The organism is Chengkuizengella marina (assembly GCF_009910845.1).
GTDB lineage: Bacteria > Bacillota > Bacilli > Paenibacillales > KCTC-33759 > Chengkuizengella > Chengkuizengella marina.
This window is the reverse complement of sequence record NZ_SIJB01000029.1, coordinates 1-115,343: the sequence shown is the minus strand read 5'-3', so window position 1 is coordinate 115,343 and position 115,343 is coordinate 1. Positions and strand designations below refer to the sequence as shown.

Below are 115,343 nucleotides of genomic sequence, written 5' to 3'. Positions count from 1 at the left end.
CCAACTCCAATTCCAGCCACACAAAGTTCTCCAACTACACCAATAGGACATAAATTCATTTCTTCATCTACGATGTAAATTTTCATATTTGCTATTGGTTTTCCAATAGAAATATTTGATATATCTTTTTTGGGTAATTCTTCCATAATAAATTGGCTGACATCATCAGATGCTTCTGCTGGACCATAAGCATTTACCAACTTAATTTGCGGAAACTGTGCAAACCAACGTTTGACTAAATGAGGTTTTACCGATTCCCCTGTCACCATAAGATTTAATAATGAAGGCAATTCTAGCTTTTCATTCTCAAAATAATCTAATAAAACAGATAAATAAGTAGGAACCACTTCCAGTAATGTTACTCCATCTGCAACTAATTGTTCAGAAAATTTATCAACCTCTAATATAAGTTCATTTGGATAAATAGCTGTTGTACCACCTAGTGATAAAGCACCAAAAAATTGCCAAACGGAAATATCAAAACATGGACTAGCATTTTGAGCAAAAACTAAGCTTGAATCTAAGTTTAATTCTTCAGCTTCAGCCAATATGTGATTTAACATGCCAATATGTTCGATCATGACGCCTTTTGGTTTACCAGTCGAACCAGAAGTAAATAAAATATAGGCTAGATTATGAATATCCATCTCCAGGTTTAAGTTATCCTGTACTTCTTGATCAATCTCTTCTTGTATTTGGTCAAGACATAAAATCTTCATCTTCTCATTAGTTTCAAGATCATATTCCAAATATTCAGAATTTGTAATGAGAACTTTAGCCTTGGAATCATTTAAAATGTTTAATTTCCTGTCAGTTCCGTAGGATACATCAATTGGCACATAAGCTGCCTGTGCTTTCCAGATTCCTAATACACTCTGTACAAATTGAGGTGACCGCTCCAGCATAACAGAAACAATATCCTCGGATTTAATACCCATTTTTCTCAAATATCTAGCCATTTGATTTGCTTTTTTATTTAACTGGTCATAAGATATTGTTTGATTTTTATAAATCAAAGCCGTTTTATCAGCTGAATTACGTACATGTTCTTCAAATCGTTCACTAACTGTTTTACTAAAATCGTAATCTCTCTTTTTACCATTAAATTGTTCCTTAATCTGAATCTGCTCTTTTTCAGAAAGTAAACTGATTTCTGAAAGAAGAATATTAGGGTTTCTCACTAGTTCTTCTAAAATTATCAGATAATGATTAGACAATCGTTCTGCAGTTTCCGTTTTATACAAGTCTGTACTATACTGCAGTTCAAATCTTATATTTGAGGGTTCAGTGTATACATCTAACATAAGGTCAAATTTTGCGCTATTCTCTTCCACTGGATATGGATTTAAAAGCAGCCCATCTATGGTCATTTCTTGTTCTTCTGCTTCAAAAAGGCTAAACATCGTGTCAAATAATGGATTTCTGCTCGTATCTCTGTTTATGTTTAATTGATCAATTAGTTTTTCAAAAGGGTAGTCTTGATTTTCAATGGCATTCAAAGTCCGTTCTGATACGTATTGAATAAAATCTAAGAAGGATTTCTTATCATCTAAGACATTCCTCAGTGCTACAGTATTCACAAATAACCCGTTCATTTGCTGCAAATCAGGATGATTCCGCCCAGCAACTGGAGAGCCAACAACAATATCATTTTGTCCAGTATATTTCATTAGCAATACATTATAGGCAGCAAGTAAAACTGTGAACACAGTAGTGTTAGCTTGATTTGCAAGAAGATTAATCTCTTCAGCCAACTTATTCCCAGTTACAGAATAAATCTTCTTTCCTACAAAGCTTTGAACAGAAGGTCTCTTATAATCTATGGGCATATTCATAACAGGAATTTCATCATTAAACATGTTAAGCCAATATTGTTCCTGTACTTTCATCTCTTCCGTTTCCAATTGCTCATTTTGCCAAGCTGCAAAATCCTTGTATTGGTTAAGTAATGGAGGTAAATCGCTTCCTTCATACAACCTAATCAATTCATCAATGACGATTTTCCCTGAAATGCCATCGGATATAATATGATGCATATCAAATAATAAAAGGTGCTGCTTTTCATCTGTTTTAATGACTTTAACCCGCAACAGTGGAGCCATTGATAAATCAAAAGGTTTAATAAATGATTGAATTACCTGTTCATACTCATCCTTTGGTATATGGGTTAAATCTAAATACTCTGACTTAACATCCACATCTGTATCAATTTGTTGTTGAATTTCACCATTTACATTTACAAAACTCGTTCTAAATATTTCATGTCTTTCAATTAATCTACGAATCTGCTGATAAAAGTGATTTACATTAAAATCTCCTTCAACCTTAAAAGCGGATGGCATATTATAAGCTATACTGTTTTCACCTTCCAGCTCATTTAGTATAAACATTCTTTTTTGCGCAGTGCTCACTTCGTAATACTGCTTATTTTTCAATGACGGAATGGGTGTTATACTGCTTTTGGTTTGCTTACTGATATGATCTGAAAGTTTAGCGATAGTTTTATAACTAAACACATCTCTAACCTTAATTTCTACATTCATCTCACGATAGATTTTGGATACTAACACAGTGGCTTTTAATGAGTGGCCACCTAATTCAAAAAAGCTTTGATGAATACTAATGGGTTCTATTTCTAATACTTGTTCCCATATGTTTTTTAATGTTTCCTCAGTAACATTTCTTGGAGCTATAAAAGAAGTTTTAATTTGCTGTGTTGGAACTGGCAGCTTTTTTCTATCTAATTTACCGTTGTTATTAACAGGCATTTCTTTCAATTGGATAAAATAACTAGGAACCATATACTTAGGTACACACTGATTCATATAACTTCTTAATGATGCTGTATTTAGATTTATTTTTGATGTGAAATAAGCACATAAATAAACGGTCTCATTCATCTCTTTAGTAATGACGGCTATTTCCTGAATACTTTCATGGTTGATCAGATGTTGTTCAATTTCCCCAAGCTCTACTCTATGACCTCTAATTTTTACTTGATGGTCATTTCGTCCCAAATATTCAATATTACCGTCAGGAAGCCACCTTGCTAAATCTCCTGTTTTATACATTTTGTGGCCAGGATGAAAGGGGTTATTTATAAATTTCTCTTCAGTAAGCTCCTTTCTGTTCAGATATCCCCTCGCTAACCCTACACCTGAAATATGAAGTTCACCCGTTAAACCGATTGGCATGAGATGAAGGTTTTTATCAAGTATGTGTAATTGTATATTGTCTATTGGTTTACCTATAGGTACAACGTTCATCTTTTCATTTGAAACACAATCATAATAAGAAACATCTATAGTTGCCTCAGTAGGTCCATATAAATTATGTAACTCTGTACCATTTTCTTTGTAGAGTAAATGAACGAAAGAATCTACTTGGGTAGTTTTTAAGGCTTCTCCACTAGAAAATACTTGCCTTAGACTTTTTAAACTACGATTTTCACTATCCATATTTTCTAAATATTCTAAAAACGCACTAAGCATAGAAGGTACAAAATGCATAGTTGAAATATGATATTTTTCAATCGTCTCAATCATCACATCCGGTTCTTTTTCTCCTCCTGGCTCCAAGAAACATACACTAGCTCCTTGTATACTCCACCAAAACAACTCCCATACTGATACATCAAACACAAATGGAGTTTTTTGTAAAACAACATCTCCTTCTCCTATCGGATATTCTTTTTGCATCCAATGAAGTCGATTGATAAGTGCACGATGCTCTATTAAAACCCCTTTTGGATTCCCTGTAGAACCAGAAGTATAAATCATATATGCAAGATCATTTGATGAGTTCATATTAGATAAGTTGGAATCTTCAAATTGATACAAATGGCTATCTTCTAAATTCATCACTTGAAGTTTTTCTGTGTGAACTAGCTCACTTATCATCTTCATATATTTTCCATGAGTCAGTATGACTGGAGCGTTGCTGTCTTCAAGCATAAATTTTATTCTATCTATTGGAAATTCAGGACTGATGGGCATATACGCTCCACCTGCTTTCAAAATTCCCATGATGCCCACCATCATTTCTAAAGAGCGATCTAACATAATGGCCACGATCGTATTCTTTTCTATGCCCTTATTTCTTAATACTCTAGCGAAACTATTAACCTTTTTGTTGAATTCATCATATGTCCATTTTTTCTCTTTGAAGAGAACTGCAGTATGATCAGGATTTAACCGGACTTGTTCCTCAAAGAGCTCATGTATTGTTTTCTGAATTGGAAATGCAACATCTGTATCATTAAAATCAACTAAGATTTGTTTCTTTTCTTCTTGTGATACCATTTCAATATTGCTGATAAGAACATGTTCATTATTGATCACCTGTTCCATAATCTGTTTAAGATGTATTTCTAATTTTTTTAGAAATAAATCATCATATAACTGCCCGTTATAAGTAAAACAGACTTCTAATTGCTCACCAGGAAACACAATAATTTCCAAGTCATAGTTTGTGTGTTCTGACATTTCGCTATTCAGTAAAGTAATTTGATCATGATGATCAACGTCTTTCATGATGACTTCTTCCATAGGATAATTTTCATATACAACAATATGCTGTATTAAATCATTTTTTAATGTAGATGAAGATTGAATATCTGCTAAAGACAAATAACTATAAGTATTAGCCATACGTAAAGATTGATTCAATTCAAATAAGAGAGATTTAAAGGTCTTATGTTCATCAGATTTGATTCGAATAGGTACGGTATTTATAAATAATCCCACCATACTTTCAATCCCTCTGACTTCAGGAGGTCTGCCCGATACAACAGAACCAAATACAATATCATCGGTATTATTATATTTTTGTAGTAACACACCCCAAATCCCTTGAAATACAGTACTTAGTGTCGTTTGATTTACTACTGCTAACTTTTCTAATTTATTTGTCAAACCCTCATTTAACTTAAATGAATACTTTTTATGTTCATATCTTGTATCTTTTTTAATTACACTTTTACTTGCAGGTATCGTTGCGCGCTGCTCATATCCTTCCAATACATTCTGCCAATACTTAAGCCCATCAAGATCCTGTTTATCTAACCATGTAAAATAATCACTATATGGATATACTTCTGGAAGTGGATTGGATGAACTATTTTTTAGTGAAAAGTAGATTTGAAACAGGTCTTTTGCAAGAATGCTTAAACACCATCCATCCATAATAATATGATGAAAGTTCCAAAATAACTTCACCTTATCCTCATCCGTTTTAAACAATGCCATTCGAATTAAAATATCTTTCTCAAGATTAAAACCTTTCTTTTTCTCACTTAACTTATATTGCTCTATTTGTTCGGTTTGGTCTTTCTCCATTAAGCTTGTGATGTCATTGTAATAAATGGAAGATTCCCTTTTATCCAAAACAACTTGTAAGGGTTGATCAACTTCTTTAAAGATAAATACCGTTCTTAACACATCATATCTTTCAATCAGCTTGTTAAAGCTTTTTTCAAGTAACTCTGGATCAACAATTCCATGTAATGTTAATACTGCTTGTTCAAAGTATGCACTTGAGTTTTGATCAAATAATGAGTGAAAAAACATACCTTCCTGCATTGGAGTGAGTCTATAAATATTACGAATGCCAGAATCTATCAAAACAACCACCTCAAATCTATTCATTTTAAAATCCTAAAACTACTTTTTAAATAAACTCGAAACCTTTTCTAATTGCTCTTGAGAAAGACTGTTAAAGTGATAATCTGTCGGTGTATGTTCCTTTGATTCTTTTTCACAACAATGGTTTATCGTATTCTCTAGATTTTTTTTGTACAATTCTATAAACTGACTGACCGTACTTTTCTTATATAATTTGGTATTATAATGAAACTCCAACACCAGCTGATGATTTAAAATCATCCCATTAATCTCAAACGCATAATCCTTTTTAATTTGTGGACCCATTTCTTTGCCTGTTGATACATCTGATATTTTAAAATGATCTGTGCCAATATCACCATCCATATGACCAAGATAATTAAACAATATTTCAGGTTGAACATTAAATTCTAAAGGTAAGTTAGCATCCTTTACTATAGTGGATAAATATTTCAAAATACCATAACCAAATCCTTTATTAGGTACCCTTCTTAGATTATCTTTCGTTTGTTTTATTACATCTGATATTCCATTATCATTTGACATTGATAATACAAAAGGAAATATAGAAGTAAACCAACCTACAGTTCTTGAAATATTAACATCCTCCATGACTTCTTCCCTACCATGTCCTTCTACATGAATTAAGGTTTGATCATGATCAAACCAATCACGGATGGCTAATCCTAAAGAGGATAAGAGAATGTCATTTATTTCAGTGTTATACACATGATGTACATCTTGTAATAGTTTTTGAGTATGCACTTTATCTAAAGTTAATTTCTCTACTTTTTGATGTTTTGCAACCGTAGTAGAAATGGAATAGTCTCTTGGCAAAACTTGAACTTTTGCTTGTTCTTGTCTACTCCAAAATGCTGCTTCCTTTAAAAGTTCTTTATCCGTTGAATATGCCATCAAACTCTCAGACCATAACTTAAATGAGTCCGTTTTAGCTGGAAGATTAAACTTTTCTTTATTCAATAATCCATTGTAAATCGTTGCAAAATCCTCTAATATAATTCTCCAGGACACACCATCCACAACCAAATGATGGATGATAATCAATAAATGATCTCCTTTGTTGGTTTTAAATAAAGCTAGTTTTATAAGTGGCCCTTTTGAAATATCAAATGATGATTGCAGCTGATTAGCGCTATTCTCTATTTGGCCTAAATTATTTTCTTCTTTCATTAAATCAAGTACTTTCAAATTGATCGACGAATGACCTACTGCATGGTTTACCTGAGTTATCTCCTTATTTTCATTTGAAAATGTCATTCTTAATGCATCATGATGCTCAACTATCATTTCAAAAGACTTTTTCACTAGCGTTTCATTAAATTCCTCACTATAAAGCATCAGTGATTGATTATAATGCTGAACAGCTTCCCAATCTTGCTCAAACAAGTTTCTTTGGATAGGTGTTAAATTTACTTCACCTATCACCATGGACTGGTCTGCTTTTTTTGAGGTGAATGTAATATATTTATGAAGATCCTTTATTACTGGATATTCAAACAGATCACCCACATCTAACTTCAAACCGTATTCACCCATCAATCTTGAAGAAATTTGCAAAGCTTTAATGGAATCTCCACCTAATTCGAAAAAATTATGATCAATGCCTATATCTTTCATTCCTAATGTTTTTTCCCAAACATGAATCATTTTTTCCTGTACTTCATTTTCAGGTTTAACATAGGTGCTTTTCGTATCTATGATAGGATCTGGTAGTTTTTTCCTGTCTACTTTACCGCTAGGATTCAAAGGCAGTTCTTCCATCTGAACAAAATAAGAAGGAATCATGTATTCAGGAATAAACTTGCTTAAATTGTTTTTCATTCTTTTTACATCAAGTTCATGGTCAGCCATATAATATGCACATAAGGTTGGTGTTTTGTTTTGATCCACCTTTAACACAACGACAGCTTGTTTTATTTTTTCATCTTCAGTCAAATGTTTCTCAATCTCACCCAGTTCAATTCGATGACCTCTTATTTTTACCTGATCATCATTTCTTCCTAAATATTCAATATTCCCATCAGGCAGCCATCTTGCTAAATCTCCAGTTTTATACATTTTCTCACCAGGTTTAAAGGGATTGTTTATAAACTTTTCTGATGTTAATTCAGGTTGATTCAAATATCCTCTTGCTAAACCTACACCTGATATATGAAGTTCGCCCGGCAATCCTACAGACATCAATTGATTGTTTTTGTCTAAAATATAAAGTTGTGTATTATCAATCGGTTTGCCTATAGGTACAATATTTAACTCTTCCTTTGATGAACAATCGTAATAAGACACATCTACCGTAGCTTCTGTTGGCCCGTACAAATTGTGCAGCTTAACACCATAATCACGGTTCAAACATTGATTAAATAACTGAGTTTGATTTATATTCAATGCTTCACCACTTGCAAACACTTGCCTTAAGCTAGATAAACGACTTATATTATGTTCAACATTTTCTAAATAATCTAAAAATGCAGTAAGCATAGATGGAACAAAATGCATCGTTGTGATTTTATATTTTTCGATCGCATCAATGATCGCTTTTGGTTCCTTCTCTCCCCCAGGTTTTAACATACATACACTAGCACCATACATTGACCACCAAAATAGCTCCCACACTGAAACATCAAAGAAAACCGGTGTTTTTTGTAATATGGTGTCTTCATCACCAATTGGATATTGTTTTTGCATCCAATGAATTCTATTAATAACAGATCTGTGCTCAATCATGACCCCTTTTGGTTTGCCAGTAGATCCAGACGTATAAATGATATACGCTAAGTCATTTGCAGTGTTGATATATGGTAAATTAGAATGATCCTGGGTATACAACGAGTCTTCTTCAAGATTTATTAACTCTAAATTTTCAATCTCAATCTCATTTCTAATTTTATTCATATATTTTTTTTGACATAGAATGGTTCGTACACCACTATTTTTAAGCATATATTTAGTTCTCTCAATAGGCAGCTCAGGACTAATTGGCAAATAGGCTCCACCAGACTTCAATATGCCCATAATACCGATCATCATTTCAAGGGAGCGGTCCAACATAATTGCAACGACACTATCGTTTTTAATCCCTCTATTCCTTAACACCCTACCTAGACTATTTGATTTTTGATTCATCTCGTTATATGTCAACTTCTTACTTCCATAGAAAACAGCTATTTTATCTGGATTTTGTTCTACTTGTTCTTCAAAACATTGATGTAATGTTTGTTCAGACGGGAATTCAGCTTCAGTCTGGTTAAAATCATTTAAAATTTGATTTTTTTCCTCATTCTCAATCATATCTATGTCTTTTAATTTGATATTTTTATTTAGAGTGATGTGATGTAGAATATTGGAAAAATGTACAGCCATTCTTTCTATCGTTTGTTTAGTAAACAAGTTAGTAGAAAATTCAAGACCAAACTGGATACCGTTTTCTACTTCCCTAGCTTCGAGTAATAAATCAAATTTGGTTGTATTTTGTTTTAAATCATAAGGTTGAATGGTTAACCCTTCCATTTTCATTTCATCAGATTCACTACTTTCCATGCTGAACATGACATCAAACAATGGATTTCTACTTAAATCCCTTTTTAACTGAAGCTGCTCAACTAGCTCTTCAAATGTAAACTGCTGATGATCAAAAGCTTGAACACTATTTTCTCTAACCTCATGTAAAAATGCTGAAAACTCTTTATTTGAAATAGGTTTATTTCTTAATGCCAATGTATTCACAAACATGCCTAGTAAATGTTGAACATCTGCGTGATTCCTACCTATAACTGGTGAACCAACTACGATATCTTCTTGTCCAGAATATTTTGACAATAAAATGTAATAGGCAGATAACAAAACCATAAATAGGGTAGCCCCGGTCTCATTCGCAACCTTTTTTAATTTTTCTAGAGATTCCTCACCAATCTCAAATGTGATTTTATCTCCTTCAAAGCTTTGCTTCTGTGGACGGTGGAAATCAGTTGGTAAAGAAAGAACTGGAATTTCATCTTTAAACTGATTTAACCAATACTCTTTCTGGTTATCATATACACCTTTTCTCATCAAATCATGCTGCCACTCGGCAAAATGTTTATATTGTACATGAAGCTGCGGCAATGATTTGCCATTGTACAATTGATTAAATTCTTCTATTAAAATATGAATGGAAGTACCATCGGAAATGATATGATGCATATCAATAAACAATAGATGTTTGTTATTGGTAATTTTAATTAAATTTACTTTTATCAAAGGTGCTTTACTTAAATCAAAAGCGACGATCATTTCATTTATAAACGGGTCTAACTCACCTTGCAAATCGTAACATTCAATTTTAAAATCCACATCCTCATGTATCCGTTGAACAGGTTCACCATCAACAAGTGGAAATGAAGTTCTAAGTGTTTCATGTCGCCTAATAACCTGATGGAAAGTTTCCTCTAATCGTTGTCTGTCTATATGACCATCTAACTGAAGGGCACCTGTCAAATGATAAGCTGTACTTGACTTATGTATCTGTTGAAGTAAAAACAATCTTTTTTGAGCTGGTGATAAAGAATACATTCTCTTTTCATTATCAATAGGTATAGATGAATGTTCATTTTTCTCCGATCCAGATATAAATGCAGCCAACTCACTAATCGTAGGGTGTTTAAACATCACACGAACTGGAATATTGATGTTAAATTCTTTATTTATCTTAGTAATAAGAATCGTTGCTTTTAAGGAGTGCCCACCTAGTTTAAAAAAGTGATCATGAATTCCAATTTGGTTAAGGGATAATTCTGCCATCCATAATTGACATAGTTTTTCTTCTATATTGTTTCTAGGTTTGACATAATTAACTGTTTTGTTATATGAATGATCAGGTTTAGGTAATGATTTTTTATCGATTTTTCCATTTGGTGTTAAAGGCATATGATCAAGATGAGTCAAATACGAAGGTATCATATATTCAGGAAGTTCATGAATAAGACTGTTCCTTAACTCATCTATTAAAAGTTCCTCTTCTGAAACATAAAAAGCAGCAAGGTACTTATCCCTATTTTTATCTTCATAAGCTAACACAACAGCTTCTTGAATCTGATCACGTTTCACTATTGCTTTCTCGATTTCTTCCAATTCAATTCGATATCCACGGATTTTAATTTGATGATCCATTCTCCCCAAATATTGTATAACCCCGTTTTCATTCCATTTTGCTAAATCCCCAGTTTTATACATTTTCTCATCAGGTTTAAAAGGATCAGGGACAAATTTTTCATCGGTTAACTGCGCCTGATCTAAATATCCCTTACTTAGCCCATCACCTGAAATACATAACTCCCCAGGAATATTAATCGGTTGAAGTTGTTGATTTTCATTCAAAATATATACTTGGGTATTTGCTACTGGTCCACCAATGTCTACAGATTCCTTTTGAGTAAGATCACTCACACATGACCATACCGTTGTTTCTGTAGGTCCGTACATGTTATATATTTTTAAATTTGAAAATGACTTTAAACTTTCAAACAAATGAGTTGGCAATGCCTCACCACCTAGTAAGATCTCAGTCATATGATTGAGAAAATCTAGTTTCAAGTCTTCTGCCATCAGCATTTTTAATCTAGAAGGTGTAATTTGAATCATATCCACATCATTTGTTTCAATCACTTCCTTCAATGCTTTCGCATCGATTTGCTGATTTTCGTCAGCAATGACTACTCTCATCCCTTTCATGAGTGGCAGTAAAGTTTCAAGGACAAAAATATCAAAAGAAATCGTTGTGAGAGCCAAAATAGACTTGCTTTGATGAAATGGGATTTGCTCACACATCGCTTCTATAAAATTATGAACCGCTCTATGAGAAATCATGACCCCTTTTGGATTTCCTGTTGAACCAGAAGTATAAATCGTATACGCTAGATCTTCTGAATGATTTACATTGGTCAGATTCGTTGCTTTACCTTTGTATAAGTTCTCATCAACAATCAATATCTCTGTTCTTTTACTAATTTTCTTTTCAAAATCAGAGTGAACCAGCAGCATTTCTACTTGAGCATCATTTATCATATATTCAATTCTTTTTAAAGGATAGTTTGGATCAATAGGTAAATAAGCTCCTCCTGCCTTTAGAACACCTAATATTCCTATCATCATATCTATAGAGCGATTTAACATAATTCCTACTAGACTTCCAGGTTTCACTTGTTTCTCTCGCAATAGATGTGCTAGTTGATTTGCTTTTTGGTTTAACTCCGAATATGAGATTTGTTGGTTTCCAAATACTAAAGCTGTTGCATATGGTGTTTTTTCCACTTGCTGCTCAAAATAAATATGCAGTGTTTTATTCGTATCATAAGCTAGTTTCGTATCATTGAAGTCTACTAATAGTTTTTGTTTTTCCTCACGAGGTAGAATTTCAATTTCAGACAACGTTAATTCTAAGCTTTTTGTAATTTGATGTAACAAATGATTAAAGTGAGAAATCAATCTATGAATCGTACTCTTTTTAAATAATGCAGTACTGTAATCAATATGAAATACCAAATGAGTATTTCTATCCTCAGCACTTAAAGTCAAATCATATGGAGAAACTCCTGGATTTAATTCTGTAGGTGAAAACTTTAAATTCCCTGATACCACTTCTGAGATGTCCATATTTTGTAAAATAAATAGGGTATCAAAGATTGGATTTCTACTTGTATCCCGATCTACATTCAACCTATCCACAAGATCTTCAAATGGATAATCTTGATTTTCAAACGCTTGCAAGGAATACATCTTTACTTCCTGTAAAAATTGTTTATATTTTTTATCAACAGAAGGTTTGTTTCTGATCGCAACTGTATTAATAAATACACCTATCATTTGTTCAATATCAGCATGATTTCTTCCTGATATAGGAGTGCCTACTATAATATCATTCTGACCTGTATATTTATGAAGTAAAATGTTATAAGCTGACAGCAATACCATGAACATCGTCGTTTTTGTTTCATGAGCAATTTGTTTTAATTGTTTAGTTAATAACTCATCTACTGTAAAAGTGATTCTTTCACCCTCTGTTTTTAAAGTTTGAGGTCTTGGATAATCAAGTGGCATATTTAATACTGGGATTTCATCACTAAACTGACTTAACCAGTAGTCTTCCATAGGTTTACTCTTTTTTTCATCAAAATTTTGCTCTCGCCATAAAACAAAATCTTTATATTGAACTGTTAACTCTGGTAATGGATCACCTTGAACTAATCGAATAAATTCATTAATAAATATCGCCATAGAAAATCCATCTGATATGATGTGATGCATATCTAAACATAAAATATGTTTGTTTTCTTCCATTTTTAATAACTTAGCTCTAAATAATGGTGCTTTTGTTAAATCGAATGGTTGCACAAAATTTTCAATAACTGAATCTATTTGTTTATCCTCTACTTGAACTGCTTCAAGTTTAAAATCAATTGAATCCACGATTCTTTGCACAATTTCTCCATCAACAATTTCAAAAACTGTTCTAAATCCCTCATGTCGATTTACAAGTGTTTTTAGTACAAAATTTAAAACATGAACCTCTAAATCCCCTTCAATCATGAGTTTACCTGGTATATTATGAATCAAACTACGTTCTTTCAATTGTTCAAGGATATATATTCTTTTTTGAGCAGGGGAAACAGGGTAAACATGATCTTTGTTATGAACAATTGATATAGGTTTGAAAGCATCTTTGTTTCCACCTCTAATCAACATACTAAGTTCTTTCACAGTAGAGTGCTTAAACATTTGTCCAATCTGGATTTGTATATTAAATTGTTCATATACTTTTGAAAGCATAATGGTAGCTTTCAAAGAATTTCCTCCAATAGTGAAAAAATCGTCGTGTAATCCAATTTGCTTTAAATCTAAAATGTCACACCATATTTCACGCAATTGCTCTTCTGTTTCATTCGTTGTTTCTTCATTTATTATCTTTTTCTCAATATTAGGAAGGAGTTGAATATCTACTTTACCATCTGATTTCAATGGAATATGATCCATTCCGAATACAACGTTAGGAACCATATAATCTGGGAGTAATTCCATCATCATTTTTCTGATCAACCTTGTATCAACCCATTTGTCCTTTCCAACAATGTATGCAATCAAACCTTGCTCTTCTTTTGAAATCATTTGTTTATCTACAATGACACAATCTGATACTGGGAAAAGGTTGATTATAAATTGTTCCAGTTGACTTAAATTCATACTATACCCACGAACTTTAATTTGATTTTCAACTTCCCCTATAATTTCTATCTTTTCATCAAGTTGGTTCATAGCAAGCAGCCCCGTATGATTTGTCTCATTACCATTTTCTATATAGAGATCTCCTATCGTTCCTATTGGAGACGGCTGCATATAACGGTCTAATATCATGTACTTATATTGATCTGTGGGCAATGATATATTGGTTCGATTAATTATTTTTTCATTTAGTTTTTGAGCATTTTCATTCCAAGCGTTTAATATTTGTTCCTTATTCTCTGGAGTAACTAAACCAATTTGAGCAATTTTAGCTGTACTATTTTGCGTGATCGTTTGCAGCATATGAATAAAACCTTCTACCCATATTTTCATAACTTCAGGTTGTATCAAATCTATGCTGTAATCGAAATCTACCCACAATTCATTATGAATATCGGTCACGTTGAGAAACAAATCATAGTAAGAATATTTAGCAGGATATGGTATTATTTCTGTATCTAACCCCAAAAAATTTAATTTTTTTATCGGTCTGTCCATGTTAAATAAGATATGGATGTCTGGAATATTTCTAACTCTTTCTGCTAATTGAGCCAACGAGTAATTTTGATAGACTTCAATTTCTTTCAAAGCCGTTTTTATCTCATTTAAATAACTAGAAAAAGAAATTTGGTCTTCAACCTGACTATAAATAGGAAGCAAGTTCACACAATTTCCAATGATGATGTGCTCGTCCATATGAGCTTGACCTGCTGTAGGAATGCCCACCACAATGTCATTTTCACCAGTGATTCTATGAATAAATAATTTAAATGCCGTTAATAAAGTGACAAATAAACTATTTTTCGTTTCAATACTTAATGCTCTTAATTTTTTTGTTAACTGTTGATCTAGTTTTATCGAATAACGATCGCACTGATAAGATTTATGTTGTAAATGACCATTTAGGGAAGGGAGATGTACAACAGAGATAGGTTTGGCAAACTTCTCAGACCAATAATTAACAGCTTGCTGCATTCCTCCTTGTTGTAACCCATTCTGCCAATTTAGAAATGATTCAAATTGTACAGGAACAGGTAAATTGAATTGAGTGCCTTGACAAATGGAAGAATATACTTTTTCCAACTCATTTATAAATACTCCAATAGACCAACCGTCTACTGTGATATGGTGGAAAGTTAACAACAACAAATGAGTAGTCTCTGATTGTTTTAGTAGACTGATTCTAAATAAAGGGAAGTTTGATTTTAAATCAAATCCTTGTTCTGCATCTTGTTTCAACCATTCATTTATGGTTTCTTGCTGTTCTTCTATAGTAATGGTTGTGAAATCTTCAATGTTTATGTCTATATTTAAATCAGGTTTTACAACTTGAAAACTACCATTTGGCTCTATCACTGTTCTCAATGATTCATGTCTTTCCATTAAAAGAGAGACGGCTTCTTTTAGTACTTTCAAATTTAAAGAACCTTTTAACTTCAATAAAACAGATTCATTAGCTGCAGCTGACTGTGAATTTCCAGCCATTGATGCTATCCATAATTGCTTCTGTTCATTTGTTAATTGTAGTGATTTGTCTTTAGAAGTTTTTAAGTTATTGTTCGTACCTCTATTGGGTGGTTCTGGCTGTCCTGGTAAAAATCCACCTCTTCGAAGGTCAGTCACTGTTTCTTTAACCACTTTAATCAACTCTTCTATATGTTCCATAGTATGAGCAGTTGATAAAAAGCAGTTTCTGCCTTCCCAAATATATATCCCCTTATGAATAAGATGATAGAAAAATAATTCAATGTCTCCAAAGGAAACAAATCTAAATAAACTACCATAATTCACCATATATATAGGAACACCTGTAGATTTAAAATAAGCATTTAGTTCATTTACAAGATAATTTGTTTTTTCATTCACATCTGTATATAAGTTTTTATTGTTTAATTTTAAATAGTTTAATACTTTTAACATTACCCTCATCGTGATTGGATGAGTACAGAATGTTCCACCAAGAAAAGTTTTTTGATCAGCATAACGAGGATAAGATGCATCACCAAAATGCCAAGTCCCTCCATCTACAGGATCCATAAAGTCTCCTTTTCCTGCAACAATACCAATCGGCATACCTCCACCAATTACTTTTCCATAAATCACAAGATCAGCTTGAATATTAAAATAAGCTTGTGCTCCGTCAATCCCAATCCGAAAACCTGTTATTACTTCATCAAAAATAAGTGCAGTTCCAGACTTCTCTGTCACTTCTCTTAGTTGTTGTAAAAATTTTTTCGGTTGTAGATCAGGTCTTCTACTCTGCACAGGTTCTACTAATACAGCTGCCAATTCATGAGCATGATTTTGAATCATTTCTAGAGCTTCTGGACTGTTGTAATTCAACATGATTACATCATCTACATAACTTGACGTAATACCAGGTGCCATCGGAATTGCGGATGATTCATCAGCATCAAGGTTTGCAACTCCTAATACACCATCAAATGTACCATGATAAGAACCAGAAAAAATCACCACTTTTGATCGTCCCGTTTTTGCTCTTGCTAAACGCAATGCAAACATGACAGCCTCTGAACCCGTATTATAAAAAGCTACACGTTCAACACCAGTCAACTCACGAATTAATGATGCTGCTTCACCTGCCATATCTGACATCGGACCTAGAGGAGGTAAGGTTGGTTGTACACTTTGCTCAAGTTCATCCTGAATGAATTTTGGATTATGGCCAAACAGATTAACTCCAAAACCCATTGTGAGATCAATATACTCATTACCATCTATATCCCACATTTTTGCTCCGGCAGATTGCTCAGCCACAATTGGATATACGATTTCTTTCCAACCTAAGCGAAACCCAGATACATTTCGATTGTTTGCATGCACATCTCGCGTTTCTTGTGCCACATTTTTAGAATTGTTCGTTCTTTGGTTATAGTCAGCAATAAATTGTTTTAAATATTTTTTTTGTTGGTCAGTAAAACTATCATTGTCTTCTATCACAATCGGTTGATACGGAATAAAAGGTTTTGCTTTTGTTTCATTGTTAATAACCTTTTTGGACAATTTTGTCGTGACATCAGCTTTATTTATCTTTGAAAAATGATCTATAGTAGATTTCTCACTACTGTCCAATAATTGAAGTTGCTGCATCATGAGATTAGTAAAGTTTTGTTGCTGTTCGTTCATTAATTCAATTTGTTTTGAAATGATATGCTCTGCAGAACTCATCTGTGTGTCGATTATATTCGTAGTGATTTGTTCGATTCCTTCGGTTTCAATATCACTTTTTTCTACAGAACGCTCTGCCATCATCGTTGCTGCTACATCCTGTGATGAAACTACTTCAGAGATAAAATGACTTAAATGATATAAATTTGTAATAGAGTCAAAAAACTTTTCCATCTCTATGTCAATGTGAAACATTTCATAAATTTCTTTTCTAATTTGAACCAACATAATGGAGTCAAGTCCCATTTCTAAGAAATGAGCATTTTCATTAATTTCATCTATTTCTAACCCAGAGACTCTGCTCACTATATCTTTTAGGGAGGAAGATATAGTTAGACTAGTATGATGAGTTGATTCATTTACAAAATCGTTCATTGCTACAACCTTATCTTTTTTCAATCGACTAGATGTATTTGTGTCATTTACTAACACCCAACATCGTTTTCTTTCAAAAGGATATAAAGGCAGCGGGGTTTTCCTTATTTTGTGATAAAAGGAATAGAACTTGTCCCATCTAATTTCAGCCCCCTGCACATAGTATTCACATATTTCTTTTAGTAGAGTTTGTTCTTTTATTCCATCAAAACTCATTGCTTCAATGATCGTATTTGCCTTGCCAGAAATCATATGAAGCTCTCTTTCTGTTATTTCTCCCTTTGCTTTTTGCTGATTAAAATCAACAACAATTTGATATTCACCTTGAAATATGCCTTCCATGTTGATCTGGTTTTTTTCTATTGCCTCTAACTTAAGTTTTAACTCTTCTTTACTAGAAGCTACAATTGCGATTCTATGATCCAAATGAGCCCTTCCCATGGAGGAAGTGAAACAAACAGATTGTAGTTCTACTTTTTTATCATTCAATAACATATTTTTATATCGTGTTATTAATTCATTTAACGACCATTTACTCTTAGCTGATACTGTAAAAACATATGGTAATTCATGATTATTAGTGCTCTCTTTATTTGAAGGGTTATATTGTTCAAGTACAACGTGTGCATTTGTACCACTAAAACCAAAAGAGCTAACCCCACCTCTTAAAGGCTGTTCAGTTTTATCAAAATCAGTTAAGTCAGTATCTATATAAAAAGGGGTTTTTTCAAAATGTATGTTTTTATTCGGTTTTTGAAAATGTACTAACGGCGGATTCTGTTTTTTGTTTAACATCAATACTGATTTAATGAGACTGGCAATTCCAGCCGCTTCAAATAGATGGCCTATATTCGTTTTTACTGAACCAATGGCACAAAATTGTTTATGATCCGTATAATCTTCAAAGGCTTTACGCAATCCTTCGATTTCAATTGGATCTCCTAACTTCGTCCCTGTTCCATGAGCTTCTATAAAGGATAATGAAGTAGGATCAATTCCTGCATCATGCCATGCTTCTTTAATCACTTCAGTTTGAGATACTGGATTCGGAGCAGTAATCCCATTAGTTGCTCCATCCTGATTCACTGCACTTCCTTTGATCACTCCATAAATATGATCTCCATCTTCTATCGCTCTATTTAACGGTTTAAGTAAAACAGAGCCTACACCTTCGCCTACGCCAGTACCATCAGAATTCATATCAAATGTTCTTGTTCTTCCATCAGAAGATTCCATATCCAAGCCTAATTCAGTTGGAAGTAAAATGGTTCTAATTCCACCTGCCACAGCCATCTCACATTCACCATTTTTTAAAGCTTTGCTTGCCATATGAACGGCTACAAGTGATGAAGAACATGCTGTATCAATTGTGATTGCAGGACCTTTCAAATTCAAGAAATAAGCTATTCTACTTGCTAAAACAGAAGGTAAATTTCCTACGATATAGTTCTGCAATGCTTCTGGATTATTTTTGGAAATTAAGCGTTCATAATCATAACCTACTTTTGAATATCCAACATAAACCCCAACGTTTCCTCCTCTTATTCGATCCCCTGCGTATCCTGCGTCTTCAAATGTATGCCAACACGATTCTAAGAAAAGTCTTTGATTAGGATCCATATAACTAGCTTCTTTAGGATTTAATTTAAAAAATGAGTAATCAAACTTATCAATCTCATCGAGATAAGCGCCTTCAACAAATTCGTCCTCACTTTTATCCCAATCCAATAAAGATAAGTAATCTAATGCATCTTGTTTTCTATCATGTTGAAACTGTCCAATACTATGCTTTCCTTCAGATAAATGATTCCAATATTCATGTGCTGATGCTGCACCGGGAAAATTCATGGACATCCCTATAATTGCGATATCACTATCTTGTTGGTGATCCTCAACATCGTGTTTCTTATTCATATGATTTTTAGAATTACTATCTATTTTTTTATTGCTCTGCTCAGATAGATACTTTGACAATTCAGAGATGGTAGGATAGGCAAATAAATCAGTAACATTTAAATTTATCTTAAATTCCTTCTCTATTTTTTCTGTAATTTGAGCGATTTGTATAGAAGTAACTCCAATGTCAAAATAGCTTGTATTCACACTAATTTGTTTATCATTTAATATTTCAGTACAAATCTCATATAATTTCTCTTCAAAATTATCTAGTAAAATGAAAGGTTCGTTCATTGCTTCATTTGAAAGTTCATTCAACTGTGTTAATACTTCTGCAAATTCACCATTTTCATATTGTTTTCCCAATTTGTATCTTTGAACTTTTCCACTTGTTGTTTTTGGCATTTGACGTATAGGTATGACTTCAGATACTTCCCAACTCCCCCTTATTAATAAATGCTTCTTTAGTTCTGTGGCAAGAGGAAGGAATTTTTCTACCTTTTTTTTAGAAACTACGAAAACTACAATTTGCTCTTGATCTTTATTCAAATCACGGACTCCACAAACTGCTACTCTGCCAAGCTCAACGTCATCAATTTCTATTGCAACTCTTTCAATATCATGAGGATACACATTTTGACCATTCACAAAAATAATATCTTTAGCTCTTCCTGTGATCACAAGTTCTCCTTCATGATAAAAACCTAGATCTCCTGTATCTACCCAGCCATCTGAGGTCATCATATCCGAGGTTGCTTTTTCATTATTATAATAACCTTGTGTTACATTTTTTCCTTTAATCTGTATATGACCAATCATATCTTCAAATAATAGATTGTTTTGATCGTCACAGATTCTAAGCTCACAGTAATCAATTGGGTTTCCAACTTTAACAAAGGATAGTGCTTTCTGATCTTGCGGATTAATTTGTACAACTTTTTGACCTATATTTAATTCGTTTCTATCCAAATACAGTGTCTCAAATTCTTTGCTTATATCAGGAATGGATACACCCACAGATGCTTCAGCTAACCCGTATACGGTTGTCATCGCCGTCCTTTTTAAATGGTATGGTGCTAATGTGTCTACAAAAGAATGACAAACTTCCGTAGAAATCGGTTCAGCTCCGTTAAAAAACATCTTAATATTTGACAAATCCCAACCTTTAGCTTTTTCAGGTTTAAAAAATTTTAAAAAGTATTGGTAGCCAAAATTAGGAGAAGAAAGAATGGTAGTTTTATGTTCATTGGCTTTTTTCATCCATAATAATGGTTGTCTTATAAACAAAGGAGTAGGAATAAAATATTGATGAATACCAGCAATTAGAGGTGTAAGATGACAACAAATCAGTCCCATATCATGTGTGAGAGGCATCCAAGATAAATAAGAATCATTTTGATTTACTTCTGTTCTGTTATTTATTGCACAAGTGTTGTATACTAAATTTTCATGAGTTAATGTAACACCTTTGGGATCTCCTGTGGAACCTGAGGAAAATTGAATAAAAGCGATATCCGATGGTTTACAATGAATGATTTTTCCTTCTGTATGACTCAATTTTTCATCATCTATAATCGTTACTCTTTCAACAATATGTTCTAAAGAATCGATTTGGTTGTTCTTATTTGTAAATTTTTTTAAGGTGTTCAAGAATTTTTGTGAAGTAATCATGTGAGGGTTATGTAGCGTGTTCCATATTTTAAATACTTTTAATTTATGTTCATCATTATTACCTATACTTACAGGTACAGGAATCATTCCTCCCAAAATACAGGCCCAAAATGCAATGATAAATTGTTTATTATCTTCTAACTGGAAAACAATTTCCTGTTTTGGCTTTAAACCCTGTTTTTGCAAATCATGCAAAAAATAGAGAGATTCATGGTATAATTCACGATAGGTTAACCTACTTTCTTTGTGATCGGCTTCAATAAATACAATCCCTATATCATCCAATTTACTTCTCTCAACCAACACATCTTTTAACGTTTTAAATTGTTTTGTAAACATCATCTACCCCCTAAAAGTTAATGTATCTTGCTTAGAATTCTCTGCTGTTCATGCTCTGTTACTTTCTTAGTTTGAAGAATGGACTTAATCGTATCTACTGCTGTTTTCATTTGTGAATCATTTAAACCTACTTCAGTATCTTTTAGTAACTGTTTTAATTGTTCATAGGGTTTAATTACCCCTTTGGTGAATTCATCATGATCCAAGTTTCTGTTTTTATGTATCATTGCAGAGTTAAGACAATGTTCTAAGAGAATTAAATTAGTTTTTAGATTAGTTGTATGATAATGTTCTATGAATTTTTCTACGTTAATCAGATCATCTCTATGATCTATAGAATAAGTGTGGATATTATTTATATTTTTTTTGCATAGGTTGCTTAGTGTAGTTTTCGGTCCAAATTCTAGCGTATGCGTTACACCTTGTTGTTGGAAGTACATCATTGTATCATACCATCTTACGGTTTCAGTCATCTGTCTTTTCAACAATTGTATAACGTCTTCATTTTGTTTATATGGCAATGCTGTTACATTTGAAATAATAGGCCATTTCTCTTTGTTGAAATGATATTTTTGTAATTCGAATACTAGATTTTCAGCTGCTTCTTTCATCATTGGACTATGAAAGGGACCGCTCACATTTAAAGGAGATGTTGTGGAAGATGTTTCTTGGAGTATAGTCATAACTTTATCTATTGAAAATCTATGACCTGATATTACATTTTGTTTATTTGAATTATTACAGGCAATAACAACTGGGTGACGATCTGTTGATACATTTTCACATATTTCTTTTAGTTGGTTATAACTAAATCCCACGACTACAGACATGGTCCCTTCTTCAGAGGATATTGAATTCTGCATTAAAATTCCCCTCTGTCTAACCATCTTTACTGCATCTGAAAATGAAATTGAACCAGCGCATGTTAGAGCACTATATTCCCCTAAGCTATGCCCTGCTAACAGCATAGGCTCTAGCCCTACTTCTTGCATAAAAATTTCAAAGGCAATAACACTAACAGTTAAAATAGCTGGTTGTGCATTCATTGTTTGTGTCAATTCTTTAATATTAATATTACCTTCAAAACATAGTTTACTTAAATTCATACCAAGTGCTTCGTTAGCTTCTTCAAAACGATGTTTTGCAAGAATGTATTGATCATAAAACTTCTTTCCCATACCAATATATTGAGAGCCTTGTCCTGGAAAGAGAAAAGCTAATTTACCCATTTTACTAACCTCGATTCTATAAAAAAATTAAATTTATACTAGGCTTCGATATTATGAGTAAAATAACTTAACAAATTGATGTAAATGTTGTAAGATATAAAAAGGACAGATGTATCCCAAAAAAAGGGTACTAGTCTGACACCCATGTAAATTCCGTGAGTCCTGCCAAAGATGCACTGGAATTTATATGGGTTTATTTTTTTATATCAGTCAACTTCCATCCATTTGTGTTATTTTCTACCATGCTAATTATTATTTATATACTATAAAACTCCAAAAATCAACAATAATTTTATTATTTAACATGTTTTTTACATTTTTTAATAAATAAAATAGGATTTTAAACTAGTTTATTTTGAAGTTCAATCATATTAAACAGTTAATGATAGTTAATGATATCTTATATTGAAAAAATAATCAATTACTTTTTTCCATATTTTGTGACAATGACATAAACTTCTGTTCATAAGTTATATATATGTATTAAATTTTTATTAAAATTAATCATATCCAATTTGTATTTTTTATGCTTTATTGTCTAAATATTGTACCTCTATGTTGAATAATACTATACAATTTTTGAATATTACAATGAACATCATTAATAATAAGTATTAATATTATTCATATATCCCATTTTAAAATAGTTGTAGTAACTATTTATCACTCTCAATTGATTTATTACGTTTATTCAAGCTAAAAGTTCAAATATCTTTGCATATAAAAAAATCGTAAGTCTCCTCAATCAATCGAGGATAACTTACGATTTTTTTTTTAAATAATTTATACTATTCTACAATAAGACTTTTAGGTGAAGTTTTTATTATTAACTTTGAAGCAAACCATGTCCCTAATCCAACTGAAATGACTGCAAACGGTACGACCGCTACAATTGGATACCAATCAATAATTAAAGGCATTTCCACTATACCATAGTCAGCTAAAATGATATTTAACAAAATGGGTAAAATGTAAAGACCAATTGGAATACCAATAATTACACCTGCTGTTGAAAGAAACAATGATCCTGTTGTAATGGAATATCTTATTTGTCTTGAAGTCATTCCAATAGATTTATATATTCCGTATACTCTACTTTCTTTTTTAATGTTCATACTGTTAATATTATAGGTAATGATGAAAGCAATAATCAGAAATAATAAACCCATAACAGATACGGGCAAAATTAATATGGACACAGCTTGTGAAAAGGTTTCATTAATTAATGTATCCTGAGTTGCAATAAAAATGTGATCTCCGTACTTCCTTGTTAGTTCATTTACTACTAGATCTTGTGAAACTCCTTGAAGTACGTTGAATAAAAACAATGGATTCTCTATTTCTCCTTTAAGATTAAGCTTGTTTACAGCATCTGAAGTCATTCTTGCTGAGTTAGACAAGTTTGCAATTGCTTGATAAACCCCAGTAATGGTATATGTACCTTTCGTATTTTGAATGTAAACGTCAATTGTATCCCCCACGCTTTTATTTAACTTTTTAGATACATTAACACCAATAGAAATTTCATGTTCATCTTTAGGGTTTTCACCGAGGATGTTTTCAAATCCAATGTCATCAAATTTTCCATCAGTTGTCATAATATAGACTCCTGTATCCTTGCCACTACTATTTATGTGTTCAGTTTCTGAAATGATTCCGTACAGATTACCAATATTATTCACATTTTTAATTCTGTTATCATTTACAAGATCTTGTTTTAAAGTACTTACTGATACAACTGATGTATCAAGAATTTCAACGTTTATATCAGAATTGTCATAACCCCAAAGAGGAATCGTCTTATGAATGGATACAATACTGAATAAAAAAACACATCCGAAAACGAGAACAGACGTGGTCAATGCAGAAATCATAATCATGAGTATTGATCCACGAATATTTTGCAATATCCTTCTTATTCCAATGTCAATTGTCACTGGTAATAGCCCAAACCCAATCATTCTATTTTTTGAAGCATTTAGTCTTTTAGATTTTTTCATGTTTTCTTTTTCAGTCATGCCATATCTAATGGCTTGTGCAGGTTGAATTGATTTTGCTTTAATTGCAAATAACAGAGAGACCAAAGTAACGATTGAAATGATCATAACTCCAATAAAAAAAGCATCTTTAGAGAAATTTAGGTTTAATAAAGCATCTTTTGTTTCCAAGTAGGAAAGGGACATTCTAATAATCACTTTTGAAAAATAAAAACTAAAAATAATGCCAGGAAGGACGGAAATAGCTGATAACAGAGCATACTGAATTACATAAACACGGACCAAGTGATCAGATGATATACCCATAGATTTGATAATTCCAATTGTTTTTACATTGGATAATATGGTATCAGATATCGTGTATCCTATCGTATATAGAGCTGCCAGAATCATGACAACTGCAAGAAAAATCATAATAAAACTGATCAATTGATTTATAATTAAATAGAAAGAAGAAATACTCTCAAAATCCTGTGACGTTTCTAAAAAAGGACTACCAAGGGCTTGTTCAAATTGATTCCAATGAAAACTTTGATTATTTATATTTTCGTAACGTAAACCCATCATAAATTTATCTGTTCCCTGCATGTTAGCCATATATTGACTATAGTCCAATGGGTTCATCCATATTCTTGCAGTGATTGTAAAGGGCTGGCTAAATGGAATGTCTGCCACAATAGCTGACACCTTTAAAAATAGTACTCCGGTTTCCGTTTTAAAGCCCATTGGGTCTCCAATGGAAATATCCTTTGAATAAGCCAACGATGTTGGAATCCAAATTGTTCCTTCACTAGGTATGTTAGATTTCATACCACTTGCAATCATCAACTTGTCAACTGAAGATGGAACTGGCGGAGTATTCATCATGTACAAACTAATATTAGAAATTTCCTTGTCTCCATGTGTAAACCATGATAGACTTCGGTATTTCATTAACTCAGATGTGTTCACTCCTTCTTGTTCTTGCCACCAACGATAGATAGGATAAGGATTGTATAACCCATCTTCAAAATATAGGATTTGATGAGATCCGTTTACCTTATTATGCATACTAGAAAAAACTTCATCTGTATTATTCATAACCAAAACTGCTGTTGAAAGGAGTAAAGTAGACAACATAATAATGATTGCAATCATCCCATTTTGAATTTTCTTCCTTCTCAAGCTGGAAAAACACAACAACCATACAGAATACATTCTATTACTCCTTTCCCGAAATGAATGAATAAATTCTCTTTTCTCTCTCTTTCAAATCTTCAGGTTTATATTTACTTAACTCTAAAATTCCTTCTACCATTCCATCCTTAATAAGAATAAGTCTATCAGCCCTACATGCTGCTTTTAAATCATGTGTTACCATCACTACGGATTGTCCATATTGATTTACATTTGTTAAAATATCCAGTATATTATTGCCTTGTTCAAAATTTAAAGCACCCGTCGGTTCATCTGCAAAAATAACCTCCGGTGTACTAATTAATGATCGAGCAATGGCTGCTCTTTGCTGTTGACCACCAGAAACCTGAGATGGTAATCTTTGGTTTAGCTTTTCGATATTCATTAATTTCATCAGTGATAATGCCTTTTTTCTTACTGCTGATTTATTGTTGCCCGCTACATACCCTGGGAAAGTAATATTTTCAAACAAAGTAAGGTCAGGCACTAAATTAATAGACTGATAAACATAGCCGATTTTATGTGATCTGAACCTTGCCATATCTTCTTCTGAAAATAAGTCAATTCTTCTATCTTTAAAATAAATTTCACCATGAGTTAGATTATCCAAGCCGCTTAACATATATAATAGGGTTGATTTACCGGAGCCTGAACTTCCCATAATCACCGTAAAATCACCTTTGTAAATTTCTAAATCTATGTTTTTAACTGCATGGAAGGTCTCACTTCCACTACCATACACTTTTGAAATTCGGACAGCTTGCAATAGTATTTCTTTGTTTGTATTACAATTCTTTTTATTTACATTCGCAGTTAACATCATTTCACCATCTTTACACTTCTCTTCTTTTTATGAACCACCAGCTGAAATAAAATAAAATGATTGTAACAATGGAGGAAAACACGATTTGCATTACTATAGAAGGATTATAAAGCAAATATGATAATCCGATCCCTACTCCTTCTCTCAATGTACCTATGGCCATACTAACTGGTATAACAATAGATAAAACTATATATAATCCGATCCCTAATACATGTTTATAACAGGTAACTAATAAATTGATGAAAGAAATCACAAGTAAATATGAAAAAAACTGATATAAGAACATTCCTACTACACCACTTCTATCCCAGTTAAAAATGGCCATAATATTAAAATATTCTCTAACACTAGCGTTTAAATAATTGCTTTCAAAAAAATACCAAATCATATTAAACAAAGAAAATATAATACTGTAAAAGACATATGTCCATATAATGCCATTCATATAATCCTTTCTTGATGCTCCAAGACTTAGTAAACGTCTAAAAAAATATAATGGAAGTATAAGAGGAACTACTAAAAGAAATACAGTTATTACGTTGGCAACAGAAATTCCAATCGTATCATTGATCCCGCTCATATTAAAAACAGTATCTAAAACTCCCTGTAAGGCTACTGCAAGAATAAACACAAAAAATGAGAATTTTAATATATTTGAATTTGCTTTAACAATACTTAAAGATCTATTCATTTCCATCTCCTCCTATAGCATAATACGAGAAAAATTTTTGCAATGGCATATTATCCACTGTAAGTTCCATTGCAGCTGCCTTTTCTTTTTCTTCAATTGTCAAAGTATCAAAGATAGCAGCGATAGCAATACTTCCATGAGTTTCTCTATGAATCATATTCTTGTCTTGCAAAAAAGATTCTACCTCAGTATTTTTACCTGAAATAAAATATGATTTATTCTTAATATTTTCCATATCATCTGATAGCTTAATCGAACCAGATTCCATAATATAAATTTTTTCTACGATTTTAGATACTTCATCAATTAAATGTGTCGACATAAAGATTGTTCGAGGGTGCTCTGCAAAATCCTCAACAAGAATATTATAGAATTTCTCTCTCATTAAAGGATCCAAACCTAATACAGGTTCATCAAAAGCAGTAATAGGCGCTCTACTCGCAAGTCCGATGGTAATCCCAACTAATGATTCCATTCCTCGGGAAAGTTTTCTAAACTTTTTATTTGGATCAAGCTCAAAAAGTTTTAATAACTTATTGGCAAAATCCCAGTCCCAATTTTCATAATAAGGTGCTGCATATTCTAATAAATCAATGACCTTTGCGCCGCCAAAGAACAAGTTTTTTTCCTTGACGTAACAAAGTGATTTAGGAGTCTCCCCTCTTTTTAATTGATTTCCATAAAATTGAATATCCCCTTCATCTTGAAAAATGCTGCCGCTAATTAAATTTAAAAAAGTTGTTTTGCCTGCTCCATTCCTTCCCAACAGACCGTAAATTCTATTCTCCTCAAGCTGTATGTTTATATTTTTTAAAGCTTCTGTACTACCGTAATTTTTGAGTAAGTTTTTGGTTTCTAATACGACTTGCATTTTATTCACTCCTCTTTCCATTTTTAATTAATTCAATCACATCATCCGTCGTTAAATTTATTTTTTTAGCTTCATTTAACATTTTCTGTACATATTGACTATAGAAAGAATCTCTTCTTTTTTTTAAAATTTTCTCTACCGCACCTTCAGCAACAAACATACCCAATCCTCTCCTTTTGAACAAAATACCTTCTTCTACAAGCAAATTGATTCCTTTTACTGCTGTGGCAGGATTAATTTGAAAAGTTTTTGCAAAAGCTGTGGTTGACATGACTTGATCATCTATCTCATAGGTGTGGTTTATAATATCATCTTCGATCATCTCAGCTATTTGTAAAAAAATCGGCTGCCTATCATCAAAGCTAGCCTTCAATATAATCACCTCGAATCTAACTAGCACAAAGCAATACTCAGTTGGTTAGTTACTTATGTAATTAACCATATATGCTTTAGAAATATTTGTCAAGTATATTTTTCTTGAAAAGAAAAAAACTTCCAGTATTTCATCAAAGGAAGTTTTAAAAGAAAAATAATTGGGATGTGAATTTTTAAATGTATATATTTTTTAAACAAATAATCACATTAGAAAGGAGAGAATAATATGAATTCAGTAATTTATAATCCTACAGAGAAAAATCAAGCTTGTATTGACATATGCAACCAATGTATGCAAGCTTGTGAAGAATGTATGACTTCTTGTTTACATGAACCAGATGTACAGGATCGAATTCATTGTATTAAAATGCTTCGAGATTTTGCTGACATTTGTGCTTTCACAATTTATGGCTCGTAATAGAGCAGTCATGCTAAGCAAATGTGCAGCCTTTGCTCTGAAATTTGTACTGCTTGTGCAGAACATTGTGCTAAATTTCAAGATACACATTGTCAACAATGGGCAATAATATGTCAACAATGTGCTGCTGAGTGCAGAAAAATGGCTAATTAAACACATTATATTAAAATTAAAGTTGGGTTCGCCTGACTTTAATTTTAACCCTTAATCTAAAAAAAATATGACATTACAATATTAGTACTTTCACAATTTTAGGATATTCTCAATTGACATATACTATGCAGGGGTATAGTATAATAAATATGAGAACTTTTTGATTTTTTTATATACAATGCCTCAGATGTCACATATTTATTAACTTTTTATAACCAATGAGAGGTGGTGGAATTACTTTGAAACCGGTTATTGAGTTTTGTAAAACAAATTTAGAGAATGGTACTCAAAAAACTTTAGATTACTTAAATAAAGATCAAAATTTAGATATTGAATTGTATGACTGTTTAGAAAATTGCCCAACATGTGCTGAATCATTGTATGCATTAGTAAATAAAGAAATAATTAAAGGGAATGATCCCGATGATCTAGTTGAGAACATATATAAATATTTAAACGAACGATAAAACCGTATTAAAACAAAAGTTTCTGACATTATTATTTGTAATAATCACACCCTATTCTGTTTTATAAAGGAGTAGGGTTATTTTCATTAAAATGCTTGTATTACAACCTTCATGTATCCATTCATAATTTTTCCTTCAATCGATCATACTCTTCTACCGTTATCTCACCTCTGGCTAATCGTTCTTTTAAAATATCAATATGATGAGTGGATCGTTTATTTCCATTCATATAGTTTTTCAATAAAAAGACACCTAATAAAACTAGCACTCCCCAAAAAAGGAACATTCCTATCATCATTATCCCTCCTCCTTGAAAACCTGCACAATTATCAAACCAATGCATCATTTAAAGTCATCTCCTTTCTCTATTTTTATTTTAACAGTCAATTGTGCAGAATCTTTGAAGAATGCTCAAGTGAATCGATTACATAAAATAAAAACCCTAATAGATCAAGAATTTTCTGACCTAATGGGTTCTATTTTAATTTTAATTTTAATCATAATTACACTCTAATTTAACCTTTAAATTTAAACCTTAAACGCCTTCATCGCTTTACGTAATTCTTTAATAGATGGTCGCTTTCCATACATCAATACACCTGTTCGATATATTTTTGCAGATAACCAACCGCCACCTAAAATCGTGGCAAGTAAAATACCCAAGGATAACCAAATTTCCCATAATGCAGGTTCCCCAAGACCAATACGTAGTGTCATCACAAACGGGGTGAAAAAGGGAATAAAAGAAGACCAAACAACTAGTGCTGAATCAGGCATACTGATGCTAAAGATAGCAATATAGAATCCAGCTAATGAAATAAATGTCATCGGCATGATCGCTTGACCTAAATCCTCTGTTCGGCTTACGATAGAGCCTATAGCTGCAAATAATGTAGAATATAACAAGAAACCCATGAAGTATAATAAAATTGAATAAATGATTATTGGTAAAATCATTGTCATGTCTACATTGCTCATATCTAAATTAATCTGTTGCATCACCTCTGCATTATGAGGCAACAGTATGTTAACTACTAATACAGCAACGAATATTAAAATTTGACTCACACTAACGATAAACATCCCAATAATTTTGCCAAACATTTGTGTTAAGGAAGGAACTGAGGTCACTAAAATTTCCATCACTCGAGAGCTCTTTTCTGTTGTAATCTCAGTTGCGATTAATTGACCTGAAATCATGATTCCCATAAAAAGAAGGATAATTACAGCATAGGAAATAAATAAGGACAGAGCCTCTTCAGTTTCATTCTTCTCCTCTATTTGTTTTCCTCCTTGGGCAGTATCCGTATCTGATAATTCCACACTTTCAAAGGAAACAGGGGAAAGTAGGATATTTTGCTCTTCACTAGACAAACCAAGTTCTTTCGCCACAATGTCTGTTTTCAATAACTTAAAAACATTTTGCAATTGATTTTGAAGATTAAATCTTAGAGAGGTTTGGGAAGTATACACTACAACTGGAAAACCATCCACTTCCTCGTTTTTTAGTTGAAGATATCCTTCTATTTCACCAGCGTCCAACTTATTCATTGCCATTTGTTCGTTTTCTTTTACCGTATCTTTGTCACCAAAAAGTACAATCTCAACATCTGTATCTTCTTGTTTTTGAAAATATTGGTCAACACTCTCAGCTATTCCTGAATTATCCTCTAAAAAACCGATTTTTGTAGGTTCATCAGAAGAAAACAAAGTGATTATGTAAGGAATATTCAAACCTATACACAAGATTAGAGCTATAATTAACGTTGTAATAATAAATGCTTTTGTTTTGAGTTTATTTCGAATTGTGAACCCTGCTACTGTAAGTAATTTATTCACTTCCCTCACCTCCAACAACTTTAATGAAAATTTCATTTAATGTCGGCTCTAAAACTTCAAAGCGGGAAACGGTGCTCTGATCCATAGCTAATTTTAAAATATCCTGTGCTGCTTCCACCTCAGAAATGTTGATTTCGTAACCGTAAGACTTTTTATGAACAGATTTTACACCTGTTATGGACTGAAAACCTGATATCTCATTTTCAACACCTAGAATAACTCTTTCCCTTGGAAAAGTAGATTTAATTTTTTTAATGTTTCCTTTTAGTACCGTTTTAGAACGATCTAATATTGAAATATTACTACATAATTCCTCTACATGTTCCATACGATGTGTAGAAAATAGAATACACGTACCCCCATCTCTTAAGTCCTTCACCGCCCCTTTTAAAAGCTCAACATTCACAGGATCCAAACCGCTAAATGCCTCATCTAATATTAAAATTTCTGGATCATGGATGACAGAAGCAATGAATTGAATTTTCTGCTGGTTTCCTTTAGAAAGCTCCTCTACTTTTTTATTGTAATACTCAGACACATCAAAACGCTCGAGCCAATCTTTTAAGTTTTTATCTGCTTGTTTTTTGGAGTAACCTCTCAACTGAGCCAAATACAACAGCTGATCACTGACTTTTACTTTAGGATATAAACCTCTTTCTTCCGGCAAATAACCTAGTTTACTAGTTAGCTCTTCTGTAAAAGCTTTTCCGTTATATAATATTTGACCTTCATCTGGGTATATCAATCCCAGTACCATGCGCATCGTTGTTGTTTTTCCAGCACCATTGGCACCTAACAAACCATAAATTTCTCCTTTTGAAACCGATAAATCTATATGATCTACCGCAGTTTTATCTACAAATTGTTTCGTTACCTGATCCAACTTTAAAGTTGTCATAACAAAACTCCTTTCTAATAGTGACAACCTAATTCCATCTAATATTAACATATGAAAAATTATAACAAAAACTACGAAATCTCGAAAAGCTAGTCGAGATTTCTTAAGCAAAAAAACGATCAAGAGATAGTCTCCTAATCGTTTTTACGGTAAAACCAAATGATGGTTGCAATAGATTTTCAATTTCTTTAAATTAAACACGCTGACCATGTTTATTTAATAAACGTTCTTCAAACTCTTTATCTGGATTTTTCTTTTTCTCTTTATCGTACCATTGACGGAACGTATATAGTAAAAATCCGCCATACATAAATTCTTGAATTAATTTCATAATAACGCCACCCAACTGTTGATCCTCTGCAGGTTTTGTAAAAGCAAATGCTTGTGGGCCTGAGAATAAGTTCAAAATCTCTGTTGAACTGGCAGGGAAACAATAACCTAATGCTTGAGCCCAAATCGTTGGATCATTAAACGAACCATACAACGGTGTACGAGAAAATATTATAAGTGCACATGCTGGGGTAAGTAAAGCTCCATTTAAAAAGATATACCCCATCTTTTTAACACCCCATATTTTATCCATTTCAGGGACTGGACAAACAATCGGCCACCACATCATCATGGCAGCAACAAATAGAAGAATGTAATAAGCTGTATGCACATTATAATGGACCATCACAAAATCATGAACCATCGGAATATGATAAATTGAAAAAGCCGCATTAAAAAACAGTACCGTAAAAATCGGATGAAGTAAAAAAGTGCCTTTTTTAATCCATTTCAAATTGAAAAAAGCTCTTAGAAACCATACAGGCAATCCTAAAATAAGAAATGGTGGTGCAACAATGTATACAATGGACATCCCAATCATATGTCCTGTAAATGTTAAATGAGCTAATAAATCTAATGGTCCTCCATGTGAAAGATATACAAGAAATAAACCAAATAAAAATGAAACTTTCTGGATTAACTTTACTGGTTGCGAATCTTTAAAACGATCTCTACCAGGACCCACTAACCATAAATACAAAGTTGCAATAAACAAGGTGAACATAAGAAACAGTGGACTCCAAACCGCATTAAAACCAAATTGCTCGACTAAACCAAACATAAAGCATCCCTTCCTTGATCCCAAAAAATGAATAAATTTCTATCTTTATTTTTTGTGAGGACCATAAGATTTTTAATAAAACTACTTTGAAAAAAAGAGCAAATCAAAGAATTTGCTCCTTTTTGTCAACTTTTTACCACCAAACCCAATAAATCGCCATAATAAACGCGGTTATTGCAACAAATGTCCCTGTAGCTAAGAACAAAATTTGAAAGAAATGACCACGGTCTTTCATATGCATCCAAAATGCTAATTGAATTACAGCTTGAAAGATGGCTAGTATTACGATAAATATTTTGATGAATGTTGCATCTAATGCAGTATTAGCCACTGCCATAAATGCAAGTAAAGTCAGAAAGATTGAAATTACAAAGGCAATAATATGATTCTTAGGTCCCTCATGAATTGTACCTCGTTTAACTCTATCTTGTACCTGTTCTTGATTTGCTTCCATATAATTAACCTACCTTTCCCATAAGATATACAATGGTAAAGATAAATACCCAAACCACATCAATAAAATGCCAGTACAGTGATGCTACATAAACTTTAGGAGCAGTAGTTGTGTTAAGACCTTTTACTTTTAGTTGGATGATTAAAAGTCCGATCCATAACACACCCAACGCTACGTGGGCTCCATGAAACCCTACTAAAGCATAAAACGATGAACTAAATGCACTTGTCGTAAATCCATGTCCTTCATGAACGTAATGATAAAACTCATAAATTTCTAAGACTAAAAATCCAAATCCTAATAATACAGTTACACCTAACCAGATCATCAAGTTTTTCACATTCTTATGATGCATGGCTTGAACAGCAAATACACTGGTCAAACTACTTGTTAACAATATAAAGGTTGCGGCTGCAACTAATTTTAAATCAAATAATTCTGTTCCTGTAGGTCCATCTAAAACACTGCCTCTTAACGCTAAGAAAGTGGCAAACAAAGTACCAAAAAGTACAGTTTCTCCGCCTAAAAACAACCAAAAGCCTAATACCTTATTTCTGCCCTCTAATGTCGCTTTTTCTGGTTCAGGAGGCAGTTTATCTAAGTGAGCTTCCGCATGACTCATGATTAACCCTCCTTCTGTAATTCTTCTACTTCAATATGATAACCGTGATCATCGTAAACTGATCTTAAGAACATACAAACAAATGTGATGGCTAAACCTAAGATCGCAATTATATCATTCCCAAATAAGCTGTTTATTAATGCACTGTCAAACTCATAACCACGATACATAAAACCAAAACCTGCTATAAATAATCCTAATGACATAAAGAAAGGTAAAATAGATGGTGATGGCATGTGTATAGGACCCAATGGTTCAGCAGGTGTCATTTCTTTTTTACCATCCATTTTTTCCAACCAGAATGCATCCAAACCTCTAACTAAAGGCAATTGTTTAAAGTTATATTCTGGTGAAGGTGAAGGAATTGACCATTCCAAAGTACGACCATCCCATGGATCAGCTGGAGCTTTTGGTCCTTTAATCGAAATGATAACGTTTATTAAAATTACGATAACACCAGCAGCCATGAAGAACGCACCAATCGTACTTACAAAGTTTGCTGTATCCCAGCCTTGATTTGGCAAGTAAGTAAATACACGTCTAGGCATTCCCCATAATCCTAAGAAATGTTGGATAAAGAAGGTTAAATGAAATCCAGAGAAGAATAACCAAAAACTCCACTTACCTAATGTTTCATTTAACATGCGACCGAACATTTTTGGCCACCAGTAGAAAACAGCTGCTAATAAACTTAATACAATTCCACCAACAATAACGTAATGGAAATGCGCAACTACAAAGTAACTATCATGAAACTGGAAATCAGCTGGAGGTATAGCAAGCATTACCCCAGTTACTCCACCCATAACAAAAGTTGGAATAAATGATGTAGCATATAACATTGCAGTGGTAAACCTAATTTTACCTCCCCAAATCGTAAATAACCAGTTAAAAACTTTAATTCCTGTTGGGATTGCTATCAACATGGTAGCAACACCAAACAATGCATTTGCTATGTCTCCCATACCTGTTGTGAACATATGATGAGCCCATACCATAAAACTTAAAAATCCGATTAGTGCCGTTGCAAATACCATAGAGCTATATCCAAACAAACGTTTTCTTGCAAAGGTAGGTAAAACTTCTGAAATAGCTCCGAATGCAGGAAGAATTAAGATATATACTTCTGGATGTCCAAATATCCAGAAAATATGCTCCCATAATACTGAGTTACCACCAGTTGCAGTAACAAAAAAGTTTGCATCGAACAATCTATCAAAAGAAATGTATATTAATCCTACGGCTAATGCTGGAAAAGCAAAAAGAATAATTCCTGATGTAATGAAAGATGTCCAAGTAAACAACGGCATTCTCATAAACGTCATACCTGGTGCTCTCATATTAATAATCGTTACAAGAAAGTTAATCCCACCGACTAACGTTCCAATTCCTGCAATTTGTAATCCAATTGCATAATAATCTGAACCCGTTCCACTAAATTCGGTTCCTGATAATGGTGCATAAGCTGTCCATCCTATATCTGGTACCGTACCAGTAAACCAACTAATATTTAATAATACTCCTCCAAAGAAAAAGGTCCAAAAACCCAATGAGTTTAAGAAAGGAAATGCAACATCCCTTGCACCAATCTGCAGCGGGACTACTGCATTCATTAACCCAAAAATCAATGGCATTGCTGCTAAGAAAATCATGGTTGTTCCGTGCATGGTCATAATCTCATTATAGGTTTGACCAGATAATAACCATGATTCACCATCAGCTCCCAAAGGGAACATTAACTGAAGTCTGATCAAAAGGGCTTCTATCCCACCAATAACAAAGAATAAGCCACCCGCAGCGAAGTAAAGTATGCCAATTTTTTTATGATCAACGGTGGTAATCCAATCCATCAATCCTCTATACTTTTTAACCGAGTGCGCCACTATTTAAAATCCTCCTCGTTTTGTGTTAGTTCATTGTTTCGATTACTCTAACGTAAGTGTCTTCAAATATTTTACAATATCATGGAATTGATCATCCTCAAGAGGTATCGCTGGCATCGTAGAACCACCTTTAACTTCCTGTGGATTTTTAATCCATTTAAATATGTTCTCATCCGTCATCTCAAGGTAACTACCAACTAGTTCACGATCAGCAAATCCTTTTAGATTTGGACCTAAACCTGGGAACCCTGATTCAATGGCATGACATGACATACAATTTTGCTTAAATAATTCCTCACCAGATTGAACATCTGCATCTACAGCTGCAGTTGGTGCTTGCATATTTGCTACCCATGCATCATATTCTTCTTCACTTACAACTCTTACTTTAAAATCCATTAATGCATGTGATGCTCCACAAAACTCGGCACATTTTCCTAGTAATACTTCCGGTTCAGCAGGAGTGTCTAAGTATAAAAGATTGATATTTCCAGGGTTTGTATCCATTTTCCCACCCATCCCTGGTATCCAGAAAGAATGTTTAACATCTGTAGCAGTCAATTCAAACTGTACTCTCTGATTAACTGGAAGTACTAAATCTTGTGCAGTATAAATTTCTAAATCTGAATATTCAAATTCCCACCAAAACTGGTGACCTATCGCTTTTACTTGAATGACTTCTGGATCTTCTGTATAATCCTCATCCTGAGAAAAAGTTATTGCTACTGAAGGAATAGCTAAAATAAGCAATAATATTAAAGGAATCACTGTCCAAATGATCTCTAACTTATGACTCCCTTCCACTTGCTTAGGAATTGAATCATCACCTGGTTTGCGACGATAACGAACAATTGCATAAAAATATAAAACAAATACTACAATTACCACTAAAATCATAATCCCTAAGGACAATAAAATAAGTCCGTACTGCTCTTCTGCAACCGATGCCTTTGGATCGATTGGATTGGAACCTTGTCCCACTAAACTACAGCCTGTTAACAATAAAGAAAATACCATTAACAAGGGGATTATACGTTTCCATAAATGCCACCGATTCACTGAATATCTACCCCGCTTCTAAGTTTTAAATTGATCGCATGGTTTCTCTTTCTAAGAAAAGTTTGTTTTACCATGGATGGCTTTCCTTGTCAATAAACTTAATCACTTTATTAAATATAAATTCACTATACTTATTTGTCAATCATCCTACGCAAGTTCACAAATTGTTCTTAAAAATGATGGATTATATTCAAATTTACTCTCATTGACTTTATTTCCAATTCCTATTTTTATTATGCGTATATGTATAATTCTTACTCAGAAGTACAAACCTAAATTTAACTACCTTTTTAAATAACTACAAAACTTTATGTTTGGAGGGTTTGTATTGAAAACACTATCTTACTTTATTTATGCTTTAATCATCATCGCTATACTTACATCATGTAATTATAAAGACGAATATGAGAAAAGTGAAGAAAATTTAAATGAAAGAACACTGAATGAAATGTCTAATGTTAAAATGAATCAAATAAATGCAAAACAAATAGACAACATAAATGCACATGAAAATACTAGTATCCGTTTTAGCCCTTTTACAGCCAAAGAGATCATGGACATTCCTGGTGTTAGTCATTCATATGTTATACTCACTAATCGTAATGCTTATGTTTCCCTCGTTCTAGACCATACTGCAACAGGAACCTTCGGGAAAGGAAATATTCATGAACAAGACAATACAGGTGAATCAAACGGAGTATATAATGGAAAAACAGGTAGTCCATATGCAAGTCCTAAAAATTTAGTCACAGATACAAACTCTAACTTCACATTAAAAGACGAAAACAATATTTCAAGCAGATTAAAACAAAAAGTAGTTATGGAAGTGAAAAAGTTAAATCCTAAAGTTGAAGAAATTTATGTGTCAGCCAATCGTGCATTTGTAAACCAATTAAATGTATATGCTCAGAAAACTTGGAGAGGAAACTCTTTAAAACCATATGTAAAAGAATTTAACGAATCCGTAAAGGTATATTTTAGTAATCACTCCCAAAATTAATCCATTATTAGAAGCAGTTTAGTTGTTTGTAATGTTACTGACAAAGCTTTTTATATAAAAGCTTTGTCCTTTTTTTTTGAAAAATATCTTTCAATCGCAATCATTATCATCACCTTTCACTTTTATGGTTAAAATAGTGTTATAATTATTCATGCAACGAATAGGAGAAAAATCACCTATTTGTTTTGAGGAGGCCAATAATATGGAAATTTTTGCAGCAGGTATAATGGGGTTATTTTTTCTTTTTGGGCTAATTTTATTGCTTCTAAATATCATTACAAGTGTTTGGGCATATAGAGATGCCAGAAGAAAAGGAAATTCTAAAGAATACGCAATCGTTGTATTGATTGGAACCATCTTTTTTCCTATTTTAGGTTTAATTGTTTATTTAATTATTAGAAATGATTAAATAAAATAGAGAAATGCATGAAGGGAGAGATTAACTTTAAATGAAATATAAAATGGTAGCCATCGATGTTGATGATACGTTAATAAATAATGATAGAATTGTTACAGAACCTACAAAAGAAGCGCTTGTTAAAGCTATTGAGCAAAATGTAGTCATCACTTTAGCCACTGGAAGAATGTTTGCATCAGCAAAACAAATCGCTAAACAAATAAATTTAAATGTCCCTTTGATCACATATCAAGGCTCACTCGTTAAAAATTTATTAGATGAAGAAATCATCTATGAACGTTCTGTACCTCAAGCAATTAGTGACTATGTGTTTAAATATGCTGTAGAAAACAATTATCACCTACAGGTATATCATGGTGATGAGCTTTACGTAAAAGAAGAAAACGATATTGTAAAAGAATATTCAGAGGTTTCTAATGTTCCTTTTAAGGTTGAAGCTGATTTTCATACTCTTGTAACTGAACCTTTAACAAAACTCCTCATCGTCAATCAGCCAGAGGTTATTAATCAAATTGCAATCGACTTACAACAAAGAATTGGTGATCAAGTTCATATTACAAAATCAAAACCATTCTTCTTAGAAATTGTTCATAAAGAAGCTACAAAAGGACATGCATTACAGTTTTTAGCCCAGCATTATGGTTGTGATATTTCTGAAGTTATTGCAATTGGAGACAGCTGGAATGATCACGAAATGTTAGAGGTAGCGGGCTTAGGTGTAGCAATGGATAATGCAGTTCCCTCACTGAAGGAACTTGCTAATTATGTCACACTTAGTAATAATGATGATGGCGTGAAACACGTTATTGACAAATTTATTTTAAATCCTTATTGAAAAATCTCACTTTAATAGTGAGATTTTTATTTTATATATGATCCTGTCTCTACAACCTTTTCCACTATATGCTTTATAATAGTTACTTGTTAAAAAATTAGAAGATACTTAAATTCCATTCTTGTGATAAACGAGTTAATAATCTAATCCCAGCGATACTATTTCCCTTATAATCTAATGCTGGGCCAATTACCCCGATACCCATATTTGGAGCAACGGATAGGATTCCACCAGAAACACCACTTTTTGCAGGAATTCCAGCTTCAATGGCAAATTCACCAGATGCATTATACATACCGCAAGTTATCATAAATGTTTTAGCAATTTGAACATATCGTTTAGGAATTAGCTGCTCAGATGTTGCAGGGTCTTTCCCATTGTTGGCTAATATCATACCCATTCGAGCTAAATTGGTACAACTTGTTTCAATGGAACATTGTTTAAAATATACCTCTAAATGTTCTTCTACATTTCCTTCTAAAATTTGATTATCCTTTAACAAATAAGCCAACGCACGATTCCGATGTGCAGTTTGATCCTCAGAACGATATACTTTCTCATTATATGTAATAGAATGATCTCCACTTATCCTTTGAATAAAAGATAATATCCGTTCAAAGCGATGATTAACATTATCACCATCAATAAAAGATGTAACCGTAATCGCTCCCGTATTAATCATTGGATTAAAAGGTTTACCTGGAGTTACGACTTCTAATTTCATTAATGAGTTATACATATCCCCCGTCGGTTCCATACCTACTTTATCAAAAACCTGTTTTTCTCCTCGATCCATTAAAGCTAATAATAATGTAAAAACTTTAGATATACTCTGAATTGTAAATTTAGGCATACATTCTCCTGCCGATACAGGTTCCTTGCCAACTTCATGAACTGTAATGCCTAATAAATCACCGGGTACTTTAGACAGTTCCGGGATGTAACTAGCTACTTTCCCTTCATTACAATGGTTTTTACTTTCTTTGATTAGAGTTTCTAAGATTGAATAGTCCACATTCATCACCCTATTTATTTTCTTTTTCTATACTAGACATGTATTCATTGTAAAGTTCATCATCACTTTTCACAACTTTTCTGATTTTCTTTGTTTCTTCAACAATTGGATCTATTTCAGTTTGTTTTCGAATTTCATACTTAGCATGAATAAGATCTACAGCTGCATCCTCAACATCTTCACTTTGATATTCACCTTCAGTTAATACCTCAGTTACTTTTTCTTCTATCTTTTTTTTATCCATGTTAACTTTGTTCCCTTCCTAAATCTAATCATTATCCCTCATTTTCTCCCTAATCAAAGCTTTTTACTCTACAAAATAGGATGTATATTCTAAATGAAGAACATACATCCTATTCATCTTTCATTATAAGTAAATTAATTTTTAATTATATTCCAATTTTTATTTTTGCTCTCAGTAAGCATAATAAAATCTGTATATCTATTATCTATTTCAACTTTTAACTGCTCTGGTAAAACAAGTGTCACATTCATATGTTTATATTCACTGGCTAAGCCACTTTTTCTAGGTAGATCTTTGAATGTAACATACATCGTATCTCCAACGATGTTTTGACTAAAATAATCCTCTAATTTCAATTCTGAACCTTCATCGAAAGAACGAATAAATGCATTGCCAAATAGATGAAGTTCCCTTTTCTTTGTTGAGTCAACTTGAATGGTTGTATAATATTGATTATTTGTCTGTACGATGATTCGATTTATTTCCTCTGGTATAGTTTGATTTATTGCCGGGAGTTCTTGATTGCTTTCAACTTCATTAATAACATAACGTACTTCTTGAATTAACCCTGTAGAGGTAAATATGAAAAGTAAAATACATAATGAACCTATAAAACCGACAACTAAAATGCTAAATATATCGTATTTTATCACTGAATTTTCCTGTTTTGAAATGAATGAATAGAATAAAATTTCAATACCAATTAACACTGCAATCAGAGGCCACCATGTAATTAATATATCTAGTGTTTCATAACCCCAAATCTGTGATAAAAATAAAACGATTCCTAATAATATTAAAGAACATGCCATAGATAAGGTACCTACACGCCATTGTTTCATCCTGTTTCTCCTCCATACTTTTTACTTCTTGTTTTTACTTCCCTTCAATAATCTGAATCCCCCAAATATAAAGAGAAGTGAGATCAATGTAGTCTGGAAATATCGATCAAATGTCCATCGAATACTATAGTCTGGAAAAAGTGAATCAACATAAACCAAAATGACTTGATCAAACAAATAGTAACAACCAAGTGCTACTAACCCATAACCCAACCACTTCTGATGATGCATAAACCATTCGATAATCGGAAAATCCTCTAATTTTTTCTCTTCGTTATATTTAGATACATTTTGCAATGCATCAAAGAAACTGAAAAACCATATGAGCGGAATAATAAATAAAAACAGAGATAATCTTAAAACATCCAATATATAAAGCGAAAATAAAAATCCAGCCATCAACTGAAGCCCACGTTTTTGGAGGCCTAAATATAAATGTCCTGCACCAGGAAATATGGACAATAAAGTAGCTAATACCTTGCTCTTTTTACCTAATTCCCTATGCTTTTCTAGATCTTCAAATATAGAAGTATCCACTAATTCTTCTCCTTTTTGTTTACGATTAAGTAGTTGAATACAATCAAATAAACTATATAACCAAATGATCGGTAAGACTGCTAAAAAAACGAGAAAAGCATCATCTACTATAACACTCACAAATCCAATCATCGTAAAGAGACCAAAGAATCCAACCAACAAGGTTAATCCTCTATTCGTTAGTCCTAATTGGAAGTGACCTAAACCAGGAATAAAAGAAAGCAAAATAGTAAAAAATCTTTCATTCTGCTGGTTAGCACTCGTTTTAACATAACCATAATCTCGATCAGCAGCTACCGTCTGTTGTTCATATTTTGGCATGGAAATTAGGGTGAAAATCATGTCCAGCATATTGATAGCCCCTACTAATAAAGCAAGTAATAAGCCAAAAATCATAAATTCTTCTGATCCACTAATAAAACCTAAAGCAAAACCTAAAAATAAAGGACCAAAAAAGCCAGCGCTGTATAAAAAGGCACGTGCCTTACGATCTAAGTAAAGATGTCCTACTCCAGGAATGAATCCGAGAAAAAAAGCTAATGCTTTATTTTTATTCATCTTTCTGACCTCCTCTTAAATTTGTTGGTAAATCGTTTAGAAAATCTGAGATTTTATTTGTTAACTCCTGTGAAACAGGGGGTTTATCCTGAGTTTCATGTTCAAATTGATCCTGCTGCATAGCCACTTGCTGGAATACCCCTGATGTCATGAGCACCATGGTAATACTAGCTGCTACCACATATTGAAAGAGAGGTTTATGAATTAATTTTTGCTTCGTTTCCTTTGGTTGAATTGAATTCATTACCTGTTTTGATATATCCTCCTCATTTTCTATGACAGGTAAGGTAGAAGTCATTTCCTCTACACACTGCGTATAAGTTAATAAACACTGTTCACAAGTATATAAATGCTCTTCATACTCCAATCTATCCGTATCAGAGACTTGATCGGTTACATAATTCAACCATTGTTGCTTATTGAAATGATCAATCATTGAAATTCCTCCTCCTTCCAATTTTTTCGGATCCATTTTTTTGCTCGGTATAACTTTGATTCTACACTTTTAATTTCAATCCCCTGTTCATTTGCAATCTCACGATATGATTTTTCTTGTATATAATAAGCAAATACTACATTTCTATAATTTTCAGGTATTTCATTTATTCTTGTTTTAACTAAAAGCACCCTTTCTCTTTGAATGGATTCCATTTCAGTCACGTTTCCATGTGTTATATGTTCAACCTTATCTATCTCCACTAAATCCTCTTTACTTCTCTGTGTCTTACGCTTCATATCAATCGCTTTATTCACAGCAATACGGGACATCCAAGTTTTAAATCCTTGATTTTTATACTGAGGGAGAGCATGGAAAATACGTATAAATACCTCTTGTGTAGCATCTTCCGCATCCTTTTGGTGACGGAGAATGGAATATACGATTTGAAATATATAGGTTTGGTATTTTTCCATTAACTTTCGAAAAACTTCTTGATCGCCGGCTATCACTTTTTCAATTAAAGCTTCATCTGTAATGTCCACTCCCCCCTCTCTGTTGTAATAGACGTCTACATATAAAAAAACCCTGCACTATTTTTTTTATTTTTTTTAAATCTAAAAATAAATAAAAACATCATACCTTTATTCAGTATGATGTGACTGATTTAAAGAAATTATATATTACTTGTTTAAACCATCCATTAAATGTAATTCACTTAATATGGAATCTAGTTTATTTCCACTTATATAAAGTGATTTCATGATACACAGGATCAAACAATGGATCTGAGTTAAATATTTTGATGAGAGTAACATGCTTGCTTAAATCTCCTACCTGTTTTTCAAACCCTTCTAATACTTTGTCTGTCATCAAAATTTGTTTATTAGGAATTCTCTTTATTTCTTGTAAAAAATAATCATAGGTGAACACACGTTGATGAGCATAACTCACATTTAAATATTGAAACACTCTTGTTTCTTCCCAAGTGTATACAATAAAATCATTATCTTGTTTAGATAAATACTCACTCAGCTGATAAACGGCAGGAGTATCCTGGGCATAGTTTTTGCTTATATAAGCGCCATGGATGAGTTGAGCTGCCATAAAAATGAAAATAAATATAAGAATGAATTTGGATTTTAGATTATGCAATAGGAACTGAATCATTATTAAAGCCATAGGACCCACTAAAGGTGAGATATGTCTAGGCTTGTCTAAGTTTTGAGCAAATAATGCCCAACCTAAATAACTCACCAGTATGACGATTAAAATGGTAGAATATTCACTTAACTTTTTATTTTTTCTTTGCAAAAGAAGAATTACAAATGAAGTTACTAAAACAATCATAAAAAATGCTAAAATGATGGAATGTCCACTAAATCCAGTCCAATACAAATTGTAAAATAGGAATTGAAAAACTTTAACAACTAACGAATCATTTGTTGGATCGTAAGTTCCACCCCAATCCGAAAAATGACCTGTTGTAAAAGAAAGTGCTAATTCAATAAACCCCCTTAAACTTCCCTCAGAAACAACTAAACCTATCACCCATATACTTTGAAATAATACAAAAAAGAGAAGCTGGAGAGCAACCGATATCAACGTGTAATCTTGCCTTTTAAATTTTACCCACCAAAGTAGTACAATACCTATACCAAATGCTAAATAAGATAAACGAATACCCATTAATATACTAAAGAAAAATAAAGGTACTAAAGAAATCAAAAAACCTTTATTAGATAAAGAATAATTTATGCTCCATACATACCACCATAGTACTGCTATTGCAGCTCCTTCAGACATAGGTTCTACACTAATTAATGTGATATAACTAAATGAAAGCACAAAAAGAACAGCAACAAGACTTTTTTGCCTGGTTAAAGTTCTTCTAGCCAATAAATATATAGGGATCGCTGAAAGTAAAGTCATCCATACATTTAAAATAACTAAAGACTGGACGGGGTCACTAATCCATTGATTTACAACAGTTCCAGCTAAAATAAAATATGGATAGCCAGGAAAATGTGGCTGCATTGCTAATAAATCGAAACGGTTTAAGGCAAGTGCAAAATCAACGATATCCCATGAACGAGCAAAGGACGAGATATGCATGAATCTCCATGTGAACATTCCAACGAAGATTAAAATAAGAAACATGCTACTCGCCCATTTATATTTATTTTTAATTTGATTCATCATGTATCATTTCCTATACGTTTACAACTTTTTTGCTATGAACCACTTTAGCATCCTCAACTACCTGTGATTTTTTGTTATCTACTTGCTTCTTTTGTGAAGATTGATTTCTAGTCCACAACAATAAGAAGATTCCAGCAAAATAACCAAAATAAACTAATATCTCTTCAAGAGATGGTGTCGCTGCATACCCTAATAATGCTGTAAAGAAAATTCCCACATCACCAGAGATAAGAGGGGCTGTACCTGTATCTCTTAAATATTGAGTGTAATCTGTCGGATGTTCAGGTAATAACCAAGTGACATCATACACTTGAGGCATCACACTTCCGATAATTCCAACATCCTGCATCATTCCGACACCCTGTACGAGTAGTCCGGCTGCAATCACAATAATCATTGCGCCTGTAATTCTAAAGAAGGTTTTTAAAGAAATACGCATTGTACCTTTAAAGAAGAAATAACTTACTGCTGATGCAATAATAATACCTGCAAGTGCTCCCCAACTTTGTAATGCTAATTGAATGTTCCCACCAGTAATAGCTGCAAAGAAAAATACTGTTTCTACACCTTCTCTTAAAATAACCAGGAAGGAATGTATGACCATTCCAATGACACTTCCTGCTGTGATGTAAGCTTTTAACTTACCTTCAAGTTTTCCTTTCATATCACGACTGTTTTTTGCCATCCAGAAAACCATATGTGTTAATAACATGGACGAAATGAGCATAATTGAAATTTTAAGATAAATTTGACTAGCCATCATGGAAAAGCTTGTTAACACTACTTGAAAAACAAAGGCTACACCTAAACTAGCAAGCAAGGCCAGACTTGCTCCTAACCACACATACTTTGTGTATTCAGGATGGTTCATTCTTTTAAGAAAAGTAATAATGATACCTAAGATCAATAAAGCCTCTAAAGTTTCTCTAAATGTAATTAGTAGTGCTTGCAGCTCCATGATGATTCCTCCCAATTATCTTTTACCTTGATGTTTCTTTTTTTCTTTTTAATGCATAAACAACGATAATAATAATAACAACAAGAATTAACACTAATGGTATCCAATTTTTAATATCATTTAAATTTACAAATTTAGGTTCTTCACTAATTTGCCCCTCTTCTGGGACAAAGTGTCCAACTTCAACATTCTCAATATTAAATTGTTCAGATAATGTTTCAATAATTTTTTCTTTACTTTTAATAAATACATCAATATCAGATTCTTTTTCACCTACTCCAAACAATCCTGGATTTCCTAATGAATCTAATGCTAGATTAAATTCCTCTCTTACTTGCTTATCCAATTGTTTATCTTTTTCAATGATGATAGGTGATAAAGCATCGTATGTTGCAAGTCCTTTTGCTAACAATAACTTTGTTGTCGTATAATCTGTAAAATCCTGTTCTATATATTGTAAACGCCTTGCAATATTTAATACGAGTATATTCCTCACGGCAGTCATTACTTCTTCTTTATTCTCAGCCTCTAATGCATCTATCACAGCTTTTGATGGATCAATGCCCATATGTAATTCAATATCCTCTCTCACTGTTAAGTATATGGTTTCAGCTTCAACATAGTTCGGAGGATTTTCATTTAACCGAGCATCCATTGCTTTATAAACCTCAGCTATGAGTTCTTCATTCGGATCTCCATAAGTATAAGCATACGTTACTTGTTGAAAAGAACCCAAAATCACGAAGAATGATGCAATAATCAAGATGATTTGTTTCATGTATTGTCTCCCTTAATCAGTTATTACACTCTAAATGATAACGATTATCATTGTTAATGTCAATAAAATCTTCACTATAATTGTGAAGATGATTTGAATTTTGTTTCTTTACGTAAGTTTTCACTATGAATTAAACTGGAGTTGGTACGAATTTTCCTTACTGGACGTAGCATTTCCTTTATAATAGCCATAATCACATTAGGAAGATATTCTTTGAATTTAATAAAAGATTGACCTTGTGTTCTTACTTGATAATGAATAGGGATCTCTCTCATTCGAAATCCTTTACGAACAATATTTAATGTTAACACTTGTGCATAATTATAATCATGAATAATTTCAGCATGTTCCATGACTTCTTTTGAGAATGCTCTCATTCCAGATTGTCCATCATAAATCCATCTTTTCAATAAAACACATTGAATAAATGTGAACACATAATTACCCAAACGTCGATGAAGTTTCATCCCTTTCATTTTCCCTAAAAATCGTGAGCCCATTACGTAATCTGCTTTATTTTGCAGTATAGGCAGAATAAGTTCTGGGATTTGTTCAGGTGGATATTCACAGTCGGCATCAATCATGACAGCAATGTCTGCACCAAGTTTATAGCTCTCTTTTAGCCCTTGGCGTACAGCAGCACCTAATCCTTTGTTTTCTGTAAAAGAATAAATAAAATCTGCCCCAGCTTTTTTTGATTCTTTGACAGTATTATCTTTAGACCCATCATTAATGACAAGCACTTGTATAAACAATTGAGAATCAGCATCACGTGGAATACGTGAAATCACTTCACCAATAGATTTTTCTTCATTATATGCTGGGATAAATACAACAACATGTTTTTTCAATTTTTGTTTTCCTCTCCATCTATATTTAATGCCTCTTTCAAAACTCGACCTCTGCTATGACTAGGATAAGGAGAACCCAATAAAGTCGCTACTGTTGGAGCAACTGAAATTAAACTATTTTTTTCTTCCACTCTCTTCCCTTGATGAACTTGTGGACCGTAAATAAAAAATGGAACATAACGCTCACCTTCATCTAAATGACCATGGCCTCCTATGCCATCTGCTTGTCCATGATCTGCACAAATAATAAATGTTGTATCCTGTTTTTTACCTTGCTCATCCAACCACGTAACAAATTGTTCAATCAAGGAATCAACTTCTTCAATTTTCTGGATATAATCAGGATAATGAACACCTCTGCTGTGTCCTGTTTGATCTGTTCCAATGAACTGTACTACGAGGAAATCAGGGTCCTGTTCACTCATGATATGTTTTGCTCTTTGCATAATATTTAAATCTGCTACATCATTGTTCATTACCGCAGTGACAGATTCAACGTCTTTACCAAAACTATCAATTAAGTGAGCAATACCTAACAGACGGCCTTTTTTGCCAACCTTTCTTAAACTGTCAAAGATACTTTCTACCTTAAGTCCAAGTTTCCAGACCATATTAGAGGTAATTCCGTGTTCTTTAGGATAAGTTCCTGTAAACATAGAAGAAAAACATACTACAGTACGGGCTGGATATACGGTTTCCATATGTGTATATTCTGTTCCTTTTAAACGCATGTCATCCAAAAAAGGAGTGTTTGCTTCCTTAAATTTATCTTTTCGCATCCCATCTATAACAATAACGATGACTTTATCTGTAATTGGATTGCCTACAGGGTTAGACGATTTTTCTATTGTCAACTCTTCATTCTCTTTTGGTTTCCAGTCAAAAATATATCGATGAAGTATCCAGCTAAAAATAAAAACACCAAAACAAAAAGATAATATTGTAAACCAAGGGAGCTCATAAAACCCTACCCCTTGATGGTACATAGACTGAAAAGCAAACTGCCATATGGATAATAACAATATAAACTTCGGTAACTGCTCTTGTGCATTCCCACTAGTGGAATCACTATTTTTTAAAACTAACTTCCAAAATCTTGTGAAGTTTAACCATGAAGTCCCAATTCTCAAATGATAATAAAATGTTCCCCAAAAAAATACGGTAAAGAAAAAATACAATCCAATTGCCATTAATACTAAGAAAAGTTCTGTTTCACTAAATATAATTAAATAAGCAATAAGGGGAATCCACAAATAATTCCTCAAGTATAGAGGAAAGTCATAATGATAGTATATGATAAATAAAGGGAGTATCAAAAACAACCCAAGGATAGTATTCTTCCAAAATGAAAGTTCTCCCCATAAACTGATATGATATAAATAAAATACGCCTACAACAAAAATTGGAGTAAATGGCTTACCTTCATTTAATAAATTCCAGCATCTCGCAGCAATAATTTCAAACCATGAAGCTTTTTTCATGAAACACCTCACAAAATGAAGATGTTGCTCAAAAAGAGTATAGACCCCGTAATGAACAACATCTTTTCTTAGTCAACTATATTTTAAAATAATTGATTCAATGCTTCAACCATTTCACCACTGATTGAATCTGCTGTTTCTTGATCTTCCTTACTTACTGCATCAAACCATGCTGTACCTTTAGTCATAAGTTCAGCTGCTTGTTCTTCACCGAGACGCTCAATAATTTCTAACTCAATTGCCTTCATAAAAATATTTGCTTCCATCGCTTCAACACGTGCTTCTGTTACATTCCCTTCAGTTAAAGCGGCTGGGACTTTCTCATGATATCCCGCAATCTTTCCTACAAATGCTCTAACAAATAAATCTGCTACTTTATCAGCATTAATGGATTCAGGATCTGTTTCACCTAAATTGAAGATCTTTTCAAGACTAGCCGCCGCTTGTTCATCTCCACCAGATAGTGAACCTTTAATCGCTTGATAGAATCCCCATGCTTCAGCTTGTTTTATCTGCAATTTTACTTTATCTGTTTCACCCTCTTGCACTGCTGCTTCTATTTTTTCTGCATATGAATTTGCTCCTAAATAATAACTGCGGTATACAGATTTATCTGTCATCTGTTTATATACTTTTAAATCATCTATGTTTCCTTCCGCCAATGCCTTTTCTTGAAGGTTTAATCCATTTTCAATTTGAGATTGCATATCAACACTGTAGTAAGAATCTCGCTTAGCAGCTGTTGGAATTAAAACTTGTTCTGCTAAATGATTAAGCTCTTGAAAAGCTGTCTCTGCTTTTACTTGATTACCAGCTTCTAATTCTGCTACAAGATCAGATTGAAGATTTTTTTGTTTTTTATAAAAATAAGATTGAGTTGTTTTATCAATCACTTGAAGAGCAACAACAGCATCTAACTGCTCACTGGTACCAGCTTCAATAGCTGCTGAAATTGCAACATCTAAACTATCATCTGCTTCTACTACTGTATCTTTTAACCCTTCGATATAAAGAGTGTTTACTAGATTCCAATCTGTAATTTCTCCTTCTTTGGCTTTTGAAAGCTCATCCATCATTTGTTTATAAGTATCAACTTCTTTATAAGTAACTGTATTATCAATGGATACTTGCTCTTCACCCTCAGATTCATTCTCATCTGTTTCAGTATTTTGAGAGTCTTCTGTTTGTTCTTGTTGTTCTTTTGTATCCTCTACATCTTCTGGTGCTTCTGTACCACAAGCTGATAAAATTACACTAGCGATTAACATTGTGGATAAAGCAGTTGTTAGTTTCTTGTTCATGTTTATTTATTCTCTCCCCTAATTGATAATGATTTTCATTCACATTGAGATTATATCGATAATGATTCTCAATGTCAACGAAAAAGTATAATTAATTTTAAACAATACGTGAATATTCCATGAAAAATAATGAATTAGTTTATGAAAATTTGAAACAAGAAAAGAAACTTTGGAGAAAAACAATTATACTGAGGATATTTTACATATGTATTCAACAACGTAACGAGTGTAGGATATAAATTGAAGAGAACAATCTAAAACAAACCCCTACCGTCAAGATTAAGGGATTAAACTTAACCTTAATCTTGACATATATCTTCTAGAGGTAATGATTCAGCCCACTCTTGTATAGCTTCAATGATAGGCTGCATTGCTTTTCCATTTTCAGTTAATTCATACTCTATTCTTACAGGCACTTCTGGATATACATGACGGATTACCAATTTATATTTTTCTAACTCTCTTAGTCTTTCAGCTAATAACTTCCCACTAATTGGAAGTGATTTCTCGATATCTCTAAAACGTTTGGGTCCAGTTAACAACGTATAAATGATCAACCCTACCCAGCGTTTACCAAATAACTGCATTGCTGATGTTAATTTAGGACATAAATCTTCTTGATGTGATTGTTTACTCATCCTATTCACCTCCACATTAATATTATCAGTATACCACTTTACTTACTTTTTATCATCTAGTGAATGTATCCAACTAAATGATGTGAGTATCACACGACCATTTATGGAAATTAAGAAGCAAATAAATAGAAAATCACCAATTGGTGATTTTCTAAGATTCATCAGAGTATATGGTTATTTGAATGTTTTATTCATCTAATTCAAAATACGTAAAATAGTCAAAGTCTGCATGTTTTTTCATTCCACTTAGGTCTTGAACACAAATACCTATAAAAGAACCTGTAAAACCTAATTTATTATGTTCATCAGAAAGTTGCCCTGCTTCAAACACTTTATCAATTTTATACCAGTTTACCCCATCCTCAGAATAAGAAAATTCTATAGATTGGTTGAATATATTTACTCTTAAATAAACTTTTACCCATCCCTCAATTTGAATCTCTTCATCTAATGGTTCATCTATCTCTCCACTTTCCATATGATGGATGGTTAGTGTTTTTCCTAATTCTTCATCAAAACTTATACGTAGATAAATATAGTCATTTGTATCATAATAACAAACCAGTCCTGCCATTTGTTGAAAGGTATCAGGTTCAAATTCTATACAGGTCTCAGCTTCACAGCGAAATGCTTGTTGTCTTCTGGCAACTATACTTTGTCTATGAAGTGAGCTTAATGATTCTTGTCCTCTTAATCTCATATAACCTGGTCTTTCCTTAAGTGACAACCAGCTCTCATCAGGAGGTATTCGTAATGTGTTTAAATGGATATTCAATTCAGTATTCTCAAAATCATTTCTACAACGTACTCTTTTAAATTTAAACTCTGGTAAATTTGGCGCAGGTACTTCTAATCTAGGCTCATTTCCCCCTCCTTCAAGACGAAGCCAGCCATCCTCTGTCCAATTCACTTTTTGAATACTTGTCTCTCTTCCTAAATTACATTTCATTTCCGGTCTTAACGGACGACCACATAAATGTGTAATGTAATACTCTCCATTTTGTGTTTCAACTAAGGAGGCATGTCCTGCTTTTTGGAGTTGTAATTCTGAGTTTTTGGCTGATGTTAGCATCGGGTTTTGTGGATCCACTTCGTAAGGTCCCCAAATTTCCTTTGATCTTGCCATGGACACCGCATGATCCCAAGATGTTCCCCCCTCTGCTGTCATTAAATAATAAAAGCCATTTCTTTTATATAAATGAGGAGCTTCAGTTACTCCTAATTCTGTACCTTTAAAAATATTTTTCACAGGTCCTACTAATTTTTTTTCTTCAAGTGAAAACTCTTGAAGTAATATGCCTGCAAACGGATTTTTTCCTTTACGGAAGTCATTTTGCATATTTACTAACCACTTTTTTCCGTCATCATCGTGAAACAAAGAAGGGTCAAATCCACTGCTATTTAAAAAGATTGGTTCTGACCACGGACCCATGATGTTCTTTGCTGTTGTGACATAATTATGCGTATCTTTTGTTACATTTGAAGTAATATGCCAGCTTTTTACATCCGTATATACTAAATAAAATAAATCCCCATCATAACTTAAACAAGGAGCCCATACACCACCTGAATTTGGATTTCCTGCCATATCTAATAAAGAAAGTCTGTCTAAGGGGCGTGTTAACAATCTCCAATTGATTAAATCCTTTGAGTGATGGATCTGTACTCCTGGGAACCACTCAAAAGTTGAAGTTGCTACATAATAATCATCTCCGACTCTAACAATTGATGGATCTGGATTGAAACCTTTTAAAATCGGATTTTTTATCATTTTTTCCATATTTACCCTCCTTAGCTAGCAATTAAAAAAAGGCTTAAACACTACTATATTATAGTGTATGTAGCTTTATATCAGTTCATAAAAAACAATACAATTATACCATAAACAATCATGTATAATCATTATTAATAGATAAGAATATACTTGATTTTATAGAAAGATTCCAAGTTTAAAACTATAACCATATGAATCACTAAAGTAGAATATTTATTCAGCCAAATTTAAAGAAAACTCACCGATTGGACAGCCTTTAAAATGAAGACAGATAAATTCTTTAAAACAGAAAACTGCTATGCGAGTATCTCTATTATGTAGTTGAATACTTTAAGAGTGCATATTTAAAAAAGCCTTTCTAGAAAAATTACGCTTTGAAAGACTCTTTATATTTATCTGATTTTTTATAATCAACTATCTTCACATACCCCGGGTTGATTGCTCGTTTGACAAATATTTTCGTCAATGACATTATTCATTCCGTTATCCTCTATATCCGGATTATTTCCTTTTAAACAGTTAGAACGAACAGCATTACCTTGACTATTCATAAATAACAAAATCCCTGCTTCTGGATGATTTACTATAGTATTGTTGTCAATAATGTTGCGCACATCCCCCCCACTACTGAATACACCAACCCCAGCATTCTTCTTTAAGGTATTGTTTCTGATTCTGTTAGAAGATATAACGAACATACCAATAACCCCATTATTACATATCACATTTCCCCAAATTAAATTATTGCTTAATGTAGATATTCCCTCACCAGGATTGCCAATTGTTTTATTCCATAAAATTAAATTATTATTGTCTGTAAAAAAACCATCAGAAAATTCACTATTCAGTGCAAAATTACCAATAATAAAACAATCATTACTAGAATCTATTCCATCATTATTATTTGCTTCACAGAAATTATTAAGTGCTAAGTTAAAGTTACCTCTTAAACGTATACCATTACCACCATTTTTATTAGATTTACTACTAATGACATAATTGTTATTCCCGTTAGTAACAATTCCATCGCCTGTATTCTTTCTAGATTCACAATTGATAAGCATATTTCTTTCTGAATCAAAACTGATCTCAATACCACTGAATTGATTATCAATTACTTGCACACATGATAATATATTATCATCTGCATCAATTGCAATTCCACGATTTTCGAAGTTTTGAACAGTCAGATTTTCGATTGTTATGAACCTGGCCTCGATGTCAATTCCAGTAACCCCAGGTAGATCCGTCCCATCAATAATCGTTTTACCTCTACCCGCACCAATGATTCGAATTTTATCTCGATTTCCATCTGTGTTATTGATTGTCAGTGCCTCATTAAAGGTTCCTTTTCCTACTCGTATTGTAAAACCTTCACTAGGAACATTGTCTATCGCAGTTTGAATATTCTGACCCTCTTTTACGAAGATCTCGTTATCTTCATTACACAAACCAGGAGGATCACTTGTTGTACAGCGGTTATCATCAAATAATGTTCCCATCCCTTCATTAGCTATATCTGGTGCATTACCAGCTAATTTGTTGGATCGGATGACGTTATCGTTAGAATTAGGGTTAATTTGTATGCCTTGATTCACATTATTTTTGATACAGTTATTATCGATCAAGTTGTCATTGATACCCTCTACAATTTCAATCCCTATATTTCCACTGTTAATGATCGTATTATTTATGACTCTATGTTGTGCTCCACCTCTAAGTCGTATCCCCATGTCACCATTACATCTTATATCATTTGCCCAATATAAATTCATAACACTGCAGTTTTCTATCCCATCATTTATATTCTTAAATATTTTATTTGCAAAAACAAAATCATTCGCATTGTTCTGTAATCCAGAAAGATTATTTAAAATCAAATTATTAATAATTAAATTGTTTGCTGCTCTTGTTGTTATACCCTCCTCTAAGTTTCCTTTAATGAAATTTTTTAGAACTAAATTATTATCACCAACTATACGTATCCCTTCAATTAGATTACTTGAAACACAGTTAGACACTACATAATTACTTATCGATCCATTCATAATCAAGATACCATTAAATGTGTTTCCATTTATTACTGATGACATGATCATATTTCTAGATCCATTTGAATCAATGAAAACACCATCCTCCCCATTTTTTGTTACCTCAACTTTATGAATAATGTTTTCATTTGATTCAATCTGAATACCAGTTCCGCTGAAGCATCGAACAGATAGATTTTCAATCGTGACGAAATTAGAGTCCAAAATATTTATACCGATAGAACCATCTGGAAGACCTGTTCCATCAATGATCGTTTTCCCAATCCCTGCCCCTACAATTCGTATTCGGTTTAAATTTGCTCCACTTATGACTATAGATTCATTACAAGTGATAGCGGCGACTCTGATGGTGTCACCTTGAGAAGCTGCTACCAAGGCAGCATTGATTGTAGGTTCTTCTTCAGGTACGTTGATTACCATAACAACAAACTCCTTTCAATATTTATCTTTGCTCCATTTTATTCAAGGAACAGTTATATTGATTGGACGGAAGTGGAGTTCATTCCAAAAAGACAAAAAGTTCTAACTATGATTCAATTCATGAACTTTGTTTTGTTTTAAGTAAATAAAAGAGGCTAAACATATCGTCAGCATGATCAAACCAGATAATAAAAATACTCCTCCAATTTGAATCCATTGAGCAAGGAACGAACCCAATAATGGTGCAACCACCAGTGCAATTGTTCCAAATGCATTCGCAGTGCTTGATACTCTGCCCATTAGATCAGTAGGTGTGTTTATTTGAAGCAAAGTACTATAACAAACAGATATAATAGCTAAAAACAATCCCAATAGAAACCACACTATAAGCCATAATAAAAGATTAGGAGGCAATACACCAAACCCACCAAAACCTACCATACCCAAAATAAAAGATAGAAACAGAGAAGAATAGATCATCAAAGAGAATTTATTAATCTTTACCCCTAGTCTACTGGTAATAATGGCTCCTGCAACAGCCCCTATTCCTGACACGCTTACAAAAATACCTATTGATTCCTCACTAAACTCCATTTGTTTCGCTAACAATACCGATAGACTTTCAAACAAGAAGATAACAAAATTTACTCCTGTTATATATAAAATAAGTATAATTAGTATTCTATTTGAAAAGATATGCTGAATTCCTTCTTTAAAATCTCTAGAAAAATCTTTCATTTTTGTTGCAAGTTTCTTTTGACCCGTCTCATTTACATGCGTAGTAGAAAGATACTTTTCATATTGATTAAGAGGGATCATGAAAAGAATAATTGCTGAAATAAAAAAAGAAAATCCATCGATAATAAAAGCAGTTTGTGGCGTTGAAAAAACCAACAATAAACTACCCAAAGCAGGTCCAATGATCCTTGAACTTTGAAATGAAAGCTGACTAAGTGAATTTGCATTTAATAATTGGTCTTCTGAAAGCAATAACTTAATTGAAGTCTGTTTTGCAGGTTCAAACAATGCACTAAACAGGCCTTTACATACCATAATCAAAACAACAAAATATAGATTCGGGGCAATTAACAAAAATAAAACCAAAATTCCCCTAAACACATCACTTAAAATCATAACCGTTTTTTTAGGAAGTTTATCCACCCATACACCTGCAAACGGACCGAATATGACCCAAGGCAAACCGATAGAAACAGTATATACCGCTATTGATACAGCCCCTAAATTCCAATGATAGGCAAGAAGCACAATGATTGCAGTCATATCAAACCATGTCCCTATATCTGATATGACTTGTGAAATAAACAAGTTGCGAAAGTTTTTATTTTTTAATGGAGTTATGATGGACTCATTCAACAAGAACACCTCATTATCAATTAATTTGATTGATTAATCAATCAAATTATATCACCATAATTTCTATTGTGTAAAGCTTTATTTCTCGATTGTGACTATAAACTTTACAAATATTTGTTAGAACGCTATATTGGACTTGATAATGAAGTTATGCTTTCCTACTCTTATAACAGCAAAGGAAGTTTAATTAAGGGATAATTTTAGGAGGAATCTCATGCCACGACCTAAAGGTGTTAACGACAAATTGCGGGAAGAAAAAAAAGAAAAAATATTAACGACTGCCATAGCGTTGTTTTCTAATGACGGGTATCACAACACTACCATTTCAAAAATCGCCCAAGCTTCAGGCGTTAGTTTTGGAATGATTAATTATTATTTTGAAAATAAGGATAATTTGTTTAAAGAAGCTGTCCTTATTCCTATAAATGAACTTAGAAAATCTTATTTCTTTATTCATGAAATTAATGGATCTCCACTTAAGCGGATAAGCGAAATGATAAGATATCAAGTTAAGGGATTTACATATAACAAACAAAAATTTGCATTAGTACATTATGTTTTAGGGCGTCAAAATAGTTTCCCTGAACTAATGGAAGAGCTCTTCACCTTTTATAATGAAACAAGAGATGCCGTAATGCCTATTATTATTGAGGGTCAAAAATTAGGAGAATTAGATGAGAAGAACCCTGAAGCTATATTCGCCTCTTACTTCTCCTACTTAAATGGGTTAGCTATATCCGTGTTTGATCCCCCAGATCATCCTTTCTGGGAAAATCTTATTAGACAGGGAATTCATTTATTTCATCCCAAAACTAATTCTTCATAGTATTTTTAGAATGCAAAAAGAATCAAACATATGTTGGACTATCTACCTTTTTGTTTGATTCTAATCTTCTTTTTAACATTGCATAAATTCAAGTATTTCACCATCGTACCCTTTCACAAATATTGTCCTCCACCCATTTTCCAACATAAAGGGACCCTCTGTAATTTCTAATTTTACAGCATCGATCCAGTTCAACAATTCCTTCCAACTTTCCACTTCAAAAGCTAAGTGCATCTGCTTATCATCATTTCTTTTATAACGTACACCTTTAACTTCATAAAGCTCCAACCGAAAATGCCCATTTACTAAAAACATCATTTCCTCACCTTGAAAATCTAATGACTGCTCTATTGTAAAACCTATAGACTTGTAAAATTCGATAGAACGACTTAAGTCACTTACTTCGATCGCAACATGGTGAACACTTTGGATATTGTTCATAGAATTAAATTCATATCGCCAAACTCATGCCACAAGTAGGACTCTTTAATAGCTTGATGATATGCCTCCATTAGATCTTCCTCGTTAATAAATGCTGATAATAGCTGCAGGTGACTCGCTTCTGGTTCATGCAATCCTGTAATTAATCCATCAACAACTTTAAGTGGGTAGTTCTTCGTAATGTATAAATTCGTCCACCCTGATTTTTCGATCAAATTCCCTTGCTCATTCACTGCCGTTTCTAGTGCTCTAACTACAGTTGTACCTACTGCAATTACTTTTCCTCCATTTTGCTTTGACCTTTGAATGAGTTCAACTGTTTCTTGTGGGATTTGATAACTTTCCGTATTTTCAGATGGCTCTTGGTGATATTTATCGTCTAACAAGTAGCTTAAACCTGTATGAAGTTGTAAGAAGGCTATATGAACTCCTTTACGTTGTAATTTTAATAACAACTCCCAGCTAAAAGCTCGACCAGCAGAAGGCATTTCAACAGAACCTGGCACGGATGCATATACAGTTTGATAATAATTCAAGTCCCATTCCCCCTGAATGTACTCATAACGAACGGGTTCTCCCAATGAATAAATCTCATTGTATAATTGTGTACCTGTTAATGAAAAATGCAACTTATAAAATGGTTCTCTATTAGCAATTATGCTGATTGTTGCACCTAGTTTAGTTGAAAATCTCAATTGATCGCCATCTTTCACATGATCTGAAACAATTAAAACTTCCCAACTTTTCTCTGTTTTCCGATGTGCTAGCCTAATTTCTACTTTGGGATTTATCGTTTTGTTGTTCCTTATCTGCTCAGCATATAATATTGCAGGCACTGTTCTACTATTGTTTAAAATGAGAATATCTCCCTTTTTCAAATATTGATCTAAATCATAAAATGTAGCATGTTCTACTTCTCCATTACCTCGATTTAAAACCATCATTCGTACGAAATCTCTACGAATCCCTCTCCGTTCAGGAGGTTTAGCTGCATTCAACTGCTCTGGAATTTTAAATTTCATTGCTACTGCATTCATAATGATTCACCTCCTCTCACAAACTCTTGTGCACTAAACCTTTTCCCATTGATGTGATTTGATTCATCTGAAGCTAGGTAAATAAATACATCCGTTAGATCATTTGGATCTGCTAATTCATAATCTGTATTTGGTACTGCTAAAGCGTGCATCTCTGTATCCATTTCCCCTGGATCAACCATATTCACTCTAACTCCATTACCATCGACTTCATCAGCCCAAGTTTCTGTTAATCCTTCTATTGCAAATTTAGAAATACCATAAGCTCCCCAGCCAGCATATCCCACATTACCCGCTTCAGAAGTAACATTAATGATAGAACCTTGTTTTCGTTGCATCATATCGGCAATGACTCTACGTGTAACTAGAAAAGGACCAACTGTATTTACTTTTAATACTTGTTCAAAATCCTCTTCAGGGTAATCCAATAAATATGGCATTGGACTAGGACCTAAAATAGAAGCATTATTTATTAGTACATCAATATGTCCAAACACATCCTCTGTTAAAGCTACAAAACGTTCTACATCTCGTGAATTAGAAGCATCTGCTTTTACCGCCAATACTTGGATATTATACTGTTTTAGTTCATTGTGGATCGCATTCAATGCTTCCTGCCCCCTAGCGCAAATCGCTAAATCATCACCTTGTTTGGCAAATGCTAGTGCTAAAGCTTTACCTAAACCTTTTGATGCTCCGGTTATCATAACTACTTTATTTTTCATCTCAAACACTCTCCTTTGTTTTTCTATACTTTAAGTTTACTTTCATTTATTAAAATAAACGTCGGGAATAGGTTTGAAATGCTTCTACTCTATTGGACTAAACGTTTTCTCCTACTAAAGATGTAGTTGCTATTTTGTCAGGCATTGCATAAACACAAAATAAGAACGCTACTTAGCGTCCTTATTTGCTTATTCTTTTTCTTTCCATTCACTTAAATAGGATTTATTATTTACATCTACTTTTGCATCATCAATTTGAAGTGGAGTAATCAATTCAAGTGAGTTGCCATCGGGATCATGAAAGTAGATCGCTGCATGAGCATGAGGTTTGTTTAACAATACGATGGGTTCTTTAGGTGTAATACCAAACTCTTCACGAACTTCAATCCCTCTCTCCAATAACCAGTGTTTTGCTTGTCTTATGTCATTTAAATCAACTTGAAAAGCAATATGTCTTAAAGAAGGGTGATAAGGTGTGTTTACTTTTTCAGACTCCCATAACCCTAACCAACTCTTTCCTTTTTCTATCCAGAAAAAAACAACCTTTTCATTTTTACTGGCTAATTCTAGTCCTAATTTTTCATAAAATTCAATTGAACGAGATAAATCTTTAACAGGTAAATGAGCTTCATAAAGTCCTTTAATCATTCAACAACACACATCCTTAAATTGATTTGATTCTTTTAGTTTAAAGTTAATTAACCTCATTAACATCAGTATATAAGTTGATCTTCTTATACTCATTTAGACTATAATGATTTTACATCTAAAGTCTTAAGGTTTTATTTACAAAAAAATAACCCCTAAAAGAGGTTATTGAATCTTATGCTTATTAATTTTCTAACCTTTTAATACAAACTCATTTCCATCCTCATCATTAAACTGTACAAATGTACCCCATTCCATCTTTTTAGGTTCACCCGCAAGAGAAACTCCATTTGCTTTTAACATTTCGTAAGTTTCATTGATATCCTCACATTCAAATACGATAGATGGCTTCTTTTCATTCCAATCCTGCATCATCGTTTTAGGATAAATAACTAAATGAGACTGAGCTCCTTTAGGTCTTACTTCTAACCAGAATGCATTCGTCCCATTGGAAATTCAACAGCAACTTCAAACCCTACCTTTTCAGTCCAAAATTGTTTCGCTTTTTGTTGATCTTCAACGTAAATAGCTACGGTTGCAATGCGTTTAATCATTACATCATATCCTCCTCATACTTCATTCAATCATTTGTACAATATTCTAGCATATTTGTAAAAACCCATCATGTAAAAAATGGACATCTTTATTATCTTCTATTTTTATTTAATAAAACCTAAATTCAGTAACTGCCCAATATTACGGGCTTTTTCAAATAAATTCGGTTTAGTGTACTTCATTGCATGTTCTAATGTCATAGGTCCTGGAGCAATAGAATGACAACTATTAAAAAATTCATGTAACTTCTCATAACCTTCACCTAGTGCACCTGATATGAGTATAGTGTCAACCTGATATGCTTTTGCTAATTTCGCAATTTGTATGGGAACTTTTCCGTAAAGTGTCTGGTAATCACTTTGTCCTTCACCAGTTATAACCAAATCTGCATCCTTTAATTTCTCCCTTAATCCTGTAGTGTCAATACATATTTTCGCACCTGAGAACATTTGACCTTCTAAAGTTAATAAAGCAAAACCTAAACCACCAGCCGCACCAGCTCCAGGTTTGTTTTGAAAAGAATCATGTAAATGTAGTTCAATGAGTGATGCATATTTACTCAAGGCAACATCTAATACTTTTACTTGTTGCTTTGTTGCTCCTTTTTGTGGACCAAATACAGCGGTCGCACCGTAATCACCACATAGTGGGTTTTCAACATCACTAGCAATTTTAATCTCACATTCTTTTAATCGTGAATCAAGTGTAGAAAAATCGGCCTCATGAATTTCTTGCAATGAGGATGCATTAGATTCCACTACTCTTTCTCCTTTGTGATTCAAAAATGTAACCCCTAAAGCAGTTAACATTCCTATTCCACCATCATTAGTAGCACTGCCGCCAAGGCCAATGATAAAATGACGAAAACCAAGAGACATAACATGAAGCATGATCTCACCAATCCCAGCTGTTGTAGCTAACATTGGATTTCTTTGATCTGTTGAAACCATTGGGAGTCCAACGATTTTAGCGATTTCTATCACTACTGTCTTATCATCTCCTAGTATTCCATAACAAGTAGTAATAGTTTTTCCCATTGCACCCGTTACTTCAACAGACTTCAGTTTACCGTTTGTAGCAGAAATCAATGTGTCTAGCGTTCCTTCTCCTCCATCAGCCATTGGAATAACTTCAAATTCTACACCTTTCATGGATGAAGCAAGACCTTCCTTTATTGTGTTCCCTACATCAAATGCTGATAAACTTCCTTTATAAGAATCAGGAACAATCACAATTTTCATAGAAACCTTCCTTTTTAAACATTTTTTAATGATATCAAAAAAGAAGGGAATAGAACTAATATCCCCTTCTAAGTCATACTCATGATCATCTTTTATTAAATCACCCAGTTTCCTGCACGAAAGATGGCTTCTTTTGTCCCATCCTCTGTTTCACCGTCAATATCTAACTCTCCTGAACCAATCATAAAATCAACATGCGTTAAACTTTCATTAAAACCCATTGCTTGAAGATCTTCTTTGCTTTTTTCCTTTACATTTTCCACACATGTTTGAAGTGCATTACCTAAAGCAATATGACATGAAGCATTCTCATCGTATAAAGTGTCATAAAAAACTAAATTTGAATTGGAAATTGGAGAATCGTGCGGCACTAGAGCCACTTCACCTAAATACTTAGCCCCTTCATCTATGGATAATAAGTTCTTTAATATATCATATCCCTCATCAGCATTGAAATCTACAACTTTACCTTCTTTAAAAGTTAAACTGAAATGATTGATCAAACTTCCGTTGTAATTTAAAGGTTTCGTACTGGCTACTGTACCATTCACTCCATATTTGAACGGAATCGTAAATACTTCTTCAGTAGGCATATTTGGTACAAATTTTGTCCCTTTTGCATTTGTGAATTTGGCACACATCCACTTATGGTCCTTATGCAACTCTATCGTTAGATCTGTACCCTTTGCTTTATAATGAAGCTTTTTATATTTTTTCTTATTTAATATGTCGGCTCTAGTCTCTAAACCTTGCATATGTTCTTTCCATCCTTCTACAGGATTTTCTTTGTTAATTCGTGTAACTTCAAACATCGTATCCCATAATTTCTCTACCGCTTCTTCCTCAGTTAATTTTGGAAAAACAAGTGTTGCCCATTCTGGTGAAGGGTAACTAACCAATGTCCAACTTATTCTACCTGTTGATATATAATTTTGGGAATATTCTCTATTCTCTGTACGACTCACCTTATCAACGATTGCAAGACGTTCAGGATCAACATCTTTTAGCAATTCTGGATTTTTAGATCGGATACCTAAAAAGGTGGCATTGTTATCTGCCATCTCAATCTTACCTTTACTTTTCCATGTAGGAAAAGCTTTTAAACCTTCTTCAGATGCTAATTGATATTTTAATAAATCTAATTCATCGTCATGATAATCCACTAACACTTGCCTAGCTCCTGCCAAATAAGCATGTTTGACTACTTTGCGTGCAAAATTTGTTGCAAAAACTGGTGCAGTAATGTAAACGTCCTGATCCTTCTGAATATTTAAACCTACTTTTACTACTGCTTCAGCATATTTATCTAGTTTACTTTCAAATTCACTCATATAAATATCCTCCTTACAATCCCACTATTTATTTGGTGTGAATAACGGACCTATTTTATGTAAAAATACATGTATAATTTCCCTATCATTACATTAACATAATCGTATAATTCAAGCACTTTAATAAACTAAACACCTTTTATGTGATAAATTATTTTTTAAAAACCAAGAGTGATATAATTCAAAGTATACTTTATGATTCTGAAAGGAATGGCGAGCATGTTTTATCTTAAAAATATTGAAGTAAATCCCATCTTACACATAGAGAATTTAACCTTTGAAAAACAAAAAATTACTAGTATTATCGGAAAAAGTGGGAGTGGTAAATCCACCCTATTAAAATTGTTAAATCAGTTGAATAATTACGATAGTGGAATCATTGAATATGAAGGAAAAGACATTAGTACTATAAATCCAATTCAATTGCGACGTGAAGTTGTCATGCTATCACAAACACCATCTATATATGAAGGATCTGTAAAAGAAAACTTACTTATTGGCTTAAAATTTAGTGAAAAAAATACGGAATCCATAAATGATCAAAAGTTGCTGGCGCTCTTAGAATTGTTTGATCTACATAAAAATCTAGAGGAAAATGCAGAAGAACTTTCTGGTGGAGAGAAACAGCGTCTTGCATTTGCAAGAATTATCTTGATGGATCCTCCAGTTTATTTATTAGATGAGCCCACCTCTGCTCTGGATGATGAAACAACAGATGAAGTTATGGGACAATTTTTCCAGTTTGTTAAAAGAAATCAAAAAACCGTTATTATGGTCACCCACTCCATAAAGGTAGCAGAAAAATATTCAGATCAAATCATTGATATCACAAAATTAAATGAAAAAGAAATGAGTGTGACTCATGGATAGTATTCAAGATATCACTTTAGTTCAATTGTTTACTTCTTATATATTTATATTATTATTAATTGCAATCGTAAAATGGCTGGGCATTCGGAGGGAAAAAGAAATCTTAATTGCCTCGATTAGAATGAGTATCCAACTAGCCCTTGTAGGTTATCTTTTAACTTATGTTTTTGAAAATCCTAACCCATTCATCACGGTATTAATCATCTTATTTATGCAGTCTTTTGCTGTATATAATGTATACAAAAGAGTAAAAACAACGATTGCAGCTGACCTCAAAAAAATTATCGCATTTTCTTTATTTATAGGAACTACTTTCAGTATGATTTATTTTGATTTTATTGTGATTCAATTTACACCTTGGTATGATCCGCGTTATTTCATACCGATTGCTGGAATGATTATTGGTAACTCTATGACAGGAATTACATTAGGCATTTCCACATTAATGGACGGTATGCACAGCAGGAGACCATTTATAGAATCATCTCTCATGCTTGGAGCTACACCAAAAGAGGCTTCACGTTCTATCGTAAGACAATCGTTTGATGCAGCTATCTTGCCTACAGTAAATAGTATGGTAGGTATGGGAATTGTTTTTCTACCTGGTATGATGACAGGGGTTATTTTATCTGGTGCAGATCCTTTGATTGCAATTAAATATCAAATTGTCATTTTACTTGGAATAACGGCTAGCGTTTCCCTATCAATTTTATTATTATTGCAATTAGGATATAAGACGTTTTTTAACAAAAAAGCTCAACTTAAAAGAACCTCATAATACCCGAAAAGGAGAAGTGAAAAATATGCGTTTAAAATTATTTGTCATGTCTATCATCACTGTTATTTTAATGTATGTCCCTTTTATAGGAACCTTCTTACGGGTTATTAATACGATGATACATGAAACAGGGCATGCACTACTTACTTTATTTACAAATGGTGATGTAACAAGAATTGAATTGTTTTCAAATTTAGAAGGGGTAACATTCACTAAATATTCCACTTGGATCAGTGGTTTTTTATCTGGAATAAGTGGATATGTATTTTCTTCTATTATAGCTTTTCTATGTATTTTGTTATGGAAAAAAGGCAAATACAAATGGATGATTCATCTTTTACTGTACATTTCAGTAATCAACCTCGTATTCTGGGTTAGAAACTTATACGGAATTCTTTGGCTTGTCTGTTTTATTCCCCTTCTTATTTATTTATTAATACAAAAGAGTCAGAGGTTGTTAGAAAGTATAGCCTTAATCCTATCTATTTTACTAATCACAACCTCATTTATGTCTACCATTGATATTCTTGTATTAAGTTTTATTTCTCCAAATAGAGCAGGAGATGCTACTTTTCTAAATTCAATCACATATATTCCAGCTTTAATCTGGGGCATACTATTCTTTTTACAAGCATTTCTTTTCCTTTATTTATCCTTCAAAACTATACTGCCTAGGAAAAATAAAATAATGGAGGAAAATATAGTCCAATATTAGAAAGTGCACTTAAAAGATCAACCCTTTTTATCAGATAAAGTGCTGTTTCCTCTTCCATTGCATATTGTGTATGAGGAGGAGTTAATATGTATGCAATTACTATTGATTTATCTGACTTTAAGCTTTATTTGTACAAAAACGGAAACCTGGTGAAATCCTATCCTGTAGCTATAGGTGCCATTGCTTCTGCTACACCTACCGGCAAATTCACAATTAAGAATAAAGCACCAAACCCCGGAGGTCCATTCGGAGCTTATTGGTTAGGATTGAGTAAACCCCATTATGGTATTCACGGAACTAACGATCCCTCTTCCATTGGAAGAAGAGTGTCTAAAGGCTGTGTTCGTATGTATAACAAAGATGTAATAGAGTTAGCGAATACCGTTTCAGTAGGTACTCCTGTTACCATTCAAAAATAAAAAGACCTTTAACTTAATCAATATAAAATGTTACAATGATACGGGTATAAGATGATAACTTAAAGTTATCATCTTTTTTTATTCAATTACATAAGGTTAGGTGTTTGAAAATGCAATGGAGAAATTTATTCAGAGGTTTTGTAATGGGAATGAGTGATCTAATCCCAGGTGTAAGTGCTGGAACAATCGCGGTCATCTTAGGTATATACAATCGAGTATTAGACGCAATTAACAGTTTATTCAGTAAAGAATGGAAACATCATTTCATGTTTATTCTCCCTATTGGTATAGGGATGGTATTCGCAATATTTCTTATGAGTAACATCATGGAGACATTATTAGAGCAATTTCCTCAGCCCACATATTTTTTCTTCTTAGGTTTGATTATAGGCATTCTGCCATTTTTATTTATTCAAGCTAATGCAAGATCAAATTTTACAAGCAAACACTACTTCATCTTGATTATTGCTGGTTTAGTTATTGCATCTATGAAATTTTTTAAGGAAGAAACAAACACTATTATGTGGGAAGTAATAGGACCTAACGAGTTATTGTTATTATTTTTATCTGGCTGGTTGGCTAGTACTGCAATGATTTTGCCTGGTGTAAGTGGTTCGTTCGTATTATTACTTATCGGAGTTTATCCTACAGTTATACATGCTGTATCTGATTTAAATCTTGTTGTTATTGGTGTTGTAGGACTCGGGGTTTTATTTGGGATCATAATCATGAGCAAACTGTTAAGTTATCTACTCCGCACTTTTCCTACAATTATGTATGCTATTATTATTGGAATGGTTTCTGGATCGATTATTGTAATTTTTCCAGGAATAGATGATCAAATATGGATTAGTGTAATAACACTTTGTTCAGGGCTTGGGGCAGCTGCTGCATTAGGAAAAATGGAATATAAAATCAATTCACAGTAGTAATAAAAAAACATCTCAAACCACTAAAATTACAGTGGAATAAGATGTTTTTTATTTTTCATCATATCTATTTTAATTCTCAAATATTCTCATCAATGCTTTGATCATATTTTACAAGATAGTCAATCACGGAGTTAAGCAATTCATTTGAATGTACTTCGTCAAAAGTATAAAGAAGTTTTGTAAATTTATTTCCAAAATCAAAAATCATTTTTCTTTTCCATTCCATCGTACTCTCAGGAAAATAGATTGTAACTAAGTTAACAAAATCATTCATGATCTCTGTAGGTTTTACTTTTTGTTTGACATACACACAACCCTGATCTAATTGTTCATTTAGTACACCATACATGATGACAGGCTCATACGTAAAGTAACATCCAAAGATTAATTGAAAGGGAGCATTTTCCTCACTTTCCCCATTGGCTACAGTTCTATGAAACTTAGGAATTGTTGCTGCGGGTTTTGAATTCATAATCTCATGTAACTCCGTTAAAATGGTCTCAAACGATCCTATTACTTCCATTCCTTCATCCTCTCCTCTCTAATAGATTAAATAAAATCTGGGATTTCGAAAGAAGCTTACTTGAAGATCGTTAAAACATGGATCATACAGTCATTAGAATCAAAACTTTTAAGGAGCAAAACCTTTCCTTAATTTATTATATCATAATATTCAGAAATTTCATTAAAACTCCCCCATTAAACGAATATATTGTTAAAAATTGGATGAATTGACTACTTATAAGTATGGAATTGATCAGTCTAAATCATATGTGGTACAACATGATAAAGGAATTTCAACCATAAATATAGAATTGTTTATATTAAAATTGTGAAATCAATAAATTTTACTACATTTGATTAGCAGCACTATTATAAAACATGAAGACTATTTAGAATAGGAGAATCCAAATGAGGGTTGTAAAAGAAAAAAAGTATAATTATGTATCCAATGGTATTACATTTGGTTCAGCTTTAGCTATTGCAATATCTTGGAGTTTACATAAATCCATAATATGGGCTTGTATACATGGTTTATTTAGTTGGTTATATGTTCTTTATTATGCAATAACTCGATAAGATTCAAATTATGATAATAGATTCACTCTTCATTTCGATGTAATGTCCGCTTTAGTCATTTAGTAATTACTAGGGTTTTAGTTAAGTTATATTTATAACAAAACCCCTATTGAATGAGTTTCAACGGGGGTTTGCACTATTGTATTTTATGACTTAGTTGTTGGAATAAATCTTATTCAGAAACTGGAACAACTGAATTGTTGTACTCTTTAAGAATAAAGTTTTGAATGTCTTCTGAACGAAGAACTTCTACTAATGTTTGGATCTCTTCACGGGTTTCATCGCCATTTCTTACTGTAATAATGTTTACATATGGAGATTCAGAACCTTCAAGTGCAATCGCATCTTCAACTGGGTTTAATCCAGCATCAATTGCATAGTTAGTATTAATTAAAACAGCATCTCCTTCATCGTTATTGTAAACTTGCGGCAAAAGTCCTGCTTCAATATCTGCAATGAATTCAATGTTTCTAGGGTTTTCAACGATATCTTCTCTAGTAGCTTTCGTAGTGTCAATTCCTTCTTTTAAAGTAATTAATCCTTCAGTTTGTAATAAAGACAAGAAACGTCCATGATCTGCCACAGAGTTACTCATAATTAACTCTGCACCTTCTGGTAAATCAGCTAAACTTTCATAACTTTGTGAATATACACCAATCGGTTCAATATGGATTCCGCCAGCATTCACAAAATCATAACCATGATCAGCAATTTGGCTTTCTAGGTATGGGATATGTTGAAAGTAATTAGCATCTAATTCTTTTTCAGCTAACGCTGTATTTGGTAGGACATAATCTTGGAATGTAACAATTTCCAATTCTATTCCTTTTTCTGCTAATATAGGTGCAGCTTGCTCTAAAATTTCAGCATGAGGTACATTGGAAGCTCCAACTACTAATGTAACTGCCTCTTCATTTTCTCCCCCACTCGTACTATCGACACTTTCACTACCACAAGCAGTTAAAGCTAGTACAAAAACAAATAATAAAATAGTAAATAAAACTTTCTTCATGATTCTCTCTCCTTTTTTATCTTTTATCTATTTTTGAAGTGACATAGTCACCTGCAAACTGAATTAAAAATACAATGATTAATATAAAAATCGTAGTGATGAAAGTGTAATCATATTGAAACCGTTGATATCCTTCTAGAAAGGCTAAATTCCCTAAACCACCTGCTCCTACAAATCCAGCCATTGCTGTATAACCTACTAAAGCAATCGCAGTTACCGTAATACCAGATACTAATGCGGGCATAGATTCAGGAAGCAACACCTTCCAGATAATTGTAGAAGTTTTGGCTCCCATTGCTTTCGCTGCTTCAATCACACCTTTATCTATTTCTCTCAGAGCAATTTCTACCATCCGTGCATAAAACGGAGCTGCTCCAATAATGAGAGCAGGTAACGCTGCATTTTCACCAATCATGCTCCCCACAATGACTTTTGTAAAAGGAATCAATAGAATGATTAATATAATGAATGGAATCGATCTAAATATATTAACAGTAGCGGCCACAATAGCATGTATTATTTTATTTTCATATATATTTCCTTTTGAGGTTAAGAACAATAGTAGACCTAAAATGATCCCAAGAACAAATGTAGCCACTACGGAGATACTTGTCATATAAATGGTTTCCACTGTAGCTTCCCATACTTTATTCCACTTCACATTAGGAAGTAATTCTTGCATCAGTTAACACCTCCACCTTCACCTTTTGCTGGCGAATGTATTTTATAGACTGTTCTACTTGTTCAGTTTCACCATCCACATGTACAAACATAGTTCCTACTGCTCCTCCATGTGTTTGAGAAACTTTCCCTTGTAATATATTAAAACTTACATCAAATTTTCTGATCACATTTGTAATTAAAGGCATTTCAGCTGTATCGCCTATGAAAGTCAACCGAATGATCTTTCCTTTTGGATATTGATTTAATAAATTTCCTATCATTTCACTAGAAGATTCCGCTTCAATCACTTGATTCACAAATTTCTTCGTCATGGATTGCTGAGGATTTTGAAACACATCAAACACTTTACCTTGTTCAACAATCTTTCCATCTTCCATCACTGCAACACGATGACATATTTTACGGATCACATGCATCTCATGGGTGATTAATACAATGGTTAATCCCAACTTCTGATTTATGTCTACTAGAAGGTCCAAAATAGAATCTGTCGTCTGTGGGTCTAATGCAGACGTAGCCTCATCACATAACAGCACTTTTGGTTTATTTGCCAATGCTCTTGCTATACCAACCCGCTGTTTTTGACCACCGCTTAATTGAGAAGGATATGATTTCTCTCTTCCTTCTAATCCTACAAGTTTAATCAGCTCGTTTACTATATTCAAACGCTCTTTTTTAGACAGACCTGCTATTTCAAGTGGAAATGAAATATTCTCCTGAACCGTTCGTGACCACAATAAATTAAAATGTTGAAAAATCATGCCGATTTCTTGTCGTGCTTTCCTTAATTCTCTCCCACTAATTTCGTTCATATTTCTCTCAGCAACTGTAATGGTTCCGTGAGTTGGAGTTTCCAATCCATTCAACAAACGGATCAATGTGCTTTTACCTGCACCACTATAACCAATAATTCCAAATATTTCTCCAGCAGCAATACTTAAATCTACTTTTTGAACAGCTTTCACCAAACTATCATTAGTCTCATATGTTTTTGTTACTTGCTTTAATTTAATCATGATGCTTCACCTGCCTAAATTTTGATAACAAAAAACCTTTCTGCATGAGCAGAAAGGTTAGTGAATTAAATATATGATTTACCTTTCTCTCATCTTCCAAAGTTTTCACTTTGTGCGAATTGGCACCATTTCAATTTATCATTGACGGTTGCCGGGTTTCATAGGGCACATTCCCTCCACCTCTCTTGATAAGAGCAGTTTTATTATGAAGTTGTAATGTTTAGAGTATGAAGATGATTCTAACATGCGTATGAAAAGGTGTCAATTCATTCACAAAAAAGTCAAAATTTTTAAAGTCGTTTCATCTAACTTCAAAAGCAGTTCTACTAATTCCTTCTTTTGTTTTTTTGACATCTAATACAGCAGGAATCGACTGTTTTAATTCTTGTACATGTGAAATAACACCAATCATCCGTCCTGATTTTTGTAAATCTATCAATGTATCTATCGCTTTTGTTAATGATTCCTCATCTAATGAACCGAATCCTTCATCAATAAACATCGTTTCAATCGAGATCCCACCCTCAAAGGACTGAATTACATCTGCCATACCTAATGCTAGACAGAGAGATGCATTAAATTTTTCCCCTCCAGACATTGTTTTCACATCTCGCAATTGTCCTGTGTAGTGATCATATACGTCTAAACCAAGACCACTTTGCCTTCCTCGTTTTTCCAATCGATCACTGCGCAACAACTGATACTGACCATTAGATAACTTTTGCAGCCTCTGATTTGCCATTTGTATGATTTGCTCTAAAAACTCTATTTGTAAGTAACGTTCAAATGAAATTCGTTTTGAATTATCACCTCTAATTAGATCATATAAATCTTTAATTAACTGGTATTGATCTTCCGCTTCCTGTACTTTTTTACTTACTGATAAAATGTTCTGTTTTCCTTCTTCAGCACGTTCAGCGTAATTATGTAATTTATAAAATTGTTCTCGAATATGATCAACTTGGTTTTTTAAAAGATCTAAATCATTCTGTATCTTATTTAAATCAGCCTTCTGTTTATCCTTTAATTCATCCTCTAGTTCTTCTATCTGTTTGGTTACGATTGAAAGGTTAGACCTCCACTCTTCTATTTGCTGTGTTAATTGTTCACGCTTCTCCTTTGACATTTTAGCACTCTGGTACTCTAATTCCTGTGAAAAACCAGCTTCTTCTAAGCTTTGGTTATATTGTCTATTAGCTTTATCTAGTTTTTCTTTGGTTTCTAACATAAGGTTTTCTAGATTGACAAAATACACCTTCACTTCTGAATGTTCTATTTTTGTTTGTTCTAGATGTTCTTGCACGGCTTTCCATTGAAGTTGTAAATCGTCTTTGTGTTTTTGTATTTGTCCAATTCTTTTTTCCAATGTCTCAAGAGAACGAACTTCCTCTGGTATATTAACAAGGCTTTGCTCCAGCAATGCTTTCGCAGTAGCGTATTTTGTATTCATTTCATTTAGTTCTGCTAAATTTTTATCTTTATTGTGTGTTTTTTGATCTAGTTCCCGGTTTAACTTTTCCAATATTAGTTTTAGCTGATCCAACCTGATTTGTTTTTCTTTTAACAATTCTACTTCTTTTTTTAGCTTCTTCCCTGTTTGAACAAATTGATGATATTCTTCATTTATACTTTCTAAGTGAAAACCATACTGTATCACAGCACTTTCTTTTTCTTTGATTTGTAGAAGTAAATTCTCTAATTTAGCTTCAACTTTACGATATTCATCTTGAGTTATTTCCTTTACTTTTCTAGAAGAATCTAAGTCGTGTTTTGAAGGAATCTCTCTAGCGTAACTGGCTTTCAAAGGATGTTCCGTGCTTCCACAAACAGGACACAACTCTCCATCATGTAAATGAGATGCCAAAATACTAGCCTGTCCTTCAATCCAATGTTTTTCCAGTTGGGTGTAATCGTTTTGGATTTTTTCACAAGCCAATTTACTAGATTCTACTTCTACCCTTACCTCAACTATAACTTGTTTCAATTTTACATATTCCGTTAACACTATTGATTGTTCTCGTTTTTCTGCTAAGCTTTCTTGTTTTTCTGGTAATGAGCGAATCTTATCTTCCAATATTTTAGCTTCGTCCCGAGTTATATTTTTCTCTATGTTTTTGGACTGAATTTGCTGTTCAATCGTTTTAAAAGTTTGTTGTAAAAGTTCTATTTTCTGCTCAAGTTCCTTGATTTGAATTTGCTTCTGATCTAACTCTTTTACGACTGGAAACCACTGCCCAAGATGGTCTAACTGTTTTGAGATCTGATTTAGTTCAGATTGCTTTTTCTCCTCTATTTGATAGGCAGTCATCGCATCTCTAAGCTTTTGTTCTATTTGAACCTTTCTAGTTTTGACTTTATCCATTTCCTCATTTTTAGAGATAAAATCTTTTTTAGCTTCTGTTCGATTTTGCTCTATGAGTTCTAAAAGATCCGTTTTTTGTGCTAAATCTATTCTTTTTTTGATAGAGGCCATTTGAGGTAACTGACTTTCTAACGTTTCCTTTACTTTTCTTTTTTGTTCCAATGTATCAAATCGTTGATTTATTGCTTCTGCGTGATGAAATTTAACCGTCTGATCTTGCAGTTTTTTCGTTTCTTGTTGTAATTTGAGTTTACTTTTGTTCGATTGTTCTTTATAAAAAGAAATCTCTTGTTCAAGTGCATCTAAAATTTGAAATTGATTATAAAACTCCTGCCCAAAAACTTCAGTTAATGGTGTGTTCTCCCTCATAGGTAATGCTGTTTTCAGACTGTTTATATAAATGCCTCTCTCTTTAATTTGCTGTTCAAAAAGAGATTGAGATTGTTTTCGCTTATCATTCAATATATTTTCTACATTTTTATATAATCCTGTTTTGAAAATTCTACGCAATATTTCTTCTTTATTTTCTGTATCTGACGTTAATAGCTTTCGGAATTCTCCCTGGGGTAGCATAACAATTTGATTAAACTGCTCTTTGTTTATACCTAATAATTGATGTACTGTTTCATTAACTTGAGATACGATAAAACGTTCACACATCGGTTTTTCCATTCCATCTGTCGTTTCAAAAAATTCATATCGTTCTCCTGTTGCACTTTTGTTGCCTGATTTTACATGAGGCAGTTGGCGGAATATACGATAAGTCCTTTTTTTTAGCCCAAATTCAAGCTCTACGGAAGTAAATAGGTCATCTTCAGCAAATTGACTACGCAGCATTTTTGAATCGTTACGATCCTGACCACTCGCTTCACCAAATAAAGCAAAACAAATCGCATCAAAAATAGAGGTTTTTCCCGCACCTGTTTTGCCTGAAATCACAAATAAACGATGTTCCTGTAACTGAGTGAAATCAATCATTTCCGTTTGTTTATAAGGACCAAAAGCAGTCATTTTCATTTTTATTGGTCTCATCTTGACTCACCTTCTACTTGCAGCATTCCTTGTAAAATGTCGGAAAATTGTTTTTCTATCTCTTCCGCAACTTCCATACCTTTTACTTCTTTGTAAAAGGCTTTAAAAAGAGACATTTCATCCATTTTTGATCTTTTAACAACCTGATGTTTGTTGTTATAGAGTTGAGTTAAAGGTAATTTCCGCTCAACATGCATTGCATTTGGAAAAACACTGCGTACACGTTCCATTGGAGATAAAACTGGAGTTTCATCTAAGAGACGAACAAAAACATAGTCCTCATTTTTCTCCATCTGTTCAATTTCTTCAAGTTTTCCTTCGATCGTATACATATCTTTCTTAGGTGCTAGTTTGCGTTTCTCGATATTTGTTTGTCCATTTTCATCTAATTCAACTATGTAAAAAATCTTATTATGTTTTTCTTCGGAAATGGAGTATTTTAATGGTGAACCTGCATATCTAATCGTTTCATCTTTCACATAATGGGCTTGATGTAAATGGCCTAAAGCGGTGTAATGAAACGGTTTAAAATATTCAGCACGAACATATTCCGTGCCTCCTAGAGAAAGAGGACGTTCTGAATCACTTGTATTTTCCATTTTTTCACCATATGGAGTAACAAACGCATGACCTACAAAAATGTGTCGTGCATTTGAATCCATTTTTTCTTGAATTCGATCTATAGTTGCTTTCATTGCTTCATCATATGTACGTATTTTATCGTTCAATAAAACATATCTAACTTTCCCTGGTTCTGCATAAGGAACCAGATGGAAGTGAACCTCACCAAATTGATCGTTCAGTATGACTGGATCAAAATCATCTGTAAACTCTCCTACTATGTAATAACCTGCATCTTTCATCATTCGACTTCCAAATTGCAGTCTTCCTGGACTATCATGATTTCCTGCTACAGCAATGACTGGAGTTTTGCATTCAATCACAATTGTTTTGAGCACTTCATCCAATAAATCGATCGCTTCCGTTGGAGGTACTGCTCGATCGTATAAATCGCCTGCAATAATGACCGCATCTGGGTTTTCTTGTTTAACCGCCTCTATAAACTGATCTAATACATAACGTTGATCCTCAGTCATATATACACCTTGCACCAGCTTGCCTAAATGCCAATCCGCTGTATGAAACAGCTTCACTATCACACACCTGCCTTTATTTTTTTTCTTTAATTACTAATTTTCTCAAATATATCACCCTTTTTAAGTTTCATCACTATGTTCCTATCATTATACTATTCTTGAACATTGGTTTGAAAGATAATTTATGTAGTTAATCTTTCCAGTTTATGGTTTTTTTCCTAAAATAGCTCCATTTTTGAAGCTCATTTTAAGTAATGATCCAAACGACTAAACTTGGAATAGACATCAATAAAAAGTTCTTAGACCATCTCATTCTTGAATAGGTGTCTTGCCTAGTTTCATATGCAAAATTTGCTCTCATACGATCTCCATTTACAGCTGTCCCAGATGTTATAATAGCTAGAATAATAAGTATTATTGCAACTTTTAAAGTAATATTTCCTATTGAATGGATTTCTCCAATGGACAATGCGATAATAAACGTAATCAATAATATGATACCACCATGAACTAGTGGTTTTACAAACCCATCAATCATAACCTTTCTCATGAAATCTCACTCCTCAAAAAATTATCTTTTTTAAAGCAAAGCTTGCTTATTACTATTTAAAATCAAAGCTATCTTTGTTTAATACGTATCACAAGGTTATATAGTTCCGTTTCTTACCTTGGATACAGATTCAAAACCATAATCGTTTACTTATTTTAAGTATAATAATAATCTATTTTTGTTATTATAAAATATCATTTATGATGGATAAAGAATATTTTTAGTAATTTTATTTGATATATACTTTTATATTTGTTAGGAGGATAAAAGAATGTCTGAACGTAAACCATCTAGTTTTGTCTCTCATTTGGAATGCCCCAAATGTAATAAAACATATAGTGTTGAAGACATAAACCAATTATGTGAGTGTGGAAGTCCTTTACTTGTAAAGTATGATTTACAAAAGCTGAGATCAAAATGGAGTAAAACAGATTTAATTACAAGAGAGCCAAGCTTATGGCGTTATCGTGAGCTTCTACCAGTGAAGTCAGAAGAAAATATTGTCTCACTTGGTGAAGGAATGACCCCTCTGATTCCTCTTAAAAATTTAGGAGAAAAAGTAGGTATTCCGAACCTATTATTAAAAGATGAGGGTACCATTCCTTCAGGTTGTTTCAAAGCCAGAGGAGCAGCAGTCGGGATATCCAAAGCAAAGGAACTAGGTGTGAAATCACTAGCTATGCCTACAAATGGAAATGCAGGTGGGGCTTGGTCTTTATATGCAGCTAGAGCTGGAATTGAAGCTAACATTGTCATGCCGATTAAAGCACCAAAAATTACTAGAAGTGAAACTGCCATTGCAGGTGCAAATCTTTACTTAGTGGATGGTTTGATCAGTGATGCAGGTAAGATTGTTGGAAGAACAGTCCATAAAAACAGTCTCTACGACGCGTCTACTTTAAAAGAGCCATATCGTATTGAAGGAAAGAAAACAATGGGATTAGAAATCGCAGAACAACTCGGTTGGCAGGTTCCTGATGTGATTCTTTATCCAACTGGTGGTGGTGTAGGTATTATCGGTATTTATAAAGGATTGAAAGAACTTCAAGAAATCGGTTGGATTGGTAAAAAAATGCCTCGACTTGTTGCAGTTCAAGCTACAGGATGTGCTCCTATCGTAAAAGCTTGGGAAGAAAATAAAAAAGAATCTGTCATGTGGGAAGACGCAGATACGTTAGCATTCGGTATTAACGTACCTAAAGCAATCGGTGACTTTTTAGTGTTAGAGTCCATCTATGAAACAGACGGGTGTGCTATAGCCGTTGATGATGAGGCGATTGTAAAATGTCAGGAAGAAATCGCTTCAATAGAAGGACTATTCGCATGTCCAGAAGGAGCTGCAAATCTTGCTGCAGCTATAAAATTAAGAGAGCAAAACTGGATTAAAGAAGATGAGAAGGTTGTATTGCTTAACACAGGTGCTGGAATTAAATATCCGTATCATCCAGGAGAACCAGCTATTCTTCAACCTAGTGATGATATTTAAAATGAAAATCCATCCGCTACTGAAATAAAGTAGCGGGTTTTTAAACTAGTTTTGATACTCAGAGTGTTTTGCTATGTATTTAACTAATCTTTCATCCGCTGTCTTCTGTATTTTCTTTTTAAAAAAAGGAGTCCACCCTATTAAAAAACCGATGGGTCCAAAAGCCATTCGTGACCATTTATTAAAATCAAAATCTTCCTCATGTTTAACGATCTTCCCATCTTTAAATTCAAATGAAGCATGGATAACATTTGTCACGTTTCTACCTGTTTGTGAAAAGGGATATTTGGCAATCCACCTAGCCTGTCCTGTATAGTCATCTGCTTGCACACTATCAAAAGTGATTTCAACATGATCATTATTCCCAAACAGCATGTTCCACATTGCACTAGGCTCTTTTCCCTTTAAATTAGGAAATGCATGATCTGTAAATGTTGCATCCTCATGATAACATGATTGGATCGCTTTAAAATCTTTATTTTGAAAACTTGTGTAAAGCTTATAAATCAATTCTTCATTATTGTTCATATTTATTTATCTCCTCTCTCTCATTAAGCTACTAATCTTTGTAAATTAAACTAAATGTATATTCTTCCAGTTTGAATTTTATTATACCATTACCATTAGAACTCCTAAGTATAAACATTATAATGTTTTTAGAATAATATTTTTATTACATACCAATAATAGATGGAATAAAATGCAATTATTATGTATGACTATATTCTTCCTAAAAATATTGAAAAAAAATCAAAGATCATATAGTATAAAATAGTATAATAGTTATTAGTAACTAACAAATGAAACTATTTCAAATTTAAGGAGTTTAGTTATGAAAAATACATATTCAGCAACAAAATTTGAGTCTATCCCTGCTGATGAACCATCCCTTATACAATCTATGCAATCTTTATTACAAGGAAAAATGGAAAAAGATTATGAAAAAGGAAATACAAAAAGAGATGCTCATCCAAAACATTTAGCCTTATTAAAAGCTGAATTCAAAATTGCATCAGATCTTCCTGAAGAACTTAAAGTAGGAGTTTTTCAAAAGGAAAAAACTTATTCGGCATGGATTAGAATTTCGAATGCTAGTGGAACGCCACAATCTGATAAAAAGAAAGACTTTCGTGGATTTGCCATTAAATTAATGGATGTAGACGGAGAAAAATATCTTAAAGAGGAAAAAGAAACGCAAGATTTTGTATTATTGAGTTATCCAACTATGCCACTAGGAACAGTCAAATTATTTCATGATGCTGTTTACTATGTTATAAAATGGAATCCATTGGTGTTACTTCTAAAATTCATGATGTCTGGAAAAGGACATCTCCTTAAAGAAATGAAAAAAGGAAGGAAAAATCAAACTTCTCCTTTAGATATTCGTTTTTGGAGCACAACCCCTTATTTGTTTGGTAAAAATAACGTGGTTAAATACTCTATTATCCCTACATCAACATACAAAAGTTCTTTACCAAATGATCTTACAGATACTTATTTAACAGATAATATTGAAAAACACCTCAGAGAAAGCGAAGCCAGCTTTGATTTTATGGTTCAGTTTCAAAAAGATCCTAATTTGATGCCAGTTGAAGATGCAGGTGTTGAATGGAAAGAGACAGACTCCCCTTTTATAAAAGTAGCGACGATAAAAATACCTCAGCAAACTTTTAGAACAAAAGAAAGAGATGAGTTAGCTGAGGAGATGTCCTTTTCACCAGGTCATACTTTATTAGAGCATCAACCTATCGGTGGTATAAATCGCGCACGTGTTGAAATTTACAAAAACTTGTCTAAATTCAGACATGTTAGGGATAATCGTAAAATGCTTGAACCTGTAGATTAATATGAAGATGCAACTATTGCAACAACCTTATCTTTGGAAGTTATAAATTGTTGTACCTGTAGTTTCATTATAACTGATAATATGGTAGCAGAAGATAACTCTAACAAGAAACCACGTTTACCTAATTCTAGTTGTGCATCTTTTGCTTCCTCATCATTTACTTTCCAAATGATCTCTTTCATTATATGATTAGCTTTCCTCTTCAACATGATCACTACCTAAAGATAAATAATAGTTACAAAGTGCTAAAATTGCTTTTTCAAATTTTTCTACAGACATGTTTTCATTTACTGAGTGCACATTTGATGAGGAATGACCAAATCCAATTAATACAGCAGGCATATTAAGTGACTGATTTAACATTTCAACAGCTGCAATAGTCCCGCCTCCCCGAATAAGCTGAACCGGTTTATCAAACACACTTTGAAGTGAATTTAACGCCTTTAAAAGATATGGATGTTCTGGTTGTATGTAGAATGGATTAGAACATTTATTCCACTCTACCTCTACTTTTACACCAGCAGGTATATTCTTAGTGATATGTTTTTCAATGATCGACTGTAAAACCTCACCCTTTTGATTTGGAACAATGCGACAGGTTACCTTCACTTTTGCTTTTTCAGGTATAATACTCTTCATTCCTTCACCTTGATAACCTCCCTCAATTCCATTCACTTCTAATGTTGGTCTCACCCAAACCCTTTCCAAAAAAGAATATCCTTCTTCTCCAAAAAATTGTTTCACACCAATATCCTCTTTCAATTTTTCTTCAGATAAGGAAATAGCGTTTAGTGATTCCTTCTCAAGGTCTGTCAGAAGTTGTACATCATCATAGAATCCTGGAATTGAAATCACACCTAACTCATTTTTCATGGAATTTAATAAATGAACTAATGCATAAATTGGATTCTGAACCACCCCTCCATATATACTTCCTGAATGCAAATCTCTATTAGGCCCTTGAACCGATAGCTCAAATCCAATTATTCCTCTTAATCCGTAACAAATGGCTGGGGCATCCTTTTGTAATGAACCTGTATCTGAAACGACTAATAAATCAGCAGATAAGCGATCTTTATGTTTTTCAATGATCTCTGTCATTGTTAAACTTCCAATTTCTTCTTCACCCTCAATAATTAGTTTTACGTTCACTGGTAAACACTCATGAATTTGGAAGAGGGTTTCTATTGCCTTAAGCTGCATGAATAATTGCCCTTTATTATCCGTTGCTCCTCTACCATAAACATAATCATCCCGTATCTCTGGCAGAAAAGGATCAGATATCCAACCATCTAAAGATTCTGCAGGTTGTACATCATAATGTCCGTAGATAAGCACAGTTGGTTTGTTTTTTGCATGTATCCAATCCGCATATATTGCCGGGTAACCCCCTCCGTCTAGATATTGAACATTTTCTAATCCAATTTGAGATAAATATGCTTTAATGTAATCGGCACAACGATACATATCCTTTTTGGATGAACGAACTGTACTAATACTTGGAATTTGAATGCACTCTATAAGTTCATCTAACAGTGTACTTTTATTTTTCAATAAAAATGATTTGATTTGTTCCATTTTTAATCCTCCCATTTATCTTCTGTACATATATTATAATCGTATAATATATTATTTTCTAAAACAGCTTTTCGTTTCATCACAGATCATACGGGACATATTACTCAATCTATTTTAGATGGTACAACGGATTTAGGTATAGTATACTTTCCACCTCAACATCCAGATATTGAGATTAAAACTTGGAAAGAAGAATGTTTTAAACTGATTGGTTCAAAGGGGTTAAACCTTTCTGAACATCAACTAAATTTAAAAGAACTAATAAAATATCCATTTATTTATCAAAACTGGGGAGATGATTTTAATGAGTGGTTTCTACAAGAGGTAGGAAGAGAGTATCTTCCTCCACGTTTTTTATGTAAATCTAGTATTATTTATCTTTTGTGAAATCAAGAATTCGAATGACATTTGATGAAACATCTTTAAAAATAGCATATCTTCCTGGAGGAATATCCATTGGCTCTTGAACAAAAGTAATAGTATCTTTATTTTTTGCAAAATATTGATCAACACTATCTACTACAAACAACCCACCAGGTGGGAAAGCCAATTCATCATCTTCGATCATCAGTTGTACATCTGTACCTGGCATTTTAAGAGCTATGGTGTGATCCCCTTCTCGCCAAGCTTCCTCAAATCCTAACTGATCTCGATAAAATTTCAGCGATTCCTTTATATTTTCTACAGGCTGCACTAAAAAAGCTAACTTCATCCTAACCACTCCTTTAACATGATTTTAAATAACATAACTTAATTATGTTATACCATAAACTATTTATCTAAACAAGTACTTATGTTATAATTTGATTATGAAAGAATGGATTCCGATACCAGGTTCGACTAAAGAACAATTGATCACAATTGCAATTGAAGAATTTAAAAGAAAAAAATATAAGGAGGTCAATATTTCACAATTAGCTAAAGAGGCTAATGCCACAACTGGAGCAATTTATCATCATTTTGAATCTAAAATGAAGTTGTACTTATTAATTCGAAATGAGATGGAACAACGAATTATTGATAGAATGGAGGGTGCAGCCGCTTTATTTGAAGACAATCCTAACCAAGCACTAATAGCAGCGGTTAAGGTTGGGATTGATGCTTGTGTGAAATTGGATTGCTGCAAACTTTTGAGTGAACTGCCTTCAGATAAAGTAATCGATGGAATTGGTGAGTTTTTGATCGAACTAAACAAAAAGACAATACCGGGGCTTGAGTATATTTTACTTCCATCCTGGCGTTCCTTATTAAATGCCATTCATGAAGGAAATATCGATCAAGAAAATGCAAAACAACTCATTACTAGAATTTTAAATTGAAAATATATTTATTGAAGCTGGCTTTTTAGCTGGCTTTTTGTTTTTATAAGAGAGAGACTATTAATTGTTGAATATTAAGTACTGAAAACCATCTCTAATAGGAGGAAGATACAATGGAAGAAACACAAAAAAAGAAGGCAGTACGTTTTTTAGAAGGGAATAAAATCTATCTTAGACCTTTAGATATAGAAGATGCAGAACTGTACTTTCAAATGTTATACAATTCAGAAACGAGAAGACTTACAGGTACTCAGAAAAGTTATACTAGACAACAAATTACTAGTTATATTGAAGGAAAAGCAGAAGACTCTTCATCAGTCCTTCTACTTATCGTTTTAAAAGAAACCGATGTAGTTATTGGAGATGTTGCTCTACAGGATATTGACACGATAAACCGCAGCTCTAGTATAAGAATCGCCATAGATGCTGAACAAAATCAAGGTAAAGGTTATGGAAGTGAAGCAATTTCTTTAATGTTAGAATATGGTTTTGGTATTTTAAATTTACATCGAATTGAACTTGAAGTCTTTACTTTTAATAAACGTGCAGCTCATGTGTATGAAAAATTAGGCTTTAAAATAGAAGGTATTCAGCGAGATCGATTATATTTTAATCATCAGTATCATGATGCAATATTGATGAGCATTTTAGAGGAAGAATATCGATCATTAAATAGAGTATAAACATTGAAAGGGTAATTCATATGAATTTCATCACATTTAAAGGTAGAAAGAGATGGACATGATGTGCGTGATATGTGTGAATATAGCAAAAGATATTTATGTTGAAAAACAACATTTACCACATAGAGCTGACCTTGTATTAGGATGAACAAATGAAGGATAAAAAAGGGAAGTCAAAATTCCAATAAAAATACTCAGCATATGCAATCCAGCACATTAACTTCCCGGTTAAAATTATAGTGTACTGCCTCCAGTGGTCATTCTATCTAGTAGACGGAAGAAACTAGGAGCTCTATCTAAAACAATGACTAAATGGATGAAACGTACTAATACCGTTACTTCAAATCTACTCATGCACATCACCTCCTAATCTATTGGTAATATATTATATGTTAGTAACTAGTAATGGTATAGACGAGTTGATTAGTACATGTACACATTTTGAAACCCTAAATCGTAAAAAGCCTTCTTAAAGATCAAAATCTCCCTTGTAAATTAATAGAGTACAAAAAAGTTATGGGGCACTCCCTACCTAAAAATTTCCCCAAAACATTTCAAGATACCCTTGATTATATAATGATAGAATCTTAGAAAATTTAATAAAAATAATCTGAAATTATCTACTTTACAGCTCTATATAGTAACTGTGTCTGTACTGCCATTGGTTGCTCTTCTATTATTTGAGCATCCCAATAGCTTCCAAAAATGACATTGACCATAATTTAAATAACTAAAGCGATAAATAGATTCGATTTCTAGCCAAATATCTTGCAAAGAGTAATAAACTCCTAATAGAGTCTTTTACAATGTTGGGAGATGTGGTACAATTGATTTCGGTGGTCGGCCGACTTTCAATATATCAATTACATAAAATCGGAGGTAATATAATGAAAACTACAATTAAAACTTTATTAATATTCACTATATTAATGAGTTCATTTGCTTCAGTTGCACTAGCAGATGGTAAATATATTGAAAAAGAATTTTATTTTACTGGACTTATTGCTCCTGATACTAAAGACTACGCTGAAGGGGAACGAAGTGGAACTTTGGAAATATGTTCTGAGCCTAGATCTTATGTTAAAGAAATAAGACCAGGATTTCAATCGTGGACGACTAAAGCAACATACTGTGGATGGATCTGGAGTTAATATTTTGAGAATAAGATGGGGTTCGTTCACTAGCCCCATCATAAACTCTCATGTTAGTTTCCCTTCTATAATTGCACAAATGTTCTTTTACAACTAATAACTGTAATTTCCAAAAAAATACCCAGAAAAAGGAATTTAATTTTACACTTTGGGAGTTGCCCAAAAAGAATTATCCCAGTTCCTAATCTCAAAATCACTAGTTCTTCTATTTAAGCATGCCGCCTTTTTTTCGATTCTAATCATTTCAATACTTTAATTAAAGTAAATATTATCATTTTGACACTCAGTGTTATTTTATTTACTTTTTTATTTAAAAATGCCCATGTTATTACTTCCTTTAACACTTCCGTCGCAAAACCTCTTAAGCAGAAGGTACATTCCATTTCCTACTTCAACTTCACTTTCTGAATTCGGTTTGCCTTTATAACCCATCACCAATTATTTAAGTTTTAGTTTTGTTTATCATTCACAAATCAAACACCCAGCCTTTACATGAAGGGTCTCTTAAGTCCCTCTATAATATACATATACCTCTCTGATTTAGTCTTTGAGTGGTCTAGTATTATCTTTACTAAAAATTACTTTACACATAAAAAAAGTCGATGATTTCCTTAAAAAATCGACTTTCCTTAATTTATCAAAACGACATTTTCCACAAGTAATAAATGTGATTACAACAGTTGCCCATTTAATAACACAATTTGCTCATATATAATATCTCCAAATTGACCAATATCGTCACAATAGCTTATAATACACTTTTAAAATATTTCCAATGTACTTGCGAGAGATAATAATAAACATCGTAAATATATTCTTCTCTTTTTCTTCAACTATAATGATGCTTATATGAAAGCACCTGTGATAACCAGCACGAGATCAGGTAGTTAATCTTAAATACTACTTTTTTCATTAGCCTCATAGACAATTAAATTTTTTCATTTTCTTAGAAGTATACCTCTAATGTTATTTCATGCACGTATAAGCTAATGATATTCGGTTGGATGAAGGAATTTGTATTGGATTCCTTTAATATTGTTCATGCACTATATTTAGATAATTCTTTCAATAATTGCTGTTCTTTTTCCAATGTAATACCAGCCTTGCTGATTTCAACATCTCTTGATTGATTCCACGTGTGAATGTCTTGAATGGTATCTTTCAATGGGCGAAAAGTAAGTCCTTTGACTAGGGCTCTATCTATATTAAAAGAATTTGCCCCTTTCCAAGGTTTTTCTTCTCCTTCTAACGGATGGTCCCTTGGAATCCATAATGGCATATGTGACCAAGGTTTTATCTTTCGATCTAATAAAAACTGCTCACTTCCCCAAACAAATTCTACATTACTGTTGGTTATTTCTTTACACGTTTCAAGCAACTCTAACATAGTTAAATTTCCACTTTTACCTGTAACATTAAATGTACCTATTTCTTTTTGTTCAATCATGTCTAAATTCCAAGCAGCTAAGTCTATTGCATCGATGAATTGAATCGTTTGATGAGGATCACCAGGAGCTAATACTTTTCCACCTTTGCTTACTCTATTTACCCAATAAGGTAACCGCTCTGTATAATCATATTTACCAACGATCAAACCGGGTCTTATTGTTAATAACTTATTTTCAAGCGTATTTTCTGCTTCCTTTTCACACAAGTATTTTAATGCACCATAATACTCAGGTACGAAACCTGAAGTGCCATGAGTAATTTCTTCTGCTTTTTCCTTAGATAAAATTTGAACTGCATAGTTTTCGTCTATTCCTTCTGTCATCCAATCTTTATATACTGAAATACTTGAAATGAAAGTATAATGATCTGTCTGATCTGCTAAAACTTGTGTAGAATAATGAACATCTCTAGGAACATATCCACATGTGTCAATCACAGCATCCCACTTTCGATTTTTTAAAACATCTAACTGATGTCCCCGATCACCTATTAGATGCTCAACATCATCAAATGAATGTTGATGATTTCCTCGATTGAATAAAGTAATCTCATGCCCTCTAGCTAAAGCTTCAGAAACTAAATATCTCCCTATAAATCGTGTGCCTCCGATAATCAATATTTTCATACAAGCACCTCCTGCTTCAACTTATTTCATAAGAATATGATCAATCAATCCCAGTTTTTTTGCTTCCTCTGGAAAAAAGAAACGGTCACGATCCGTAAGTTTATACATTTCCTCCACTGAAACCTTAGAGCGATCAGACATGATTTGGTTCATTCTTTTCCTAGTTTCGATAATATGTTTTGCATGGATATCAATATCTGAAGCCTGACCACGAGTACCCCCTAATGGTTGGTGAAGCATAATTTCACTATTAGGAAGTGCATAACGTTTCCCCCCTGCCCCTCCAATTAGTAAAAATGCCCCCATAGATGCCGCTAACCCCATACACATTGTACTAACATCAGGTTTTACATGTTGCATGGCATCAAAAATCGCCATACCAGCTGTAACTGAACCACCGGGAGAGTTAATATACATTTGAATATCTTTTTCCGAATTGTCAGCTGACAAAAATAATAACTGAGCTACAACAGAGTTCGCTAGCTGATCGTTAATCTCACTGCCAATCATCACGATACGATCCTTCAACAGTCTTGAATAAATATCATAAGAACGTTCTCCATTTTTGCTTTGCTCAACAACATATGGAATTGTACTCATACTTTCACCTCCTACGCTATCATCTTCAGAGTCATATTCTGGCTTTCACCAAAACCAGAAGATACTTGTTTAATAATCACTTCATTATCCTCATTTCCAACTTGCCAACGTTTTGTTTGACTCGTATGATTTTTCTCCGTTGGAAAAGGGATTACATTATCTTTAGGCTTTTCACTTGTCTTTTCAGCAAAAATCTTACTCATTTATGTTCATCTCCTTCTTTAATGCGAGGATATAAAGCAATCATCGCTTGAAATACTTCATTAGACTCATCTTCATTTGTATTGTATTTTGAAGCTAACTTATTCATCATCTGTACATAGTCATCTATAAACTGTTTTCTCTGCTCTTCGTTTGAAAGCTTTATTGTAAAATCAAGTGTTGCACTTGGTACATGATTTGATTCATCTACAACATTCATTAATTTTATGGTATCCTGTTTCATTTGTTCAGACATTTCAAACAAATATTTTAATGAACCTTGATCCTTCATTTGCTGAATTAACTCATTGTTTATTGTTGAATCATCAGATAATACAAACTGCTCAGCAACTGTCTCATACAACACTTCTACCAAATTTCGTACATTTCGGTGTCCTGACCTTTTAATTAATCCTACTCCTTCTAACTTTTTCATGTGATAATTCACTTTTTGAGGAAGCTCTCCTATGAGTTTGGCCACTTCACTTGATGAGCGACTTTCAATTAAATGCTGTAAAATTTCCAGTTTAAATGGATGGTTTAACATTAAAATTTGATCTACATCTGTAATTAGTTTCTTCTTTGGCTTCGGTTTTAAATTCATATTCATTCCCTTTCGTAAAAATTTTATTTTTACGTTAAATAAATATTATTACGTAGGATGGTAAATGTCAAATTATTTTAATTTTAAAAATAAAAAGAGTATCTGTTTCATTAAACAGATACTCTTTAAAAAAATTTCTTACATTCCAAATCGTAGTACTAAACATAACAACAAAAGTTATTTGTTTAATAATTGTCATTTAAGCATATTGCTTTCTTTCTCTTATCTCCAATTCAACACCATTTTAAGTTCCTCTAGATATTATTCAATATGAGGATCCGTTTCATAATCCACTTTTGAAAATGTTGATATGTACTCTTCTGTACAAGCGATTAGTTTTAGTCTTTGTGATATGGTTAATAGCTATAAGTTGCAAATGTAACCAAAGAGAAAGCACCACTAGGGTGCTTTCATATAAATTCATTTAATCACTTACTTGTGCTTCAGTTAATGTGAATTTGACTTTCGGAATGTAGATACTTGTGAGTCCTTCATACCCTGAGTCATTTCCAACTAATAACCATAACTCTCCATTTTCATCTGTTTTTACAATAAATGCATCATCATCATTGTTAAAGTTTTTCAATTCATAGGAAAAATCAAATACAGTACTTAATTTTGCAAGGTTACCAAGAACTATTGCATCGTTACCACCTATAGATTGATTTCCTTTATCAATATTCATACGATAAAAACCGTCTTGTATAAGAATAGCTGGTTCTTCTGTTGTTGCTCCAGCTTTCACATAATTACTTTCTCCAGGAGCTCCTCCTATACCAAAAGCCCATTGTGGAGCATTTGTTGCAATTTCAATATCAAAATTTACCAAATAATTCGTATTAGGTTTCAAACCGTAACTTGAATCTACTTTCTTTTTTAAAAACATAAAAAGATCGTCACTTCTATTAACTCCACTTAAAAATAAGCCATTTCCTTCTGGATCAATCTCGATTGGTAAACTTTCTCTTGAAAACTGTAATTGATACTGAGACTCATCATAATCAACTGGATAATCTGCAAAACCACCTATCCAGCCTCTATCACTTGAACCAAATGTGTCTACTATAACAAATTTTGTTTTATTAATAATAGATTCCATACTACTACCGCTAACATTACTCCCAGCAGCATAACTTGCCAATGAAACTGGAAGAGATAAAGCGATGCACAATACAGTTACTAAAACAAATAATTTTTTTGATTTTTTCATTTTTTAAACCCCTATCCTTAGGTGATAATAAATTAATTTGTGAATTAGGCGCCCAATAAAATATACAAATATTAAACAATCTTGTCAATTATTTATTTTTTTACCAGAGGTAGATTTTTTTCTTAAAAAAAGGTTACAAATTTTTAATTTTCCATTACTATAAAAAACTGCGAACAAAAGCACAAAGCTTCTGTCCACAGTATATTAATCCTATTATATCGTATTCACAGTCCTTAGATTCTTCACATCCATAGCTTGCTAGTCAGTTCGTTTTCACTTCGCTTTTTCAAGAACTGTATAGATTTTTTCAATCGTCATATTTAAATTTTCTATAGATATAATTAACGGAGATGCAAACTTTATTATTTGAAAAGGGCCATGCAATTAATTTTTTTACTGCTTCCGTAGGTTACCTCCTCAAGATGTAATTCAATATGAGGATCTTTTTCATAATCCACTTCTGATAGTATTGATATGTACTCTTCTGTACAAGCGATTAAGATGATTGACTCGCCGGTTGGCGAGCCACGAAGGAAGAACTTATTTATCAAAACGACGTTTGCCATAAGTAATAATTGTGATTACAACTGCAGCAACTGCCCATATTGTAAGTACAATCAGCTCCCCTATGATGTCTCCAAACTGTCCACCTTCACCAATCTTAATCCATGCAAATGTAAACTGCTCACTAGGTAAATAATCAATCCCTTTTAAAAGTATCTCATTATTAAACAACGGTTTAAAATTGGACATCATTCCAAATACTATCATAAATGGCATCCCAATGATTGAAGTTTCCATCACCGTTCTTGATAGTAACCCTAACATTGTTCCTACAGCAAGGTAAGTAATTAGGTTTAAAAAAATCATTAGTGCAAATAGGGACAAGGATACAATGACAAAACCACTCAATTTGATACAGATCAAAATGACCAATGTAGTTACTACAGCTGATAAAACACTTTTTCCAATTAATATTTCCAATGTACTTGCAGGAGATAATAATAAACCTCTTAATGTATTTTTCTCTTTTTCTTCAGCTACAATCGCAGCTTGTATGAAAGCACCTGTAACTACTAACGCTAGATTAATAGGCAGGAAATTGAAATATGGATCCTGATCACCAATACGATTTACCATCATAGCATACAATATTGGCAGCGCAATACCAAATAATACATAAGAATTTTTTAATAAATCTTTATAATCCTTCGTAAAAATGGCGTATACTCTCTTCAATGAAAATGTCATGCTAATTCCCTCCCCGTAATTTGTACAAAAATTTCTCCGAGTGTTGGTTCGTTTGAATGAATCGAAATCACTTCTCCAGATTTCATATATTGATATATAGTCTCTGCTCCTTTTTCATCTTTGTCCACAACAATACTTTGATTGTCTTTAAGTAGCAAAGTAACGGAAGAATCCATATATTGTATTCTTAAATTTTGAGGTGTATCGAGTTGTTTTATTTCTCCTTGATGTAAAAATGCAACCCGATCACAAAGATGTTCCGCTTCCATCATATCATGTGTCGTCAAAAAGATGGTGGTACCTTGTTTATTTAATTGTCTTAATCCATCATGAATATGTTTTGTATTTACAGGGTCCAACGATGAAGTTGGCTCATCTAAAAATAAAAGGTCAGGTTTGTGCAGCATTGCTCTTGCTAATGTAATTCTTTGTTTCATTCCTTTTGAAAGCTTTTTTACTTGTGTTTTTGAGTCATTTTGTAAATTCACTACTTCTAAAACTCCATTGATTTGCTTTTGGTTTACATCATATAACTGTGAGTAAAGCAACAAGTTTTCATAAACGGTAAGGCGCTCATATAACCCACTATTATCTGTTAAAATACCAATCCTTTTCATAAACAAAGGATCTTTTTGTTTTTTCAATAGTTGATCAAAAACTTTTATTTCCCCGGTTGTTTGAATCAGCTGTGAAGTTAACATTTTAATTGTAGTTGTTTTTCCAGATCCACTCGGGCCTAAAAAACCAAATGTTTCTCCTTTTTGCACTTTAAATGATACATTTTTTAAAGCCATTTTATTCCCAAATGATTTACTTAAATTTTTGACTTCTATAATGTTATTCATCGTTCCAATCTCCTTTTCTCTTATTTGCAATTAAGCTGCTGCTTGAATCGCTTTGATGAGTTCAGTTTAGCCAAATATAAGGAAACTCGCACTAAAATCAAGGTAAAGGGAGTATAATTTGGGGTAAATGGAGCACTATTTTAGATGAATGGAACATCAAAAAACTCTAATTTCTTCTTTTCAACTTGATATATTCAATAACAAATTCTGATTTTTTATTTGTAGGAATGTAGCACAAATCGAAACCAAAAAAACTGCAAACAAAAGTTTAATCTTTTGTTCGCAGTTTAACATTTAACTTTTTTAGTTAAGTTTTACATCACTTTTTTTCAAGAACAGTTTGAATTTTTTCTATTGCCCAATCCAAATCTTCTTTAGAAATTACTAATGGAGGTGCAAAGCGAATAACATTTTCATGTGTTTCTTTACACAATAATCCCTTCTCTTTCAGCTCCTCACAATAGGATCTTGCTGGTTCATTAAGTTCAACACCGATAAATAATCCTTTACCGCGTACTTCTTTGATCATTGGATTATCTATTTCTTTTAATTTTTTTTGAAAATAAGTTCCAAGCTCTAATGAACGTTCTGCAAGTTTTTCTTCCTCAAGAACATCAAGCGCTGCAACAGATACTGCACAAGCAAGTGGGTTTCCACCAAAAGTAGATCCGTGAGAACCAGGATTAAATACACCTAGAACATCTTTATTAGCAGCAACACATGAAATCGGGAATACTCCCCCACCAAGTGCCTTTCCTAAAATATACATGTCTGGTACAACATGATCCCAATCACAAGCAAACATCTTTCCAGATCTTCCTAAACCAGCTTGAATTTCATCTGCAATAAAAAGAACATTACTTTCTTTACATACATCGGCTGCTTCCTTTAAAAAACCATCAGGAGGAATGACAATCCCCGCTTCCCCTTGAATAGGTTCCAATAAAAAGGCAGCTGTATTAGGAGTAATTGCTTGTTTTAACGCTTCAATATCACCATAAGGAATTAATTTAATGCCTGGTAGCATTGGACCAAAACCACGTTGATATTCAGGCTCTGAGGATAATGAAACTGCGGTCATTGTACGACCATGGAAATTTCCAACACAAGCAATGATTTCTGCTTGATTATCTGCAACCTTTTTTACATCATAAGCCCAACGACGTGCTGCTTTAACTGCTGTTTCAACCGCTTCTGCTCCTGTATTCATTGGAAGCACCATATCTTTTTGTGTTAGTTTTACGACCTTCTCATAAAAAGGACCTAATTGATCATTATGGAATGCTCTTGATGTCAAAGTAACCTTATTGGCTTGGTCTATTAATGCTTGAATAATTCTAGGATGACGATGCCCTTGATTTACTGCGGAATATGCACTTAGCATATCCATATATTTGTTTCCTTCAGGATCTTCAACCCATACTCCCTCTGCTTTTGAAATAACAATCGGAAGTGGATGGTAATTATGTGCTCCCAATTCATCAGTTTTATCAATAATACTCTTTGATGTTATCATTTATACATCAGTCCTCTCTTCATAATAAGTGCAACAATTTGAAATCAAATTAAACACAAGTTATGTTAGTTTTTCACCGAATAAAGAACCCATTAGTGCTACGGCTACCGTTGCTGTTTTATTTCTTTCATCCAATATTGGATTCACTTCAACAAATTCAGCAGATGTCACAATATCTGCTTCTGCTAACATTTCCATTGCTAAGTGACTTTCTCTATAAGAAACTCCTCCAAGTACTGGAGTACCAACACCTGGCGCATCATGTGGATTTAATGCATCCAAATCTAAACTTAGATGAACACCATCCGTATTTTTAGAAATGTAGGCAATTGCTTGTTCCATGACTTTACTCATTCCGAGGCGGTCAATTTCATGCATCGAATACACTTTAATTCCTTTTTCACGAATTAAAACTTTTTCTCCCTCGTCTAGAGAACGCGCACCGATAATGACGATGTTTTCAGGTTTGATCTTTGGTGTGAATTCTCCAATGTTTGTAAGTTTTTCATGACCTAAGCCAAGACCTACAGCAAGTGACATTCCATGAATGTTCCCAGTTGGTGAAGTTTCTGCAGTATTTAAATCTCCATGTGCATCAAACCAAATAACACCAAGATTGTTATAATGTTTGGCAACACCTGCAATGGTTCCAATTCCAATACTATGATCGCCCCCTAAAATAAGAGGAAAACGATTTTCAGAAATCACCTCTGAAATAGAGGAGGCTAGTTTTTCATTAACCTCTTTCACTTCTTGCAAGTTTCTTAAATTATGACCTTTATCGTTTACATCACCTTGATCAGCTGTTAAATGACTTATCTCAATATTCCCTAAATCCTTAATATGATACTTTAAGTTTTGCAAGCGCTCTACAATTCCAGCATACCGAATAGCACTAGGTCCCATATCAACCCCACGGCGTGTTTGCCCTAAATCCATTGGTACACCTATAATTGAGATTTGTTGATTCATTAGTCCGCCTCCCTGTTATTTCTTTTATCAAGGGTATTATATCCTTTTTTAGCACATTGACTCAACTCGACAAAATTTTGTATATTTATACTGTTTAAAATCCAATAATCCCTTTTAAATCGGCTAATTTGCCCTTAGACAATGGAATTGAACTTTTTTTAGAATCATCTAATACTAAACTATAACTATTCCGTGTCCAGGTGATCACTTCTCGTACTTTTTGTAAATTTACAATATATGAACGATGGCAACGAAAAAAACCAAACGGTTGAAGTCGACTGAACAAATCATTTAAAGTGTATGTACAAGGAAATACCTCACCCTTAACATGTAAATGGGATATACCCTCACTACTTTCAACAAAATCAATTTCCATAGGATCAAAAAGTATGATTTTTTCATCTACTTTTGCTGGAATTTTTTCAAAACGAACCTGAATATTAGAAGAAGTTGATTCTTCTTCAGCAGACTCAATTTCCACATTTTCTGTTTCTTTATTTTTCCCTTTAGTAATATCTGGTTCTGTTGAATTTACTTCTATTTCACTTTCCATCTCTTCCCTTTCATTTTTCACATTATCTTCCTCATCCATAACTTCCAATTTTTTCAAACCTTGAACATTTAGATGGTATACATGATTTGTCATCATAATCGCACTCTCAAGATAACTTGTAGTAATTAAAACTGCTTTTTTTTGAGCAATAAATTCATTAATCATTTTTTGAATGATAATTCTACTTTCAATGTCTACATTCTGATCAGGTTCTTCTAAAATAATCAAATCGGGTTGATGCACAAATACACGAGCGAAGTGTAGACGTTTTTTTTCGGAAAAGGACAATCTATTAATTTTCATATTTGACTTACTTGATAAACCAGCTTGTTCTAGTAATGGTTTAATATCTATTTTCACTTCATAAAGTTGTTTGTAAAACTGTAAATACTGCTTTGGTGTGAGCCGTTCATACAAATTTTCATTTAATAATACAATACCAACTCTTTTGCTAAAGCTCTTAAAATTTTTATTTAATGGGTTACCAAAAAACAATATTTCACCACCAGAAGCAGGTAACTCACCGATCATCAACTGTATAAACTTTGAACCTACTTCTCTATTACATTGAATAGCTATTACTTCTCCTTCATGAATTTCTAAATCTATTGCAGGAAATAATACTGAATTTCCTATGTTTTTTTCTAACTGTTTAATGTTTAAAATACTCATTTTACACAATTCTCCTGTCTTCACCTAAGTAAATAACAATCACAGTATCTCATTTTTCATCCTTCCTGACAAAAAAATATAAACAGACCCATTTTTAAGTTTTGTGATATAGTACGCTTAAGTGTAAACAAAAAATAACAGAATTGAGGAGCTCTCAATATGTTTGACTTAACTTTTTTTCAATTATGTTTAACTATTTTAGCTGCTTTATTAATAGGATTTTCAAAAACAGGGGTACCCAGTGCAGGAATTTTTTTTGTTGTCATACTAGCTGCCATCTTCCCAGCCAAGGAATCTGTCGGTATCTTATTACCCATGTTAATTGTAGCTGATATCGTAGCGGTGACTTACTATAGGAAAACGGTAATTTGGAGATATCTTGTCAAATTAATCCCATGGGTGTTTAGCGGAATCATTATTGGTTTTTTTGTTTTAAGGTCAATCACAGATGATGAATTATCTCTCTTACTAGGTATTATTATATTAGGTCTTATCTTTCTCCACATTTCTAAAAGCAAACTTGAAAGTTGGCTTCAATCCAATTTTACTGAGTCCTCTGTTTTTCTAAATCTTCTTGGTATATTAGCGGGTTTTACAACAATGGTTGGGAATGCAGCTGGTGCCATCATGTCGATTTACTTGTTAACTAAAGGATTAAAGAAAAATGAATTTATTGGGACAGGTGCATGGTTTTTTATTTCAGTAAATGTAATTAAAATTCCGTTTTTTGTCTCTATAGGTCTTATCACACCAGCAACACTAATATTTAATGCATGGATGATTCCAGCAATTTTAATTGGTACTTGGTTAGGCATCAAATTCCTCCCTCGTATACCACAAAAACATTTTCAAATTATAATTCTAGCTCTTTCAGCAATTGGGGGAGTTAAGTTGATTTGGGATGGTGTTGTATATTTAATGAAATAAAAAATCCCGACAGAGTTCATTTGCCGGGTTATATCTTTAAAATGAAATTCTTATCTAACAGAAACTTCTTTCGATACTTTATCAATTTCAGCAAGATGTTTATCTGATAATCTAAAAGTTAACGTACCTATATTTTCTTCTGCATGGTGTTTTTTCGTTGCTCCTGGAATAGCTACAATCGTATCTCCGTGGAAATGAATTGTCCAGTTTAATGCAATTTGACTGGCTGACACATTATACTCCTGCGCTAAGTTATCTAATAAATCAATAAGCGGTTGTGTTCTTTGTAATGCTGATGTTTTAAACCCAGAGGCTAATTTGCGAGGCCCTGTAATATTCTTGATCAGTTCTGGTTTCTTATGAAATTTACCAGTTAAAATGCCTTGTTCTAATGGAGAATAAGCTATAATTGTAATCCCAAGCTCTTTTGCAGCATCTAACACTCCATTTTTTTCAATACGTCGATCTAATAAACTATATTTCATTTGATTGGATACAAGTGGGAATCCTTGTCTTTTTAACGCAAGATGCGCTTCTCTCATTTTCTTTTCATTAAAATTACTAACGCCAACATGATTTATCTTTCCTTCTTTTAATAAAACAGCCATCTCATTCATCTCTGCTGTGGCACTTGAAAAGGAGAAGGGTTGATGAACCATATACAAATCTATTTCCCTACCTTTAAGTGATTGAAGTCTTTGATTGATAGTTTGCCTAATAGATTTTGCTGTTCTAAGCGCTGGCCACCACTTTGTTGCAATCAATGCATCCTTTGCTTCGTCTCCTAATCCGTTTAAAACATCAGCTAGTGCTTCTTCTGATTTCCCTCTTCCATAAGCTTCAGCAGTATCAAACCAATTGATGCCTCCTCTGAGACTAATTTGAATAATTTCTTCAATTTCTTGTTTTTCCAACACAGGCCAAAAACCACCTACAAATCCATTCCCCTTACTAAATTGCCAAGTACCCAAACCTAATGCTGAAATCTTTAAGTCTGATGCTCCCAGATTACGAAGTTCCGTTTGTGAAATTACCGTCAAACTCATCACCTCATTAAAATCATTATTTATTATTTTAAGTATATATCATTTTAGACAATGATTGTACACTTTGACTATAATAATCATATTATGTAGATCAGCTGAAATAAAAAAAGGCCGTTTGTTTCATCGGCCTCTACTTCATATCTATTCACTTAATAATTTCTCAATTTCATTTTTCATTTCTAATGGATCTGTTTTTGGAGCATAACGAGCTACTGGTTTGCCTGATTTGTCGATTAAAAACTTAGTGAAATTCCATTTAATCCCTTTAGATCCTAGAATTCCAGGGGCTTCCTTTTTTAAAAACGTAAACAATGGATGGGCATGTTCTCCATTTACATCCACTTTTGCAAACATCGGAAAAGTAACACCGTAATTTAATTCACAAAAACTCTCAATATCAGATTCTTCTCCAGGTTCCTGCTCGCCAAATTGATTACATGGAAAACCTAATACAAATAATCCTTGCTCACTATAGGTTTCATGAAGCTCTTGAAGTTGTTTATATTGAGGTGTATAACCGCATTTACTAGCAGTATTCACTATTAATAATATTTTCCCTTCAAATTCTTGTAGAGATTTTTCTTCACCTTTGATTGTTTGTACTGTATATTCATAAACTGACATATCATCACTCCTATTCCTTTATACGATCATCATATCGAAATATAGAATGAATCACAAATGTCTTCTAAATAATTAAAATGCTTTAGACACCTTTTTTATCGTCTCCTCATCTTTCATTTTTCCTAGTTCTGTTCCTTTGGATGGAGTGAAAACTTTACCATCATATTTATGGCTAATCTTATCCTCTAATCTTTGTCCTGATCTAATAGATTCAATAAATCTTGGAGCATCAGTACTTGACATTTCTTTATACCAAACACCCTCTGGATAACTAATCACAACACATTTATCCTCACAACGCCCATTACAAAGTGTTCTAGTAGTATGTATAAATTGATCAAGACCTTTCTTAGATATTTCTTTACGAATGGCTTGAGTCAACTCTTCCGCTCCTTCGTTTTTACAGCTGCCCCCATTACAGATGAGTACATGCTGGTTTGTTGTTGTTAAATTCCATGTCGCCATGAAGTACCTCCTCTTTTATGAAATCAGCCTAAATTTTAAACTAACAATATTAAAAATAATAGATAGAACCCCAATTTGGTTAGAAGTTATCTTGATGATTTTTATAGTCTATTTATAGATAATATCATATACTAAATAAGAGGGATTTACATATATAAGAATAACATGCAAATTCTTATATGTTATAGAACCTAAATTAAAGAAAAAGGGGTCAGGTACATATGTCTGTTAGAGAAGAGTTCCAAAACTTAATTGAAAAAGTGAAGGCCAATCCAGAACATATTGATGGAATGGAGTGTGTCTATCAATTCGATGTGAGTGGAGAAGATGAAGGTACTTATGTAATTGAACTGTCTGAAGGGAACATTACTTATAACGAAGGTGAAGTAGATAACCCTTCATGTACGATTCAACTATCTTCAAAAAACTTAATTAAATTGATGCATGGAAATTTAAACGCTACAACTGCTTTTATGATGGGAAAACTAAAAGTCAAAGGAAATCTATCTTTAGCTATGAAATTAGAAGCAACATTAAAAAAATATCAATAAAGAAATTCACTGTTGAAAGCCTTTAAAAAGAATAAAGTGGTATTGCCCTTATACTTTATTCTATGTTTTTAAATTCGTATGTTATAAGAAAAAATCCGCCTATAAAATATATAAAATAGGTGGATTTTATATTCAGGCCACACATGAAAAAGGCCACCTTTCGGTGACCTTAAAATTCACAACATCAGTCGAATTTCTATCCTTGAAAAAATCAGGCCCATGCCATCTTCATACAATTCCTCTTCTTATTTACCAATGAACATTTGAGTCCAATAATTACCTTCTTCTACATAACCAACACCAATATGAGTAGAACTAGAATTTAAAATATTTTTACGATGACCGCTACTATTCATCCAAGCATTTACTACTTGTTGTGGTGTTCTTTGACCATAAGCAATGTTTTCTGCAGCAGATCTGTAAGATACTCCAAAGCTTCTCATCATATCAAATGGTGAACCATAAGTTGGGCTTGTATGATTAAAGTAATCCTTGGATTGCATGTCTTCAGACTTGATACGTGCAACTTCACTTAACTTCTTATCTACTTTCAATGGAGGTAAGTCGTACTTAGCACGCTCTACATTTACTAAATCTACTACTTCTTGTTCATATGCACTTATGTTAAAAGATCCTTTTTTGGTCTTATCAATGGATCCATCATTGTTGCTTGGTGGCTGAGATGGAGGTGTTACTACTGTTTTTTCGTTAGTCTTAATTCCTTCATCCATTGCATTTTTGATAAATTGAATAGCTTCCGCTCTTGTCAGCGTATCTTTACCTGCGTATCCTTTTACTGTAGGAGAAGTTTTCCCTTTACTGAATTCTTTATCAAGAATATACTGTATCGCATCAGCTCCACTTTTTTCTTGTCCATCTGCTCTAGCTAGTATTTCCGCAACCTTTGTTCGATCGATAACTTTATCTCTTACTTCTCTGTTGTATATTCCTTCTAATGGATAATCCTCAGACCAAGCATATATGTAATATTTTTCTGCCCAATTTTGTCCTCTACAAGTTCTAGGTACTTCAGCCTCCAAAGATCTAAACAGTAGAGCTATAAATTCTGCTTCAGTAATTTGTGAGTTAGGATGAAATTTACCATCTTGATATCCACCGATAATTTCTTTTTGCTTAGCCCAAGTGATTGTTTTATCTGCCCAGTGACCTTTTGTATCAGGAAAAGCAGATGAATTTGCAAAAGCTGGAACTGCTAATTGACTCATCATTAACAGTACTAAAGAATAAATAATGAAATGTTTTTTCAAAAATCTTCACTCCTATTTTAGTATTTTATTCATTTGTTTTTACTATAGTTACCAGCTAGAGTTGCTCATTTTAAGGTACTATTTATATGGGAGTTATGGCTTAAAAAGGAGGTTAATTACTAGGGAATAGGTAATAATGCACACGTTAGTGATACTTAACATTTAAATTTGTAGTTAAACTACGCCCTTTAAAAATAGATCATACCAAAACAACTCTGACACAAACCTGTCAGAGTTGTTAATTACTATACGAAAGCCAATCACATCCATACCTGCTCCAAAGTGTACTAAACCAATCTCTGGTTGTTTTTCTTCAGGTATTTATGAAGCATATAAAACTATTGCTAAACGTACTACATCAATTTATGCGTTTGTGAGAATGAGAGTATTTTTTAAAATTCTCATTCATTTATCACTATCAATTTTTGCGCTGTAGCTTGCCCTGGGTATGACTCAGCCATTTCACTAAACCATACTTTTACTTTTTGACCGACTTGTAAATCACCTACTTGCAAATCATCAGGTATATAAAACCAAACAGCACTGCTACCCTTTCCATTTAAAATATCTTCAGGGGAATATGATTGTACATCTTCTAGAGAAATACCTCCAATAACAAGAATTCTATCTTTGTCCTTGCTAACAATATAACCTTCTTCACTCATAGTACTTTCTTCACTGCTACTAACATCATTAGAACAAGCAATAATAGATACACTAGTAATAATTAACAATAAAAGAAAAAGCCCGTGCTTCATTTGTGATACCTCCTTAGTAATAGTGCTTTTTAGTCTGTGTAATCTTTTTTTAGACGAACCTAAAGTATAGAAAGTTGCAAAAATTATATTTATATTCCACATTAATTAATGTTCATTTTTAAATCCTCCAACTGAATTTTTACATTTTTAAAAGAAGTAACTCCTATATTATTTGAAGGAATTACTTCTTTTTTAGAAATAACTATAAATTTGTATGTTGATATGGAAAGGTAAAAAAAGTATCGTGCAAGTTATAAAGATAGTTAAATGTACCATTGGTATATATCGAGAGAGTTATCTTTTAATTTCAATAACTAACTTTCCTTTAACACGACCCGACTCCTGTTTTTGTAAAGCAGTAATGCATTCTTCAAATCTATACACAGTATCAATGATTGGTTTAATCTTCTCTTCTTCAATTAACGTTGTAATTTCTCTAAGATCTCTCCCATTTGTTTGCAAACGTACAAAGCGATAAAAAGCATCTTTAGATCGAATTAATTTCATCAATTTCTTTTCTTTTAAACCAAGGATAATTCGTAATATTTTATTTATCCCCATTTCTTTTGCAGAAATGGGATCTATATGCTCCGCAATGCTAACGATTCTTCCTCTATCTTTAATTACTTTAAATGCATCTAATGTATACTGACCACCTAATGTCTCAAAAACAATGTCCACATTTGAAACTATTTCTAAATAATTTTGTTTTTTATAATCAACAACTTCATCTGCACCTAATGCTTTCACCCAATTCACATTGCTTGTACTTGTTGTAGTAATCACATAAGCTCCCTTTGACTTGGCATATTGAGTTGCAAATGATCCCACTCCCCCAGAGCCTGCATGAATAAGTACACGTTCTCCTTCTTTCATCTGTGCCAAAGTTAATGCTTGTAAAGATGTTATCCCTGCAAGTGGAATACATGCTGCTTCTTTAAAACTTAGGTTCTTAGGTTTTGGAGCTACATAGGAACTCCCTGTCGTAATGAATTCTGCAAATGTTCCAGGATTCGGTGTTCTTGAATATACCTCGTCTCCAATCTCAAATTCTCTTACATTTTTACCTTTTGCTGCTACTACTCCACTGACATCAAATCCGATTCGAGCAGGGAATGTCAACTTACTTATCGCTTTAAGTTCCCCGTGAATAATTTTGTAATCAATCGGGTTAATACTAGCCGCGTGGCACTCGATAAGTACCTCGTTTTCTTTTGGAGTTGGTTTATCTACTTCCTGAAACTTTAAATTGCTTTTTGTATCACCATACCCCAATATTGTCAATGCTTTCATATATTGCACTCCCTAGATTTATTAATGTATTACATTTATTATTATTGATTTCTGAAATACTATTCTTAAAGAATACATCTTACATTGAGCTAATTCAACACTCATCCTTCGGATAATTTCTACCCAATAGGCAAAAAAATCACCTCTCAAGATAATTCCATCTTAAGAGGTGACCTCATTCATTTATTTTGATCAAAATTTATTTCAATCCTACACTACTACACAGACGTAATATCATGTGACTTACTCCACCGTAACACTCTTAGCCAAATTACGAGGTTTATCCACATCGTTCCCTCTAGTTAAGGAAGCATAATAAGATAGTAATTGTAAAGGAATGACGGAGAGAGCGGGTGATAAAACATCTAATGTTTTAGGAATTGTGAAAGATTCGTTTACAAACTTTCCTAACTCTTCGTTTCCTTCTTGACTAATTCCTAATACGTAAGCACCACGTGCAGCTACTTCTTCTATATTACTTACTGTTTTTTCAAATACATCTTCTTGCGTTGCTAATGCTATAACAGGAATGCCTTCCTCAATTAAGGCCAACGTTCCATGTTTTAATTCCCCAGCTGCATAAGCTTCAGAATGGATATAAGAAATCTCTTTCAGCTTGAGTGATCCTTCTAATACAACAGCAAAATCTAATCCACGCCCGATAAAAAATAAATTGTTATGAAGTGCGATTTTTTCAGCTACAGTTTTAATTTGTTCCGATTGCTCTAAAATATGCTCAACTTGTTGTGGAAGCTCTTGTAAAGCCGAAATTACTTTTTTCACTTCGTCTGCTTCTACTGTTTCTAACTTTTGGGCTAAGTATAAACCGAATAAATAAAATGCGATTAATTGCGATGTATAAGCTTTCGTTGAAGCAACGGCTATTTCAGGACCTGCCCAAGTAGTAATCACATCATCCGCTTCACGAGAAACAGAGCTGCCTACTACGTTTGTTATCGCTATTACATGAGCACCTTGACGTTTAGCTTCTCTTAGAGCAGCTAACGTATCCGCAGTTTCTCCTGATTGACTCACAACGATAACTAACGTGTTTCTTGTAATAATTGGTGAGCGATATCGATATTCAGAAGCTACGTCTGTTTCCACTGGAATACGTGCTAACTTTTCAATGAGATTTTTACCTACTAACCCAGCATGATAGGCAGTACCACAAGCAACGATATGAATGCGATCAATGGATTTAATTTCTTCATCAGTCATATTAATTTCATTTAAAATCACTTGATCTTGATCCATAGATATACGACTGCCCATTGTATCGCGGTATGCATTAGGTTGATCATAAATTTCTTTTAGCATAAAATGATCAAATCCTGCTTTTTCAGCCGTTACAATGTCCCAATCTACATGGAAAACATCTTTTTGAATATCATTTCCGTTCACATCTTGTAAAGTTACTTCATCTTTAGTTAAGATTGCCATTTCCCCATCATTTAAAATATACACATCTCTTGTATGTTCTAAAATTGCAGGAATATCTGAACCGATATAACTTTCACCTTCACTGATTCCAATAATTAATGGACTTGCTAAACGAACAGCAATTAATTTATCAGGCTCATCTTCACAAAGAACAGCTAAAGCATATGCCCCGCGCATTCGATCTACTGCTTTTTGAACCGCCTTAACAATATCACCCTCATATAAATCAGATATAAGATGAGCGATAACCTCTGTATCCGTTTCCGAGCTAAATGTATGCCCTTTTGCAATTAACTCTTCTTTAAGATTTACATAATTTTCAATAATCCCATTATGAACGACTGAAAATTTTTGTGATGGATCACAATGAGGATGTGAGTTTTCGTCAGAAGGTTTTCCATGTGTTGCCCAACGAGTATGCCCAATACCTATTGATCCTTTTATTGGGTTTGTATTTAACTCTTCCTCTAGTACTGCTAACCGACCTTTGGCTTTCTTCACTTCTAATCCACGATTGGTATACACTGCAATTCCCGCAGAGTCATACCCTCTATATTCTAGTTTTTTTAACCCGTTTATTAAAATACTTTTAGAATCTCTATTTCCAATATATCCGACTATACCACACATAAGTTTCTTCTCCTCCCATGAAACAGGGAGCGTTAAAAAGCGTTATAAACATCACTTTTTAAACACTCCCTTCATATGGTTTATTAAAAATCTTAGCTGATTACACTGGGTGGTGTAAAAAGTGATTTATATTCAATTATGAATCATCCTAATTGGAACCTTGTCAAATCGGTCACCCAATTCATTTACTTTCCAATTTTACGGTATGGATGTAATATACCGGGAGGTCCCCGCCGAATATTCGAACACCTTCCACCTCGTCAACTTATAACCTTATGTAAGTTATGAATATGAAACAAAAATTTATAAAGTTATCAAGTTCTGGCGCTTTTAAAACAAGTAACTTCGTTCCACCTTTCTTTTTTAGAGTATAGAACTATATTATTGTATTTTACCTTAAATGTGAACCTTTTTTTTAAAATAAACAATGTAAATTATTTATTTTCAGTATGTGGTAAGTAAGATCGTTATAGTTCTTCTTTAATTTTATTTGCTATTTTTTCAGCATAGTTTCGAACTAAGTCTTCATCAGGTCCTTCAACCATAACACGTATTAAAGCTTCTGTTCCAGATGGACGAACTAAAACTCTGCCATTATCTCCTAGTTCTACTTCTACTCCATGAATGGTTTCTTCTATTGCTGCATTTCCTTGCAATCCTTCTTTATCTTGGACATTTATATTAATCAATACTTGTGGATATTTCGTCATCAGCTGCTTCAACTCACTTAATTGCTTTCCTGATTGCTGAATGGTACTAGCAAGTTGAATTCCAGAAAGAATGCCATCACCTGTTGTACTATGATCTAGAAAAATAACATGGCCAGATTGTTCACCACCAAGATTATAACCATGTTTCCTCATCTCTTCCATCACGTAACGGTCTCCTACAGCCGTTTTGGAAGATTGCATGCCTAACGATTCAATTGCTTTGTAGAACCCAATATTACTCATGACTGTGGATACAATTTTACTTTGATTTAACTTTCCACTTTGATTCATTGCATCTCCACAAATACATAATATATAATCCCCATCAATGATTGATCCAGTATTATCAACAGCCATTAATCGATCTGCATCACCATCAAAGGATAATCCCAAATCTGCACCTAAACGAACAACTTCTGATTGCAAATTTTCTAGATGAGTTGAACCACAATTTTCGTTAATGTTTAATCCCGTTGGATTTATCCCAATTGAGATTACTTCTGCACCTAATTCTTCAAATACTTTAGGTGCGATTTCATATGCTGCTCCATTTGCACAATCTAATACTACTTTTAACCCCTTAAAATCGACTTCCGCTGTTGTTTTTAAATAGTTTATATATAAATCCTTTGCTTCAGGTTGATCTGTTAAGGTACCTAAATTATCGCCTATTGGTCTTGGCAGATCATCTACTTCTGCATCCATTAGACGTTCTATTTCTAATTCAGTTTCGTCAAACAATTTAAATCCATCTTGCCCAAAAAACTTAATTCCATTATCAGGTACTGGATTGTGTGAAGCAGAGATCATTACACCTGCATCCGCACTTAATTCACGAGTTAAGTAAGCTACGCATGGCGTTGTAACAACACCCAATCTAATGACATTTGCTCCAATGGATAATAACCCTGCCACTAGAGAAGCTTCTAACATTGGACCTGAAATTCTTGTGTCTAAACCAATGATTACGGTTGGTTTTTCAACCTTACCAGCTAATACATACCCTCCACAACGACCAATTTTATATGCTAATTCTGGTGTAAGCTCTTTATTAGCAATACCACGTACACCGTCAGTTCCAAAATATTTCCCCATGTCATCTTGCTCCTATTCGTATATGTTAATAGTTTATCATTATTGATTTATCTCATCTAACTGTTCTTCTTCATTTAATACCGGTTCAAAGTTTGTTGAAACATTGTCTGTAGGTAAACTTTCTTCAGAAATCGGAAGATTCAATCCATCATCCATTTCCGATTGTATTCCACCTTCAATATTTTCACTTTGATTTTCTATTTCATCTATTATTTCCGCTTCTCCTTCTTCATTTGTCACTTCACTTGAAGGTTCTGTAACTTCTGAATCTGTTACCTCATCAGAAACTGGTTTTATTTCCAAAGATACTTTCAAAGGAGAATCCCCTCCATATTTCACAAAATTAGGAAGTGTTAATTGAATGCTGCGTTCATAACTTCCCGGGGGAAGTCCACTAATATCTACTGTGGCATCTATGTTATTTTCACTTATATTTTCTAAAATAGATGGTGCTCCTTCAATCATCAAATCTAATAAGCCATCTTTTGGTTCATTAAAAGCAATTTCATATTCTTTTGTGTTTAATCCAATAATTGTAATTGGGAAATTAGCAAAGGTCTTAGTTTCAGAAGGTACAATAATAATCTCCACCTCAACTTTTTGAGGTTCAATCTTTTTAATACCATCAGGGATCGTTAAGATATGAGAAGATACTCTGTCACTCGTCAAATTACTTAGATCAATTTCAATATCATCATATACATTGTAATCTTCTAATACATCTTGTGATCCGTATAGTGTAACTTCATCTACACTCTGCTTAAAGGATACTACACTATATCCTTTTGGAGTTTCACCTCTCAAATTAACTCTTAAATCCAAAGTTTTTGAAGGACTTAAGATCGGAATTTCCACTTTTACTGTTGCAGGATTTATACCTACGTCAATTTGTTTACTATCCTTATCATATGCTTTCAAAGGCAGTTCAGTCACTATATCCTCCCGCACATTCGTTACATCAATGGAAGATTGGACAGTAGAAATTTGTTCTATTACACTGCTAGGTGCTGTAATGGATACTTCTTCTGCAGAAAGAATAGGTTTTTTTACTTCGTACCCTTCCCCTGGTTCTCCTTTTACTTTAATATCAATTGGTAATGAAGTTGTGATGATCTCTTCAATAATAACTGTGACTTTTGGTGGATATAGTTCAACTTCAACATCATCAGGAAAGCCAATTGAATCTAACTCAATATGATGAATTCCCGCTAGTTTATTAGATAAATCCAACTCAATCTTGTACTTTTCATTCTCTTTACTTACGGGTTTAATATCTGTTTCTTTTCCTTTTAAAACTACATTAACAGAACTGTAATACTTATCTTGAATATGTAAACCCTCACCTAGATTTGAAATGGTGATAGGAAAATCATCTATGCCTCTGCTCTGTTCGATATAATCAATAACTGAGGGTGGAGGAGTTGCAACTTGTTGATCTAACTGAACAAATGCCCATAGCAATATACCAAAAATCACTGCAACTATTCTTACAACTGTTATATTCCCTAACCATTTATCCATTTTGATTACCTCTTTCGTTTCCAAAATGAAGTTCTGTCTTTACTTTTTACATTTGGTTTTAACTCTTCAAATATTTTGGATATGAGCGATTCATCTTTAACATCTCTAACTACTTGTCCATTCATCGCCATGGATATAGCTCCTGTTTCTTCTGAAACAACAATACATAAAGCATCTGAAACTTCACTCATACCGATAGCAGCTCTATGACGTGTACCTAGTTCCTTACTAATAAAAGGATTTTCAGATAAAGGGAGATAACATCCCGCTGCTCGTATTTCACCATTTTTTATCACCACAGCTCCATCATGTAATGGAGTATTAGGTGTGAAAATATTTATTAATAATTCAGCACTTATTTTTGATTTTAGTTGGATTCCGGATTCTATATATTCATTTAGTCCTGTTTCTTTCTCAAATACGATAAGAGCACCAATTTTTCGTTTAGATAAATAATTAATGGATTTAATCACTTCACTGATACGATCATTAACTTCTTTTTCTTCCTGAGATACAGTTCTGGTAAATATTTTACCTCGTCCTAATTGTTCTAGTGCACGCCTAAGCTCAGGCTGAAATATAATGATTACCGCTAAAAGCCCATAGTTAAAAGCTTGTTCCATCATCCACTGTAACGTATTAAGTCCTAACAAAATACTAAGAGCCCATGCCACGATTACAACTACTATACCTTGAAGCAGTTGCACAGCACGAGTGCCTCGAATAATCATTATTAACTTATATATCACATAACTGACGATTAAAATATCTATTATATCCATAAAGGTGATGGTGGTGAAAAATCCCATTTTTTTAGCTCTCCTAATATCCAACTTCAAAAAATCTTCAGAATTACAACTTTCTAAAAATTACATTTCTTTTTCTAATATAGATCATACCATAAAATGTACAACTCTAGAACTTTTGCCAATGAAAAAAAAAAATCTCTAAAAGATATGTCCTATAAAATAATTTCTTGATTAATTTAGACAAAAAAACCAACCCATCATTTCGGGAAGGTTTAATTGGAACATATTACTTTACTCTTTTTTAAACAAGTCGAAAAAACCACTAATTTTATACCAAATCCAATCTAATGTTTGATCAATATGAGTAACTCCTCCGGCAACTTTCTCTGCTGAAGCTAATAAATTTATTTCACTGTCAATAAGTGTTACTTTACCATTCACTGTTCCTTCCACAATAATTTCTCCATTTTCAACAACAAGATCTCCATTCACTGTTTGTCCTTCTGGTACAATGACTTGATTATCTTTGATCACTACATATTCCATACCGCTTCCTGAAACAATAAGCTTCGAATCTGGTTCATTTATGGCAAACAAACTTCCCGTCATAATAATAACAAAAACAGCTGCAGCAGCCATTGCAGGGTACTGTTTAGCCCATCTCATCCATCTGTTTCCACTATTCATTGGAATAGCATCCATAATCTTGTTACTTAAATCATCAGGAACTGGGCTTTTTGGGAGAGACCTAGTTAATGCCTCGGTTTTTTCTAATTGCACTAAATTCTCTTTACAATTTGAACATGTGTCTAAGTGATGACTTAACTGATGAAGTTTTACACCAGTAAGATCTCCGTCCAAGTATTCATGCAATAAAGAATTCACTTGTTTACAATTCACTTTGCCCACACCTTTCAGAGTTAAAACTCGTTCGTTCATTCATACCATACGTTTGTTAAAATAATTGGTTTCAAAAAAATATGAATTAAATTACGAATAGATTTGAACAACAACATTCACAATAGATTACCGTGTTCTAATTTTTTTCGCAAATACTCTCTACCTCTATGGACTCTAGTTTTAACGGTTGTTACAGGCATGTGTAGTATATCACCGATTTCCTGAAGTGATAAATCATGCAAATAACGTAATACGATAACTGATTTATATTTCTCTGGCAATTTATCAATTGCTTTTCGAACATGTCTTTGTGTTTCAGATATGATAAGCTGCTGATCAGGTGAGTCATCCTCGCTTGGTAGAATATCATAGCCGTCTATCCCTTCACCTTCTATAGTTTCAGCATCTAATGAAAAAGCATTTTTTCTTTTCCTCAATCGGTCAATACATAAATTTGTACCAATACGAAAAATCCATGTAGAAAACTTGTACTTTGCATCATATTTATGTATGCTCTTATACACTCTTAAGAAGGTTTCTTGAGTTATGTCTTCAGCTTCTTGTTTATTACCTAACATTCTGTAACCAAGATGATAAATTTTATTCTTATATAAATCAACTAAATCTGAAAAAGCTTGATGATTTCCTCTTTTAGCTAATTTAATGATTTTTACTTCGGTACTATCCACTACAATTCCCCCAGCATAATGATTGCTATGCTCTAAAGTGATTAAAATTTTACTACTTCTTTTCAGCAACTATAATTCCAATTAATATTAAAAATACTCCTAACCATTGTGCCAGTAATACAGTTTCTTGTAAAACAATAACCGCAGCTATAATGGCTGCTGGTAGTTCTATTGCTCCCAGCATTGCAGACAAAGATCCGCCAATTTTAGGGATACCTAAGTTAAAACTTATTGTAGGTATCACTACACCTAAAATAGCTGCAAATAATCCCCAGAAAAGAAAAGTACTTAGTTCTCCTTGGATATATGTCTGGCTGGGAAATAAAATGATCATTACAATAATACTAGGTGGAAGAGCTGCTGTAATCATTATAGCTGATTTTAGTACAGAATCTATGTTTGTTGCAACTCTTCCTGTAAATGTTATGAATAAACTATATGTAATTGCAGATAAAAAACCATAAATAAATCCTCTAATGCTCATTTGTTGAAGGTCTTCGATTGATAATCCTACAGCTAAAATCGTTCCAAACATGACGATAAGAACTGCAAGCATCTGATATATCGTTGGTAATTTTTTATGTAATACAGACTCAATAATGATTGAAATCCATATAAACTGAAACAACAAAACAATGGAAAGAGATGCATTTAAATCCCTTAGAGAAGCATTGATAAAAATGGAAGTAAGTGCAATTCCCATAAAACCTAATAAGGTTAATCTCAACAAGGGAGTTTTTATAGGATTTTGCCAAGCCCTTCTTCTAAACCCAATAATAATCCACAATATCATCATACCAAAAAATAACTGGCCTGTGGTGATTTGAAGCTCATTTAATCCAGATTCATAAGCAAGCTTAATAATGGATGATAAAATGCCATAACTTGAAGCTCCTACTAATACAAGAATAATGGCTACCCAACGATGCATTTCTTTCAATTTAATAACCTCCAAGATACAAAAAGCCGGAAAGTCCATTAAGACCTCCGACTTTTGTATACGGATAAAATATGATTCGTTTTATGATTGTGATAAAACATCACGATGTTCGTTTATCCTGTATTTCGAAGCCCTGCAGCAATTCCATTTATCGTAAGTAGAACCTCACGTAATAAATCTGCATTATCATCATCTTCTTCACGTAATGTTCTAAGTTCGGACAATAATTCCACTTGTAAATAACTTAACGGATCTACATATGGGTTTCTTAACCGAATAGATTCCTGAATAACTGGAACATTGTCTAAAATCTCTTTTTGTTTTGTTATATCTAAGATAAGCTTACTGGTCAAAATATATTCATCCTCTATGGATTTGAAAATTCGATCTTGAATTGTAGAATCTTTGATCATATTCGAATACTGCTTTGCAATTAATAGATCTGACTTGGCAAGAGCCATTTGTAGATTATCTATCATAGATCTAAAAAATGACCAATTTTCGTACATATTTTGGAGCGTTTTTAAATTCTCTTCCTTGCCCTGTATATAAGATTGTAATCCTGTCCCTGCAGCATACCATGCAGGTAACAAATATCTACTTTGTGTCCAAGAAAATACCCATGGTATCGCTCTTAAATCTTCAAATTTATCACTATTTTTACGTTTGGAAGGTCTTGAACCTATATTTAGTTCTCCAAACTCTGTTAGTGGTGTAGATTCTTTAAAGAAAGTTACAAAACCTGGGTCGCGGAAAATCAGATCTTGATATTTCTTTAAAGCTGACTCAGAAATGCCTTGAACTATTTCTTCCCAATTAGGATCATCTTTTAGTTCCTGTTTTCGTTCAGATAACAATCCAGCTTTAATTAAAGAAGAAGTTGCTTGCTCTAAGCTTCTGTATGCAATGCCTTTTAAAGAGTAACGAGAGGAAAGCACTTCTCCTTGTTCAGTAATTTTTATCCCCCCACCTAAAGTACCTGGTGGTTGTGCTAATATACTGCGATTCAAAGGCATACCACCCCTACCTAAAGCTCCACCTCTTCCATGGAAAAACTTTAATTTAACACCATACTTACTAGCGGTTTCTGTAATATCCCTCATAGCAATTCTTAATTCCCAATTTGCTGTAATTGCTCCACCATCTTTATTACTATCGGAATATCCCAACATAATTTCTTGAAGATCATGAGCTTCCTTTATACTTTTTCTATAGATAGGTATATTAAACAGCTGATCTATAATTTGGGGTGCTGCATGAAGATCATCTATCGTTTCAAAAAGTGGAACTGGTTGAATAGATAATCCATTTGGTTCAAGACGATGTAATCCATATTCTTTAGCTAATATTGTAACTTCGAGAAGATCACTAACACCCTGTGTCATACTAATAAGATAACTCTTAATGCAATCTTGACCGAATTCGTTCTGGGCATTATAAATTGTTTTGAAAACATCTAAACATTCTTTTGTACTTTCAGAATAACTTAAATTCACTGTGGTTAATGGTCTTGGATCATTTAATAACTCTGTTAATAAATGAATCTTCCCATCTTCATTCAATGCCGAGTAGTTTTCTTCAATTCCTGTTTTTGAAAGAATTTCTGCGATTGCAAGTTCATGCTCCTTACTATGCTGACGAATATCCAAAGCAGCTACATGAAACCCGAAAAGCTCAACTTGCCTTATAACCTTCTTCACATATTTATCTGCTGCATAATCTGCAAAATGGCCTCTTAGACTGCAATCAATTAATTTCAAATCATTTATAAAATCTTCAGGAGAATTGTATTTTTCTTTTTCATTAGATACAGAGGCTTCTGTGTTATTAATTTTCTGAAGCATATAAGAAAGTTTTATTCTATATGGTTCCTTTATATTTCTCCACTGATCAGCAATCGGAACTTCAACATTTATACGATCTTCTTCAATTGAAGTTAAAAGTTCATCTGATACTTTTACAATACTAGTACTGAAACTTAGATGATCCTTTAGATCTTTAAGGATTTGTCTGTATTTTTTTAAAGCTAAAGCTCTCTGCATTTTAAGAGTTTGCCATGTTGTATCAGCGGTTACTGAAGGATTACCATCACGATCGCCGCCTATCCAAGATCCAAAACGTAAAAAAGTTGGTACATGCCAGTCCTGTTCTGGATAATATTTTTTTAAACAATACTCTAGCTCCTGATATACATTAGGTAAAACATCGAATAATGTTTCATCAAAATAGTACAACCCGTTACGAACTTCATCAATGACAGTAGGTTTACGATCACGAAGCTCGTCTGTTTGCCACAATGTTAATACTTCATTACGAAGTTTATCTTTTAATAATTCTCTTTCTTTGTAAGTTAAAGTAGGATTATCTAATTCCATCATTTCTTCAGCAATTCTGTGATGAATATCCAAAACAGCCCTTCTTGTAGCTTCCGTTGGATGAGCCGTCATCACTAACTCTAATGTAGCTCCACTTAAAATCTCCATTACATCGTTACTAGATACATTACATTCTTTAAATTCGATAATAATGCTTTCAATAGAACCGGGTTGAATAATATCACCTGTTGATCGTTCGTACTCTCTTTTTCTGCGAACTCGATGATTTTGCTCTGCAATATTTACAAGGTGAAAATAAATTGCAAATGCTCTTATAACATTGTGACGCTTATCCGTTTCCAATGTCTCTATCTTTGTTTTAAAATTTTCTAATAATTCCTGTACGAAGTTTGCTCGTAAAGATTTACTCATTTCTCTAATTTCTTCTACAACATCAAGTAATTCTTTACCTCCCTGATGGACCAAAACCTCTCCTAAAATATTACCTAAAAAGCGAACATCTCTACGTAATGGATCTGTTTTATTCGTATCTACAGTAGTTTCAACCAACACTCACACCTCATCTTTATTAAAATGATATAAATATATGATACTAAAAAAAGAGTCAAAAATCTCTATTTTAACGAAAATAATGAATTTCCATTAATTGAAATTAATAATTATGTAGTTATAAAATACAAATGTATATCTGCATATTAAATACAAAGTGCGATGAAATATGTGTCAATTCGAAAGAATTACCAATAACTATTGCTAGGGGGAGTACACAAATTGCTCTACTATAATATAGTATTTCAATGCAACTCTGATTCTCGAAGAATGAATGAATATTAAAAAAAGACCCTATAGGTCATTTATTGTTAAATGGAGCGGGTGATGGGAATCGAACCCACGCGACCAGCTTGGAAGGCTGGAGTTCTACCATTGAACTACACCCGCATATTAAATTGAAGTGGTCGGGACGACACGATTTGAACATGCGACCCCTTGGTCCCAAACCAAGTGCTCTACCAAGCTGAGCTACGTCCCGATGTAATATGTTGTTAAAATGGCACGCCCTGAGAGATGCAGTACCTGACTGCGATGCCTTTGCTTTCGAAGCTTATGCTCCGACGAACTCTAACGTTCCAATTATCTCTAGCGTTTGGTATTTCTATGATGTTCTAAATGGCACGCCCTGAGAGATTCGAACTCCCGACCTTTTGATTCGTAGTCAAACGCTCTATCCAGCTGAGCTAAGGGCGTATATGGAGCGGACGACGAGATTCGAACTCGCGACCCTCGCCTTGGCAAGGCGATGCTCTACCACTGAGCCACGTCCGCAAATGGTGCGCGTGAAGGGAGTCGAACCCCCACGTCGTAAGACGCTAGATCCTAAGTCTAGTGCGTCTGCCAATTCCGCCACACGCGCATAAATAAAATGGTGAGCCATGAAGGATTCGAACCTTCGACACCCTGATTAAAAGTCAGGTGCTCTACCAACTGAGCTAATGGCTCTCATAATGGCTGGGGATACAGGATTCGAACCTGTGCATGACGGAGTCAAAGTCCGTTGCCTTACCGCTTGGCTAATCCCCATCAATTTAGGTTGTAACAGTGCCGTCGAGAGGACTTGAACCCCCAACCTACTGATTACAAGTCAGTTGCTCTACCAGTTGAGCTACAACGGCAAGCTTGATTGATGGTGGACGCTGACGGGATCGAACCGCCGACCCTCTGCTTGTAAGGCAGATGCTCTCCCAGCTGAGCTAAGCGTCCATAGTAATAGATAAATAAGGAATAAGCCAAAAATCCCTGCAAAGATATTATAGTGACCCGTACGGGATACTCTTCATTTTATGCGAGACTGCGATGTTATCTCTTACGAAGACTATGCGCCGACGAACCCTGGGATTCTTTATCCCTTGATGTTTTTACTTTAAGTGGTGACCCGTACGGGATACTCTTCATTTTATTTCGAGACTGCGATGTGATCTCTCACGAAGATTATGCTCCGACGAACCCTGGGATTCTTTATCCCTTGATGTTTTTACTTTAAGTGGTGACCCGTACGGGATTCGAACCCGTGTTACCGCCGTGAAAGGGCGGTGTCTTAACCGCTTGACCAACGGGCCATATTGATGTTAATAAGCTCCCAACCGGATTTGAACCGGTGACCTCTTCCTTACCATGGAAGCACTCTACCTACTGAGCTATGGGAGCATATGGCTCCCCGAACAGGACTCGAACCTGTGACAACTCGGTTAACAGCCGAGTGCTCTACCAACTGAGCTATCAGGGAACATTATATTACAGTAAATAGAGAATTAAAGCTTGGCAACGTCCTACTCTCCCAGGACCTT

Annotated in this window: 93 protein-coding genes, 12 tRNA genes, 2 pseudogenes and 1 riboswitch (1 of these 108 running past the window's edge); of the genes and pseudogenes, 21 read left to right on the top strand and 86 right to left on the bottom strand. The window is 33.3% G+C overall.

The genetic code is table 11. The features are described from left to right. The 8 genes from ERL59_RS14155 to ERL59_RS14120 form a co-directional block, all read right to left on the bottom strand. A protein-coding gene (locus ERL59_RS14155) for a non-ribosomal peptide synthetase (protein ID WP_160646873.1) crosses the window boundary here: on the bottom strand, positions 1–5,645 show its 5' portion. 2,110 nt of this gene lie to the left of the window's left edge; only the first 5,645 of its 7,755 coding nucleotides appear in the window; it begins with the start codon at positions 5,643–5,645; its stop codon lies beyond the left edge, outside the window. A 15-nt stretch (positions 5,646–5,660) separates the two neighbouring features. Beyond that, a complete protein-coding gene (locus tag ERL59_RS14150; protein ID WP_160646872.1) occupies positions 5,661–21,362 on the bottom strand; it encodes a non-ribosomal peptide synthetase in 15,702 nt (5,233 codons plus the stop codon). Between the two features lie 17 nt (positions 21,363–21,379). Continuing rightward, positions 21,380–22,591, bottom strand: coding sequence for an ACP S-malonyltransferase (gene fabD / locus ERL59_RS14145; protein ID WP_160646871.1), 1,212 nt, complete (start codon positions 22,589–22,591; stop codon positions 21,380–21,382). 788 nt (positions 22,592–23,379) lie between these two features. Then, on the bottom strand, positions 23,380–25,785 hold the full coding sequence (locus ERL59_RS14140; protein ID WP_160646870.1) for an ABC transporter permease: 2,406 nt from the start codon (positions 25,783–25,785) through the stop codon (positions 23,380–23,382). Between the two features lie 4 nt (positions 25,786–25,789). Beyond that, a complete protein-coding gene (locus tag ERL59_RS14135) occupies positions 25,790–26,584 on the bottom strand; it encodes an ABC transporter ATP-binding protein (RefSeq protein ID WP_160646869.1) in 795 nt (264 codons plus the stop codon). A gap of 13 nt (positions 26,585–26,597) precedes the next feature. After that, positions 26,598–27,281 (bottom strand): hypothetical protein, encoded by a 684-nt coding sequence (locus ERL59_RS14130; RefSeq protein WP_160646868.1) that lies wholly within the window; start codon positions 27,279–27,281, stop codon positions 26,598–26,600. Continuing rightward, a complete protein-coding gene (locus tag ERL59_RS14125; protein WP_160646867.1) occupies positions 27,274–28,152 on the bottom strand; it encodes an ATP-binding cassette domain-containing protein in 879 nt (292 codons plus the stop codon). The genes ERL59_RS14130 and ERL59_RS14125 overlap by 8 nt, the downstream gene beginning before the upstream one ends. A 1-nt stretch (position 28,153) precedes the next feature. Further along, positions 28,154–28,534 carry a GntR family transcriptional regulator gene (locus tag ERL59_RS14120; RefSeq protein ID WP_328699955.1) on the bottom strand — a complete coding sequence of 127 codons (381 nt, stop codon included), beginning with the start codon at positions 28,532–28,534 and terminating at the stop codon, positions 28,154–28,156. 219 nt (positions 28,535–28,753) lie between these two features. On the opposite strand from ERL59_RS14120, the gene ERL59_RS21120 reads away from it, so the two are divergent. From ERL59_RS21120 to ERL59_RS14110, 3 genes and pseudogenes are all read left to right on the top strand, one after another. Next, entirely contained in the window at positions 28,754–28,945 is a 192-nt protein-coding gene (locus ERL59_RS21120) for a hypothetical protein (RefSeq protein WP_235929900.1), read from the top strand. An 18-nt stretch (positions 28,946–28,963) separates the two neighbouring features. After that, a pseudogene (locus tag ERL59_RS21620) lies at positions 28,964–29,098 on the top strand (four-helix bundle copper-binding protein); the annotation flags it as partial. Between the two features lie 239 nt (positions 29,099–29,337). Continuing rightward, positions 29,338–29,565: a DUF1450 domain-containing protein gene (locus tag ERL59_RS14110; RefSeq protein WP_407925717.1), complete on the top strand. Its 228-nt coding sequence runs from the start codon at positions 29,338–29,340 to the stop codon at positions 29,563–29,565. 121 nt (positions 29,566–29,686) lie between these two features. Here the strand turns inward: ERL59_RS14110 and ERL59_RS14105 are convergent, their stop codons facing one another. From ERL59_RS14105 to coxB, 8 genes are all read right to left on the bottom strand, one after another. Then, positions 29,687–29,911 (bottom strand): SHOCT domain-containing protein, encoded by a 225-nt coding sequence (locus ERL59_RS14105; RefSeq protein WP_160646865.1) that lies wholly within the window; start codon positions 29,909–29,911, stop codon positions 29,687–29,689. A gap of 182 nt (positions 29,912–30,093) precedes the next feature. Beyond that, positions 30,094–31,404 (bottom strand): ABC transporter permease, encoded by a 1,311-nt coding sequence (locus ERL59_RS14100; RefSeq protein ID WP_160646864.1) that lies wholly within the window; start codon positions 31,402–31,404, stop codon positions 30,094–30,096. Beyond that, positions 31,397–32,302, bottom strand: a complete 906-nt coding sequence (locus ERL59_RS14095; protein WP_160646863.1) for an ABC transporter ATP-binding protein — start codon at positions 32,300–32,302, stop codon at positions 31,397–31,399. Before ERL59_RS14095 ends, ERL59_RS14100 begins: the two co-directional genes overlap by 8 nt. Positions 32,303–32,495: 193 nt before the next feature. Further along, positions 32,496–33,413 (bottom strand): cytochrome c oxidase assembly factor CtaG, encoded by a 918-nt coding sequence (ctaG, locus tag ERL59_RS14090; protein WP_160646862.1) that lies wholly within the window; start codon positions 33,411–33,413, stop codon positions 32,496–32,498. A gap of 133 nt (positions 33,414–33,546) precedes the next feature. Continuing rightward, on the bottom strand, positions 33,547–33,867 hold the full coding sequence (locus ERL59_RS14085) for a cytochrome C oxidase subunit IV family protein (RefSeq protein WP_160646861.1): 321 nt from the start codon (positions 33,865–33,867) through the stop codon (positions 33,547–33,549). 4 nt (positions 33,868–33,871) lie between these two features. After that, positions 33,872–34,489: a cytochrome (ubi)quinol oxidase subunit III gene (locus tag ERL59_RS14080; protein WP_160646860.1), complete on the bottom strand. Its 618-nt coding sequence runs from the start codon at positions 34,487–34,489 to the stop codon at positions 33,872–33,874. 2 nt (positions 34,490–34,491) lie between these two features. Continuing rightward, positions 34,492–36,339, bottom strand: coding sequence for a cytochrome c oxidase subunit I (gene ctaD, locus ERL59_RS14075; RefSeq protein WP_160646969.1), 1,848 nt, complete (start codon positions 36,337–36,339; stop codon positions 34,492–34,494). A 75-nt stretch (positions 36,340–36,414) separates the two neighbouring features. Beyond that, positions 36,415–37,431, bottom strand: a complete 1,017-nt coding sequence (gene coxB, locus ERL59_RS14070) for a cytochrome c oxidase subunit II (RefSeq protein WP_160646859.1) — start codon at positions 37,429–37,431, stop codon at positions 36,415–36,417. A 328-nt stretch (positions 37,432–37,759) separates the two neighbouring features. Between coxB and ERL59_RS14065 the strand changes: the two genes are divergently transcribed. The 3 genes from ERL59_RS14065 (at position 37,760) to ERL59_RS14055 (ending at position 39,684) form a co-directional block, all read left to right on the top strand. Beyond that, entirely contained in the window at positions 37,760–38,431 is a 672-nt protein-coding gene (locus ERL59_RS14065) for a hypothetical protein (RefSeq protein WP_160646858.1), read from the top strand. A 202-nt stretch (positions 38,432–38,633) separates the two neighbouring features. Next, positions 38,634–38,840, top strand: a complete 207-nt coding sequence (locus ERL59_RS14060; RefSeq protein WP_160646857.1) for a PLDc N-terminal domain-containing protein — start codon at positions 38,634–38,636, stop codon at positions 38,838–38,840. 40 nt (positions 38,841–38,880) lie between these two features. After that, on the top strand, positions 38,881–39,684 hold the full coding sequence (locus ERL59_RS14055) for a Cof-type HAD-IIB family hydrolase (protein WP_160646856.1): 804 nt from the start codon (positions 38,881–38,883) through the stop codon (positions 39,682–39,684). A 97-nt stretch (positions 39,685–39,781) separates the two neighbouring features. On the opposite strand, the gene glsA is transcribed toward ERL59_RS14055, so the two are convergent. The 16 genes from glsA to ERL59_RS13975 all read right to left on the bottom strand — a co-directional run bounded on the left by glsA (position 39,782) and on the right by ERL59_RS13975 (position 57,144). After that, complete coding sequence (gene glsA / locus ERL59_RS14050) at positions 39,782–40,705, bottom strand: glutaminase A (RefSeq protein ID WP_160646855.1); 924 nt, start codon at positions 40,703–40,705, stop codon at positions 39,782–39,784. Positions 40,706–40,709: 4 nt separating this feature from the next. Next, positions 40,710–40,943, bottom strand: coding sequence for a hypothetical protein (locus tag ERL59_RS14045; RefSeq protein ID WP_160646854.1), 234 nt, complete (start codon positions 40,941–40,943; stop codon positions 40,710–40,712). A gap of 134 nt (positions 40,944–41,077) precedes the next feature. Beyond that, positions 41,078–41,785, bottom strand: a complete 708-nt coding sequence (locus tag ERL59_RS14040) for a hypothetical protein (protein WP_160646853.1) — start codon at positions 41,783–41,785, stop codon at positions 41,078–41,080. A gap of 21 nt (positions 41,786–41,806) precedes the next feature. After that, positions 41,807–42,880 (bottom strand): hypothetical protein, encoded by a 1,074-nt coding sequence (locus tag ERL59_RS14035; RefSeq protein WP_160646852.1) that lies wholly within the window; start codon positions 42,878–42,880, stop codon positions 41,807–41,809. Beyond that, on the bottom strand, positions 42,873–43,316 hold the full coding sequence (locus ERL59_RS14030) for a hypothetical protein (protein WP_160646851.1): 444 nt from the start codon (positions 43,314–43,316) through the stop codon (positions 42,873–42,875). The genes ERL59_RS14035 and ERL59_RS14030 overlap by 8 nt, the downstream gene beginning before the upstream one ends. Then, positions 43,313–43,861 carry an RNA polymerase sigma factor gene (locus ERL59_RS14025; RefSeq protein ID WP_328699953.1) on the bottom strand — a complete coding sequence of 183 codons (549 nt, stop codon included), beginning with the start codon at positions 43,859–43,861 and terminating at the stop codon, positions 43,313–43,315. Before ERL59_RS14025 ends, ERL59_RS14030 begins: the two co-directional genes overlap by 4 nt. 190 nt (positions 43,862–44,051) lie before the next feature. Further along, complete coding sequence (locus ERL59_RS14020) at positions 44,052–45,515, bottom strand: hypothetical protein (RefSeq protein ID WP_160646850.1); 1,464 nt, start codon at positions 45,513–45,515, stop codon at positions 44,052–44,054. Between the two features lie 13 nt (positions 45,516–45,528). After that, positions 45,529–46,476 carry an FTR1 family iron permease gene (locus tag ERL59_RS14015; protein WP_160646849.1) on the bottom strand — a complete coding sequence of 316 codons (948 nt, stop codon included), beginning with the start codon at positions 46,474–46,476 and terminating at the stop codon, positions 45,529–45,531. 22 nt (positions 46,477–46,498) lie between these two features. Next, a complete protein-coding gene (locus ERL59_RS14010; RefSeq protein ID WP_160646848.1) occupies positions 46,499–47,254 on the bottom strand; it encodes a hypothetical protein in 756 nt (251 codons plus the stop codon). Positions 47,255–47,328: 74 nt separating this feature from the next. Beyond that, positions 47,329–48,105 (bottom strand): glycosyltransferase family 2 protein, encoded by a 777-nt coding sequence (locus ERL59_RS14005; RefSeq protein ID WP_160646847.1) that lies wholly within the window; start codon positions 48,103–48,105, stop codon positions 47,329–47,331. Then, positions 48,102–49,586: an alkaline phosphatase family protein gene (locus ERL59_RS14000; RefSeq protein ID WP_160646846.1), complete on the bottom strand. Its 1,485-nt coding sequence runs from the start codon at positions 49,584–49,586 to the stop codon at positions 48,102–48,104. Before ERL59_RS14000 ends, ERL59_RS14005 begins: the two co-directional genes overlap by 4 nt. An 83-nt stretch (positions 49,587–49,669) precedes the next feature. Further along, positions 49,670–50,887, bottom strand: coding sequence for a hypothetical protein (locus tag ERL59_RS13995; protein ID WP_160646845.1), 1,218 nt, complete (start codon positions 50,885–50,887; stop codon positions 49,670–49,672). A 299-nt stretch (positions 50,888–51,186) separates the two neighbouring features. Beyond that, positions 51,187–51,525: a winged helix-turn-helix transcriptional regulator gene (locus tag ERL59_RS13990; protein ID WP_160646844.1), complete on the bottom strand. Its 339-nt coding sequence runs from the start codon at positions 51,523–51,525 to the stop codon at positions 51,187–51,189. 187 nt (positions 51,526–51,712) lie between these two features. Next, positions 51,713–53,305 (bottom strand): glycoside hydrolase family 43 protein, encoded by a 1,593-nt coding sequence (locus tag ERL59_RS13985; protein WP_201763572.1) that lies wholly within the window; start codon positions 53,303–53,305, stop codon positions 51,713–51,715. Between the two features lie 404 nt (positions 53,306–53,709). Beyond that, the gene (locus tag ERL59_RS13980; protein ID WP_160646843.1) at positions 53,710–55,770 is read right to left on the bottom strand and encodes a right-handed parallel beta-helix repeat-containing protein; all 2,061 of its coding nucleotides are present in this window, start codon (positions 55,768–55,770) and stop codon (positions 53,710–53,712) included. Between the two features lie 102 nt (positions 55,771–55,872). Further along, positions 55,873–57,144: an MFS transporter gene (locus ERL59_RS13975; protein ID WP_160646842.1), complete on the bottom strand. Its 1,272-nt coding sequence runs from the start codon at positions 57,142–57,144 to the stop codon at positions 55,873–55,875. Between the two features lie 214 nt (positions 57,145–57,358). Between ERL59_RS13975 and ERL59_RS13970 the strand changes: the two genes are divergently transcribed. Continuing rightward, a complete protein-coding gene (locus ERL59_RS13970) occupies positions 57,359–57,970 on the top strand; it encodes a TetR/AcrR family transcriptional regulator (RefSeq protein WP_160646841.1) in 612 nt (203 codons plus the stop codon). A gap of 72 nt (positions 57,971–58,042) precedes the next feature. Here ERL59_RS13970 and ERL59_RS13965 read toward each other — a convergent pair whose 3' ends face one another. From ERL59_RS13965 to ERL59_RS13935, 7 genes and pseudogenes are all read right to left on the bottom strand, one after another. Next, a complete protein-coding gene (locus ERL59_RS13965) occupies positions 58,043–58,411 on the bottom strand; it encodes a VOC family protein (RefSeq protein WP_160646840.1) in 369 nt (122 codons plus the stop codon). Next, positions 58,408–59,448, bottom strand: coding sequence for an S-adenosylmethionine:tRNA ribosyltransferase-isomerase (locus tag ERL59_RS13960; RefSeq protein WP_160646839.1), 1,041 nt, complete (start codon positions 59,446–59,448; stop codon positions 58,408–58,410). The genes ERL59_RS13965 and ERL59_RS13960 overlap by 4 nt, the downstream gene beginning before the upstream one ends. Further along, positions 59,445–60,173, bottom strand: coding sequence for an SDR family NAD(P)-dependent oxidoreductase (locus ERL59_RS13955; RefSeq protein ID WP_160646838.1), 729 nt, complete (start codon positions 60,171–60,173; stop codon positions 59,445–59,447). Before ERL59_RS13955 ends, ERL59_RS13960 begins: the two co-directional genes overlap by 4 nt. 189 nt (positions 60,174–60,362) lie before the next feature. Further along, on the bottom strand, positions 60,363–60,821 hold the full coding sequence (locus ERL59_RS13950) for a VOC family protein (protein ID WP_160646837.1): 459 nt from the start codon (positions 60,819–60,821) through the stop codon (positions 60,363–60,365). A 192-nt stretch (positions 60,822–61,013) separates the two neighbouring features. After that, a pseudogene (locus ERL59_RS13945) lies at positions 61,014–61,375 on the bottom strand (VOC family protein). A gap of 105 nt (positions 61,376–61,480) precedes the next feature. Beyond that, on the bottom strand, positions 61,481–62,617 hold the full coding sequence (locus tag ERL59_RS13940; protein ID WP_160646836.1) for a glycerate kinase: 1,137 nt from the start codon (positions 62,615–62,617) through the stop codon (positions 61,481–61,483). Between the two features lie 95 nt (positions 62,618–62,712). Further along, a complete protein-coding gene (locus ERL59_RS13935; protein ID WP_160646835.1) occupies positions 62,713–63,948 on the bottom strand; it encodes an aminopeptidase in 1,236 nt (411 codons plus the stop codon). A 219-nt stretch (positions 63,949–64,167) separates the two neighbouring features. On the opposite strand from ERL59_RS13935, the gene ERL59_RS13930 reads away from it, so the two are divergent. The 5 genes from ERL59_RS13930 to ERL59_RS13910 all read left to right on the top strand — a co-directional run bounded on the left by ERL59_RS13930 (position 64,168) and on the right by ERL59_RS13910 (position 67,659). Continuing rightward, entirely contained in the window at positions 64,168–64,818 is a 651-nt protein-coding gene (locus tag ERL59_RS13930) for an ABC transporter ATP-binding protein (RefSeq protein WP_160646834.1), read from the top strand. After that, entirely contained in the window at positions 64,811–65,596 is a 786-nt protein-coding gene (locus ERL59_RS13925) for an ABC transporter permease (protein ID WP_160646833.1), read from the top strand. The genes ERL59_RS13930 and ERL59_RS13925 overlap by 8 nt, the downstream gene beginning before the upstream one ends. A gap of 25 nt (positions 65,597–65,621) precedes the next feature. Next, positions 65,622–66,311 (top strand): M50 family metallopeptidase, encoded by a 690-nt coding sequence (locus ERL59_RS13920; protein ID WP_160646832.1) that lies wholly within the window; start codon positions 65,622–65,624, stop codon positions 66,309–66,311. Between the two features lie 86 nt (positions 66,312–66,397). Continuing rightward, entirely contained in the window at positions 66,398–66,730 is a 333-nt protein-coding gene (locus tag ERL59_RS13915) for a L,D-transpeptidase (RefSeq protein ID WP_160646831.1), read from the top strand. 110 nt (positions 66,731–66,840) lie between these two features. After that, positions 66,841–67,659, top strand: coding sequence for a DUF368 domain-containing protein (locus ERL59_RS13910; protein WP_160646830.1), 819 nt, complete (start codon positions 66,841–66,843; stop codon positions 67,657–67,659). A 79-nt stretch (positions 67,660–67,738) separates the two neighbouring features. On the opposite strand, the gene ERL59_RS13905 is transcribed toward ERL59_RS13910, so the two are convergent. Next, positions 67,739–68,185, bottom strand: a complete 447-nt coding sequence (locus ERL59_RS13905) for a hypothetical protein (RefSeq protein WP_160646829.1) — start codon at positions 68,183–68,185, stop codon at positions 67,739–67,741. Between the two features lie 389 nt (positions 68,186–68,574). Between ERL59_RS13905 and ERL59_RS20780 the strand changes: the two genes are divergently transcribed. Continuing rightward, positions 68,575–68,742: a hypothetical protein gene (locus tag ERL59_RS20780; protein ID WP_170295512.1), complete on the top strand. Its 168-nt coding sequence runs from the start codon at positions 68,575–68,577 to the stop codon at positions 68,740–68,742. A gap of 172 nt (positions 68,743–68,914) precedes the next feature. Here the strand turns inward: ERL59_RS20780 and ERL59_RS13900 are convergent, their stop codons facing one another. The 6 genes from ERL59_RS13900 to ERL59_RS13875 all read right to left on the bottom strand — a co-directional run bounded on the left by ERL59_RS13900 (position 68,915) and on the right by ERL59_RS13875 (position 76,495). Beyond that, positions 68,915–69,754 (bottom strand): MetQ/NlpA family ABC transporter substrate-binding protein, encoded by an 840-nt coding sequence (locus ERL59_RS13900; RefSeq protein WP_160646828.1) that lies wholly within the window; start codon positions 69,752–69,754, stop codon positions 68,915–68,917. 16 nt (positions 69,755–69,770) lie between these two features. Continuing rightward, positions 69,771–70,439, bottom strand: a complete 669-nt coding sequence (locus ERL59_RS13895; protein ID WP_160646966.1) for a methionine ABC transporter permease — start codon at positions 70,437–70,439, stop codon at positions 69,771–69,773. Continuing rightward, a complete protein-coding gene (locus tag ERL59_RS13890) occupies positions 70,417–71,454 on the bottom strand; it encodes a methionine ABC transporter ATP-binding protein (protein ID WP_160646827.1) in 1,038 nt (345 codons plus the stop codon). Before ERL59_RS13890 ends, ERL59_RS13895 begins: the two co-directional genes overlap by 23 nt. A gap of 86 nt (positions 71,455–71,540) precedes the next feature. Then, positions 71,541–71,649: riboswitch (SAM riboswitch) on the bottom strand. Positions 71,650–71,755: 106 nt separating this feature from the next. Then, positions 71,756–74,848, bottom strand: a complete 3,093-nt coding sequence (locus ERL59_RS13885) for an AAA family ATPase (protein ID WP_160646826.1) — start codon at positions 74,846–74,848, stop codon at positions 71,756–71,758. Next, positions 74,845–76,002, bottom strand: a complete 1,158-nt coding sequence (locus ERL59_RS13880; protein ID WP_160646825.1) for an exonuclease SbcCD subunit D — start codon at positions 76,000–76,002, stop codon at positions 74,845–74,847. The genes ERL59_RS13885 and ERL59_RS13880 overlap by 4 nt, the downstream gene beginning before the upstream one ends. Before the next feature lie 190 nt (positions 76,003–76,192). Beyond that, the gene (locus ERL59_RS13875; protein ID WP_160646824.1) at positions 76,193–76,495 is read right to left on the bottom strand and encodes a DUF5316 family protein; all 303 of its coding nucleotides are present in this window, start codon (positions 76,493–76,495) and stop codon (positions 76,193–76,195) included. A 271-nt stretch (positions 76,496–76,766) separates the two neighbouring features. Between ERL59_RS13875 and ERL59_RS13870 the strand changes: the two genes are divergently transcribed. Next, positions 76,767–77,981, top strand: a complete 1,215-nt coding sequence (locus ERL59_RS13870; protein WP_160646823.1) for a threonine synthase — start codon at positions 76,767–76,769, stop codon at positions 77,979–77,981. A gap of 45 nt (positions 77,982–78,026) precedes the next feature. On the opposite strand, the gene ERL59_RS13865 is transcribed toward ERL59_RS13870, so the two are convergent. After that, positions 78,027–78,509: a nuclear transport factor 2 family protein gene (locus tag ERL59_RS13865; protein ID WP_160646822.1), complete on the bottom strand. Its 483-nt coding sequence runs from the start codon at positions 78,507–78,509 to the stop codon at positions 78,027–78,029. 304 nt (positions 78,510–78,813) lie between these two features. Here ERL59_RS13865 and ERL59_RS13860 point away from each other — a divergent pair, with 304 nt between their 5' ends. After that, positions 78,814–79,827, top strand: coding sequence for a catalase family protein (locus ERL59_RS13860; RefSeq protein ID WP_160646821.1), 1,014 nt, complete (start codon positions 78,814–78,816; stop codon positions 79,825–79,827). Here the strand turns inward: ERL59_RS13860 and ERL59_RS13855 are convergent. Next, positions 79,824–80,009: a hypothetical protein gene (locus ERL59_RS13855; protein ID WP_160646820.1), complete on the bottom strand. Its 186-nt coding sequence runs from the start codon at positions 80,007–80,009 to the stop codon at positions 79,824–79,826. The genes ERL59_RS13860 and ERL59_RS13855 overlap by 4 nt on opposite strands. A 7-nt stretch (positions 80,010–80,016) precedes the next feature. After that, positions 80,017–81,405, bottom strand: coding sequence for a dipeptidase (locus ERL59_RS13850; RefSeq protein ID WP_160646819.1), 1,389 nt, complete (start codon positions 81,403–81,405; stop codon positions 80,017–80,019). Positions 81,406–81,453: 48 nt separating this feature from the next. On the opposite strand from ERL59_RS13850, the gene ERL59_RS21615 reads away from it, so the two are divergent. Then, complete coding sequence (locus ERL59_RS21615; protein WP_160646965.1) at positions 81,454–81,792, top strand: LysR substrate-binding domain-containing protein; 339 nt, start codon at positions 81,454–81,456, stop codon at positions 81,790–81,792. On the opposite strand, the gene ERL59_RS13840 is transcribed toward ERL59_RS21615, so the two are convergent. Continuing rightward, entirely contained in the window at positions 81,776–82,117 is a 342-nt protein-coding gene (locus ERL59_RS13840) for a VOC family protein (RefSeq protein WP_160646818.1), read from the bottom strand. The two genes, ERL59_RS21615 and ERL59_RS13840, sit on opposite strands and share 17 nt — an antisense overlap. A 97-nt stretch (positions 82,118–82,214) precedes the next feature. Here ERL59_RS13840 and ERL59_RS13835 point away from each other — a divergent pair, with 97 nt between their 5' ends. The 3 genes from ERL59_RS13835 (at position 82,215) to ERL59_RS13825 (ending at position 84,558) form a co-directional block, all read left to right on the top strand. Continuing rightward, the gene (locus ERL59_RS13835) at positions 82,215–82,724 is read left to right on the top strand and encodes a TetR/AcrR family transcriptional regulator (protein WP_160646817.1); all 510 of its coding nucleotides are present in this window, start codon (positions 82,215–82,217) and stop codon (positions 82,722–82,724) included. A 113-nt stretch (positions 82,725–82,837) separates the two neighbouring features. Beyond that, on the top strand, positions 82,838–83,407 hold the full coding sequence (locus ERL59_RS13830; protein WP_160646816.1) for a GNAT family N-acetyltransferase: 570 nt from the start codon (positions 82,838–82,840) through the stop codon (positions 83,405–83,407). Positions 83,408–84,294: 887 nt separating this feature from the next. After that, positions 84,295–84,558, top strand: a complete 264-nt coding sequence (locus ERL59_RS13825; RefSeq protein WP_160646815.1) for a hypothetical protein — start codon at positions 84,295–84,297, stop codon at positions 84,556–84,558. A gap of 1,039 nt (positions 84,559–85,597) precedes the next feature. Here ERL59_RS13825 and ERL59_RS13820 read toward each other — a convergent pair. The 10 genes from ERL59_RS13820 to ERL59_RS13775 all read right to left on the bottom strand — a co-directional run bounded on the left by ERL59_RS13820 (position 85,598) and on the right by ERL59_RS13775 (position 95,056). Next, positions 85,598–86,632, bottom strand: coding sequence for an SDR family oxidoreductase (locus ERL59_RS13820; RefSeq protein WP_160646814.1), 1,035 nt, complete (start codon positions 86,630–86,632; stop codon positions 85,598–85,600). 21 nt (positions 86,633–86,653) lie between these two features. Continuing rightward, a complete protein-coding gene (locus ERL59_RS13815; RefSeq protein ID WP_160646813.1) occupies positions 86,654–87,232 on the bottom strand; it encodes an ATP-dependent Clp protease proteolytic subunit in 579 nt (192 codons plus the stop codon). Between the two features lie 11 nt (positions 87,233–87,243). Next, positions 87,244–87,435 carry a hypothetical protein gene (locus tag ERL59_RS13810; RefSeq protein ID WP_160646812.1) on the bottom strand — a complete coding sequence of 64 codons (192 nt, stop codon included), beginning with the start codon at positions 87,433–87,435 and terminating at the stop codon, positions 87,244–87,246. Continuing rightward, entirely contained in the window at positions 87,432–88,037 is a 606-nt protein-coding gene (locus tag ERL59_RS13805) for a winged helix-turn-helix domain-containing protein (RefSeq protein WP_160646811.1), read from the bottom strand. The genes ERL59_RS13810 and ERL59_RS13805 overlap by 4 nt, the downstream gene beginning before the upstream one ends. A gap of 424 nt (positions 88,038–88,461) precedes the next feature. Then, positions 88,462–89,247, bottom strand: coding sequence for a PEP-CTERM sorting domain-containing protein (locus ERL59_RS13800; protein WP_160646810.1), 786 nt, complete (start codon positions 89,245–89,247; stop codon positions 88,462–88,464). Between the two features lie 540 nt (positions 89,248–89,787). Beyond that, positions 89,788–90,498, bottom strand: a complete 711-nt coding sequence (locus tag ERL59_RS13795; protein ID WP_160646809.1) for an ABC transporter permease — start codon at positions 90,496–90,498, stop codon at positions 89,788–89,790. Then, positions 90,495–91,343 carry an ABC transporter ATP-binding protein gene (locus tag ERL59_RS13790; protein WP_160646808.1) on the bottom strand — a complete coding sequence of 283 codons (849 nt, stop codon included), beginning with the start codon at positions 91,341–91,343 and terminating at the stop codon, positions 90,495–90,497. Before ERL59_RS13790 ends, ERL59_RS13795 begins: the two co-directional genes overlap by 4 nt. 319 nt (positions 91,344–91,662) lie before the next feature. After that, on the bottom strand, positions 91,663–92,859 hold the full coding sequence (locus ERL59_RS13785) for an ornithine--oxo-acid transaminase (protein WP_160646807.1): 1,197 nt from the start codon (positions 92,857–92,859) through the stop codon (positions 91,663–91,665). A 60-nt stretch (positions 92,860–92,919) separates the two neighbouring features. Further along, the gene (rocF, locus tag ERL59_RS13780; RefSeq protein ID WP_160646806.1) at positions 92,920–93,831 is read right to left on the bottom strand and encodes an arginase; all 912 of its coding nucleotides are present in this window, start codon (positions 93,829–93,831) and stop codon (positions 92,920–92,922) included. Positions 93,832–93,925: 94 nt separating this feature from the next. Further along, entirely contained in the window at positions 93,926–95,056 is a 1,131-nt protein-coding gene (locus ERL59_RS13775; RefSeq protein WP_160646805.1) for a LytTR family transcriptional regulator DNA-binding domain-containing protein, read from the bottom strand. A 159-nt stretch (positions 95,057–95,215) separates the two neighbouring features. Here ERL59_RS13775 and ERL59_RS13770 point away from each other — a divergent pair, with 159 nt between their 5' ends. Next, entirely contained in the window at positions 95,216–95,983 is a 768-nt protein-coding gene (locus ERL59_RS13770; protein WP_160646804.1) for a sulfite exporter TauE/SafE family protein, read from the top strand. Positions 95,984–96,033: 50 nt separating this feature from the next. Here the strand turns inward: ERL59_RS13770 and ERL59_RS13765 are convergent, their stop codons facing one another. The 3 genes from ERL59_RS13765 to ERL59_RS13755 all read right to left on the bottom strand — a co-directional run bounded on the left by ERL59_RS13765 (position 96,034) and on the right by ERL59_RS13755 (position 98,118). Then, entirely contained in the window at positions 96,034–97,029 is a 996-nt protein-coding gene (locus ERL59_RS13765; RefSeq protein ID WP_160646803.1) for an aldo/keto reductase, read from the bottom strand. Positions 97,030–97,170: 141 nt separating this feature from the next. Continuing rightward, on the bottom strand, positions 97,171–97,653 hold the full coding sequence (locus tag ERL59_RS13760) for a glutathione peroxidase (RefSeq protein ID WP_160646802.1): 483 nt from the start codon (positions 97,651–97,653) through the stop codon (positions 97,171–97,173). Positions 97,654–97,725: 72 nt separating this feature from the next. Then, on the bottom strand, positions 97,726–98,118 hold the full coding sequence (locus ERL59_RS13755; RefSeq protein ID WP_160646801.1) for a (2Fe-2S) ferredoxin domain-containing protein: 393 nt from the start codon (positions 98,116–98,118) through the stop codon (positions 97,726–97,728). A gap of 221 nt (positions 98,119–98,339) precedes the next feature. Between ERL59_RS13755 and ERL59_RS13750 the strand changes: the two genes are divergently transcribed. Beyond that, positions 98,340–98,669: an SCP2 sterol-binding domain-containing protein gene (locus tag ERL59_RS13750; RefSeq protein ID WP_160646800.1), complete on the top strand. Its 330-nt coding sequence runs from the start codon at positions 98,340–98,342 to the stop codon at positions 98,667–98,669. 245 nt (positions 98,670–98,914) lie between these two features. Here ERL59_RS13750 and ERL59_RS13745 read toward each other — a convergent pair whose 3' ends face one another. From ERL59_RS13745 to ERL59_RS13635, 23 genes are all read right to left on the bottom strand, one after another. Then, positions 98,915–99,937 (bottom strand): CAP domain-containing protein, encoded by a 1,023-nt coding sequence (locus ERL59_RS13745; protein ID WP_160646799.1) that lies wholly within the window; start codon positions 99,935–99,937, stop codon positions 98,915–98,917. A gap of 401 nt (positions 99,938–100,338) precedes the next feature. Continuing rightward, positions 100,339–100,695 (bottom strand): YobA family protein, encoded by a 357-nt coding sequence (locus tag ERL59_RS13740; protein ID WP_160646798.1) that lies wholly within the window; start codon positions 100,693–100,695, stop codon positions 100,339–100,341. A gap of 294 nt (positions 100,696–100,989) precedes the next feature. Then, positions 100,990–101,988 carry an NADP-dependent oxidoreductase gene (locus ERL59_RS13735; protein ID WP_160646797.1) on the bottom strand — a complete coding sequence of 333 codons (999 nt, stop codon included), beginning with the start codon at positions 101,986–101,988 and terminating at the stop codon, positions 100,990–100,992. Between the two features lie 243 nt (positions 101,989–102,231). Beyond that, positions 102,232–104,061 carry a glutamine--fructose-6-phosphate transaminase (isomerizing) gene (gene glmS / locus ERL59_RS13730; RefSeq protein ID WP_160646796.1) on the bottom strand — a complete coding sequence of 610 codons (1,830 nt, stop codon included), beginning with the start codon at positions 104,059–104,061 and terminating at the stop codon, positions 102,232–102,234. A gap of 467 nt (positions 104,062–104,528) precedes the next feature. Beyond that, positions 104,529–105,866, bottom strand: coding sequence for a phosphoglucosamine mutase (gene glmM, locus ERL59_RS13725; RefSeq protein WP_160646795.1), 1,338 nt, complete (start codon positions 105,864–105,866; stop codon positions 104,529–104,531). A gap of 39 nt (positions 105,867–105,905) precedes the next feature. Further along, the gene (locus ERL59_RS13720; RefSeq protein WP_160646794.1) at positions 105,906–107,387 is read right to left on the bottom strand and encodes a CdaR family protein; all 1,482 of its coding nucleotides are present in this window, start codon (positions 107,385–107,387) and stop codon (positions 105,906–105,908) included. Between the two features lie 5 nt (positions 107,388–107,392). Further along, positions 107,393–108,196, bottom strand: a complete 804-nt coding sequence (gene cdaA, locus ERL59_RS13715; protein ID WP_160646793.1) for a diadenylate cyclase CdaA — start codon at positions 108,194–108,196, stop codon at positions 107,393–107,395. 231 nt (positions 108,197–108,427) lie between these two features. After that, on the bottom strand, positions 108,428–109,036 hold the full coding sequence (locus tag ERL59_RS13710; RefSeq protein ID WP_160646792.1) for a zf-HC2 domain-containing protein: 609 nt from the start codon (positions 109,034–109,036) through the stop codon (positions 108,428–108,430). A 116-nt stretch (positions 109,037–109,152) separates the two neighbouring features. Beyond that, positions 109,153–109,725: an RNA polymerase sigma factor SigW gene (gene sigW, locus ERL59_RS13705; RefSeq protein WP_160646791.1), complete on the bottom strand. Its 573-nt coding sequence runs from the start codon at positions 109,723–109,725 to the stop codon at positions 109,153–109,155. Between the two features lie 52 nt (positions 109,726–109,777). Continuing rightward, entirely contained in the window at positions 109,778–110,656 is an 879-nt protein-coding gene (locus ERL59_RS13700) for an EamA family transporter (protein ID WP_235929908.1), read from the bottom strand. Between the two features lie 122 nt (positions 110,657–110,778). Continuing rightward, positions 110,779–113,550, bottom strand: coding sequence for a phosphoenolpyruvate carboxylase (gene ppc / locus ERL59_RS13695; RefSeq protein WP_201763571.1), 2,772 nt, complete (start codon positions 113,548–113,550; stop codon positions 110,779–110,781). Between the two features lie 316 nt (positions 113,551–113,866). Further along, positions 113,867–113,940: transfer RNA gene (locus ERL59_RS13690), tRNA-Gly, on the bottom strand. 14 nt (positions 113,941–113,954) lie between these two features. Next, positions 113,955–114,031, bottom strand: a tRNA-Pro gene (locus tag ERL59_RS13685). 138 nt (positions 114,032–114,169) lie between these two features. Next, a tRNA-Arg gene (locus ERL59_RS13680) sits at positions 114,170–114,246 on the bottom strand. Between the two features lie 3 nt (positions 114,247–114,249). Continuing rightward, positions 114,250–114,324, bottom strand: a tRNA-Gly gene (locus ERL59_RS13675). Positions 114,325–114,327: 3 nt separating this feature from the next. Further along, positions 114,328–114,412: transfer RNA gene (locus ERL59_RS13670), tRNA-Leu, on the bottom strand. A gap of 10 nt (positions 114,413–114,422) precedes the next feature. Beyond that, positions 114,423–114,498 (bottom strand) — tRNA-Lys (locus ERL59_RS13665). 6 nt (positions 114,499–114,504) lie between these two features. Beyond that, positions 114,505–114,579, bottom strand: a tRNA-Gln gene (locus ERL59_RS13660). 19 nt (positions 114,580–114,598) lie between these two features. Next, positions 114,599–114,671: transfer RNA gene (locus ERL59_RS13655), tRNA-Thr, on the bottom strand. A 12-nt stretch (positions 114,672–114,683) separates the two neighbouring features. Then, positions 114,684–114,759, bottom strand: a tRNA-Val gene (locus ERL59_RS13650). 281 nt (positions 114,760–115,040) lie between these two features. Continuing rightward, positions 115,041–115,115 (bottom strand) — tRNA-Glu (locus ERL59_RS13645). Positions 115,116–115,130: 15 nt separating this feature from the next. Beyond that, positions 115,131–115,203: transfer RNA gene (locus ERL59_RS13640), tRNA-Thr, on the bottom strand. 3 nt (positions 115,204–115,206) lie between these two features. Beyond that, positions 115,207–115,282, bottom strand: a tRNA-Asn gene (locus tag ERL59_RS13635). Between the last annotated feature and the right edge of the window lie 61 nt (positions 115,283–115,343).

Bases quoted from the DNA above. Each gene is read 5' to 3' on its own strand.
- ERL59_RS14150 (WP_160646872.1), bottom strand. From the start codon at position 21,362: ATGTTTACAAAACAATTTAAAACGTTAAAAGATGTGTTGGTTGAGAGA.
- fabD (WP_160646871.1), bottom strand. From the start codon at position 22,591: ATGGGTAAATTAGCTTTTCTCTTTCCAGGACAAGGCTCTCAATATATT.
- ERL59_RS14140 (WP_160646870.1), bottom strand. From the start codon at position 25,785: ATGTATTCTGTATGGTTGTTGTGTTTTTCCAGCTTGAGAAGGAAGAAA.
- ERL59_RS14135 (WP_160646869.1), bottom strand. From the start codon at position 26,584: ATGTTAACTGCGAATGTAAATAAAAAGAATTGTAATACAAACAAAGAA.
- ERL59_RS14130 (WP_160646868.1), bottom strand. From the start codon at position 27,281: ATGAATAGATCTTTAAGTATTGTTAAAGCAAATTCAAATATATTAAAA.
- ERL59_RS14125 (WP_160646867.1), bottom strand. From the start codon at position 28,152: ATGCAAGTCGTATTAGAAACCAAAAACTTACTCAAAAATTACGGTAGT.
- ERL59_RS21120 (WP_235929900.1), top strand. From the start codon at position 28,754: ATGAATTCAGTAATTTATAATCCTACAGAGAAAAATCAAGCTTGTATT.
- ERL59_RS14105 (WP_160646865.1), bottom strand. From the start codon at position 29,911: ATGATGCATTGGTTTGATAATTGTGCAGGTTTTCAAGGAGGAGGGATA.
- ERL59_RS14095 (WP_160646863.1), bottom strand. From the start codon at position 32,302: ATGACAACTTTAAAGTTGGATCAGGTAACGAAACAATTTGTAGATAAA.
- ctaG (WP_160646862.1), bottom strand. From the start codon at position 33,413: ATGTTTGGTTTAGTCGAGCAATTTGGTTTTAATGCGGTTTGGAGTCCA.
- ERL59_RS14085 (WP_160646861.1), bottom strand. From the start codon at position 33,867: ATGGAAGCAAATCAAGAACAGGTACAAGATAGAGTTAAACGAGGTACA.
- ERL59_RS14080 (WP_160646860.1), bottom strand. From the start codon at position 34,489: ATGAGTCATGCGGAAGCTCACTTAGATAAACTGCCTCCTGAACCAGAA.
- ctaD (WP_160646969.1), bottom strand. From the start codon at position 36,339: ATGGATTGGATTACCACCGTTGATCATAAAAAAATTGGCATACTTTAC.
- ERL59_RS14060 (WP_160646857.1), top strand. From the start codon at position 38,634: ATGGAAATTTTTGCAGCAGGTATAATGGGGTTATTTTTTCTTTTTGGG.
- ERL59_RS14055 (WP_160646856.1), top strand. From the start codon at position 38,881: ATGAAATATAAAATGGTAGCCATCGATGTTGATGATACGTTAATAAAT.
- glsA (WP_160646855.1), bottom strand. From the start codon at position 40,705: ATGAATGTGGACTATTCAATCTTAGAAACTCTAATCAAAGAAAGTAAA.
- ERL59_RS14045 (WP_160646854.1), bottom strand. From the start codon at position 40,943: ATGGATAAAAAAAAGATAGAAGAAAAAGTAACTGAGGTATTAACTGAA.
- ERL59_RS14040 (WP_160646853.1), bottom strand. From the start codon at position 41,785: ATGAAACAATGGCGTGTAGGTACCTTATCTATGGCATGTTCTTTAATA.
- ERL59_RS14035 (WP_160646852.1), bottom strand. From the start codon at position 42,880: ATGAATAAAAATAAAGCATTAGCTTTTTTTCTCGGATTCATTCCTGGA.
- ERL59_RS14030 (WP_160646851.1), bottom strand. From the start codon at position 43,316: ATGATTGATCATTTCAATAAGCAACAATGGTTGAATTATGTAACCGAT.
- ERL59_RS14020 (WP_160646850.1), bottom strand. From the start codon at position 45,515: ATGAATCAAATTAAAAATAAATATAAATGGGCGAGTAGCATGTTTCTT.
- ERL59_RS14015 (WP_160646849.1), bottom strand. From the start codon at position 46,476: ATGGAGCTGCAAGCACTACTAATTACATTTAGAGAAACTTTAGAGGCT.
- ERL59_RS14010 (WP_160646848.1), bottom strand. From the start codon at position 47,254: ATGAAACAAATCATCTTGATTATTGCATCATTCTTCGTGATTTTGGGT.
- ERL59_RS14000 (WP_160646846.1), bottom strand. From the start codon at position 49,586: ATGAAAAAAGCTTCATGGTTTGAAATTATTGCTGCGAGATGCTGGAAT.
- ERL59_RS13995 (WP_160646845.1), bottom strand. From the start codon at position 50,887: ATGAACAAGAAACTAACAACTGCTTTATCCACAATGTTAATCGCTAGT.
- ERL59_RS13990 (WP_160646844.1), bottom strand. From the start codon at position 51,525: ATGAGTAAACAATCACATCAAGAAGATTTATGTCCTAAATTAACATCA.
- ERL59_RS13985 (WP_201763572.1), bottom strand. From the start codon at position 53,305: ATGGAAAAAATGATAAAAAATCCGATTTTAAAAGGTTTCAATCCAGAT.
- ERL59_RS13980 (WP_160646843.1), bottom strand. From the start codon at position 55,770: ATGGTAATCAACGTACCTGAAGAAGAACCTACAATCAATGCTGCCTTG.
- ERL59_RS13970 (WP_160646841.1), top strand. From the start codon at position 57,359: ATGCCACGACCTAAAGGTGTTAACGACAAATTGCGGGAAGAAAAAAAA.
- ERL59_RS13965 (WP_160646840.1), bottom strand. From the start codon at position 58,411: ATGAACAATATCCAAAGTGTTCACCATGTTGCGATCGAAGTAAGTGAC.
- ERL59_RS13960 (WP_160646839.1), bottom strand. From the start codon at position 59,448: ATGAATGCAGTAGCAATGAAATTTAAAATTCCAGAGCAGTTGAATGCA.
- ERL59_RS13955 (WP_160646838.1), bottom strand. From the start codon at position 60,173: ATGAAAAATAAAGTAGTTATGATAACCGGAGCATCAAAAGGTTTAGGT.
- ERL59_RS13950 (WP_160646837.1), bottom strand. From the start codon at position 60,821: ATGATTAAAGGACTTTATGAAGCTCATTTACCTGTTAAAGATTTATCT.
- ERL59_RS13940 (WP_160646836.1), bottom strand. From the start codon at position 62,617: ATGAAAATTGTGATTGTTCCTGATTCTTATAAAGGAAGTTTATCAGCA.
- ERL59_RS13935 (WP_160646835.1), bottom strand. From the start codon at position 63,948: ATGAGTGAATTTGAAAGTAAACTAGATAAATATGCTGAAGCAGTAGTA.
- ERL59_RS13930 (WP_160646834.1), top strand. From the start codon at position 64,168: ATGTTTTATCTTAAAAATATTGAAGTAAATCCCATCTTACACATAGAG.
- ERL59_RS13925 (WP_160646833.1), top strand. From the start codon at position 64,811: ATGGATAGTATTCAAGATATCACTTTAGTTCAATTGTTTACTTCTTAT.
- ERL59_RS13920 (WP_160646832.1), top strand. From the start codon at position 65,622: ATGCGTTTAAAATTATTTGTCATGTCTATCATCACTGTTATTTTAATG.
- ERL59_RS13915 (WP_160646831.1), top strand. From the start codon at position 66,398: ATGTATGCAATTACTATTGATTTATCTGACTTTAAGCTTTATTTGTAC.
- ERL59_RS13910 (WP_160646830.1), top strand. From the start codon at position 66,841: ATGCAATGGAGAAATTTATTCAGAGGTTTTGTAATGGGAATGAGTGAT.
- ERL59_RS13905 (WP_160646829.1), bottom strand. From the start codon at position 68,185: ATGGAAGTAATAGGATCGTTTGAGACCATTTTAACGGAGTTACATGAG.
- ERL59_RS20780 (WP_170295512.1), top strand. From the start codon at position 68,575: ATGAGGGTTGTAAAAGAAAAAAAGTATAATTATGTATCCAATGGTATT.
- ERL59_RS13900 (WP_160646828.1), bottom strand. From the start codon at position 69,754: ATGAAGAAAGTTTTATTTACTATTTTATTATTTGTTTTTGTACTAGCT.
- ERL59_RS13890 (WP_160646827.1), bottom strand. From the start codon at position 71,454: ATGATTAAATTAAAGCAAGTAACAAAAACATATGAGACTAATGATAGT.
- ERL59_RS13885 (WP_160646826.1), bottom strand. From the start codon at position 74,848: ATGAGACCAATAAAAATGAAAATGACTGCTTTTGGTCCTTATAAACAA.
- ERL59_RS13875 (WP_160646824.1), bottom strand. From the start codon at position 76,495: ATGAGAAAGGTTATGATTGATGGGTTTGTAAAACCACTAGTTCATGGT.
- ERL59_RS13870 (WP_160646823.1), top strand. From the start codon at position 76,767: ATGTCTGAACGTAAACCATCTAGTTTTGTCTCTCATTTGGAATGCCCC.
- ERL59_RS13865 (WP_160646822.1), bottom strand. From the start codon at position 78,509: ATGAACAATAATGAAGAATTGATTTATAAGCTTTACACAAGTTTTCAA.
- ERL59_RS13860 (WP_160646821.1), top strand. From the start codon at position 78,814: ATGAAAAATACATATTCAGCAACAAAATTTGAGTCTATCCCTGCTGAT.
- ERL59_RS13855 (WP_160646820.1), bottom strand. From the start codon at position 80,009: ATGAAAGAGATCATTTGGAAAGTAAATGATGAGGAAGCAAAAGATGCA.
- ERL59_RS13850 (WP_160646819.1), bottom strand. From the start codon at position 81,405: ATGGAACAAATCAAATCATTTTTATTGAAAAATAAAAGTACACTGTTA.
- ERL59_RS13840 (WP_160646818.1), bottom strand. From the start codon at position 82,117: ATGAAGTTAGCTTTTTTAGTGCAGCCTGTAGAAAATATAAAGGAATCG.
- ERL59_RS13835 (WP_160646817.1), top strand. From the start codon at position 82,215: ATGAAAGAATGGATTCCGATACCAGGTTCGACTAAAGAACAATTGATC.
- ERL59_RS13830 (WP_160646816.1), top strand. From the start codon at position 82,838: ATGGAAGAAACACAAAAAAAGAAGGCAGTACGTTTTTTAGAAGGGAAT.
- ERL59_RS13825 (WP_160646815.1), top strand. From the start codon at position 84,295: ATGAAAACTACAATTAAAACTTTATTAATATTCACTATATTAATGAGT.
- ERL59_RS13820 (WP_160646814.1), bottom strand. From the start codon at position 86,632: ATGAAAATATTGATTATCGGAGGCACACGATTTATAGGGAGATATTTA.
- ERL59_RS13815 (WP_160646813.1), bottom strand. From the start codon at position 87,232: ATGAGTACAATTCCATATGTTGTTGAGCAAAGCAAAAATGGAGAACGT.
- ERL59_RS13810 (WP_160646812.1), bottom strand. From the start codon at position 87,435: ATGAGTAAGATTTTTGCTGAAAAGACAAGTGAAAAGCCTAAAGATAAT.
- ERL59_RS13805 (WP_160646811.1), bottom strand. From the start codon at position 88,037: ATGAATTTAAAACCGAAGCCAAAGAAGAAACTAATTACAGATGTAGAT.
- ERL59_RS13800 (WP_160646810.1), bottom strand. From the start codon at position 89,247: ATGAAAAAATCAAAAAAATTATTTGTTTTAGTAACTGTATTGTGCATC.
- ERL59_RS13795 (WP_160646809.1), bottom strand. From the start codon at position 90,498: ATGACATTTTCATTGAAGAGAGTATACGCCATTTTTACGAAGGATTAT.
- ERL59_RS13790 (WP_160646808.1), bottom strand. From the start codon at position 91,343: ATGAATAACATTATAGAAGTCAAAAATTTAAGTAAATCATTTGGGAAT.
- ERL59_RS13785 (WP_160646807.1), bottom strand. From the start codon at position 92,859: ATGATAACATCAAAGAGTATTATTGATAAAACTGATGAATTGGGAGCA.
- rocF (WP_160646806.1), bottom strand. From the start codon at position 93,831: ATGAATCAACAAATCTCAATTATAGGTGTACCAATGGATTTAGGGCAA.
- ERL59_RS13775 (WP_160646805.1), bottom strand. From the start codon at position 95,056: ATGAGTATTTTAAACATTAAACAGTTAGAAAAAAACATAGGAAATTCA.
- ERL59_RS13770 (WP_160646804.1), top strand. From the start codon at position 95,216: ATGTTTGACTTAACTTTTTTTCAATTATGTTTAACTATTTTAGCTGCT.
- ERL59_RS13765 (WP_160646803.1), bottom strand. From the start codon at position 97,029: ATGAGTTTGACGGTAATTTCACAAACGGAACTTCGTAATCTGGGAGCA.
- ERL59_RS13760 (WP_160646802.1), bottom strand. From the start codon at position 97,653: ATGTCAGTTTATGAATATACAGTACAAACAATCAAAGGTGAAGAAAAA.
- ERL59_RS13755 (WP_160646801.1), bottom strand. From the start codon at position 98,118: ATGGCGACATGGAATTTAACAACAACAAACCAGCATGTACTCATCTGT.
- ERL59_RS13750 (WP_160646800.1), top strand. From the start codon at position 98,340: ATGTCTGTTAGAGAAGAGTTCCAAAACTTAATTGAAAAAGTGAAGGCC.
- ERL59_RS13740 (WP_160646798.1), bottom strand. From the start codon at position 100,695: ATGAAGCACGGGCTTTTTCTTTTATTGTTAATTATTACTAGTGTATCT.
- ERL59_RS13735 (WP_160646797.1), bottom strand. From the start codon at position 101,988: ATGAAAGCATTGACAATATTGGGGTATGGTGATACAAAAAGCAATTTA.
- glmS (WP_160646796.1), bottom strand. From the start codon at position 104,061: ATGTGTGGTATAGTCGGATATATTGGAAATAGAGATTCTAAAAGTATT.
- glmM (WP_160646795.1), bottom strand. From the start codon at position 105,866: ATGGGGAAATATTTTGGAACTGACGGTGTACGTGGTATTGCTAATAAA.
- ERL59_RS13720 (WP_160646794.1), bottom strand. From the start codon at position 107,387: ATGGATAAATGGTTAGGGAATATAACAGTTGTAAGAATAGTTGCAGTG.
- cdaA (WP_160646793.1), bottom strand. From the start codon at position 108,196: ATGGGATTTTTCACCACCATCACCTTTATGGATATAATAGATATTTTA.
- ERL59_RS13700 (WP_235929908.1), bottom strand. From the start codon at position 110,656: ATGCATCGTTGGGTAGCCATTATTCTTGTATTAGTAGGAGCTTCAAGT.